Source organism: Arthrobacter sp. NPDC080073 (assembly GCF_040686575.1).
In the GTDB taxonomy this organism is placed as follows: domain Bacteria; phylum Actinomycetota; class Actinomycetes; order Actinomycetales; family Micrococcaceae; genus Arthrobacter.
Map to the genome: position 1 here is coordinate 54,611 of NZ_JBFBKR010000006.1, position 112,819 is coordinate 167,429.

Sequence of the window (112,819 nt, forward strand, 5' to 3'; positions counted from 1 at the left end):
GTTCGAAAGCGCGGACCAGCTCGCGGGGCGGCCGGGTCCATGATGCGGTGCGGACGGTCAGTTCGAGTGTTGTTGCCATTTTCTTCGCCTTTGGTTTCTTCCCAGGAGCCGGCGCTTTTGGGCGTCGATCGTCTTGAGACGTCAATCACATATGAGAAGAGTTTCGCGTTTTAAATTCATGCCGTCAAGGGTTTCCCGTTACGGGCATGTAAATGATTCGCAACCATGGCTCGCTGGCGATGTGGTTCCACTGATGGGCCGCTCGGCAGGGATTGTGCGGGAGAATGGGTTCGGTTGGACATTCTGACCAGTCGAACCCTAAACGACCAGGCAGAAAGCAGAAGCGATGCAGGAATTGGATTCAACGGACAAGCGGATCCTTGCCGCGCTCGACGACGACCCCCGGGTGCCGATCATGGTCCTCGCCCAGCGCTTGGGCTTGGCGCGCGGGACCGTCCAGTCGCGCCTTGAGCGCATGTCGGCGTCGGGCGCTTTGCGTCCGAACAGCAGCCGGGTGCTGCCCTCGGCGCTGGGCCGCGGCGTCGCGGCGGCAGTGAGTGCGGAGTTGGATCAAAGCCGGTTGAACGAGGCGATCGCTGCCCTCCGCGACATCCCCGAGGTGCTTGAATGCCATGCGCCGGCCGGAGACACGGACCTCATCATCCGCGTGGTCGCCACAAGCCCCGATGACCTATACCGGGTGTCCGAAGAGATCAGGCTGTGCCCCGGAATCGTGCGCACCTCCACCAGCATGTTCCTGCGCGAGGTGATTCCGTACCGCACAACAGGACTGCTGGGGGCGTGAGCTCATATTTGGAAGTAGTGGTTTCTTCGGGGTTTCCGGTGCGGGTCGGTGTGGGGTGGCGGGATGAACCAGGGGATGCCGTTGCGGACCTGGATGTGCCAGTCTTCCTTGTGGATCAGGTGGTGGTGATGGCTGCAGAGCAAGGTCCCGTTCGCGGTGCTGGTGGGTCCGCCCCGGGACCAGTACTCGATGTGGTGCGCCTCGCACCACGGGGCCGGCATGGTGCATCCGGGGAAAGCGCAGCCTTTGTCCCGGGCTGTGATGGCCTTGCGGATATGCGGCGGGAAGACCCGTGAGGCCCGTCCGATGTCCAGGACCTGGCCCTCGCCGCCCAGGACCACGGGGATGATGTCCGCGTCGCAGGCGATCTTCCGCAACGTCGCCGCCGGGACGGGGCCGGTGAACGTGAAGGACCCGGTGCCGCTGAAGGACCCGGGCCGCGAGACTTTGCTGGACTTCGAGGCTTGCCCGGACTGTGGATCCGGGCTGTCTTGGGGGAAGAGGTCTCGGTGGTCGATGGTGGCCAGGATCTGCGGGCGGTGGCCGCCGGTGGCGGGCAGGGACCCCGTGGCCAGGGCGAGCCGGCAGGCGCCGATCAAGCCGTCCAGGAGCTTCTGCGCCCTCGAACGCCGGTCCGGCGGCCCGGCATTCTCCGCCGCCTCGCCGGAGGGATCGGCGGAGGAATCGCCGGACGGACCGGCGGAGGAATCGGCGAAGGAATCTGTGAAGGAACCGCCGGATGGTTCCGCGCAGGCGGGAACCGCACCCAGGGGTGCTGTGTCGCGGGGTGTTGTGTCTTGGGGTGTGCGGGTGCGGGGGTTGGCGGCGGTGTTCATGACGGTGAGCAGGTGTTCGTATTGTTCGGCGGTGGCGAAGATCTCCACGTGCGCGAGCCCGTGCTTGGGACGGCGCAGGAACGCCCCTTGATGGTGGCGCAGGGATTCTTCGGACGGTTCCGGGCCGTCCTGGTCGATCGCCTCGACCCAGCGCCGGGCAACCCGGGCCAGGAAGTCCTGGTCGTTTTCCGCCGCGGTCCGGGCCAGGGCGTGTTCCATTTCCGCGGCCTTCTCCGGGGCGCACAGCGGACGCACCTTCGCCACGGCCATCGTGATGATCCCGGCCGCGCCGGTGCCGATCGTCCCGGACGCCAGCGCCGCGGCGGTTTCCCCGTGCCGGGCAGGGACCGTGTGCCCGGTGAGGCCCCGGCCCGGCAGCAGCTCCCGCGCCAGCGCGAGCCGGCGCCTGGCCTCGGCGGCACTGATCCGCAGCAAGGACCGCAGATGCTCGGCCGTGGACCGGAACTCCCCGCCCCGGGCGCTCCCCGTTCCCATGGAAGAAGCCGTGCCGGAGTCACTCCCCGCGTCGGCGGCCCAGCCTGTGGTCCAGCCCGGCCCGCTGGCGGGTTCATCGTTCCGGGCCGTGTCCAGCCCGGCTGCGGCGAGCAGCTGGAGATAGTCCAGGGCCCGGGAGAGTTCCTCCACCCCGGACGCGAACGCGACAGCCTCTTCGAGACCCAGGACTCCGACGTCGTCGGCCGCCTTGTCCGTCAGCGACCTCAGCGCCACCACGGCGTCGTCCAACACGGCCTGCCGCCCGCCGCGGTCGCCAAGGCCGCCAAGGCCGCCAAGGCCGGGCGGATCCACCAACGCCAGCCCGCCCGGGATCCCGCCCGGAACCCCGGCAAGATGCGGAACACGGGCATGACGGGACACTCCGGAAAGCCCGCGGACCGCAAGGCCCTGCCGCTTGTCGAAGTATCCGATCGCTTCCATGGAAACACTCTGCCAGGAGGCTCTGACATTTAACCGAACTCAGACCGGCGGTCCCGTGTTCGACTTCAGGTTCTTCATCACCAACGTCGAATTGAGGCGCTCGACGGCGGGAAGTGCCGAGAGTTGGTCGTCGTAGAAGCGTTGGTAGGCCGGGAGATCGGCGGCGATCACGCGGAGGAGGTAATCCGGCGAGCCGAAGAGCCGCTGGGCCTCGACGATGTTCGGAATGGCCGCTACCCGGTCTTCGAACTCCGACATCGTGGCGCGGTCAGCCTGCCGCAGGGTCACAAAGACTATCGCCTCGAATCCCAAGCCAATCGCTCCCGGATCGATGTCCGCCCTGTACCCCCGAATGACACCGGAAGCCTCAAGGTCCCGCAACCTGCGATGGCAAGGAGCCACCGTCAATCCCACCTTGGCTGCGAGAGCGGTGGCAGTCATTCGGCCATCCACCTTGAGGTGGCGCAAAATAGTTCTATCTATTCCATCGATCACGCAAATATCTTACCCAAAGCGCGGCAAGCCTGGCTAAAAATGCGAACACTTATGGGGCGATTTTCCATAAAGTTCATAGTGCAACCACCAGCCAGGAGCCACCATGAATCCCCAACTTTTCATCGCGTTCGTCATTGTCGCCGTCACCTTGGCGTGCACACCGGGCGTCGATTGGGCGTATTCGATTGCCGCTGGCTTGCGGCAGCGCAGCTTCCTCCCCGCCGTGGCCGGGTTGTGCAGCGGCTATGTGCTGCACACGGCCCTCCTGGTGGCCGGACTCGCGGCCCTCTTGACGGGAGTTCCAGGGCTTCTTGGCTGGCTGACGATCGCGGGCGCAGCCTATTTGCTGTGGCTCGGACTGAGCACCATACGCTCGTGGCGAGGCGCAAGCTTCAGTGCGGATGACGCCGTCGGGCAGTCCCGAAACCAGTTGCGCACCTTCCTGCAAGGCCTGGGCACAAGCGGCATCAACCCCAAGGGCCTGCTGTTCTTCCTGGCGCTTGTGCCGCAATTCGTGAGCCCCGAGGCGTCTTTGCCGGTGCCCGTGCAAACAGGCGTGCTGGGTCTTACGTTCGTCTTGTTCGCGGGCATCATTTACACGGCGGTGGCCCTGACCTCGCGAAAGCTGCTGCAGTCCCGACCTTCCGCCGCACGCGTAGTGACCCTGGCGAGCGGCATCATCATGGTGGGGCTAGGGGCTGTTTTGTTGGGCGAACAGTTGCTTCCGCTGCTGCGGTGACGCGGCCCTAGTCGCCCGGCTCGCCGAAGTCCTTGTTCCACATTCGGCGCACCTCGACGTCCCTACGGATCCCATCGACGGCCTCAAGCTCGGCCTCTTCCGGTTTGCGGCGCGGAACCCGCTTAGCGACAAGAGGCAGCGGGTTGGGCCGCCGCCTTGCCTCAAGCATCGACAGCGCCCGGTCCGTGAGCGCGTCGTTGCGCAAGGCAAGGCTGGTCTTCTTCCTCCGGAGTACTTCCATGAGAGCGGCCTGTGCCGCCTCCCGCTCCCCCAGCACCCTGAGCGACTGGGCTCGTATCAGCAGCAGCGCCGCCGAGAGGTCATCGGTGTTGCGCAGCCCCTCAGTCCAGGCGACGACGTCGGCGTGCCGCTCTAGCGCCGCCGCCGCGGTGCAGCGGGCCAAGGCGGAGGGCAACGACGGCGGCAAGCTAGCCAGGATGTCCAGGGCTTCCGGCATCTGGCCCGTCTCCCGGAAGCAATGCGAAAGGGCAAGGTACACGGCTTCCTCGCTGAAGAGGACGGAAACGTCAATCCGCTCCGCGACCTCGACCCGTGTGACCACCCTGCGGAGGTAGCTTGAGGAGAACTGGCTGGCGGCGTCGTCGATCCGTATGGACAGGCCCCGTTGCAACAGTTCCGATGCCCGGAGATATCCGCCGTGTTTGTACACAAGCAGCCCGGCGATCACGTAGCACAGGCCCGCCCAGCCGGGGTAGGTGCGTGCCAAGCTGATGAGGCGGTCCGGTTCCGTGCTGGTGAAGACGGCGTCGTACACCGATTTGGCGGTCTTGCCTGCCAGCCGTTTGAGTCTGGGAGCATCCCCGGCGACGTCGATCCGGCCAGCCGTTTTTCCTTTCAAGACACCCCAAATCGCACCGCTCAAGCCCTCAGCCAGTCCACCCACCGAGGTGCGGACATGTCCATTCCGGAACGGCGTGATGTCCCTGGTGTCCGCGAAAATCGCTCCGCGGACGCCGGGAGCCGATGGCTCACTCATGGTTGCCCTGCCATCGCAGGATAAAGCGTCGCAGAATTGGGCATCACAGAACCATGCTAGCTGCGCTTGTCCCGACCGTTCCCCTCTATTTCCGGGGTTTTCGGGAGTAAGATATCCACGTCGGCAGGGTTCCGACTCCTTGCCGCGATGCGGCCCCCCATTTGGAGGGCCGGATTAATATCGTGATCGGGAGGAGCTATGACTACTGCTTCACACCCCGCGCAGCACCACGCAATGGGGCTGACGCTCCACAACACAGCACTCGGTTTGGGCTGGGTTTTCCTGGCTGTTGGCGTCCTGGGATTTATCCCGGGCATCACCAGCAATTATGGCGCCATGACCTTCGCTGGACATGACTCGGGCGCCATGCTTCTTGGAGTTTTCCAAGTATCCATCCTGCATAACATTGTCCACCTGCTATTCGGCGCGGCGGGCCTGTACTTCGCGAGGACTGGAAGGATGGCGCGAGGCTACCTCATCGGTGGCGGCGCAATCTACCTCGTCCTGTGGATCTACGGTCTCATCACTATGTCGAACATGAGCGCTGACTTCGTGCCCATGAACGCCGCGGACGACTGGCTGCACCTGGTTCTCGGTGTTGTGATGGTTGCCCTTGGCCTGTGGCTCGGACGCGACGTAAGGGAGGAGTCGAAGGGCCGCGCCATGTAGCGCACCCTGACTCTGCAGCACTCTGCAGTTGCACGACGGCGACCGTCCTTTTACGGGCGGCCGCCGCCTTTGCGTCCTGGGGCCTGGCCGTTCCGGGTTGCCTACCCGAGGAGCCTGCGTTCGTAGGCGAACGCCACCAGCTGAAGCCTTGTGCGCAGCCCGAGTTTGCCGAGCACACTGCGCAAGTGGGATTTCACTGTGGCTTCGGAGACAAAAAGGCTTTGCGCCATCTCGGCGTTCCCCAAGCCTTTGGCAGCCAGGAGGAACACATCCCGCTCGCGTGGAGACAGCTCGTCCATCACGGCGAGGTCCGGCCCGGCGACCGGCACCGTCCTCGCCGCGTGCTGGAAGAGTTCGTGAACCGAACCGGGCGCGATCACCGAGTACCCCGAATACACGGTCCGGATGGCAGCCAACAGGAATTCCGGCTCGGCGCTCTTGAGGAGGTAGCCGCTGGCGCCCGCCTGCACGGCTTCAACCACGGCTTGGTCCCTGTTGAAGGTGGTCAACGCGATGATCTTTGGCCTCTCCACTCCCGCCGCATCGGCTTCCTCCGTGATGCGACGTGTGGCCTCGACTCCGTCCAACACGGGCATTCGAAGATCCATCAGCATGACGTCCGGCCGGTGCTTGGCCGCGAGCGCCAAGGCTTGTTCGCCGTCGTCGGCCTCCCAGGCCATGTCCATGTCGGCTTGGCTCTGCACCAGCATGCGTATGCCGGAGCGGAACAGGGGTTGGTCGTCCACCAAGGCAACCGTGATGGGTGTTTCAGCCACGTGCGACGCTTTGTGAGGGACTCCTGCACAATCCGGAATACTGCGCAAGATGTGAGCGAGCGTTTGTCAAAAGGGGGCTAAAGGTGAGCGAGCGTTTGTCAATAGGGCGTTAAAGGTGAGCGAGCGTCGGCCAGAACGCGGCCAGACGTGAGCGAGCGTTTGTCAAAAGGGGGTCAGACGTGAGCGAGCGTTTGTCGACTCAAACGCCGGCTCACATATCCGGCCCAAAACCCAAACCCTCGCTCACATATCCGGTCCAAATCCCCAACCCTCGCTCACCAACGCTGACATGGGTCCCTGAGAACGACGGCGGAACAAAGAACGACGGCGACGCTCCCCAGCACGGGAGCGTCGCCGTCGTCGGCTATTCGGGTTGAACGCGCGCGGGCTTATTCAGCGGCCGCGGCAACCGCCGCAGTGACCGCAGGCGCAACACGGGGATCCAACGGGCTTGGCACGATGTAGTCCGCAGAGAGTTCTTCCTCGGCCAGCGCTGCGATGGCGCGGGCCGCGGCGATCTTCATGGCCGGGGTGATGCGGCGTGCGCCGGCGTCCAAGGCTCCGCGGAAGATCCCGGGGAAGGCCAGCACGTTGTTGATCTGGTTCGGGAAGTCGCTGCGGCCCGTGGCCACGACGGCGGCGTACTTGACGGCGACCTCGGGCAGAACTTCCGGGTCCGGGTTGGACAGGGCGAATACGATCGAGTCCGGGTTCATGAGCTTCAAGTGCTCCTCGGCCAGCTTGGACGAGGAAACGCCGATGAACACGTCGGCGCCCTGCAGCGCTTCTGCGGGTCCGCCGGAAAGGGCACGGGGGTTGGTGCGCTGGGCGAAGCGCGCCTTGACGCTTCCTGAATCAGCCACCAGGTCGGCGCGCTCGGCGTTGATAATGCCCTTGGAATCCAGAAGGACGACGTCCTTGACGCCCGCAGTCAGCAGGATCTCGGAGACGGCGATGCCTGCGGCACCAGCACCGGAGACCACAACTTTCAGTCCCTCGAGTTCACGGCCGGTCACCTTGGCGGCGTTCGTCAACGCCGCGAGAACCACGACGGCGGTGCCGTGCTGGTCATCGTGCATGACGGGGCAGTCGAGGGCTTCGATGAGACGCTCTTCGAGTTCGAAGCAACGTGGCGCGGAGATGTCTTCGAGGTTGACGGCACCGAAGCTCGGACGCAGGCGGACCAGGGTCTCGATGATTTCGTCCACGTTGGTGGTATTCAGGACCAAGGGGATGGAGTCGAGATCGCCGAAGGCCTTGAACAGCGCGGATTTCCCTTCCATGACGGGGAGGGAGGCGCTGGGTCCGATGTTGCCAAGGCCCAGGACCGCAGTCCCATCGCTGACAACCACCACGAGCCGCTCGGCCCACGTATGCGTACGTGCAAGCTCAGGGTTGGCATGGATGGCGCGGCTCACTTCGGCGACGCCGGGGGTGTAGGCAATGGAAAGGTCCCGCTTGTTCAAAAGCGGCACAGTGCTGGAAACGGAGAGCTTGCCGCCTTCGTGGGCGGTGAAGATTTCCTCTTCGCTCAGCGCCAGGGCAGTCAGATTCTGTTCAGGGGTGATGGTCTCGACGGACACGTCTTTGTCTCCTCAGGCTAGCCGTGAACCCACGGCACAATTCGGGCAGGTGTAGAGGCTTCGGTGCCGGACCATGGGTGGCTGGTCCGCGCTGTGAAACTCCTGCGGATATGGGCTGCTAGCCGCTTGGCTCATGTCTTCGTAGACAAGAGCTTGATAGGAAGACTAGAGACATCGAGCCATAAACTCATACTTTTGGTCGTAGTGGTCTAGACCAATTACGTTGATTCCCGGAAAAACTACGCGTCTGCCATTAGCTTGCATGCGTTCTTGAGGTCCTTCTCGGCGTCGAAAAGTGAGATCCGGCGGCAGTTGACGGACTGGACCAGACCACTGACGACGTGGAGCAGAATCCGGGCCCTCCCGGCGTCACCGATCGCAGCCGCGACCATCTGGGCGGAGAGCGCTTCGATATCCCGCAAGAGCACGGGGATATCACCATCGCGGGTGTCCCACGTGCGGGAAAGACAGTGTTCGACGGCGGGTTGCATGACCCGCATGTGGAAAATCTCCATCCCGAGTCCGGCGAGTTCCTGCTGGCTGCACCTCGACGATGCCGGCCTGGAGTCGTTGAGTTCCCGGAGTTGCTGCCGGTAGACGGCGAGCATCAGATGGACCGTTGAGGGAAAGTAGCGGTAGAGGGTCCCGAGCGGAACATGGGCCCTGGTGGATACGTCCGAAAGACTCACGGTATCGAACTGCCGCTGGGCGAATCCCGCGGCAGTCTTCAATATCCGGGCGTAGCGCAATAGCTGTCTCGGCGTGGTGGGAGCTGCTGCCATTTGGGGCAGCCCCGCTGCCAAATCCAGCGAATACGGTTCCAAGGAGTTCGGTTCGGACATTTCCGGCGTTCTGTTGGTGTGGGCTTCGTTCTGGGAGATTGCGCGGCCCCGCAAAGGCCGGGCGCGTCCTGACAATGATACGGCAGCAAGTTGTCAGTTCCCTGAGAACGGATTCGCTGGGCTACGCGACGCCCTTGATCTTCACCACGAACAACGCCCCGAGCAGACCAATGACAGCCGCGGCCACATACAGCGAGACGTAGCCACCCCAGAACGCCACAAATGGGTAAGCAATAAGCGGTGCGATCACTTGCGGCAAAGAGTTGGCAACGTTGATAACCCCAAGGTCCCTGCCCCGGTCCAGCGCAGTGGGCAGCACCTGGGTAATGAGGGCGAAGTCGACCGCCAGGTACGCACCAAAGCCGATACCGAGCACCGCCGCCCCGGCAATGGCGCCCGTCCACGTGGGTTCGAACCCGAGGATCAAGGCAGCTATCGAAATGACCACGGACGAGACAATGACCAGCGGCTTGCGTTTGCCCATGCGGTCGCTGATGGCCCCGCCCACCACGCTGGTGATGATCACCATGACGGCATAGAGGCCTGTGAGGACGAGGACGCCGAACTCCGGCTTGAGGCCTTGGGTCTCCTCGAGGTGCACGGCATCCTTGAGGAAGAACAGCAAGTACAACGTGACCATGTGGTTGCCGACGTTGACCAGGAACCTCGTCAGCCAGGCCCACGCGAAGTCCGGGTACCTGACCGGCGAGATCCAAAAGCCCTTGACAAATGTCCAGAGTTTGAACGGTGGCCTCGCCTCGGGAACGAGGGGCACGTCGTCGTTCTTGAAAAGATAGAGCACGACGCCGGCCAGCAGCCCGGCAGCGCACACGACGTAGCCGAGGGCAAAGTTCCCCGAAACGGCCGACGCGATCACCGCACCTGCAAGGATCCCCGCGGTCTGGCCCATCGCCGCAAGGCCGCCGACCGCGCCGCGCTGCGGCACTGGTACCCGATCCGGAATAGCCGCTGTGATGGCGGCATAGGCTCCGTTGCAACCGGCCTGGACCAGGCACCACAGAATCGTCATGACGGCGACATTGGGAGCACCTGCGAGGGCCACCAACGCTACGGCGCCCAGGATGGCACCGAGGAGCACCCACGGGACCCGCCGTCCGAATCGGGACGTGGTGCGGTCACTGAACGCACCGAAAAGGGGGTTCGCCACAAGGGACACCGCGGCGCCGCATCCCGTGACCAGGGCAAGAATGGCTTCCTTCTGGCCTTCGTCGAAGTGGATGGCCTGCTGCCCGAGCAAAACCTGGATCGGGCCGAAGAAGGCGGCGTTGATGCCGACATTGACGAGCACCACTCCGGTGACCCACAGCGGGCGGACGCGTTCCACGGGCTCGGCGAGCGCCGTCGTCGGGCCTGCCTGCATCCCCACAGGATCCGTCACCGGTCTTTCAGGCAGTGAACCAGGCAGATCGGACAGGCTCATGATGGTGCTCCCCTGCGTCTGGACGTGTGAATTCAGCCTAGCGCCCGCGCGCGTTAGGGTAACTCCAACGGACCGAGGAGGATCAACGATGAACAGCCCAGCGAACCCCATCAACACCGCCGATCTCTACGACGAGCGTGCCGAGGATGTTGAGTCGATATCACTGCAGTTCCAGGACCTTGGCGGCGTTTCCCACTTCAGCGGCCCCGTTCGCACCATCAAGTGCTTTGAGGACAATGCACTCGTAAAAACCGTCCTGGCAACCCCCGGCGATGGCGCCGTGCTGGTGGTGGACGGCTACGGCTCCCTCCGCACAGCCCTCATGGGCGACATGATCGCCGAAAGCGCCGTCGCAAACGGCTGGGCCGGCGTCGTGATCAATGGGGCCATCCGCGATCGCGTGGCGATCGCGAAGCTGCCGTTGGGCGTCAAGGCCTTGGGAAGCAACCCCAAGAAGAGCTCCAAAGTGGGCCGCGGCGAAGTGGACATCCCCTTGGTGATTGACGGAGTGCACATCGAACCTGGCAGCCTCATCTACTGCGATCCTGACGGGATTCTCGTGGAGCGGTGACTTTTTCTCCGATTCGGTAAGACAGGGAATACGGGAGCGATTAGGATAGTTACTGAAAGCAACTATCCTGCTTAGTCCCCTTTTCTTCCACCCTTGGAGAAGCAATGTCCAAAGCCACGCCCGCGCGGGCCGCCGGAGAGGTCCTGACACACCGCCAGACGCTCACCGTCATGGTGGGCCTCATGCTCGGCATGTTCCTGTCCTCCCTGGACCAGACCATCGTGTCCACGTCCATTTACACCATCGCCAACGACCTGGACGGCTTGTCCCTGCAGGCATGGGCCACTACGGCCTACCTCATCACGTCCACGGTGACCACCCCGCTGTACGGCAAGCTCAGCGACATCTTCGGCCGCCGCCCGCTGTACCTGGCTGCGATCCTGATCTTCCTCGCCGGCTCCCTGTACGCCGGTTCGGTGCACTCCATGACCGAACTCGCCATCGCCCGAGGCATCCAGGGCATGGGCGCCGGCGGTCTGCTGGCCCTCGCGCTGACCATCATCGGCGACATCGTTGCCCTGAAGGATCGCGCCAAGTACCAGGGCTACTTCATGTCCGTCTTTGGCGTTTCCTCGGTCCTCGGCCCGGTGGTCGGCGGCGCGTTCGCCGGCTCGGCAAACATCCTCGGATTCGACGGCTGGCGCTGGGTCTTCTTCATCAACCTGCCCATAGGCCTGGCCGCACTCGCCGTAGTGTTCTTCTTCCTGCACCTGCCCGCGAAGCACGTCAAGCAGAAGATCGACTACTGGGGCGCAGGAGCCATTACGCTGGCAATCGTTCCGCTGCTGCTCGTGGCCGAACAAGGCCGCAGCTGGGGCTGGACCTCCGGCAACTCGTGGATCTGCTACGGACTTGGCGTCATCGGCATCATCACGTTCCTGCTGGTTGAGCGGCGTGCCGGCGACTACGCGCTGATCCCGCTGCGCCTCTTCGGGAACATCACCTTCGGTTTGTCTTCCCTGCTGAACTTCATCATCGGTATCGGCATGTTCGGTGCCATCGCGATGCTCCCGATGTACCTGCAGCTGGTCAAGGGCCTCACCCCTACTGAGGCGGGCCTCATGATGATCACCTTCACGGTGGGCATCCTCTTCGGTTCCATTACAGCGGGCCGGACCATCTCGGCGTCGGGCGTCTTCCGGATCTTCCCGATCCTCGGTACGGGCATCCTGACCGCCGCGGCCATCGTCATGGGCCTGTCCCTCGGCGTCGACACCGGCCTCTGGGTTCCCGGCCTGATCGCCGTATTCTTCGGCATGGGCCTGGGCTTCTGCATGCAGCCGCTCACCCTCGCCATGCAGGTCTCCGTGCCGCCGAAGGACATGGGCGTAGGCACGTCCACCGCGGCGTTCTTCCGTTCCATGGGCGGCGCCGTGGGAACCGCAGTGTTCATCTCGATGCTCTTCAGCCTGGCCGCCGACAAGATCGCCTCGGGCATGAAGGACGCCATGGGCAGCGCGGACTACCTCAAGGTGCTCAAGGATCCTGCGGTTGCCGCGGATCCCGCCAACGCCAAGCTTTACGACTTCTTCAAGAACGGCGCCACGAACGATTCGCTCAACGACACCAGCTGGCTGCACCACGCCAACCCGGTGCTCACCCGGCCCATCGTTGAAGGCTTCGCGCAGTCGATCGACACCGTGATGCTGACCGCCGCGGCGTTGACCGGCCTTGCGTTCCTCATCAGCTTCGCCTTGCCGAACAAGAAACTGACGGATCCGAAGGCGGCAGCGAAGGAATCGGTTTCCGCGCACTAAGTTCCGTCTCTTCGACCGCGTCACGGCAGGCAGTCTTTTGGACTGCCTGCCGTTGTGGTTTCCAGTGTTCGCGCTGGGGAGTGCCCGACGGCGGCGCAAAAGTTTGCGTGGCGTGACACCGCCGCTGGACCGCGGCTTGGGAGGTTTTGCTGGCTTACACGAGGTGCGGTTCGTGCGACTTCAGGTAGCTGCGGCCGCCGACGGCCACGAGGATTGCGACCGCGAGCGCAAGGGCCGCGGCGAAGAACGGGACCTGCGGGCCGAAGTGCTCACCCAACTGTGCCGCGACAAACGGAGCCAGCGCACCGCCCATCCACCGCACGAAGTTGTAACCGGCCGAAGCCACGGGACGCGGCGAATCGGAAACCTCCATGGCCAGTTCGGTGTAGAGCGTGTTGTTGATGCCCAGCAGGGCGCCCGCCACAATGACAAGCACGACGACGGCAGTCACGGAGTGCCCCGCGGCCAGTCCCAGCCCGACGAGGTCCAACAAAAGGGCCCCGAGGGTGCCGACCAGGACGTTGGTGGTACCGAAGCGACGCTGCAGCACGGGTGCCACGAAGACCGAGAACACGGCCACGGCAACGCCCCAACCAAAGAACACGGAGCCGATACCGTAGGCGTCCATCCCGAGAATGAAGGGCGTGAAGGCCAGGATCGTGAAGAAGCCGTAGTTGTAGAACAGGGCGCTGGCCGCGGTAGTGCGAAGGCCTTTGTGGCCCAGGGCAAGAAGCGGGTCACGCAAACGGGCCTTCGTGGCCGGCGTGGGGGTCTTGGGCAGCAGGGCCAGCAAGGCGATGAAGGAAATGGCCATGAGGACCGCGGTGCCGAAGAACGGTGCGCGCCATTGCCAGCCGCCGAGAAGCGCGCCGAGCAACGGACCGAGGGAGATGCCCAGGCCTAGGGCGGCTTCATACAGGATGATCGCAGTTCCGGTTCCGCCGCTCGCGACGCCGACAATCACGGCAAGCGCGGTGGCCACGAAGAGGGCGTTGCCAAGTCCCCAACCAGCGCGGAATCCGACCAGCTCACCCACGCTTCCGGACAGGCCCGACAGCGATGCGAACACGACAATCAGGGCCAGGCCGATCATCAGCGTCTTTTTGCCACCGATCCGCGACGAAACGAACCCGGTCACGAGCATCGCGACGGCGGTCACCAGGAAGTAGCTCGTGAACAGCAACGACACTTGGCTGGGGCTGGCCTGGAGATTCTTGGCGATGGCCGGCAGGATCGGGTCCACCAGGCCGATGCCCATGAAGGCGAAAACGGCGGCAATTGCCGTGGCCCACACGGCTTTGGGCTGCTTGAGGAACGAGGCCTTTTCGGCCTCGAGTGTTTCTTCCGCTGGCTGCAGTTGCTCTGCGAGCTGGCCTATCATGGACTGCTCTCCTAGTTTTTGGGTCGTTCAGTTGTTGGTTTTGTTCAGTTCTGGACTGAATGGTTGATCTTGTCGAATACCGGAAGCGCAGCTCGGACGGCGTCACGTTCCACCTGGCTCAGCGTTCCGAGGATCCCGGCGATGAATTCGTTGCGGCGCCGGTCTGCATTCTCGACGGCGGCACGTCCCGCCGCGGTTGCGGCGACACGGACGGCGCGGGAGTCGTCCGGGTCTGCTTCGCGCTTGACCAGGCCTGCGCGCTCAAGCTTGATGATCTGCTCCGTGGCGCTGGGGACCTTGACCCCAAGGTTCCGGGCGATCCCCCCGACGCGGGCACCGCCGTCGAGCGCCATCTTGAGGACGCCAAGCTGGGCCGAGCTGAGTTGCTCCTCGGAATCGAGGCGGCGCATCACGTAGACGCTCTGCCGCAAGGCTTCCCGGAATGATTGGGCGAGGGCGAGAAGCGCGTCGTCAGCTTGATCGGTGTTCATATTTAGGTATCCTAACAGTTAGGCTACCTAAATATCAAGCGGTGCATGGCCTTACCCCCTCGAAGCTAGGGGCGCTACAGCGCCAGCTTCATCCCCTCGTGACTGGCGACGAAACCGAGCCGCTCATAGAAGCGATGGGCGTCCTTGCGGGACTTGTCGCTGGTGAGCTGGACCAGGGTACAGCCCCGGTTCCGCGCCTCTTCGATCGCCCATTGCATCATGGCCGCGCCGACGCCATGATCCCGCAATTCCGCGGCGACGCGCACGGCCTCGATCTGGCAACGCAGCGAACCCTTCCGGGCCAAGCCCGGAATGAAACTCAGCTGGAAAGTTGCCACGCAAGCGCCGTTCAAATGGCCTACAACCAACAGTTGGGCCGGATCCTCGTTGATCTGCTGAAACGCCTGCAGATACGGGCCGACGTCCTCGGCGTTTTCACGGGAACTGCCCAACTGATCCGCGGCGAGCAATCTCAGGATGGCGGGCAAGTCCTCCCAGTGGGCCCGGCGGAGCGTGAAGACTCCTTCGTCCAGAACCATGCTCAACAGCGGCTTCACGCCTGGATTTGTGTGACTCATAGCACCAGCCTGACACAGTCGGGTGCTTTCGTTTTACGAGCGTTCATGAATTCTGAGTGAAACGTTCAATCACAATCTTTTGGGTGGTTGGAGTTACTTTGGACTAGCAGATTTGTAAGCCACGTCACCATTGCGGCGAATCACCCGAAGGATGCAGATATGTCTCACCAGACAACAACGGGGCAACGCACTGCCTCCAGCAAAGACAGCGAGCCGCACCTGGCGCGCTCACTGAGCAACCGCCACATCCAGTTGCTTGCCATCGGCGGCGCCATCGGCACAGGCCTGTTCATGGGCTCCGGAAAGACCATCTCCGTCGCCGGTCCGTCCGTGATCTTCGTGTACATGATCATCGGCTTCATGCTGTTCTTCGTCATGCGCGCCATGGGCCAGCTGCTGCTCTCCAACCTGAACTACAAGTCCTTCAGCGACTTTGCCGGCGACCTCCTTGGTCCATGGGCAGGCTTCTTCACCGGCTGGACCTACTGGTTCTGCTGGGTAGTAACAGGGGTGGCCGATGTCATCGCCATCGCGGGCTACGCCAACGAGCTCTGGCCGGGCGTGCCGCTCTGGATTCCGGGCCTCGCGACCATCGCCATCCTGCTCCTCCTGAACCTCCCCACGGTGAAGGCCTTCGGCGAAACCGAGTTCTGGTTCGCCCTCATCAAGATCGTCGCCATCGCCGCTTTGATCATTGTGGGCATCGTGATGATCTCCACCGGCTTCAAGTCAGATGCCGGAGCCGCGAGCTTCACCAACCTCTGGAGCCACGGCGGCTTCTTCCCCAAGGAATTCATGGGCTTCGTTGCCGGCTTCCAGATCGCGGTTTTCGCTTTCGTGGGGATCGAACTGGTGGGCACCGCCGCGGCCGAGACCAAGAACCCGGAGCACAACCTGCCCCGCGCCATCAATGCCATTCCGGTCCGCGTGATGCTGTTCTACGTCGGCGCACTCATCATCCTGATGTCTGTCATTCCCTGGACCGAGTTCAAGGCCGGCCATAGCCCGTTCATCGCCATGTTCTCCCTGGCCGGACTGGGCATCGCGGCAACCGTGGTGAACCTCGTTGTCCTGACCTCCGCCATGTCCTCGGCCAACTCCGGCATCTACTCGACGTCGCGCATGGTGTTTGGCCTGGCGAACGACGGCGATGCCCCCAAGGTGTTCGGCCGCTTGTCCAGCCGCAAGGTTCCGCAGAATGCCTTGTTCCTCTCCTGCGTGCTGCTCCTCGCCGGTGTCGCCCTTCTCTACGCGGGCAAGGACATCGGAGCCGCCTTCGACATGGTCACCACTGTGTCCGCCGTCTGCTTCATGTTCGTCTGGTCCATCATCCTGGCCAGCTACCTTGTCTTCCGGAAGCGCCGGCCCCACTTGCACGAAGCGTCGACCTTCAAGATGCCCGGCGGCATCGTGATGGTGTGGGTGGTCTTCGCGTTCTTCGGCTTCCTCGTCTGGGCCCTGACAACCCAGCCGGACACCCTTACGGCCCTGCTCGTAACCCCCATCTGGTTCGCCGTCCTCGCCGTGGCCTACGCCTTGGTCCGGAAGTCGCCGCTGCACCAGGCCCGCGTGGCCGAGTGGAAAGCCATGGCCGAAACCGAGACGACCGTCGTCGAAACCGCCGCCCGCTAGGACGCCCGCTCACATTGAGCGGGCGTTCCGGGGCCAGGGGCTAGGCTTCGGCCTTCCGTTCTTCGATCAGCTTCCGCACCTGCGGGAACAACGGATGCGACGGCGGCAGGTCCGTGATGCGCTCGACCGCCTCGGCGGCGTCCATCTCGGCGAGCATCCGGGCGAGTTCCACTGCTTCGTCGTCGGCCCCGTCGTCGAATCGCAGGGCAGCGGATATCGCGTCGAGCAAGGCAACGGGAGTGACCCCGCGCTCGGCGAGCTCGGCGGCCGGGCCAATGAACCGTTCGTGCCGGCCCAGTTTGCGGAGCGGCGCACGGCCCACCCGGGTCACGGTGTCCGGCAAGTACGGGTTGGTGAAGCGGGACAGGATCTTCTGCACGTACGCTTCCTGCTCTGCTTCGACGAAACCGTGTTTGGCCACGAGAAGCGACTTGGTCTCCTCCAACACTGCCCGCACCCGGGCGGCCACGGACTCGTCGGCCATCGCGTCGGAAATCTTTTCCAAGCCGGCTCCGTAGCCGAAGTACGCTGCCGAGGCGTGTCCCGTATTGACGGTGAAAAGCTTCCGTTCGATATACGGACCGAGCTCGTCCACGAAGGTCGCGCCGGGGATCACCGGCGCCTCCCCCGCGAACGGCGTGCGGTCGATGACCCACTCGTAAAAGGTCTCCACCGTGACGTCAAGGCCTTGGCCCGGCGCCTGGTTGGGGACAATCCTGTCCACCGCGGTATTCGCAAACACCGCCGCGGAGGAAAGGTCACCCGCGGCGCCGTCCCAAGCGGCTTCCACTTCGGAGTGCAGGAGGTCCGTGGCGTTGATCGCGTTCTCGCAGGCCATGACCTGCAGCGGAGCCAACGACGGCGAGCGGCCGGCAATGCCCCGAGCGATCACCGGTGCCACGAACTTGAGGATGTGCGGCCCCACCGCAGTGGTGACGAGGTCCGCCGTCGCGATTTCCGCGACGACGGCAGCCTCTTCAGTGCCCGAATTCAGGGCCCGGAAACCGGACACGGTCTTGACCGCGGCATTTTCGCCGACCTCGTGGACCTCGTAGGAGGACGCGGAGGCGAGCTGGCTGATCAAGGCATCCGCGACATCGGCGAAGACCACCTCATATCCGGCCTCGTGCAGCAGCAAGCCTACGAATCCCCGTCCGATGTTCCCTGCCCCGAAATGGACTGCCTTCACTATGCGTTGACCTTTCCGAACATATCCAACACTTCCTCCACCGACGTGGCCTGCTCAAGCTTGGCCACTTGCGCCTTGTCCGTGAAGATCTTGGCGATGGAGGACAGGATGTGGAGGTGCTCGTTGTTGATGCCGGCGACGCCGACGACGAACTTGACCTGCTTGCCGCCCCAGTCGATGCCCTCGGGGTAGCGGACGATCGATACACCGGAGTGCAGGATGTGGTCCTTGGCAGCGTTCGTGCCGTGCGGGATGGCCAGGAAGCTGCCCATGTAGGTGGACACGGACTCCTCGCGCTCATGCATTGCGTGAATGTAGCCCATGTCCACGGCGCCGCGATCCAGCAGGAGCTTTCCTGCCTCGTCGATGGCCGAGTCACGGTCCGTGGCGGTGCCGTTGAGGATCACGCTTTCGGGGAGCAGGACTTCCTTGCCCCCGACGTCGGCAGGCTGGGCGGCGTGGGCACCGGCGGCCGGTTCGGCGACCGCCGCCGAGCCCTCAGCGCCGGGACCGGCGTTGCTGCTCTTGACCAGTTCCACGATCTCTTCGTACCGGGGACTGTTCATGAAGTTGTCCACGGAGACGTGCACGGCGCTGGCGGTGGCCGGCCGGGCGCGTTCTGTCAGGTCCTGGTGCGTGACCACAACATCGTAAGTGTCGCTCAGGTTGGCGATGGACGCATTGGTCACATTCACCTCGGGGAAGCCCGCCGCCTTGATCTTGTTGCGCAAGACCGTGGCGCCCATGGCACTGGAACCCATCCCGGCGTCGCATGCGAACACGATGTTCTGGATGGGCTTGGTCAGGACGGCAGTGCCGCCTGAGCCCACGAGGGCCGAAGCTACGGAGCTCTTCTTGCCCTTCATTTCCTCCATCTTGGAGGTTGCTTCGCCGAGGTCGACCTCATCGCTGTGGTGCGTGGTCCGGAGAATCAACGAGGAGACGAGGAACGAAACCGTTGCTGCCAGGACGACCGACAGGATGACGCCCACATAGCTGTCGCGGGATGTCTGCGCAATGACGGCGAAGATGGATCCCGGGGCTGCGGGAGCCACGAGGCCGGAGTTGGTGATTGCAAGAGTCGCAATGCCTGTCATGCCACCAGCGATGGTTCCAAGGATCAGCAGCGGACGCATGAGGACGTATGGGAAGTAGATCTCGTGGATCCCGCCGAGGAACTGGATGATGAGGGCGCCGGGTGCCGAGGCCTTGGCCACGCCGCGCCCAAAGAAAATGTAGGCGAGGAGAAGTCCGGCACCCGGACCGGGGTTGGCTTCAAGCAGGAACAGGATGGACTTGCCTTGCTCGAGCGACTGCTGGATCCCCAGGGGCGTCAGCACCCCATGGTTGATTGCGTTGTTCAGGAACAGGACCTTCGCCGGTTCGATGAAGATGCTGGTGAGCGGAAGGAGTCCGTTGTGCACCAGGAACTGGACGAAGTTGCCCGCAGCCGTGCTGAAGGACTGCACCACGGGCGAAATGCCGAAGAATCCGAACAGGGCCAAAATAGCGCCCCAAATACCGGCGGAGAAGTTGTTCACGAGCATTTCAAAGCCCGCGCGGATCTTTCCGTGCCAGATCGCGTCGATCTTCTTCATGGTCCAGCCACCCAGCGGGCCCATGATCATTGCGCCAATGAACATCGGAATGCCGGCGCCGACAATCACGCCCATGGTACCGATGGCACCGACGACGCCACCGCGGACGTCGTAGACCTTCTTTCCGCCGGTGTAGGCAATCAGAAGCGGAAGCAGGTAGGTGATCATGGGGCCGACAAGGCCCACATTCGGTGTCCCAGCTGCACTATTGCCGAAGCCACCGAGTTCAGGGACGGGCAACCATCCAGTCTTGATGAACAAGGCGGTGATGATGCCCCATGCAATGAAGGCCCCGATGTTGGGCATGATCATGCCGGACAGGAACGTTCCGAACTTTTGGACACCAACGCGCACGCTGGTGCGCTGTTTCGCAACTGACGCTGTTGCCATTATGTGAATTCCTAACGTGAGCCCCGCATCAATGCGGGATCAGTCGATAACTATCGAAGGAGGACAGCTTTAGGAGCTGGAGGAGATTCGGTGAAGCCACTCAAGGAAAAGCTTCAGCTCCGAACTGGATAGCTGGTCTGAATGCGAAGCTTGGAGTGCCGCATTCAGCGCGATTGCCGCAACAACAACCGACGACTTGCCGGAGTCGTCTGCTGCGGCGCCACGGGCTGTTTCCGTGGACACAGCGAAAATCATGGAATCCCGGGTCATGGTGGAGAGCTCGAGGTTCCGGTCTTCCAAAGGCTCGGCAATGAGCATGAGCGTAACGCCAACGTTGGCCGCCAGGATGCTTCTGGCCGCCTCCCGCGGAGGTACGTTGATCTGCCCGGCCATGGCTGCCTTGCTCAGCATTTCCTCCAGGAGCGACTCGGCATCAGCCACGATGGCCGGCCTGCTTTCCGGACGGATGTTGCCGAACATCACCAGGTAAAGGTGCGGTTGGGTAAGTCCGAACTTGACGTGGTTATCCCACATCCGCCGGACGTCCTCCAGGGGTTCCCCAGAGGGTGCGAAGTCCCGCTCTCCCGCCACATACTCCTCGAAGCCAGCTGAAACGACCGCGTCGAATAGCCCCTCCTTGTCGCCGAAGTGATGGTAAAGCGTGGGCGCCGTGACGCCTGCGAGTTTGGTGATTTGGCGCGTAGAGACCGGTGACCCGTCCGAATTCGCCAGCAACTCGGCAGCTGCACGGAGCAGCCGAGTTTTGGGCGGAAGCTGGTCATCGAAACTCATAGCCGCTACCCTAGCACCTATAGCAACGCTATATGAAGTGAGTCACAGGAGATTTTTTCGGACCCCGAGGCGCCGCAGCCGGTGGGTCCGATCCGACAGCAGGAACAGAGGATTTCAGTGCAGAATTTCCAAGGAGTAGGCGTTAGCCCGGGCCGCGTCATTGGCACTATCCGTCAGATGCCCAAACCGGTCAGCGAACCGCCGTCGGGCGAGCAGCTAGCCGCATCCACCACTGCGGAAGAGGCCGTCGCGGGCCTCAAAGCGGCGGCCCAGTCGGTCCACGACGAACTCAAAGCACGCGCGGACAAGGCCAGCGGAGACGGTAAAGCGGTGCTGGAAGCCACCGCGCTCATGGCCAAGGACACCATGCTCCTGAAGTCGGCCACCAAGCTCATCAACAACAACGGCACCTCCGCCGAGCGCGCCATCTGGGAAGCCGGCGCATCCGTATCTGAAATGCTCCACAACCTGGGCGGATACATGGCCGAACGCGCCACAGACGTCCTGGACGTCCGCGCCCGGATCGTCGCCGAACTTCGCGGGGTCCCCGCCCCCGGGATCCCGGCGTCGGACACTCCGTTCATCCTGGTGGCCGAAGACCTCGCTCCCGCCGACACCGCAACGCTGGACCCCGCCGTCGTGAGAGCACTGGTCACCTCGGGCGGCGGACCGCAATCCCATACGGCGATCATCGCGCGCTCGCTCGGCCTGCCCGCCGTCGTCGCGGCCCGCGGAGTGGACGAAATTCCTGACGGCGCCGAAGTCTTTGTAGACGGCGCTGCCGGCTCACTCTCCCTCGAACCCACCGAAGAGCAGCGCGCAGCCGCCCTCGCATGGCTCGAAAATGCCGCCACCCTGGCGGTTTTTGACGGAAACGGCACGACGGCGGACGGCCACTTGGTGCCCCTCCTCGCCAACGTCGGCGGTGCCAAGGACGCTGCCGCGGCCGCCGCATTGGGCGCCCAGGGCGTGGGCCTCTTCCGCACCGAATTCTGCTTCCTGGAACGCGACACCGAACCGACCGTCCTGGAACAGGCCGCCGCGTACAGGGGCGTGTTCGACGCCTTCCCGGGCAAGAAAGTGGTGCTCCGGACCCTCGACGCCGGCGCTGACAAGCCCCTTCCCTTCCTCACCGACGCCACCGAACCCAACCCGGCCCTCGGTGTGCGCGGCTACCGCACCGACTTCACCACGCCCGGAGTTTTGGAACGCCAGCTGGAGGCCATTGCCATCGCAGCCGGCGAATCAGAAGCTGACGTGTGGGTCATGGCCCCCATGATCTCGACCGCGGCCGAGGCCGCCCGCTTCGCTTCGCTGTGTAGCGCCGCGGGAATCAAGACCCCCGGGGTGATGGTGGAAGTTCCCTCGGCGGCATTGACCGCGGCCTCGGTCCTGCGCCACGTGGGCTTCGCTTCGCTCGGCACCAACGACCTCACGCAGTACGCCATGGCGGCCGACCGGCAACTCGGCCCCCTCGCCGAACTCAACACCCCCTGGCAGCCCGCCGTTCTGCGGCTCGTGCAGCTGACTGTCGCGGGCTCGGCCGAAGAGGGCAACGGCAAACCCGTTGGCGTCTGCGGTGAGGCAGCCGCGGACCCCGCCCTCGCCGTCGTGCTCGTTGGCCTGGGCGTGTCCACACTGTCCATGACCGCCCGCTCGCTGGCCGCCGTCGGAACCGTGCTCAAAACGGTGACGTTGGAACAGGCGCAAGAGTTGGCCCGGCTCGCGCTCAGTGCACCCGACGCGCTTGACGCAAAGGCCTGGGTCCGCGCCAAACTGCCGATCCTCGAGGAACTCGGGCTCTGAGCCCGGCTGCACTGTCCTACCTGAACACAAGGAGAAACCATGCCCGAACGCACCGCAACCATCGCCAGCCGCTCCGGATTGCACGCCCGCCCCGCGGCGATTTTTGCCGAAGCCGCGGGAGAATCCCCGGTTGAAGTGACCATCGCGATGGCCGGATCGGCACCCGATGACGCGCTCGACGCCGCCAGCATCCTCTCGCTCATGACGCTCGGTGCGGCAAAGGGCGACGTCGTGGTGCTCCGCGCAGAAGGCGACGGCGCCGACGCGGCCCTGGATTCCCTCGTGACGTTGCTGGAAACGGACCTCGACGCGGAGTAGCCGCCTCCCGGGCAACGCCCGCTCACATATAGCCACGTTTCGGGCAACGCCGCTCACATATAGACGCGTTCCGGGGGTGCCGCTTAGGCGAAGGCGGAGATTCCCGTAATCGAGCGTCCGATAATCAACGCCTGGACAGTCTCCGTACCTTCATATGTGTGGATGCCTTCGATATCGGCGAAGTGCCGGGCCACGCGGTTTGCCAACAAGATGCCGTTGCCTCCGAGCAGGTCGCGCGCGTTCGAGGCGATGCTGCGGGCAGTTCGCGTACACGTGAACTTCGCGAGCGCCGCCTGCGCGGGCGTCAGCGCACCCTTTTCGTCCAGCCTGGTCATCTGCATGACCATGAGCTGCATGGTGGCGAGCTCGGAATGCATGCGCGCAAGACGCTCCTGCACAATCTGCGAAGCGGCCAGCGGGCGGCCGAACTGCCGGCGTTGGGCAGCGTACTGCACAGCGGTTTCGTAGCAGGCAGTGGCATGCCCGACGGCGGACCAGGCCACTCCCAGCCTGGTCGCCAAGAGCACCCGGGCCGTGTCCTTGAAAGTCCGGGCACCCTGGAGCACGTTTTCCGCCGGGACGAAGACATTCTCGAGGCGGATGTGGGCCTGCCAGATGGCCCGGAGTGACAGCTTGCCCTCGATGGTCGTGGCGGAGTATCCGGGGGAATCCTGCGGGACAAGGTATCCGTGGACCTGCCCGTCGTCGCCACGAGCCCAGACCACTGTTAGGCCGCCGATCGAGCCGTTGCCGATCCATTTCTTTTCACCGTTGAGCACATAACCGCCCTCGACGGGCGTCGCTGTCGTCTCGAGTCCCACCGAATCGGAGCCGTGCGCGGGCTCGGTCAAGGCGAAGGCACCGTATTCCTCGGCTCGGGAAAGCGCGGGAAGCCAGCGGGCTTGCTGCTCCGGGGAACCGCATTCGGCCACGGACCGCAAAGCCAATCCACCCTGGACCGCGACAACCGTGCCGATGGAGCCGTCCCCGCGGCTCAGTTCCATCGTGACCAGCCCGGCGGCGGTCTTACTCATGGCCGGGAACCCGTCGACGTTGATCCCGTCGCGAAGCAGATCAAGTTCACCCAGACGCTTCACCAGGTGCAACGGATACTCCGCGCGCTCCCAGTACCCCGCGATGACCGGGAGCACCTCGTCCTGGACAAACGTCCGGGCGCGGTCCCAGTAAGCGCGGTCGTCGCGGCTGATGTCCTTGAAGACGGAAGCCGGGTCCGGGTCCAGGGATTCGTTCAGGACATACTCGGGCTCCATGGTTCCGACCGGGAAAACAGCCCCGGCCGGAAAAACAGCATCCAGTTCTTCGGAAGTGCTATCGGACGTCGTCGTCATGGGGAATCCTCGCTCTGGGTTTGCACTCTGCGACTCCCAGCATGACCTGACACTCAGTTTCATGTCAAGGAACTCAATGCCAACGAGGTTCTGTTGGATCAAACGCTAAGCCAGTGCGTCCCGGACTGCTTGGAGGATCTGGTCTGTGCTCGCTGCTGGATCCAGGACAGCAACCACGACGGCGGGACGGCCGCTTTCCGGAGTAGGCGCACCGGCCGCCTGGCTGCCGGCCTCCCCGGCTGAAACCTTGGCGAAAGTGTCGGCCAGAGTACCCAACTCACGCCCGAGCCGAACGGCCAACCCCACGGCTTCCGCTTCCCGCCCCTCGCGTTCGTCGCGCTCGACGTCTTCGCCAGCAGAAAGAGCCCGCAGCCATTCGCGCAGGACGCTGTTGTGCACCGCGACTACCGATGCAGCAAAGGCCACGGCAGTGAGCTCCCGGTTTTCGCCCTCGGGAAGAGCGGAAGAGAGATGGTTCCGGAAGGCCCGCTGATAACGATGTGTCATGACCAGTTCACGATCACGAAGGGCAGGCACCTGATGCAGAAGTTCGTAGCGGGCGAGGGAGGTTTTCCGGTTGCCCACGTGGTGGCCGAAGACCAGGAGCGCCGCCTCCACAACGGCCCGCAACGGATCCGCCGTCGTTCCCGCAAGGAACTCCTCAACCTGTGCCAGGATACGGTCGTGATCGGCGAAAACGATGTCCTCTTTGGATCCGAACTTGCGGAAAAACGTGCTTCGACTGATCCCGGCAGCGCCGGCGAGGTCGTCCACGGAGGTCGTGTCGTAGCCGTGCCGGACCAAGAGCTCGATTGCCGCGGCCACGGCAGGGCCTGGATCCGGATTTGCGGGGTAGTTGACCATAGGCGTGAATCTAACACGGCGGCGTAACCGCACAGCCTCGAGCGCGGCTAGGCTTCTGCCATGGCATTGATAGCTCCCCGCGTGACGCCTGGCTTGCCCGCGGACGACGCCCGGAACCTGGCTCGCTCACTCCAGGACAGCAACGACATCACCGTCTTCGTGGACGGCACGGTCCACCGGCTGCCCGATGAGGCGAGGGACGCCGTCGTCGACCTCCTTGGCAGGCTGGGCCGAGGCGAAGCGGTGACCGTGAGCATCGTCGAGGAAATGCTCACGACGTCGAGGGCGGCCGAGCTCGCGGGAATCTCGCACACCTACCTGCGGAACATGACCGACCGTGGCGAAATCCCGGTGGAATACCGCGGCACACACCGCCGCATCAGGCTCGCCGACATCATGGCATGGCTGGAAACGCAGAAGCGAGAGCAAGCCGAAGCCACCACCGGGGACGACGCCACCACGGACTAAACGCCCGGCACCCGGGAACCTCACTGCGGCAGCGACAGGATTTCGCCGAGATCGAAGTCCACCGGTTCTTCCAGCTGTGCGTAGGTGCAACTCTGCGGGTCGCGGTCCGGACGCCAGCGACGGAATTGTGTGGTGTGCCGGAACCGATCGCCCTCCATGTAGTCGTAGGCAACCTCGATAACGAGTTCGGGGCGCAGCGGTACGAAAGATAAGTCCTTGCCCGCGCTCCAACGGCTAACGGCTCCCGGCATCCGTGAACCCGCTCCGGCTTCCTGGCCGTCCCCTTTGCCCCAAGGGTGTTCACTGAGATCGGCTTGGTATGGTTCGAGTTCGGCCACAAGGCTTTCCCGGCGAGCCATCGGAAACGATGCCACGACCCCCACATGTTGCAGGCGTCCTGCCCCGTCGTAGAGCCCGAGCAACAACGATCCAACCACCTTGGCGGTCTTGTGCCAGCGGAATCCCGCCACAACGCAGTCCGCGGTCCGCTCATGTTTGGTCTTGAACATGACGCGTTTGTTCGGCTGGTAGACGCCATCGAGGGGCTTGGAAACCACCCCGTCGAGTCCCGCGCCTTCAAGAAGGGTGAACCATTCGTGCGCCCGGGCAAGGTCATGAACGGCCGGAGTGACAAAGACAGGGGCCTTCGCCGCGGCGAGAGCCTCCACGAGTGCGGCGCGCCGCTCGCTGAACGGACGATCCATGAGATTGTCCTCGCCCAGTCCAAGGAGATCGAAGGCGATCAACGACGCCGGTGTCTCTTCAGCAAGCATTCGCACACGGCTGTCAGCAGGATGGATACGCTGCTGGAGGCGTTCGAAGTCCAGCCGGTTGTCCGCGATGAGGACAACCTCACCGTCGATCACGCACTTCGGCGGGAGGTTCTTCCGGAGCGCCTCCACGAGTTCAGGAAAATAGCGCGTCATGGGCCGTTCGTTGCGGCTGCCAAGGATGATCTCGTCCCCGTCTTTGAAGACGATCGTTCGGAAGCCATCCCATTTGGGCTCAAAGTGCCCAACATCGGGGATGGATGGAACAGACTTGGCGAGCATGGGCGAGATGGGTGGCATCACTGGCAGGTCCATGCGACCATTCTGCACCTGCACCACCCAAGGATCACGCGGCCCGCCCAAAAGCTGCCCTCACGCAAATAGCATCTTGACCGTACTTTCGCCCGGATCCCACCCACGCGACACCGCCCCCGTTACCCAAATGTGACTTCGGGCCGCGGCTGTTGTAACGTCAAGGGGCGACCCATCCCCAACTGGGCCGCTTCCGGGTTGACGCCGAGCTCTGCCGCAATCCGGAATCCGCCAGACCCGCGGCAGAGACGGGGGACCCAGAGTCTCCGGGCCTAATTCTCCACAGGCCCTTGGGGTGAAGCCGCCATGTGCGGCCGGACGGCCTCGTCCGAACCCGACAGCTAACCTCGAAGGCGTTGAGAGGCAATCACCATGTCCCCAACCATGGATCAGCCTCGCCGTGCCCAAGTGGCGGGCGAGCGCATCAAACCAACCGGACGTCGTCGGGCCAAAGACAGCGAACCGTTCATTGCTGCACCGGCTTCTGAACCTTTGATTTCGACGCCGGACCCCGCCACCAGGGCAACCCCGACGACGGCGGTTCCCACCACGCGCGCGGCCGCCCGCGCAGCCGAACGGAGGAGAGCTTCCCAAGCCAGCGAAACCGCGGCCATTCCGACGGTGGCTACTCCTACGGTGGCTGCCGAGACCGCAGAGCCGGCAACCGCGGCCATTCCGACGGTGGCTGCCGAGACGGCAGAGCCGGCGACCGCCGCCATTCCGACGGTGACTGCTCCCACGGTCGCTACGGAGCCTGCAGAGCCGGCGAGAACTGAGAAGGCGGCCACAACGCCACTCCAGCCAGCGCCCCGTGCCGCCGTTGGGCTGGCGTCGTTCACCGGTTCGTCCTTTAGCCGCGAACCGCACGCCGTCCTTAAGAAGGCTGCCACCATTCGGACGATGAGCAATCGAATGGCCGTGGTGACGGGTGCCTTAGGTATCTTGTTGGCGGCGGCTTCGGTCAGCCAGGCCCTTGAGTTGCCCTTCTTTGGCCAGCAGACGCAGACCCAGGGCGCGACCAGCCCGGAGAGCCAAGACTCCACGCAATTCAGCGTTCCTTCGACGACGGCAAGCACTCCACTCAGCCCAGCAGCATCACCCTCGGCCGCTACCCCGAGCGCCAAGTCCGGCCAGACCGCCGCGGACCCGGCGCAGCATTCTCCGCAGGGACCCGCCGCCGTCCAACCGTCGAGTGTTTCTGCGCCGTCGAACTCCGTCCAGGTTCCTACCTCCCCGTCAGCACTGCCCCCAAGCCTCACCCCGGTGCCTGTTCCGTCCACTCCGGTTCCGGCCCAGCCGGCGCCGGCCCCCAGCCCCGGTCCGCCGGGGCCAACGAGCCCCACCCCGACGCCGGATCCGACGGACCCAGCGTCTCCCACGCCCGCGCCCACTGGTTCTTGGAAGCCGCGGAACCCGCCCAGCCCTACTCCCACGCCGAAACCCACGCAGTCCGGCGTTGACCTTGGGTCGATTTTGGACGCAGCAACCAAGGCCCTGCAGTGAGGATGGGAGGGCATCGAACACTTGCCGTTGAGTGGCACGGGCGGTGCTGCCGGCGCACCCGGACGCAAATGATTCAGCACCGTCCGGACCGCTGGCGCTGCAGCTTGCAGCTAAGGCAGCTCAACAAGTAGGCCAGCGCGGCGTCCGGCTCCAGCGGCTTCCCGGTACCAGCGGCGTCCGGCTCCAGCGGCTTCAAATCCGCGGGCGGCCCGCCCAGCGGCGCGCTTTGAGCGTTGCATGGAGTTCGAGCCGCGTCGCGCCATTCAGCGGATCTGCACCGATGAGCTGGCGGACCCTGGCGAGCCGGTTGTAGATGCTGCTGCGGTGCAGGTGGAGCTTCGCGGCCACGTCCTGCACGGAGCCGTCGCTGTCGTAAAGCAGTTCGAGCACGGGCAGCAGCTCGCCGTTGCGGTCCGCATCCTCGATCACTTGGAAATGTGCCGAGCCCGAATCGTCCCACCCACCGGGCGCCTGGAGCCTATCGAACAATTGGTAGATCCCGGCCGAGCGGCTGTCCACGAGCTCGCCGAGGGGAGGATCGACGGCGGCAGCCTGGGCGGCGAGCTTCGACTGCCGGTAGGCCAGGCCCAGCTGGCGGATGACTGAAAACGGCTCACTGATGCCGAGAATGACCCTGTCCACCTTCCGGCCGGCGCGCTTGGCGAGTTCCAGCTGATAATGAACCAGGACCTGGGCGTGCTCCGCCCGTCCGCCCGTTTCACGGAACAACAGGACCGAATGCGTCTCGGTGCCGGCGCTGAAAAGCACGGAATCGACTCCGATAGTTGCTTGCAGCGCGGCGGAACGGTGCGTCAGGGTCGCCGCGATCGGATCCGAGACGCCGCCACTGTCTTCCGCGTCGAGCACGGTAACCAGCTGCCACGGCCCCCGGCCTTGGATTTCCTTCCACCCCGCTACGGCCGCCACCGCATTGGACTCGCCCTGGCATGCAGCCAGGAATTCCTGCTCACGCCTGCGCCGGAACTCCGATTCGGCAGTATTGGAATCGAGTAGCAACCCCGCGAGGAGGTCCAACTCGTCCCGGACGCCGGGCAACTCGGCGAGTATCGCCGTCGCGGTCTGCTCGTCAAGGTCCTGCTGGACCCAGAGGTACCCCACGCGGAATCCGCGCACCAACAGCGGGACGCAGACGCGTCCCACCATCCCGAGTTCTTCATTGGCGGGCACGACGACGGGACGCACCGCGGTGGCGATGCCGTGCGAGAGCTGCCACGCACTGACGTCCACCGGGACCCGCTTGCTTAGGAGGAAATTCACTCGCACACGGTCGGCGTGGGACTGGTTGGAACTGTAGGCGAGCAGCACGCCGTCGAGGTCTTCCAGGGAGAGTCCGCGGCCCAATTTGAGTGCGACGTCCTCGACGATTTTCTCCACGTCTTGCTGCATGGAGCAAGACTACTTTGCTTGCCGCACACGAGTGGCGGATTTGTTGATCCAGCGTGGTCCATCTATCAGGCGTGGGCCGGTATGGGAGCCTCGCTGGCTTTTTCGGGCAGGGCGGCGTCCCCCCGGAAGGCACGAAGCATGGCGTCCCGATCGAACTCACCTTCCCACTTCGCGACGACAAAGGTGGCCACGCAGTTGCCGAGCAGGTTCACTACAACCCGCATGGAATCCATCAGCCGGTCCGCGCCCAGGAGAAGCGCGACGCCCGCAACAGGAAATATCCCCAAGGCACCAGCCGTGGCCGACAAAGCGAGGAAGGCTGAACCGGGAACGCCCGCCATGCCCTTGGAGGTGAGCATGAGGATCCCCAGCGCCACGAGCTGCTGGCCGAGATCGAGATGGTGCCCGAAAGCCTGGGCGAGGAAAAGCAGGGAGATCGACAGATAGATTGCGGCACCGTCGAGGTTGAAGGAGTAGCCGGTCGGAATAACCAGGCCGGTGGTGCTTCGCGAGCAACCTGCGTTGGAGAGCTTGGCCATGATGCGCGGCATGACGGATTCCGTGGACGCCGTACCAAGGGCCAGCAGGAACTCTTCACGGGTGTACTTCAAAAACTGCCAGAGCGGCACCCGGGCGATGCCCCACGCCACGAGGAAGAGCAAAGCGATGAACACGACGGCGGCGCCGTAACACGCCGCGATGAGTACTGCGTATGTGCCCAATGAATCCAGTCCGTACTGGCCAATGATGAACGCCATGGCCCCGAACGCGCCGATGGGTGCCACCCGCATGACCCAGGCCATGATCTTGAAGAACACGTCCAGGACGGTCTCCATGAACGTGAGCACAGGCTCGCACCGTTCCTTGCCGATGACAACAACGGCCGAACCGAAGAAGACGGAGAAGCACAAGACCTGCAGCAGGTTGTTGTTCGCGAAGGCGCCCACGACGCTGGTGGGGATGACACCGAGCAGGAACTGGCCCACGTCCTTGGGCGGGGCGGTGTTGGTCTTGGCGTTCAAGGCGTCCTGGCTCAGCGAATTCGGATCGATGTTGAGCCCTGCCCCTGGCTGGACGAGGTTGCCCACCACCAGGCCGAATGCCAGGGCGAACAGTGTGGCCCCGGTGAAGTAGATGAGTGCCTTGGCTCCGACACGGCCTACGGCCTTGACATCCCCCACCGCCGCGATTCCGGTGACGATGACCAGGAAGATCAGTGGCGCGATGATCATCTTGATGAGCTGAATGAAGCCGTCGCCAAGAGGACGCAGTCCGGAACCGACACTGGGCCAGAAGTGGCCGATCAGCACACCTGCAACCACGGCGGCGAGTATCTGGACGAACAAGGACTTGTACAGGGGCTTCCTGGCTGCAGGAACAACAGTCGAAGAGGTGTGTGTCTTCATGGTGCTGGCCAATCGTTGGACGGAGGTGCGCTGTTGCTCATCCACGATAGGAAAGCCACGTTTCAACGAAATGACACAAATGTCACAAGAAGAATCATTCATGAAACATGCGTTTCAACTGGCGGGCGAGAATTCATGTCGGATCCCGAATCGCCCGACGAACATCAGGCGACACCTGACGTTCTCAGCTTCGACAACTGTCGAGTTGCAGGAGGCAAAAACCCCGGAAATACAAGAAAGTTCACGACGACGGCCATCGCCTTTCGTGTCGCCTGGCTCACAGCGGATTTATTCTGGAATCACAGTCCGCCGCAGAGAAAAGGCCGTTGAAGCCTTTCGAACATGGAGCCCAAAATGATCATCGGTGTCCCCAAAGAGATCAAGAACAACGAATTCCGCGTTGCTATCACAGCCGCAGGCGTTCACGAGTTCCGCACCCACGGCCACACTGTGTTGGTGGAGCGGGGCGCAGGCCTGGGCTCCGGTATCACGGACGAGGAATACGCGGTTGCCGGCGCGGAGATCGTGGCCGAGGCCGACGACGTTTGGGCACGCGCTGACATGGTCATGAAGGTCAAGGAACCCATCAAGGCCGAGTACCACCGCTTCCGCAAGGGCCTGATCCTCTTCACCTACCTGCACTTGGCCGCTGAGCCTGAACTGACCCAGGAGCTCATCAACTCGGGCGTCACCGCCATCGCCTACGAAACCGTCCAGGAAGGCCGCACGCTGCCCCTGCTCGCACCCATGTCCGAGGTCGCTGGCCGCCTGTCGGTCGTCGTCGGCGCTTCCTCCCTCATGGCTCCTGCCGGCGGCAAGGGCGTGCTGCTGGGCGGCGTTCCGGGTGTACGCCCGGCCAAGGTCGTTGTCCTCGGCGCCGGTGTCGCTGGAACCAACGCCGCCGCCATGGCCCTGGGCCTGGGTGCCGATGTCACCATTATGGACATCAACATCAACCGCCTCCGCGAACTGGATGCCCTCTACCAAGGCCGCCTGAAGACTGTCGCCTCCAACGCCTACGAGATCGAGAAGTCCGTGGTCGACGCCGACCTCGTCATCGGTTCCGTGCTGATCCCGGGCGCCAAGGCTCCCAAGCTCGTCACCAACGAGCTCGTCTCCCGGATGAAGCCCGGCTCCGTGCTGGTGGACATCGCCGTGGACCAGGGCGGCTGCTTCGAGGACACCCACCCCACCACGCACCAGGAACCCACGTACAAGGTCCACAACACGATCTTCTACTGCGTCGCCAACATGCCGGGCGCCGTTCCGAACACCTCCACCTACGCTCTGACCAACGTCACCCTGCGCTACGCGGTGTCGCTGGCCAACCTGGGCGTCAAGGCCGCGTTCGACCGCGACCCCGCCCTGGCAGCCGGCCTGAACATCGCCGCAGGCAAGGTCACGCACCGCTCGGTCTCGGAGGCGCACAACCTGCCCCTCGTCGCCGACTGGCACAACCTCGTTTCGGCGTAGTTTCCCTTCGCCGCTGACGGGCGCGGCTTAGCGATCCCGACGGCGGGGTGCGGCTTCCATGGGAAGCGGCACCCCGCCGTCGTAGCTCTCCGCTTCCGGAAGCCCGAAGATGGAGTGATGGGATTTAGTCGGTCTGCCCTTGATTCGTTCCGAGGCCGGAGCCTGCCGGACCTGCTCGGGGACCAAACACGGCTCTTGTTCGTCGGCATAAATCCCGGCCTGCGTGCCGTCGCGGTGCAGGCGCATTTTGGCGGCGGGAGCAACCGTTTCTATCCTGCTCTCTACCGGGCGGGAATCATCGATCGGCGGATAGATGCTTCCGCGGGCTTCCGTCCCGAAGACCTCGAGCATCTGCGTGAACGTGGCGTCGGCATCACGTCCCTCGTCGCGGGAGCGTCGGCGCGCGCGGACGAACTCACCGCAGAGCAGCTCGTCGCTGGAGCCGAAGCGCTCTCAGACCGCATCGAAGGCATCGCTCCGCCAGTGGTGGCGGTATTGGGAATCACCGCCTACAGGACTGCCTTCGGGCGGCCCCGGGCAACGATTGGACGCCAGCCGGACCCTCTCGGCGGCGCCCTCGTCTGGGTGGTCCCGAACCCGAGCGGCTTGAACAGACACGCGAGCCTCGCTGACCTGGCACACGCCTATGGAGAAGCCGCGACCGCGGCCGGGATCGAACTCTTTACAGGATCGGCATAAGACAGGATCGGCATAAGCGGCACGCGCCTGCCGTGTCCCGTCGATTCCCTCCGCGTCATAATCCGTCGACGATGTCGTCGACAACGGCGCCGAACTTCCCTGCCTGCCCACCTGCCTTGACGAGCACACTGAGCCCGATCACGGAGGCGAGCAATTGACTGGCGGCAGCGCCGGCATCCCGATCCGCACCTAATTGCCGAAAAACGGCTTCGATCTGGCCTTCTCGTTGATGAACGCAGCCGGGTGGCGGTCACGGAAAGCGGCCCATCAACAACATGAGGAGTCCTTTCGATCTTCCGGGTTTTCGGCTGGACTGGTTGTCCCGCCTAAAAAGTCGGACCCCTCTGCGATGCTTTTCTTATGGCAGGGAACCGGGGAGCACAGCTGATCGGATCGGGCGCGCCGTCGGGCGGCGCGGGTCCGGATGTTGCTGTCCCGGGCGTCCAGGTGCGGGACCTGATCGATGCCGTGCACTCGCTTCGGCCGGGCCCCGCGAACGCCGCGGCACCGGACGGGGGCACCGAACTTACCGGCCGCACCGAACCGGCCGACTGTGCCGAGTTGATCAACCTCTTGCGTGGGCTTGAGGACCTGAAGTCCGCCGCCTCGGCCGCGCAGGCGAGGATCGCGGTCGCGTTCGATGCCGCCCGGCGCAGCGCCGACGCGGCCGCGGGTGTCCCGGCCGAGGAACGCGGACGCGGAGTCGCGGCCCAGGTGGCCCTGGCCCGGCGGGAATCCCCCGCGCGCGCCTCCCGGCTCCACGGACTCGCCACAGCCCTCGTGGGCGAAATGCCGCACACCCTCGCCGCCCTCGAGACCGGACGGCTCAACGAATGGCGCGCCACGTTGGTGGTGAAGGAAACGGCCTGCCTGTCCGCCGAGGACCGCTGCGCCGTGGATGAGGAACTGGCCGCCGACACCGGAGTCTTCGACGGCGCCGGAGACAAGGCCATCATCGCCGCGGCCCGGGCCGCGGCCTACCGCCGCGACCCGCGCTCGGTCACCCGGCGGGCGGCACGTGCCGCCGAGGAACGGCACGTGAGCCTGCGCCCGGCCCCGGACACCATGACGTATTTGACCGCGCTGCTCCCCGTCGCCCAGGGCGTGGCCGTGCACGCGGCCCTGTCCCGGCACGCCGACACCCTCCGCTCCGGCGGGGAGACCCGGTCCCGGGGGCAGATCATGGCCGATGCCCTGGTCGAACGCACCACCGGCACCCCCGGCGGGATCACCGGGGTCGAAGTCCAGCTCGTCATGACCGACCGCACCCTGTTCCAGGGCGACGCCGAACCGGCACGCCTGCCCGGCTACGGCATCGTCCCCGCCGCCTGGGCCCGGACACTCCTCACGGCGAGCGAGCCGGAGAGCGGTCAGGAACTCAAGCTCTGGCTCCGGCGGCTCTACACCGCCCCCGGAACCGGGGAGCTCGTCGCCGCGGATTCGCGGGCGCGGCTCTTCCCGGCAGGCATGCGCCGCTTCATCCAGGCCCGGGACAACACCTGCCGGACCCCCTACTGCGACGCACCCATCCGGCACTTCGACCACGTCGTTCCCTGGCACAACGGCGGCACCACCAGCCTGGCCAACGGCGCAGGCCTGTGCGAAGCCTGCAACCACACCAAAGAACTCCCCGGCTGGATGGCAGAAACAAGCCCCGGGACACGGCACGTCCTGGACATCCGCACCCCCACCGGCCATACCTACCAATCAACAGCCCCACCCCTGCCCGGAACCGGGATACAAGGCACAGACCCTCCGCATTCCAAACGCCACCGACGCCGGCTCCGAGCACAAGCCAAGGCCCTCAAATACGCCCACGTCACCGAGCTACACGCCGCCGCCTGAGCGGCTCCGGCGCCCGGCGCGAACGCCGCCGGCTACGGCTTAACCGGGTTGCCCGGGAGGATCTCGGAGGGAACGGGCTGGGGCAACGGGAGCGTTGGGACCGCCGGCGTCGGGATCGTGACACCTCCCGGGCGGCCCTTGGTGATGTCATGCAATCCATTACGCGGATCCGGCTCGGACCCGGGCGCCGTAGTGCCGGGAGTGGCATGCGGCGATGGATGCTTGTTGTTGTTCTGGGCGTCGGGGCTGGAGGACTCCGGAGAAGGCGACGCCGGAATGCTTGTCCCCCTAGTAAGCATGGGACCAGGCTCCGGACGTGTTCCCTGTTGTTGCGGAGCCTTGCCGCCCGATCCAGGGCTGAGCTGCGAGACGACCGAACCCACCACGGCGCCCAAGTGTTCAATCGTTCCGGGAATGCCGCCGTCGGACGCGGCCGCTGCGGTAGCTCCGGCGGCAAGGGAAGCCGCAACGGCAACAGCGGCGAAGGTCAAACGGCCCTTTTTGCGGCGACGGGCGGCCAGTTCGTCAATAGGTGTAGCCGCGGCGCCGGAAGCCGCCACAGCATTCTCCACAGCGGTAACAGCCTCAACCGGCGCAACGGCTTCAACCGGCGCGGCCGCGACGCGGGCAGGTGCCATCAAGGCTTGCACAGCCGCCGATGGCTGCGGCCGGCTGCTCGCGAGGGCGCGCAGTTCCAGCAACTCGGTCCGGATCTCGTACGCTTCGTCGAGCCCGGCTTCAGCAAGCAGGCGGTCAATGCCTTGCTCACCGAAAGATGCGGATTTTTCGCTCATGATGTGCCATTCCTTAGTAGTGCACGTTCTCTCAGTGCACTCAATGCCCTGCGCTGCAACTGCTTCACGGCTCCTTGGGACTTGCCCATGATGGCCGCTGTTTCTTCCAACGACAGGTCCGCCACAACCCGTAGTGCCAGGACCTCCCGGTAATCGGGGTTGAGGCCGGCCAGTAGCTCGGTTACGCCCAGTCCTTGCCCATGCCCGAATGCCTGGTCCTCGGCCGAAGGCGTTCGCCGCGAATCCAGATCGGATTCGTAGGGCGCGGAGTCAGGGGTGCGTTCCCGCTTGCGATAGTGATCCACCATTCGCGCGTGCGCTATGGAAAAGAGCAGGGTCTTAGCCCCCTGAAGACCTCCTCGGAGGGTATCCAGTTTGGGATAGAGAGCCAGGAACACGTCCTGGGTAACTGCTTCCGGATCGTCTACGCCGCGGGCGCGAAGGTATCCAAACACCGGTCCGGAAAACTCGTTGTAGGCAGCAGTGAAGAGCAGAGCGGGATCGTCCTCGTCCGCCTGCAAATATTCATCAGCCAAAGGGTCCAGCACCCGCGACCCCTCCATCCCACGCAGCGCGGTCATCGTCCCTGGCCTGGGAATGACCACTGCTGCAGTCTGTTGCGTCGCGGGGCTCCTTGTCATTTAGCCAAGGAGCCCCGCCGTTCAAGCGTAGCCGCAGTGTTACGGGCTGACTGAATCGGACGGCACCTGCACAGGCGCGGTCGGCACGTGGGACGGGACAGCCGGCACGGCAGGCACAGCGGGGACGGCCGGTGCGGACGGCACTGCGGGAACAGCCGGTACGGCAGGCACTGCGGCGTTTCCGTCGGCGTCTGCCTTGGCGGAAGCGGATCCGTCAGCCTTCAAGCCGGCAGCCTTGCCTTCAGTCACAACAGTTGCGCAGTGTGCGTTGACGTTGGCCTCGCCGCCAGCGGCAACAACCAGTGAGGAGTAGCCGGGCACCTTGGCATCGCCCTTCAGGCCGCCGTTGAGGAGAGCGGTGCAGAGGCCGAACGCCTCAGGCGAGGTGGCCTTGGCGGAAGCGGCTGCTGCGGCGGCCTTGGACTTTGCGTCGGCCACGGCATCCGAGGCCTTGGACTTTGCGTCGGCCACGGCGTCGGTGGCCTTGGACGTTGCCATCTGGGACGCGCCAGCCGTCTTGGACAGTGCGGACTCGGCCGCTTTGGTCGCGACCGGAGCCGGGGCACCGACCAGTTCGTGGGCGCTCTGCTGCAGGCCGCTCGGAAGTGCTCCGTTGAAGGCTGCTACGCCGGTTCCGCCAACCGCGACAGCTCCGGCGGCGAGGACGCCTGCGGCGATTTTGCTGGTGGCAAGGACAGTGAACAAGGACATGAAACCCTCCGACAAACGTTTTGGGACTGCTCCGGCAGCGGCTTTGTCGCTACCGGATGATCAGTGCGGACGTTGTCCACACTCCCCTTACATCGTTGGGGGTCCCGGGGAGGTTACGCCCGATCCAAAAAACTTTCAGGCGAACTGGCAGTAGATGACCTTTCCCAAGCGTTTTGGGGTCATTTGATGCCAGTTCGCGCCGGTCAGGCCAGCGCCCTGGCCTGCTCAATCAGCTTGAGTACCTCCACCGGCCCGGCCGGATCCACGGGGAGCGGCAAGGCGGAGGCGGCACCGCCGTCGGCGATCTTCTCCCCAAGGATCCGATAGAACTCCTGGTAGGCGCCGCGCTCAGTGGGTACCGCGGACCGAATGCCATCGATTTCCAGGGTGCCGTAGTGCTGCGGATCATCGACGCCGTATCCGGCATCTGTGGGTAGCCCGCCTGCCAGGATGAACGGCTCCTGGGGATCGATTCCGTACTTCACGAAGCCCCCTTCGCTGCCGAGGATGCGGAATCGTGGTGCGTGAAGCTGGCTGTTGACGTTCATGGCGACGTGGCTGATCACACCGGAAGCGTGCTTCAGGACCAGGAAGACGTCGTCATCGGCTTTTTCCTGCGGCCGTCGCGCGAGGATTTCAGCATGGGTGACCTCTGCGGGACCGAACATCTGGAGAGCCAGGTCCAGCAGGTGGGTTCCCAGGTCGAAGAGCAGCCCACCGCCGTCGTCGGCCGTAGCGCTTGCCTTCCACGCTTTGCTGATTTCCGGCGCCCAACGCTCCATCGACGCCTCGCAGCGCATGACCTCGCTCAGCGTCCCGGCGTCGAGCAGCTTCTTCACCGTGAGGGCGTCGCCGTCCCAGCGGCGGTTTTGGTAGACGGTGAGCACTCGGCCCAGCCTCGCCGCCAGCTCGATCAGCTCCTGCCCCTGCGCGCTGCTCACGGCGAAGGGCTTGTCCACGACGACGTCGAGCCCGGCTTCGAGCGCGGCCTTCGCGAGTGGGTGATGGGTCGCGGGAGGCGTGCCGAGCACCACGAGGTCCAGCTCACCGGCCAGGGCCAAAACGTCTTCCGGACTGTCCACGATCCTCGTGCCGGGATACCGTTCCTGCGCTTTGGCCTTACGGCCGGCGTCCGAAGTAGCGATGACGTCGAGGGAATACGCGGGATCGGCTGCGATGAACGGCGCGTGAAAGACGCTGCCGGAGAGGCCAAAGCCGACGACGGCGGTACGGATCGGTGAGAGGGTCATGCCGCTACGCTACCGGGCCAAGGCAGCCCGGCGAAGGTTTTGTCAGCAGTCCCGCAACAGCCGCGTAACGAGTTCGCGCCACGACGCCGCGAGGCGCTCCGACGGGACTCCGTGGGCGCGAAGGGAATGGAGCATGCGCTCGGGATCCAGGGTGGCGCCAAGGGAAAGAGCCAAAAGCCAAGGATCGCGGTCCAGGCCCGCTTCCCGCAGCAGCATCTCGATGTGCCGGTGCCACAACACGACGGGCGGGGCGTCGTGCCGGTTCTGGGGGGAATGCTCCGCCGCGGCACGGGCCAGCTCGCCGTATTCTTCGACATATTTGATGCGCGCTTCGCCGAACGCAATGAGGCGTTCACAGGGGGGCGCCCCGGGGCCCAGCGGCGGCGGACCGAAGATGAACTCGCGCTGGAACTCGGCTTCGGCGTCGCTCAGGAGGGTCATCATGAGTCCTGCCCTGCTGCCGAAACGGCGGAAAACAGTTCCTTTCCCGACGTCGGCCCTGCACGCGAGCATGTCCATGGTGACGGCGTCCACGCCATGTTCGGCAACGAGATCCCGCGCAGCTTGAAGGAGCCGTTCGCGGTTGCGCGCGGCGTCGCTGCGCTCCGGCTGCGTCCCGAAAGGCGATCCGGGCCGGATGGGGATGAGGCTCACAAAAACATTCTAGCCTCGGGAATATTAAGCGGACCGCAGTCCGTTTAGAATCTACGAAGGCAGCAAAAGCCTCCAAAACCGAGCGCCTGCGGCACCGTCCGCGGCCAGACCCAAGGAGTTCCCATGTCCAAGAACACCGTTCTCGCCCTTGTTGGCAGCCTCCGCGCCGATTCCCACAACCGCAAGCTCGCCGAAGCCATCCAGCTGAACGCCCCGGAAAACGTCGAGGTACAGATCCACGGCTCCCTCGGCAACATCCCGTTCTACAACGAAGACATCGACGTCGAAGGCAAGGTTCCGGCCGAAGCCGCGGCTTTGCGTGCCGCAGCAGCCAAAGCTGACACGCTCCTGTTTGTCACGCCCGAACACAACGGCACCCTGACCGCTTCCCTCAAGAACGCCATCGACTGGCTGTCCCGCCCCTACGGCGCCGGCGCCCTCGCGGGCAAGCCGACCGCCGTCGTCGGGACCGCTTTTGGCCAGTTCGGTGGCGTGTGGGCACAGGACGAGGCCCGCAAGGCCGCCGGCATCGCCGGCGCCAAGGTCCTCGACAACGTCAAGCTCGCCGTTCCGGGCTCCATGGTCCGCTTTGCCGAACTGCACCCCAAGGACGACACCGAAGTTGTTGAGCAGATCAAGGCCATCTTTGAGCCCCTGACCGCTGTCCAGGAAGAAGAAGCAGCAGCCTAGTTCCGCGGTTCGCTCGGCGTGCCGCGAGAATGCCCCTGTCCCGCCGTTGAGGCGTGGGCGGGGGCATTCCGGCGCTACGATGGCGGCATGGCCGACTACAACCGCCACCCTGAAGTCGATGCCTACCTCGGGGCCCTCCCGGACTGGCAACGCACCATCGCAGGGCAACTACGCGACCTCATCCACGAAGCCGAGCCCGAAATCGTCGAAACCATCAAGCGCCGCACTCGGCCTTACTTCGTCCTCGACGGTAACGTCTGCGCGCTGCTCGCAGCTAAGGACCACATCAACCTGTTCCTATACGACGGCGCAATCGTCCCCGACCCTGACAACATCATCACATCGGGGCACGATAACAAGACCGCCCGAATGATCGCCTTCCACCAAAACGACGAGATTCCGCGTGCACCGCTCGTCACCATGCTGCGGCGGATCGTGGCGAACAACCGCGCCGGCGGCTGGCGGAAGATCAAAGAGACCGACTAGCCGGAACGCCCTGCGAAACGGAAGCAAGAGGCACCTCACCGCTACCATTCCGTGACTGAGCTGAGGCCGAACCGTCATGGACGGAACGGCCCACACCCGTGCGGCCAGCCGTAACGTTGAGATACAGGCACCGAGGGTGGTCAGGGCAGGAGCGGGGGCTGTCATGCGGATCGGACGCGGCGTGGAATGCACGACGGCGGCGATCGCCGCGCTATGTCTATCCCTCGCGCTCTGCGTGGCTGGCTGCGCCTCACCCGGCGGCGGCGATCCGGGCGGGTCACGCTCAGCACCACCAGCTTCACCCGACTCCGTGCAGCCGACGCAGGAGCCGGTAGCCGGGCCGATTCCCATGCCCCTCCCGGCACCTCCCCCGTACATCAACCCCCCGCCCGCGGCATCGCTCCCAAGCTCGGCGAGCCCGAAGGCACCCGTAGCCGCCCCGGCTCCCTTGCCTCTCCCAACCGCCGGCGAATCGACCGGAACCACCGTGTATTTCGTGGCAATCGGCGACGGCGGCAGCCGCGGTGTGCGGTTCGGCTGTGACGACAGCCTCGTGGCTGTCCACATCACCACCCCTTCGGGCAGCGACCCGCTGGCCGCGGCAATGGCGCAGCTGCTGGCGCCCGATGGAACCGCGTCCCGGGAAGGTTTGTACAACGCGCTCTCTGGTTCCGCGCTGCGGTACGTTTCGGGCTACCTGGACGGCACCACCGCCGTCGTGAACCTGAGCGGGTCCCGTCGCCCTGGAGGCGTGTGCGACCACCCGCGGATCGAAACCCAGCTGGCGCAGACCGCCGTGGCGGCTACGGGAGCATCCCAGGCCGCGATCTACATCGACGGGAACATCCTGGCGGACGTCTTGAGCTTGCGCTGAGGCGGCCCGCTACTCGAATAGCGCGTCCATATCTGCGTAGCTCCGGGTTCCGGCGAGGCCCGACCAGTTTCCATCGCCAAGAACTTCCATTGCCAGCCTGGAGACCTTCGCGTAGGCCGCCCGGGCAGTGCTGCCGCCAATGCTGATTCGCCGCACGCCGACGTCGTGCAATTCGCCGGGCGACGGCGAACCCAAGCCGGCCAGGGCATTGAGCGGTGCGCTGATCCGCCGGGAAAGTTCGTGCAGAATATGGAGATCCGTCACCCCCGGCACGAATATTCCGTCGGCCCCTGCCCGCTGATAGGCATCCGCACGGCGCAGCGTTTCCTCATATGCTGTGTCCGGAAACTTTCCAGACCAATAGGTGTCCGTACGCGCATTGATGAACAGTCCGACGCCCGCGTCCTCGGCCGTCTGCCTGATCAGGGCGATTCGCCTGGACTGTTCGGCGATCTCGCTCAGCGGCTGGTCCGCTGAGTCCTCGATATTTATCCCGACGGCGCCCGCGTCCAGCACTGCTCGAACCGTAGCCTGGAGTTCTTCGTCCGTACGCCCGTACCCGGTCTCGATATCCGCAGTCACCGGCAAGCGGGTGGCCTTCGCAATCCGCGACAGTGCTTCCATCGCGAGTTGCCGCGGAAGGTGGTCCCCATCCCGGTACCCCAGGCTCCAGGAGACTGCCGAGCTGGAGGTCGCCACCGCCGTCGCTCCCGCTTCCTCGACCATCCGGGCAGATGCCGCATCCCACGCATTCACCAGCACCAACGGTGCATGCGGCGCGGCATGGAGCTCGCGGAAACGGAGGGCCTTGGATTCGAGTTCGGGATGCATCGTCATGGCTCTATTCCAGCCTCCCCGCGTCAGCACGTAAAGCGCTTCGCACCGCGAATCCCTAAATTGGGATGAAACATCCGTTGCTCAGTTGGCAACTCCGGGGAGTATCCTTTCAATGTGACCCACGAAACATTGGACGCCGGGCCCGAGTTGCCCGCCGAAGCAATCGACGCAATAGAGCGAGCAGCAACTGCCGCCCACCGCCACGAGGAACTTTTCTCGGAGCGCGCCGCCAACATCAAGCAATCCGCCGTGCGTGACGTCTTCGACATTTCAATGCGGCCCGGACTCGTCTCCCTCGCCGGCGGAAATCCCTATCTGCAGTCCCTGCCCCTCGAGAAGCTCGGCCAAACCGCGGCCCGGATCATCGCGGAAGAAGGCATGACGGCCCTGCAGTATGGCGGCGGCCAAGGCACCGAGGAACTGCGGACCCAAATTTGCGAGATCATGGCCGCGGAGGGCATCCTGGACGCCCGGCCGGAGAACGTGGTGATCACCGCGGGTTCCCAGTCGGCCCAGGACGTGGCCACGAAGGTCTTCTGCAACCCCGGTGACGTCGTCCTCGTGGAGAACCCCACCTATGTGGGTGCACTGAACACTTTCGAGGCGTACCAAGTCCAGGTTGAGACAGTGGACATGGACGACGACGGCTTGGTCCCGGAACTCCTCGAAGCCAAGATCGCGGCGCTTCAGGCCGAGGGCAAGACCATCAAGTTCCTCTACACGATCCCCAATTTCAACAACCCCTCCGGCATCACACTTGCTCCGAGGCGGCGTCAGCGGATCGTCGATATATGCCGCAATGCGAATATCCTGGTTCTCGAGGACAACCCCTACGGCCTTTTGCGCTTCGACGGCCACCCGTTGGAACCAATGCGGGCTGCGAACGAACACGATGTCATCTACATGGGCTCGTTCTCCAAGATCTTCGCCCCAGGACTGCGGATCGGATGGGCCCTGGTACCCGAGCACTTGCAGCGGCGCTTCTACCTGGCCTCTGAAGCCGTGACGCTGTGCCCTCCCACCCTGAACCAGATGATCATCTCGGCATATCTTCGGGACTACGACTGGCGCGGGCAGATTGACACTTACCGGGCCCTGTACGAGGAACGCTGCAACGCCCTGCTGGTGGCGCTGGAGGAGCACATGCCTTCCGGCCTCAGCTGGACCAGGCCCGAAGGAGGTTTCTTCGTCTGGGTCACACTGCCCGACGGCATCGACACCTATCCGCTGCTCAAGAAGGCGATCGATGCTGGGGTCGTGTTCATCCCCGGCGCGGCGTTCACGCACTCTGACGAACCATCCAACAAACTGAGGTTGGCTTTCAGCGCAGTGCCACCGGAGTCCATCGCCGAAGGCGTCCGCCGATTGGCGCCGGTTTTGCAGGAAGCCATTGATGTCATCAGCAAAGGAGCAGGGATATGAGCGGAATAGTCCTCGTCGGAGTCGACGGCAGCGCAACAGCAAGGCGGGCCGCCGATTCGGCAAAGAATTTGGCGACGGCACTGGGCGCGGAATTGCGCGTCATCACCGCTTTTGAAGGCGCCCACGTGGAGGTCGTCGAAAGCGGAGGCGACAAGTGGATTCTCTCCGACGCCGACGCCGCGGAGAAGGTTGCCGGCAAGGTGGCCGCGGAACTCGCCTCCGATCAGTTGACCACAAGCTATGGAGCTGTCTTCGGCAAAGCCGGCGAGGCCTTGGTCAAGGAAGCCGAGCGTGTGGGTGCCCAAGTGATCGTAGTCGGCAACCGCCGTATGCAGGGACTGGCCAGGGTTCTCGGCAGCGTTGCCAACACGGTGGCACACAATGCGCCGTGCGACGTCTACATCGCCAAGACTGACGAACCTTAAACGACTCCCCGGCCCCGGGGGCTTTGACGGGGATCACGCGTTGTGGTGGGCGGTCTCACCCCGATTTTGGCCGTGCGGCTAGGACGCCGCCGGTAAAATTGAGGTGGCCCCCAAGGGCGCGAGCCGCCCATCACAACAACCCGTAGGGGATCCCTTTTGCTTACTCTGCAGCCGCGCCAACGCGTCGGACACGATATCCTGCTTGCCCGCCACGGCAACCACATCAGCTCCATGCGCTTCGACCGGGCAAATGACCGCATCGTGGCGCTACTTGACGACGGCTCGGTCGACAGCGCTCCGAACATGATCTCTCCGTTTCTCCAGATGCCGGAGACGTTCCGCAGCATCCTTCGTTCCGACTGGAAGTTGTTGCTCGTGGTTGCTTCCGCGATGCTCGCCGTCGGAGCCCTGGCCATGGTCCTGTCATTTGGCATGATCGGCAGCATGAGCGACCAGCAACTGCGCGACCTTGCGCTCAGTTACACGTCCTACTAGTTCAGCCAACCGTGCAGGACCCCCCAAAGTCCTGCAACCCCGCCCTGCTTAGTCAAGCAGCAGAGCGGGCTCTTCGAGGATGGACGCGACGTCGGCCATGAAGCGGGCAGAGAGGTCACCGTCCACCACCCGGTGATCGAACGAACCGCCGAGCGTGGTAATCCAGCGGGGGATGACCTCGCCGTCGAGCACCCAGGGCTTTTGCTTGATAGTGCCGAACGCGACGATCGCCACCTCGCCCGGGTTGATGATGGGCGTTCCGGTATCGATACCGAGGGCGCCAATGTTCGTGATGGTCAGCGAGCCGCCCTGCATCTGCGCGGGCTGGGTCTTGCCCGCGCGTGCCGTACTGGCCAGCTCGTTGAGCGCGAGGGCCAGTTCCTTGAGGGAAAGGTCCTGGGCATCCTTGATATTCGGCACCATGAGCCCGCGCGGGGTTGCTGCGGCAATACCGAGGTTCATGTAGTGCTTGACGTGGATCTCCGCGTTGCCGTTGCCGTCTGCGTTCTCCACCCAGGTCGCGTTAACGCTCGGATTGCGGGCGGCGGCCCAAATAACGGCCTTCGAGAGGATCAGCAGCGGCGATACCTTGATGCCCTCAAAGTCCCTGGAGGCCTTGAGCCGCTTGACGAACTCCATCGTGCGGCTGGCGTCGACATCCACGAAAATGCTCACATGCGGGGCCGTGAATGCTGATTCCACCATGGCCTTCGCGGTGGCCTTGCGGACGCCCTTGACGGGGATCCGTTCCACTCGCTGATCCTGCGGTTTCTTGGTCGCACCCCAGAACTTGTCCGCTTGGTCCACCTCGGCATCGCGCTGGGACTGGTAGCTGACCAAGTCCTCGCGGGTCACTTCGCCGCGGGCTCCCGTGGGAACGACGTCGGCCAGGTCAATCCCGAGTTCGCGGGCGATCTTGCGCACCGGAGGCTTGGCCAACACCCGGTTGACGAGGCCGCTGACCGTTGCGCCGAGGCCAGTGAGACCCGGCGCCTGGCCTGCAGGTCCTTGGTTTGCGGCTCCCTGGCTTATGGGCGCGGGCTGCTGTTCGGCGACGGGGGGCAGGGCCGGAGCAGCCGGCTCAACGACGGGCTCGACGACGGCGGGTGCCGTGCGCGGCGCGGCCACGGATGCAGCGGCGGTGCCTTCCGTGCGCTTGCGCGGGCGGCGCTTGACGGCGTCGGCCTTTGGACCTGAGCCAACCAGCGGACCGCCGGCCGGACCGCCGTCGGACGTTCCGGCGTCGTCGGGCAACTTGCCGTACATCAGGGTCTCTTCGAGCTGTTCAGCGGCAGGCTCAGCGGCGGGTGCCGGCACGGCCGTGGCCGTGGGCGAAGCCGGGGCGGGGTCGGGTTCTCCCGGCGCGTTGTCCGAAATGCCGATAATCGCCGTTCCGACTTCAACCGTGATGCCTTCGGCGACAAGCAATTCCGCCACGGTACCGGCATACGGAGACGGTAATTCCACGAGGGACTTCGCGGTCTCGATCTCGCAGATGACGTCGTTGATGGCCACGGTATCGCCGGGCTTGACCTTCCAGGAGACGATTTCCGCCTCGGTCAGGCCTTCGCCGACATCCGGCAGGTTGAATTTCTTAACAGTCACTTAGGTCCTCGATCTCGGCTGGCCCGTCCGCTGGGCGGCGGGTGCAATCAGGGGTGGCTAGTAGGCCAGGGAACGGTCCAGGGCTTCGAGGAGCTTGTCGATGTCCGGCAAGTAGTCCTCTTCCACCTTCGCCACGGGATACGGCATGTGGAAACCGCCCACGCGGATCACCGGAGCCTCAAGGTGCAGGAAGGCGCGCTCACTGATCCGCGCAGCGATCTCGCCGCCTATCCCCCCGAATGTCGGGGCCTCGTGCGCCACAATCAAGCGGCCGGTCTTCTTGACGGAGGCGGTGACGGTGTCGAAATCGATGGGGGAAATCGAGCGAAGGTCGATCACCTCGATGCTGCGCCCGTCCTCTTCCGCCGCCGCTGCGGCGGCCAGGGCGACCGGTACCAGCGGCCCGTAGGCCACGATGGTGGCGTCGGAGCCTTCGCGCACGACGTGCGCCTGGAACGGGTCCGACGCCGGTCCTGGGTTTTCGGTGTCCACCTCGCCCTTGAGCCAATAGCGGCGCTTGGGCTCGAAGAAGATGACCGGGTCCGTGCAGTCAACAGCCTGCTGGATCATCCAGTAGGCATCGTGGGCATTGGACGGGGTGATGATGCGCAGGCCGGCCGTGTGGGCGAACAGCGCTTCCGGCGATTCGGAGTGATGTTCGATCGAGCCGATTCCGCCGCCATAGGGTATGCGGATGACCACGGGAACCGTCAGCTTGCCGCCGCTGCGCGAATGCATCTTGGCCAGCTGCGTGGTGATCTGGTTGAAGCCGGGGAACACAAAACCATCGAACTGGATTTCGCAGATCGGACGGTAGCCGCGCAAGGCCAGGCCTATGGCGGTGCCGACGATGCCGGACTCCGCCAGCGGGGTATCGACTACCCGGTCTGCACCGAACTCCCTGATCAGTCCATCGGTCACGCGATAGACGCCGCCCAGCGGCCCGATGTCTTCTCCCATGAGCAAGGACTTCGGACTGTTGGTGAGCGAGGCACGCAGGCCTTCGTTGATGGCCTTGGCAATGGTCATGGTGGTCATCAGTTGCCTGTCCCCTCTTCCTCGTCGCCTTCGAATCCGGCGGAGTATTCCTCGAACCAAGCAAGTTCCTCAGCCACCAGCGGGTGCGGTTCGGCATAGACCCCCGCGAATGACTCGCGGAAGTCCGGGCCCTGCAGGCTTTGCGTGGTGCTGCGGACATGGGCAGCGAGTTTGTCGCCTTCAACCTTGACTTGCTCAAAGAAAGCTTCATCGGCCAGGCCTTCGCTACGAAGGTACTTCTCGAGGCGATCCAAGGGATCCTTGCCGCGCCATGCCTTTTCTTCGGCGGACTCGCGGTACTTGGTGGGATCGTCCGCCGTGGTGTGGGCACCGACGCGATACGTATATGCCTCAATGAGCACCGGGCCGCGGCCTTCGCGTGCGTGTTCAAGCGCCCACTCGGTGACCGCATGGACTGCGATGACGTCGTTGCCGTCCACCCGGATGCCCGGGAAGCCGTATCCCTTGGCCCGGTTGAACAGGGGAACCTTGGTTTGGACCTCGGTGGGGACCGAGATGGCCCAGTGGTTGTTCTGGCAGAAGAACACCACTGGAGCGTTGTAGGACGCCGCGAAGACCATGGATTCGTGGACGTCGCCTTCGGAGCTGGCACCGTCGCCGAAATAGGCCACAACAGCAGCCTTCGGGTCATTGGAACCGTTGGCATCCGCAAGTTTCTGGTCCCGCTGGATTCCCATGGCGTAACCGACTGAATGCAGCGTCTGGGCCGCAAGCACGAGGGTATAGAGATGGAAGTTGTTCTCGGTGGGATCCCAGCCACCGTTGGAAATTCCGCGGAAGAGCTTCAGGAGTTCCGCCAGATCCACATCACGGGTCAAGGCAACGCCGTGCTCCCGGTATGTGGGGAAGATGTAATCCTGCCGCTGAGTGGCGCGTCCGGAACCGATCTGGGCGGCCTCCTGGCCGGTGAGGGGAACCCAAAGAGCCAGCTCGCCTTGGCGCTGAAGGGCGGTGGCCTCCTGGTCGAAGCGGCGGACCTTGGCCATGTCGGCGTAAAAGCCCCGAAGCTGCTCAGGATCAAGGCGCTTGGCGTAGTCCGAGAAGACGGGATCCGTCCCTAGCTTGCCGTCCGGCCCCAGCAGCTGGATCATCTCGGCAGCGGGATCGCTCGAAGCGCCTCCCGCCGGAGACTGCTGACCCAGTCCTGTTCCGTTGATCCCGGGGGTGGGCAGTTGAGTTGCGCCCATTCCGTCTCCTTGCCTGCCGCAGCCCGATGCTGAGCAATATTCGCTGATATATGCCGATTCCGGAATGCATTCCGGAATCGGCATATCTTGGCTTTCGTCCCTTACTTTATCCGCAGTAGGGGACGCAGGGGCATTTGTTAACCGCTAGGAAGGTTGCGGCGCTTTTGTATAGGACGCACAGAGTTCCAGGAATCGGGTATTGGCCTCGACCTCTCCGATGCTGACCCGGACGCCTTCGTTGCCGAAGGCCCGCACGGACAACGCCCGCTCGCCTGCCAATCCGGCAAATTCGGCGCTATTCTCCCCAAGATTCAGCCACACGAAGTTGCCTTGAGCCTCGGGCACGAACCATCCCAGTTCCCGGAGCCCTGCGGTAACCCGATCCCGCTCGTCAACCAGGCTTTGTACCCTTTCCACAACTTGGTCGAAATTCTCCAACGAAGTAATGGCGGCGCGTTCGGCAATCTGCGAAACGGCAAACGGCGTGGCAGCGACCCGCAAGTGCTGGGTGAGGTCCGGACCGGAAACGCTGTATCCGACGCGCAGTCCCGCAAGGCCGTGAGCTTTGGAAAAGGTGCGGAGGACCACCACATTCGGGTACTTGCGGTACAACTTGATACCGTCAACGGCGTTCTCGTTCCTGACGAACTCCTGGTAGGCCTCATCGATAACAACGACGACGCCCGCGGGCACTGACTGGATGAACCGTTCGGTTTCCTCGGCGGTGAGGATGGGACCCGTGGGGTTGTTCGGCGTGCAAAGCAGAATCACCTTGGTGCGGACGGTCACGGCAGCCGCCATGGCTTCGAGATCGTGGCGCCCGTCCGAAAGCAACGGGATCTGGACGCTGTCAGCTCCGACCAACCCTACGCAGATCGGGTAGGCCTCGAAGGAGCGCCAGGCATAGATAACCTCATCAGCCTTCCCGTCGTGGTTCTGTCCGGCGAAGGTGGCAAGGATCTGGTTCAGGGCCCCAAGGCTTCCGGCTCCGGTGACGACGTCGTCAGCGGGGATTCCCAGGAAGTCAGCGAGCGCCGTGCGCAGCTTGGTGGACAAAGGGTCCGGGTACCGGTTGATGTCCGACTGATCAGCGATTGCCTGGAGCACAGCGGGAATCGGGGGTAGCGGGTTTTCATTGGACGACAGTTTGTAACTGGTCAGGCCCTCTATCGCTGCGGGAGGCTTGCCCGCAGCATATTTGGGGAGCCTGTCCACAACCGGGCGGGGACGCACGCCCTCCGGTGTGTTGTCAGAAGAATTCATGGCACCAGCCTACTTGCAGGGCTTCGGGCCATGCTGGCAAGGCTTCTGGTCAGTGCGTGGAAAATTGGCGCATGTGGAACCGGCGCATACGGAACCGGCGCATGTGCGGCCAGCGCATGTGGAACCGGCGCATGTGAAAGCATGGGCGTATGGGTTCATTCATCGTGCGTGTCCTGATCAACGGGCTGGCCCTCTGGGTTGCCAGCTGGATTCTGCCGGGGATGGATATCTCCACTTCAGCGACGACCAACGCAGTGAGCAATGCGGGGGTCACCCAAGGCAGCGACACTTTGGGCGTGGTTCTTGCCTATCTCTTCATAGGACTCATTTTCGGCATCGTCAATGCCTTCGTGCGGCCTCTGGTCAAGCTGCTCTCCCTTCCGATCACGATCCTCACCCTCGGCCTGTTCACCATCGTCATCAACGCGGCCATGTTGTCCTTGACAGCGTGGCTCAGTAGCTACACGCCGGTACACCTCACCATCGACCGTTTCTTCTGGACCGCTGTTCTTGCGGCGATCATCATCAGCCTGATCTCCATGGTCGCCAGCTGGATTCCAGGCGGCAGGCGGTAAGTAGCCTTGGCCCAGCATGTTGCCCGGCTTTCCTCATCGTCCTCCCCGCGGCGCCGGCGGTGTTTCCCGGGTGAGCTTGAACCGGGTCGCTTTGACCACTCCACCAACGCCCAGTATTCCGCCCAGAGTTGCCGTGGAAGCGGCCAGTGACGGATCCGAGCTGAGCTGCACCAGCCTTGCCCCTTCCTCGTAGCGTGAGAGCTTGTGAGCCGGCCCAATGCCTTGGTCTTCGCCGGGTTCCAGGATCACCGGATTGGTCATGGTTACCGTAACTCTGTCCTTGGTGTCCGGATTCGCTTTGCCTTCCGCGCCGGGAACCCAATCCTGTTCGTGCTCCAAGTGCAGGCTCCCGATGCCGGCTTCCGGGGTGATCCCGCCGACGGGCGATCCAGCTGTCACTACAAACTTGAGGTCATACTCGGCGAGGAACGCTTTGTCCTTGCTCAAGTTCATGGCATGGATTCCCCCTTGGCTGTGGCCGACTGCCACCACCGTTTCGCCGGCCGCGGCGCCTGCCTCGAGCAACGCCTGACGGATGGCCTTGCTGGTTTCCGTCGAGTTGTATCCCAGCGCTTCGGCAATCCCGGCTTCGTCCAGTGGATTGCTGCCTCCGGGCGGATTGCCCGGCTGCGTGCCCGGGATCAAGACCACCCACGCCCCCGCTCCGTCCTTATCTACCTGCAGCACTTCTATTTCGCCATTTGAAGTAGTGCCGACGTGATCCAGTTCCCGGAGCATTCCGGCTGCCGACAGGTCCACGCTCTTGGTGGCGGTCTCTCCCGTGCTGACCGAAATAGGACGCGGCCTGAGGAAGGCGAATGCGGGGACCGCCACGATCGCTCTCAGGACGGCGCCCACATCAGTAGGTCCGACGATCGCCCCGGAAAGGTTCGCGGCTGCCGGGGGCAGGCCCATCATCAGTGTCAATATCCGGGTCAGATCCCGGACGGCTCCTTCTGTGGCGCCACTCGGGCCAAGGTCCAAGGGATTCGGACCAGTCATGAGGACTGGCATTCCCATGCCCATCCGCAGCCTGATCGCCGCATGTGATTCGGCAAACTCATATTCACGGTGGCTTGCCCTGACATCGTTGCCAATCCGCTGAAGCTGATCGCGGACGCGCCCAATGTCCCTGCCGCTCTCGCCGACGGCAATGATGGCGTTGCTTCCACTCGTGTAGGCCGAGGCCTGGTGCGGGAAGAGAGCCACCCTCACCGCTTCAGCTTCGACTTCGATGGCCTGCAGTTGGAGCACGAGTCCGTCAAGCGCGGCAGCGCCAGCAAGCAACTCTTCGAATTGGAAGCGGATTCCACCCACTCCGCCGCGTATCCGCAAAGTGCCATCCGTCCCGGGTATTCGAGGGTGGGGAGTTCCGCCCGCACCGATGGGAGCGACCTCGGCCATCAGAAGCCGGACTGTGGCTTCGATCCCACATTCCGGGCATGGCGGAGCGTCGCCGCAGCGGCCTCCCGCAAGCCATCACGTCCTCTTCGAAGGGAGGCGGCCTGCAAAGCCAGCGTTGTCCGGTACGCACGGCCGGCCGGCGACTCCCATTGCTCGAGTTGCAACTGCGCCAGCTTGGCAAGAACGGCGTCTGCTTGGTCCGCGCAGACGCTCATCCGCCATCCGAGCTTCTGGATCTCCCCGTCTCGCGAAATACATTGCTGCGAATCCAGATCCGTTCCTCCGGCCGCCATAAGAATGCCGCTCAAGACGTTGTCCTCCTCCATGTCCTTTGATGTTGTGGCAGTGACGCTACGTTGTGGTCCGGTGGCGCGGAACCGCCGCGACCGGCTATGTGGATAACCTGCCGGAAACACGCTGAGGAAGAGGAGGCCGCGATGTTATGCACATAGTGAGGTCCGGCTTGATGGCGCGAGCCGAGTTCATGAAAGAATTGCCCCATGCCTGAAACCGTCGCCGCCGCTGTTACCCGTACGCCCTCTGGACGCCTGGCTCTCGCCGCGTCGCCTGAGCCGATCGCTCTGGGCCCGCTGGACGGCCGGTACCAGTCCGCCGTCGCTCCCTTGGTCGATTATTTGTCCGAGGCCGCTCTCAACCGCGACCGCGTGGCCGTCGAGGTCGAGTGGCTCATCCACCTGACCAGCAACAACGTACTTCCCGGCGCCGGGCCCCTGAGCACCGAACAGCAGGAGAAGCTGCGGGCCATCGTCACCGAGTTCGACTCCGCTTCGATCGCGGAACTCGCTGAAATCGAAGCCGTCACGGTCCACGACGTCAAGGCCGTTGAGTACTATATCGGCCGCCGCCTCCCCGCTATCGGTATCGAGAACCTGACCGCGATGGTGCACTTCGGCTGCACATCGGAAGACATCAATAACCTTTCCTACGCCCTGGGCGTCAAGGGTGCCGTGGAAAATGTCTGGCTCCCTGCTGCCAGCGCCTTGGTAAAGCAGATCGAAGCGATGGCCGAGGAGAACCGCGCCGTCCCGATGCTTTCCCGCACACACGGCCAACCGGCCACTCCCACCACTCTTGGCAAGGAACTGGCAGTCATCGCGCACCGCCTGAGCCGCCAGCTGGACCGCGTTTCCAAGACCCAGTACCTGGGCAAGATCAATGGCGCTACCGGCACTTATGCCGCACATGTCGCTTCCGTTCCCGGCGCCGATTGGGAGGCCGTGGCCCAGTCCTTTGTTGAAGGCCTGGAACTGACGTGGAACCCGTTGACCACGCAGATCGAGAGCCACGACTGGCAGGCCGAGCTCTATGCCGACGTCGCACGCTTCAACCGCATTCTGCACAACGTCTGCACGGACATCTGGAGCTACATCTCGATTGGCTACTTCCGGCAGATCCCGGTTGCCGGCGCCACCGGCTCCTCCACCATGCCGCACAAGGTCAACCCGATCCGCTTCGAAAACGCCGAAGCCAACCTGGAGATATCCAACGGATTGCTGGACACTCTGGGCGCGACGCTGGTTACCTCCCGTTGGCAGCGAGACCTCACTGATTCTTCCTCGCAGCGCAACATCGGCGTCGCATTCGGGCACTCGCTCCTTGCAATCTCGAATGTTGCCAAGGGACTGAAGGCCCTTGACGTTGCCGAGGAAGTGCTGGCAGCCGACCTCGATACCAACTGGGAAGTCCTGGGCGAGGCGATTCAGATGGTCATGCGCGCCGAGGCCATCGCCGGCGTCGAGGGAATGGAAAACCCGTACGAGCGACTCAAGGATCTCACCCGCGGTCAGCGTGTGGATGCCGTCCGCATGCAGGAGTTCGTCTCGAGCCTGGGGTTGTCTTCCGAAGCCGAAGCACGCCTCCTTGCACTTACTCCGGGCAAGTACACCGGTATCGCGGACCAGTTGGTGGACCACCTGAAGTAGAGCGAGCGCTGCGGACCCGGCGTTTCCGAATCGATGTAAGGAACTGTGCCAGCATGAGGCTCTTGCTTATCCGCCACGGGCAGACCCCCGGAAACGTCTTGGGGCAATTGGACACGGCGTTTCCCGGTCCGGGACTGACTGAACTCGGCGAACGTCAGGCCGCTGCGCTCCCGGAGTCCCTTGCCAACGAGGACATCACGGCCATCTACGCGTCCACGCTGGTTCGCACCCAGCTGACGGCCGCCCCCCTTGCAAAAGCCCTGGAGCTCGAGGCCACCGTGTTGCACGGCCTGCAGGAGATTGAAGCCGGAGCCCTGGAGAAGCTCACCGACCACGAATCGCACCACCGGTACATGAGCACCGTTTTCGCGTGGACGGACGGTGAACTCGACCTGCGCATGCCGGGCGCGGGTGATGGCCACGAGTTCTTCGCCCGCTACGACGCTGCCATTGCCAAGGTGGTAGCGGCAGGCGACCAGACCGCCGTCGTGGTCAGCCACGGTGCCGCGATCCGCTGCTGGGCAGGTCGCCGTGCCAGGGACGTCGGCCGCGAGTTCGCCGCCACCCACCAGCTGCAGAACACCGGAATCGTGGTGCTCGACGGCGACCCGGAGAGCGGCTGGCACCTGCTGCACTGGGACCAAAGCCCGGTAGGCGGACTCGCCTTGGCCGACCGGACGGCCGAAGATCCCACCGGCGACGCCATCGAATGACGGCTGCTTGGGCCCAACCCCAACGCACCCGTATTTCTCCGGACGCTTACGCGCAGGAAACACCGCGGTAACCCCCGCTTCCTAGGCTTGATAGGCATAACCCCCTCCGGCGAAAGAGGTTCCGATGCAGACCAATCCGCGGCTCAACATCAGACAGGTCACCTGGGCTAACCCGGTGGGTGCAGACCTCCGCGCGGCGCAGCAAGCGGAACTGGACGCACGTTTCGGCAACTCAGACCACGAGCCCGGACCCGCGCCGTCGGAAGCGGACACAGCCGTTTTTGTCGTTGCCTACGAAAAGTGCTCCGGCCAGCCCCTGGGTTGCGGAGGCCTACGGATTCTGGATGCCGAAACCGCCGAAATCAAGCGTCTATACGTCGTCCCGTACGCGAGGGGCTCAGGAGTGGCCAGCTCCATCCTTGCCGCGTTGGAAGCGCAGGCGCATGCCCACGGTTTCAGCATGATCACAGCGGAAGCGGGTTCGGCCCAATCGGACGGCCGCAGCTTCTACGAAAGCGCCGGTTTCGCCGCAGTGCCCAACTTCGGCCCTTACATTGGTGTCAGCCACTCGCAGTGTTACGCCAAACCGATCGATTCGCACAGCGCCTCGCACACTGCGATGGCCTAAGGACAGGTCGGCCTCCGCTCCAGCCCTGCTCTGCCGGGCCGCCGATCAGTCCAGGCTGCGTCCGCCCTGCCCCAGATGGGCCCGGTTCAGCGCCTCGATTTCTTCATCGCTCAGGTCGTCGAAGCTCCTGGCCTCGTGCTTGTCGCTCCGGGAGAACCGGACGAACATCAGGATGATGAGCGGGAGATCCACGATCTCCGCGAGGAACCACATCAGGTCTCCCGCGAGTTGCTGGTCCCGTAGCGGCGAGGGGAACCAGGCCGGCTGATTGCCCAAGACTGAGCTGGCGCCGTCGAGAATTCCCGGACTGAGCCGCATCAGGACTCCGGGCACCGCATCGGCGAGCAGCTCAATGAATACAAAAATGAACTCGACGACGATGAGCGATGAGGTGCGTCCCGCGCCGTCTTCCATGATCGGTACGCTCATGAGGAGTCCCATGGCGGGCACCAGCAGCGTCAGGATGACGTCGGCGGCGGGGTTGGTCCGGAGCACGTAGAAAAACGGAGTCAGGAACACTGTGAACATGGCGAGTCCCAGAAGCGCCGCCACGAGCGTGTTGCTGAGCATGCGGACGAGCCCGTGCCCGAGTACCGCTTCCAGCCTGGCAGCGCCCACGGGGCCAAGGGTCTGCCTTGCAAGGGTTAACGGCTTGCCCAGGCCAATCAACAGCGGCACCACAAACAGATAGGACGTCACTTTGAGGGTGAAAGCCCACCGCAGGTCGTGGCTGTACGTTCCCGGGAATCCAAAGCTGAGGACCGCGAAGCTGCCCAGGCCCAGGACGAAGAAGGCAAACGAGTTCCACAGAGGCCAGCGCGCATCCCGACGCTTGGCAGCAATCAGGCCCTTTGAATACAGGACGATTGCGGCAATAAGAATGGCCAGGGCAGGCCAGTTCATTGACCAGGTGCCCAACACGGCGTTCAACGGTGGCATGGTCAGTGGTCCACGTCGGAAGGCCGGGTGTTCAGCCCGGCACGGCGATGGGTTTTGTCGATCTTCATGGTGTTCCTCCAGCGCTTCCCGGTGTGCCGCATGGTGCGCGAATCGGCGTGTCGTGTTGTGCCCTGAACCGGGTGCACCCTATCCATGTTACGGAGTCGCGCCGAGCATGGCACACCGCAGGAGACGCGGGCGGCCGGCCTCGGCTAATCTCGCATTATGGAAAAGGCTGACATCACGTTCCGGACCCGCAAGTGGATACGTCCGGAGGACCTCAACGCCAACGGCACACTGTTCGGTGGAAGCCTGCTGAAATGGATCGACGAGGAAGCGGCAATCTACGCAATCCTCCAACTTGGAAACGGCCGCGCCGTCACCAAGTACATCTCCGAAATCAACTTTGTCAGCTCGGCCGTTCAGGGCGATCTAGTGGAGATGGGCCTGACCGCAGTCCGCTTCGGCCGGACGTCACTGACTATGCGCGCGGAAGTGCGCAACATGATCACCCGCGACAGCATCCTGACCATCGAGGAAATCGTGTTCGTCAACCTCGGGCACGACGGCCGGCCGGAACCGCACGGCTACACGGAAATCACCTATGACCGTGACCGCATCCCCACGCACCACCTGACGCAAGCGCTCCACGAGGACTGATCTGGCGGCCGCGAAATTCGCGGCCGCCAGCTTGCGGTCAGCGCCTGTCGAAGGTCAGACCGCCGGGGACCTGGAACGTCGGCATAAGTTCCAGCATGCCCACATTGACGTGGCGCGGGGTTTCGATGGCGTAGTCGAGGGCGTTGACGATGTCGTCAGTGGTCAGCGACTCGTAGCCTTCGTAGTAGGTCTTCCACGCTTCTTCCATGGCTTCAGGCGTACCGCCCATGTTCCGGCCGAAGATCTCGGTCTCCACCCTGCCGGGGCAGATCTCGGTCACGCGGATGCGCTTGCCGACCGTGTCATTCCTGAGCTGGCGGGAGATCTGGTGCACGGCTGCCTTCGTGGCGTGGTACACCGTGTGGCCGTAGAAGTTGTAGACGCCGGCGATCGAGCTGATGTTGATGATGTGGCCAAGGTCGCGCTCCACCATGCCCGGCAGGACCAGGCGCGTGAGCTGAAGCAGGCCGCGAAGGTTCACGTCGATGAGCTCGTCGATGTCCTGCTCGGACGAGTCCAGGAGGTTGCCGGGCCGGGAAACTCCCGCGCAGTTGACCAGCACGTCGACCTTCAGTTCGCTCACGACGGCGGTCAGCGCCGCTGTGTCGGTCAGGTCGACTACGTGCGGGATAGCACCCGTACGATCGGCCAGTTCGCTGAGGCGTTCCTCGTTGCGGGCCACGGCGTGAACGGTCAGGCCCCTCTTGGCCAGGCGCTCCGTGATCGCGGCACCCATACCGGTTGACGCTCCGGTGACGAGGGCGGTGTTGTAGTCGGAAAAAGACATCGGTTCTCCAAAGGGTGGAAATGGGAAGGCACGAACTGTGCCGGAGGTCAGCGGCGCCTAAGCGTCGCGCAGGGGTTCGTGGGCCCGGTCCTTGACCGTGCTCACGGCTGCAAGCGTGCCGAGGGCCGTGACGACTGCGTAGAAGGCCGGCATGTAGATGTTGCCCGTGCTGCTGATAAGCCAGGTCATCAGCAAAGGAGCCGTTCCGCCGAAGAGCGCGGAGGAGATGTTGTAGCCAAGTCCGTAAGCGGAGTACCGAACCCGGGTGGGGAACAGCTCAACGATCAGGATGTGGATGACGGCCGTGTGGCCGGCGAAGACGATGGCCATGATCGAGGCGCCGAGGAAGCCAGGCCCATGTTTCCGGTTGCGATGAGGGCGTAGGACGGGATGCCCAGGATGGTCATGGCGATGGCGGAGCCGGCGATGACCTTCTTGCGGCCGATACGGTCGGACAGGGCACCCATGAAGGGAATGGCGATGCAGATGACAACCAGGCTGCAGGCGGTGATGAACAGCGCCTCGCCGATGGTGAAGTTGAGCTGCTTGCCCTTGAGGAACGTAGGCATGTAGGAGAACAGGACGTAGTAGCCGGAGCCGTTCATGAGCGGGATGAAGAGGGCCAGAACCATGGCACGGCGGTGCTCAGCGGACTGGAAGGCTTCCTTGAGCGGGTTCCTGGAAAGGCCGCCCTCTTCCTTGAGCTTGGTGAAGTTGGGGGTGTCCGCGATGGCCTTTCGGATGTACCAACCGATGACGCCCATGGGAATGGCGACCAGGAAAGGAATGCGCCACGCGAAGGAGCCGAAGCCACCGCCGTCGATCGCGGCCTGGGTGAGCCAAGGAGACATGGAGAACGCCACGAGGGTACCGGTGAGCAGTGCTGCGAACGAAGCGATCTGTGCGTAGGAGGTGATGATGCCGCGCTTGCCTTCGGGGGCGTGTTCAGCGAGGAAGGTCATAGCGCCGGCGGCCTCGCCGCCAACCGAGAAGCCCTGCAGGAGCCGCAGGAGGACGAGCAGTATGGGCGCCGCTATGCCGATGGCCGCGTACGTCGGCAGGATCCCGATACCCGCGGTGGCGACGCTGATCAGCAGAATGACGAAGACCAGTAGCTTTTGCCTGCCGATCCGGTCACCCAAGTAGCCGCAAACAACTGCGCCAAGGGGCCGGACGAAGAACGAGACTGCGTAGCCGGCGAATACGAACAACAGGGCGTTGTCCGGGTTTCCCGGGGCAAGGAACACCAGGGCAAGCGTCCCGGCCATAAACGCGAAGATGCCGTTGTCATAAAGTTCCACGAAGATGCCAACGCAGCCTGCGGTGACAACCTTGCGCGTTTGACGGCCTGTGAGCCGTTCATGCTGCACTTGTGCAGCGTTGGTGTTAGCGGTCATGACGCTTCCTTCTTGATGTTGAGCGTAGCAACGCCTATTGGTTTTGACGACAGGTTTTTAGCTGCATGCCGCAACCGGGAGGTCCTGCCACTGGGGTCGGCATCCAATGCCAAGTAGTCCGAAGACTGTGTTGACGGATTCGCGGAGGGTATCAAGCTGTGCCCGCGAGCGCCGGTGGGCGGAAGTTGCCTCGGCCACCGTTGTTTTCCTGAAGTGGACCTTGTCGCCCGGGCGGGCTTGGGCAAGGACGTCCAGGCCATTACTGGTGACCACAGCGAGGACTGGATATCCGGCAGTGACGCCGCGTCCCCGATGCAGTACCAGCAGTTCTTCCCGGGAAGGAACCTCGACGGCGCCCACCGACACCCCGCGTGAAAGCACTTCACCGCTTGAGGTTCTTTCCGGAAGTTCACCGCCAAGCCTCAAGCCGATGTGGTTGCTCCGGCCGCTCACGGCGTATTCCGACGTGAAGAGCAACTCGGCGGAATCGCCAAACTCGGCGACATCCGGACCGTCGGTGACATCGACCATCAGTTCCTGCCCCATGTCCGGCCGTTCAAGACCAAGCCGGAAAAGCGGAAGGTCGAAGTACGGTTGGCGAACAGGACCCACGCTGCGGCGGGTCACGAGCGTGGTTCCTTCCTTGAGCTGGAGGCCAAAGCCCACAACGGTGTCCGGAGCACAACTGCCCAGCAGCGTAGGGGCCTCTACCGAACCATGGATGGCCAGGTAGGCGCGGAGGCCCCGGTTGATTCCCCGGATGGCCACCGTCTCGCCTGCACGGGCCGAAACCGGTTCCCACTGGCTGCACGGACGCCCACCAACGGTGAGTGTCAGGGGAGCCCCTGTGACCGCAATCAGGATGTCGGACTGCGCTTTCATCCTGAAGTCGAGGGCCGTGATCTCCACGAGCGGATCGTTGTCCGGGTTGCCGGCCAGGATGTTGGCGGCCCGGGCTGAGTACTGGTCCAAGGCGCCGTTGACCGGAAGTCCAAAGCGCGGTCCGCGGAAACGGCCAAGGTCTGTGACCACGGAGTTACCCGGTTGCTGGATGAGGATGTGCCCGCTCATGGCCTTGCTTCCAGTTCCTTGCCGAGGTATGAGTCGAAATCTCCGGCCTCGATGCGCCGGAACCGAAGAATGTCTCCGGGCTTGTAGGGGACCAGCGGTTCGCGACGAATGTTCAGGACGGTCAAAGGGGTCTGGCCGATGACGCACCAGCCACCGGGAGCCACTGCGGGTGCGATGACGGCCTGGCGTCCTGCCACTGCCACTGCCCCTGCCGGGACGCTGAGCCGGGGATCCTTGAGGCGCGGCACGGGCTTGGGGAACGCGGGGCCGTCCATCATGGGCGAGCCGGCCGGTGCACCGAGGCAGCGAACGGTGTAGGTCTTTTCGGTATGAAGGCGGATGACTTCCTCGGTGGAGATGTTCTGGTATTCGGCTACTTTCTCCAGGTCGGGACCATATTCGCCGCCGTAGACCACAGGAACGTCAAATTCACGGGCTGCTGCTGCATTGCCGGCGGACCGGCCCATTTCGAGAAGTCCCAGCTTCACGAACGCGCGCACCTGGCGGGCCGACACCAGGACGGGGTCGAATTCCACCAGCACGGAATCATAGGTAGGTACCGCGCCATGAAGGCCTTCGGCGCCACAGCTCTCCAGCCAGTCAGCGAGACGGTGGACTGTGAGCCAGTTGTCCTCGCTTGCTTCAGCAAGGGCGACGACGCGCAGTGCGGAGTCTCCGGATTCGTAGATCTCGGTGGGAGCCGTTGTGAGAACGGACATGTCAGGCCGCCTTCCTCTTGGCATCCATGACCTCGGTCAGGGGGGCGATACGGACGCCGGCCGAAATGAGCTCCGAGCGGATGAACCGGGCGAGCTCGACGGCTCCTGGATTGTCCCCATGAAGCAGGACAGTGTCAGTGGCGATGTCGATGTCAGTGCCGTTGGCGCACCGGATCTTGCCCTCGCACACCATGCGGACGGTTCGCTCGACGATGGCCGAGGGATCGTGGAGTACGGCACCGGGCTGGCTGCGCGGGACCAGTGTCCCGTCTTCCTGGTAGGCACGATCGACGATGCCGACGATGGCCACGTCCAGGCCGGCGGAACGTGCCGCCTTGGCCAACTCGCCCTCCTGCGCGACCACGATGAGTTCGTTGTCCACGCGGGCGGCGGCCTCGGCTACGGCCTCAGCGTAGTCCGCTCGGACAGCGACGAGATTTCCCAGCCGGCCGTGCGGCGCGATGTGGGTCACCTTGGTTCCGTGGAAGGCTGCGAAGCCGTTCAGGGCCCCCAGCTGGTACAGCACATCCGCGCGCACCTCGTTGGCAGACAGACCCATGTCCCGGCGGCCGAATCCACGCAGGTCCGGGAAGCTCGGGTGGGCTCCAATACCTACCCCGCGGCGAACGCATTCAGCAACGGTAGCGTCCATGATGTCGGGATCGCCGGCGTGGAACCCGCAAGCGATATTGGCGCTTGAAACGATCTCCAGAAGATCGGTGTCGCTGCCTATCGTGTAGGCACCGAATCCCTCTCCAAGATCCGCTACAAGATCAATTATCGGGTTCACGTGGTTCTCTTTCCGTGGTTCTGCATAGGGTGTTTGGATATTCCATACAAACGCCGAAATATCGGAAGAATTCAGTTGCCCGTTCGATTGAAAGTGTTTGGCTAAAATCTTCAATCAGAGGAACTGTCGATAATTCTTTGGTGATAGAAGTCTCGCATCGACGAACTTCGGGCACAAAGACCTATTCGCTATCACGGGATAGCTCCCGGTTATGACCTACGGCACACATGCTGCTGGCATTGACCGGGTGCCGCCGCGGCCGGAGGGTGATGCGCCCGGAAGTCTCATAGGGTGCTCTTTACGTGAGGAACGATTTGTGGGGCAGCGCGCCAAGTGCGTCTATATTTGGGTATCGGGACAATTGGTTGATGGGGAGTCAACGAACTTCCGGTAAGGATTGGGAAACGCCACCACGGGGATGTGGATCTCAAATTAGCCGCTGAGAGACAGGTCACACAAAGACGGATTGTGTGTGCCTACATAGAATTTCCTTATGGCATCCAGGCTCCGATTGAGGGCCCAGAGGAAGGCAAACCCATGGACACGCGGAAGCTCTCATATTTTGTAAAGATCGTCGATTCGGGGAGCATCACCAAGGCTGCCGCCGCGCTCCACGTCGCCCAGCCTGCCCTCAGCCAGCAGGTTTCGGCGCTGGAAAGCGACTTGAAGCAACGCCTGCTGATCCGCAGCAAGCAAGGAGTCGAGCCGACCGCCGCGGGACACACCCTCTATCGCCACGCCCAGACCATCCTGCGGCTCGTCGAACAAGCGCGGCAGGATGTAGCGACGTCCGGGGCCGCGCCGTCCGGCAGGGTGTCCATCGCGATCGCACCGTACAGCATGGCCTCCAGCCTGACGCCGCAGATTATCCGCGAGGTCGGCCGGCGTTACCCGGACATTGTGGTGCACCTGACGGAGATCTTCGGCGGCGTATTGAGCGAGGCGATCAAGAACGGCCGCCTCGACATGGCGCTGATCTATGAACCAGGGAAGATCCGCGGAGTGCAGTTCACCACGATGATTGTGGAAGACCTGCACTTGGTGACCAATGAAGACGTCGACGTGGCCAATGGGCGAACAACGGTCACGCTTGAAGAGGCCAGCACCCTCGGACTATTCCTCCCCGAAAAGAACCACACCCTGCGCCAGATCATCGAGAAGGGACTGGCCGACCAAGGACTGCCCCTGCGGCTCGTAGGCGAAGTGGAATCGGTTCCGTCGCTTGTTCGGCTCATCCGCGCAAACCTCGGGGCCACCGTCCTTCCAAAGTCCGCCGCTGATGCGCTTTTCCCCGATGAGAACTTCAAGGTGTTGCGGATTGTCGAACCGGCCCTGCAGAGCAAGATTGCCCTGTGCACCCCGGACCATGAGCCGCTGTCCGAGGCCGCCTCTGCCGTGCTCATCCTGGTCAAGGAGATGCTCCAGCAACAGTTGATCAGCAAATACGCGGCCGATCCATCCGAGGCTTGATCCATAACGTTGCCTTATCCGGACAGACGTCTTTGGTCTTATTCACCGTCGCTTTTATTTCCTATTATCGAATTAGCAAGTAATTCGAAGCGGCTCACGGATTCCGTGAACCCAATCAAAGGAACAGCGGTGAAAAAGATCAGCCAGACCCGGCGGGTTTCGAATCCAACCCTCGGAGCGATCAGTGCACGGACGGGATTCCACTGCCCAAGGAACGGTTTCTGGCGTCCCGTGGGTGGGGTGGGCGAACCCCTCTTTGTCTTCGAAGGAAGCCTCATGCCGGCCCACGCCGGACACAGCATCGAATGGTATCTGGTCGATGCCCGGCCAGGATACTCCGGGCTGGACTGACTCGGCAGCCCGCCGTCGTCGGCTTCCCTCTCCACTGCACGATTCAAGGCGCCTTGCCCCCGGCAAGGCGCCTTCTTCGTGCCCGGAAAGACGCGCAAAAGGCCGGCCACCGTATTCGGTGACCGGCCCAAGCTGGAAAATCAGTCTTCTACCAGAAGGCCCTTGGCCTTCAGCTTCTCCGTCAGTCCGCACAACTCGATGGTGGTGCCTCCGGCGTGGTAGGCCTTAATAAGCTCGCGTTCGGCATCGTCGCGGGCCTGCGAGAGCGCAATGACTTCTTCTGCTTCCTCACGGCGCACTACCACGACGCCGTCAGCGTCACCGCGGAGGATATCGCCGGGGTAGACGATCTCATCGCCGAAGACGAGCGGGTGGTTGATCGGCCCGAGGGTTTCCTTTACCGTTCCCTTGATGCACACGCTGCCCGAGAACACCGGGAGGCCGAGTTCGATGAGGTCCTGGGTGTCCCGCACGCCGGAATCCGTCACCATCGCCGCAATGCCCTTGGCTTTCATGGCATTGCCCAAGACGTCGCCGAAGGTTCCGGCGTCGGAAAATTCCTGCGCGCCGACCAGGACCACGTCACCTGCCTGGGCGTAGTGGATGGCGACCTGCAGCATGAGGTTGTCCTGCGGGGCACAGGCCACTGTCACGGCCGGGCCGCAGAACGACATGGAGCGGTCGATGGGCTTGATCTTGGAACTCAGGGCGCCCCTGCGGCCCTGGGCTTCGTGGATGGTCGCGGAGGAGAACGCCGCAAGGCGGCTGACGACGTCGGCGTCCGGCCTCTGGAATTTGGTCTTTACGTGGATCATTTCCTGAATCTTTCTCTTGGCTGGCTTCCGGGGTGCCCGGAGGGTCTAATTGAGGGCGCTGACTGCCTTGCGGATCGAGTGCACGCCGGCGTTGATGGTCTCCAGCGATGTGGCGAAGGAGATACGGAAGTACGGGCCAAGGCCATACGCGGAGCCCTGGATGACGGCAACCGAGGCCGCGTTGAGGAGGTACAGCGTGAAGTCCTGGTCGTTTTCGATGACGGTGCCGTCCGGAGCGGTTTTGCCGATGACGCCGCTGCAGTTCACGTACGCATAGAAGGCACCGTCGGCCGGCGCGACAGACAGTCCGTCAATGGCGTTGAGGCCTTCGACCGCGACGTCCCGGCGCTTGCGATACACCTCCACGCTGTCCCGGACGAACGACTGGTCACCGTTCAGCGCGGCTGCCGCGGCTGCCTGGCTGACCGACGAAGGGCAGGAGGACGTCTGCGACTGCAGCTTGTTCATGGCGGCGATCAAAGGCACCGGCCCCACGCCGTAGCCAAGGCGCCAACCGGTCATGGCGTACGCCTTGGAGACACCGTTGACCAGCAGGATGCGGTCACGCAGGGAAGGAACCGCCGTAACGAGGCTCGTTACCCGGCCGTCGCCGAAGTGGATTTCGTCGTAGATTTCGTCGGTGAGGATGTAGACGTGAGGGAATTCCTCAAGCACGGCGCCGAGCGCCCGCAGTTCTTCGCGTGAGTAGACGGCTCCCGTCGGGTTGGACGGAGCGTTGAGGATGAGCCACTTGGTCTTGGGCGTGATGGCTTCCTTCAGGGCGGCCGGCGTGAGCTTGAAGCCCGTCTCTTCTCCGCAGGCGACGATCACGGGCGTGCCGTCGTTGGCGAGGACCATGTCCGGGTAGGACACCCAGTACGGTGCCGGGACGATGACCTCGTCGCCCTCGTTGAGCGATGCCATGAGGGCAACGTAGAGGACCTGCTTGGCACCGCCGCCGATGGTCAGCTGGTTCGCTGCGTAGTGCACGCCGGTGTGGTTTTCAATCCGGCGGAGGATGGCGGTCTGCAGCTCGGGCGTTCCGGTCACCGAGGTGTATTTGGTCTCGCCGGCGTTGATCGCTTCGATAGCGGCCGCCTTGATGTGGTCGGGGGTGTCGAAGTCCGGCTCGCCGACGGTCAGGTCGATGATCGGGATGCCTTCGGCTCGTAGTTCACGGACGCGGGCGGCGGCCGCAACGCTTGCTGAGGACTTGATGCGTGTGACCCTCGACGCCGGCAGGTACTCGGACATTGTCTTCTCCAGAATCGTGAAACTCAGGATTCGGGTGTCGAATCCCCAATTTCGAGACTAGGCACTGCCGGGCGCCATGGATAAGACCTAATGTGCGTGGACCAATAAGAGACCCTTATGACCGCGGCTCTTTCGGGGCCCGTCAGCCACCGGCAGGTACACCTACCGGGCCAAGGCGCCAGTGGCGCGTGAGGACCGTGCACCGGCCACTGGTGAACACGACAAGCTCATCCAGTCGCTCACAGCCCATAAGCAACTCTTATCCCAAGCAACAAGCACCATCAGGGCCCTGACCGCTACCCGCAACGAGATGATCGCCCAGGCCCTTGAAGATGGGCTCAGCGTGGCGACCATCTCCGCCGTGACCCGGGAGAACATGCGTGCCGTCCGGACAATCGGACTAGCGTATGGTGACCTTCATCCGAGCGGCCTTTCGCGCGGCTCCCATCTCGACGCTTTGAAGGCCAAGAGTGCTGATCTCCACACGGCCGAAGAACACAGGGGACGGATCGAGAAGCGCAGGGAGGCCCTGATCGTCATGGCCCTCCGCAGCCGGGCCTGCGATGACATCGAACTTGCATCGCTGACCGGTCTCACGCCGGACCACATCCGCAAGGCCACCCGCCGGATCCGACGGCCCGCCTAGGCCTCGCCTCCTCATTCTTTCTTTGCCGGAGGCGTCCTGCAGCTGAACAGTTCCTGTGTTCCTGTTTTCCTGGCGATGAGCACTGTCAACGCGCGGGCCGACGTTGAAATCGGTTCAAAATGTTGGATCGATCGCGCACCGACGTTCCAGATGCGTTTCACGCCAAGCACCCGGTCGTTCTCATCCGTGGCAACCAAGGGCGGACTTCCCTGCCCTGCCACGGGCCTGCGTTTCCAGCACAGACTGACCACCGTCGCGTGCTCCCAGAATTCCACCGCCGTGACGAAGAATTCGCGCCCCTCATCATCCAGGAACAGCCCGGACTGCGGGACGTAAACCGCCCGAAGATCGTACTCCACGGGGGCTGAACGCCTCGCTACCGGCGGGTGGGCAACGGCTGCGGTTTGTTGAGGATTGAGATCTGGTTGCGGGACCACGGCATGCTCCATTGAAGTTGCGGACGACCCCCTCCTCGTCCGCCCCCAAGCGGCCTCGGGATATCCAATGTAGCTCCGTCCAAGCACCTCCGGAAGAGTACCGACTACCTACCTAGTTCAGTAGCTCGACGGGGTGTCACGTGTCCCGCCAAAGGGCGCTCCGCCGTCGGGGGCTGTCGGGACGAACTTGTCCGCGAGGGCTTCCGTGCCGCGCGCCAGCAGCGCGACATCCGCGCCGACCAGCACGAACGACGCCCCGGCGTCCATATACGCACGCGCCGTGGCTTCGTTGAAGGCGTTGACGCCGGCGGGCTTGCCTGCGGTCTTTGCCGCCATAAGGCAGTGCTCGACGGCGGCGCGCACCTTCGGGTGTTCTTGCTCGCCGAGCAGGCCCATGGACGCGGCGAGGTCGGAGGGCCCGAGGAAGATGGCGTCGACGCCGTCGACCGCCAGGATCTCTTCCACGTCGGCGACGGCGGCCTCGGTTTCGATCTGGACCGTGACGCTGATGGTCTCGGCGGCGCGGGCGAGGTAGCCCGGGATGCGGTTCCAGCGCGAGGCCCGCGCCAGGGCCGAGCCCACGCCGCGGACTCCGTGCGGCGGGTAGCGGACAGCGGCGACTGCGGCCTTCGCCTCCGCGGCGGAGTTGACCATGGGGATGAGCAGGTCCTGCACGCCCAGGTCCAGGTATTGCTTGAGTAGCACGGTGTCGTTGACCGGAGGACGGACCACGGCCTGGACGGGGTAGCCGCGGACGGCCTGGAGCTGGGCCAGGATGGATTCCAAGCCGTTGGGGCTGTGCTCGGCGTCGATCAGGAGCCAGTCCAGACCGGCCCCGGCGCACAGTTCGGCGATGAGCGGGCTGCCCGAACACACCCACATCCCGGCGAGGGGCCGGTTCGCGGCGGCCAGGGCTTCGCGGAACGTGCGGTCTGGTTCTACTTGAACCGGCATGTGACAACTCCCAGGGGTCCGTAGTCGGCGTGGACGGTATCGCCTTTGTACACCCAGAGCGGGCGGGTGAAGGAGCCGGCGAGGATGATTTCCCCGGCTTTCAGCCCGTCCCCGTGCGGAGCGATCTTGTTAACGAGCCAGTGCACGCCGTTGGCCGGATGGTCCAGGACGCCCGCGGCGACGCCGGTCTCCTCCACGGTCTGGTTCTTGTACAGGATCGCCGAGACCCAGCGGAGGTCGACGGCGTCCGGGCGGACCGGGCGCCCGCCCACCACCATGGCACCCATGGCCGCGTTGTCCGAGATGGTGTCCACGATGGTCCGGCCCTCCATCTCGATCCGCGAATCCAGGATCTCCAGGGCCGGAACCACATAGTCCGTGGCGTTCAGGACGTCGAAGATGGTGCAGCCCGGCCCGCAGAGGTCCTTCTTGAGCACGAACGCCAGCTCGACCTCCACCCGCGGGTGGGTGAACTGGTCCCACGCCACGGAGCACCCGGTCTCCAGGACCATGTCGTCGAAGATCGCGCCGTAGTCCGGTTCCGTGATGCCCGTGGCGGCCTGCATGGCCTTGGACGTCAGCCCGATCTTGCGGCCCACCAGCGTGCGCCCGGCGTCCTCGTTCCGGCGACGCCACAACTGCTGCACGGCGTAGGAATCCTCCACCGTCATCTCCGGGTAGCGGGCAGTCAGGCGCGGAACCGGGGTCCGGGACCGGCCTGCCTCCAGCAGTTCGTCCGCAATGGTTTCTATCGTCTTCGGGTCAAGCATCTCCACACTCCGTTCGGCCATCCTGCGGTCAGCATACGTTGAGGGCTGTGGGCCTAGAGCTGCGAGCCGACCTTGAAGCCCTTCTTTTCACCGGCGGGTCCGTCCTCGGGCTGGCGGGTGTAGGAGAAGCCGTCGGCACCGACGGTGACCGCCATTTCGCTCTTTTCCTCGCGGATGATGACCGGCTGCGGGTTGCCGTCCAGGTCCAGGACGAGGGAAGCCTCGGTGTACCAGGACGGGACCACGGGGTTGCCCCACCAGTCGCGGCGCTGGTTGTCGTGCACGTCCCAGGTGACCGTGGGGTTGTCCGGGTCCCCGGTGTAGTAGTCCTGGGTATAGATCTCGATGCGGTGCCCGTCCGGGTCCAGGATGTACAGGTAGAAGGCGTTGGAGACGCCATGCCGGCCGGGGCCGCGTTCGATCCGGTCGCTGATGCGCAGGGCGCCCATCTTGTCGCAGATCTGGATGATGTTGTGCTTCTCGTGCGTCGAGAACGCGATGTGGTGCAGGCGGGGGCCGTTGCCGCCGGTGAGGGCGGTGTCGTGCACGGTCTGCTTGCGGTGCATCCACGCGGCGTACGTGACGCCGTCGGAATCCTTGATGTCTTCGGAGACGCGGAAGCCGAGGTCCTCAAGGTACTTCCGGCCCCGCGGGACATCGGGGGTGACCTGGTTGAAGTGGTCCAGGCGCACCAGTTCCCCGGCGGAGTAGAGGTCGTAGCGCTGGGTGAGCCGTTCGACGTGCTCCACGTCGTAGAAGAACTCGTACGGGAAACCCAGCGGATCCTCGACGCGGACGGAGTCGCCGACGCCCTTGGTGAAGCCATCCTTCCGGCGCTCCACCCGGCAGCCGAGCTCGCGGTAGTAGGCCTCGGCGGCGTCCACCTCTGCCGGGGACTTCACCCGGTACGCGAATGCGGCTGCTGCGGCCACCGGTCCCTTGCGCAGGACAAGGTTGTGGTGGATGAACTCCTCGAAGGAGCGCAGGTAAATGGTGTCTTCGTCTTCCTCGGTGACGTGCAGGCCCAGGAGGTCAACGTAGAACTCACGGGACTTGGCAAGGTCCGTGACCACGAGTTCGAGGTAGGCGCAGCGGACGATGTCCGGCGCCGGGACGGTGGGAGTGGGAATCGGGGGGGTGGGGACGAAATCGGTCATGGGGTTCTCTCTTCTTTGAAAGGGGTCTTTGGTGTTCGGTACCCAACTGACTCGCAGTAGGTGTCGTTTTGGAGCCTCATAACGACAACAAGTGCGAGTTAGTTGGGTTAGGCGCCGAATTTGGGGGTGTGGACAGCGCCAAGGGTGATGTGCACGGCCTGCTGGTCGGTGTAGAAATCGATGGAGCGGTAGCCGCCCTCGTGGCCCAGGCCGGAAGCCTTGACGCCGCCGAACGGGGTGCGGAGATCGCGGACGTTGTGGCTGTTGAGCCACACCATGCCGGCCTCGACGTTCTGCGCGAAGTTATGGGCGCGGGTCAGGTTCTGGGTCCAGATGTAGGCCGCCAGGCCGTATTTGGTGTTGTTCGCGAGGGCGAGGGCTTCGTCGTCGTTCTCGAACGGCGTGATCGCGACGACGGGGCCGAAGATCTCCTCCTGGAAGATCCGCGCGTCGGGCGCGACGTCGGCGAACACGGTCGGCGCAATGTAGTTGCCTTCCGGGAGGTGTGCCGGGCGGCCGCCGCCGGCGAGCAGCCGGCCTTCGGACTTGCCGATCTCCACATACGAGGCGACCTTTTCGTAGTGCTCCGGGTGGACGAGGGCGCCGACCTGGGTCTTGGGGTCGTGCGGGTCCCCGACGACGATGTTCTTCGCGCGGGCCGCGTACTTTTCGCAGAACTCGTCGTAGATGGCGCGTTCGACGAGGATGCGCGAGCCGGCGGTGCAGCGTTCCCCGTTGAGGGAGAAGACCCCGAACAAGGCCGAGTCGATCGCGGCGTCCAGGTCGGCGTCGGCGAATACGACGCACGGTGACTTGCCGCCCAGCTCCATGGACAGGCCCTTGAGGTTGGCAGCGGCGTTGCGGAAGATCGTCTGACCCGTGGTGGTCTCCCCGGTGAAGGAGATCAGCGGCACGTCCGGGTGCTTCACGAGGGCGTCGCCGGCTTCCTCGCCGAGGCCGTTGACCAGGTTGAAAACGCCGTCGGGCAGTCCAGCGTCCTTGAAGATCTGGGCCCAGAGCGAGGCCGAGAGCGGCGTGAACTCGGCCGGCTTGAGGACCACGGTATTGCCGGTGGCCAGGGCCGGGGCGAGCTTCCAGGACTCGAGCATGAACGGGGTGTTCCACGGCGTGATGAGGCCCGCGACGCCGATCGGCTTGCGGTTCACGTAGTTGATCTGCGAACCCGGTACCTTCATGGCGTCGTCGAACTGGGCCACGATCAGGTCCGCGAAGAAGCGGAAGTTCTCTGCCGCACGCAGGGCCTGGCCCTTGGCCTGGGTGATCGGCAGGCCGGTGTCGAAGGTTTCGAGCTCGGCGAGGCGCTCTTCCTGGGCTTCGACGGCGTCGGCGATCCTGTTCAGGACGCGGGCGCGTTCGCGCGGCTTCATCTTCGGCCACGGACCGTTGACGAACGCTTCGCGGGCTGCGGCGACGGCGAGGTCGATGTCTTCCTTTTGCCCGGCCGCTGCGGTGGCGTAGTTGGTGTTGGAGACCGGGTCCAGGACGTCGAAGGTCTTCCCGGACACCGAGTCAACGAACTTGCCGTTGATGAAGTGCTGGATGTGGGTGGGAAGGTCCTTCGGGACGTAATGGGTGGTGGTTTCTGGTGCAGTGAACGTCATTGTCTTTTCCTTTGCTATTGCAACGCGGGGTCACTTACGGCCCATGTTGAGCCGTTTAATGGGCGCTAAGTGACCCCGCGTTGCTTTGTGCGAGGTACGCGTCCAGGGTGGCGGAGCGGTGGCGGCGGGCGGCTTGTTCGATGGTGTCGGGGTCGGCGTTGCCTTCAATGAGCTGAAGCAGCGCCTCGTGCTCCTTGACGGATTCCTGCGCACGGCCGGGGACGAAGCGGAACGTCGAGGCCCTGATCGATGCGAGCCGGTTCCAGCCCCGGTGCACGAGGTCCAGGATGTGCGGATTGGGACAGTGTTCAAAGAGCACGCTATGGAAATCCTGGTTCAGCGCAGTGAAGCGGACGGGATCAAAATGCTCCAGGCAATCGCGCATCTCCGCGTTCACCGCACGGGCCCGGGCAATGTCCGCTGCGCCGATCAGCGGTGCGGACAACGCCGTCGCGGCCCCCTCGATGATGCTCAGGGTCTGCATCGTGTACAAGTACTCGGTGGGGTCGATTCCGGAGACCGTGGCGCCGACGTTGCGCTCGAACTTCACGAGCCCCTCGGCCTCCAGGCGCCGGATCGCCTCCCGGACCGGGACCACGCTCACGCCCAGGTCCTCGGCGATCTTCGCCAGCACCAGCCGGTAACCCGGAGTGTAGGTGCCCTCCACGATGCGGGCCTTCACGGCCGCATACGCCTGCTCGGACTTGCTCCCGACGGCGGTTTCAGTCACCTTGGGCTCCTTCCCACTGCTCGTAGCGGGCGCGCCACTGAGCGTTCATCGGATAGAGGCCGTCCACGCTGTTGCCCTGCTTGACCATTTCGAAGATGAAGGATTCTTCCTTCTCCTGCTCGATGCACTCATCCACGAGTTCCCCGGCGATGGCCGGCGGGATCACCAGGATGCCGTCCGAGTCGGCCACGATGATGTCCCCGGGCTGGACCGTGGCCCCGCCGCAGGCGATGGTGATGTCCGTGTCCCACGGGATGTGGCGCCGGCCCAGCACGGCGGGGTGCGGGTTGGCGAAGTAGGTGGGCATGTCCAGTCCTGCCACAGCGGAATAGTCGCGCACTCCACCGTCGGTGATGATGGCCGCGGCACCGCGCATTTGGGCACGCAGCGCCAGGATGTCGCCCACGGTCCCGGTGCCCTTTTCGCCCCGGGCCTCCATGACCAGGATTTCGCCTTCGTTGACGGAATCAATGGCCCGTTTCTGCGCGTTGAAACCGCCGCCATGGGTTGCGAACAGGTCCTCGCGGTTGGGCACGTAACGCAGGGTCCGCGCGAGCCCGACGACGCGGCGGTCCGGACGGGTGGTCTGCAGCCCGTCGATGCTCACGTTGTTCAGCCCTCGCTTGCGCAACTGGCTGGACAAGGTGGCAGTCGCGACGCTTTCGAGCTTCTTCTTCAGCTCCGGGCTCAGTGCCGGCGCCGGTTTTTCCAGCGGCGCTAAACCCGCCGCTTCCCGCGAACCGTAGGCCTCTTCCCGCTGGGTGTCATCGGCCTTGGGCCGGGCGCCGAAGTCCGCGAACGGCGTCGTACCCTCCGTGACTGTGGTGGTGAGGCGGCCGCTACTGAAATCACCGGCGGTCACTTCAACCTCGACGACGTCGCCGGGCTGGGCGACCGAGGCGCCGGCCGGGGTACCGGTCAGGATGATGTCGCCGGTTTCGAGAGTGAGCAGCTGGGAGAGATCGGCCACGAGGCACGCGAAGGGGAACAGGAGCTCTTCGGTGGTGTCGTCCTGGACGAGTTCGCCGTTGTGCCAGGCGCGGACGCGCAATTGGGAGGGGTCGACGTCGGCGGCCGGGATGAGCGCGGGACCTACCGGGGTGAAACCATCGCCGCCCTTGGACCGGAGGTTGGAACCCTTGTCGGCGTAGCGCAGGTCATAGACGCCGAGGTCGTTGCTGGCAGTCACCCACTCGACGTGGCTCCAGGCCTCCTCCATGCTTACGCGGCGGGCAGGCTTGCCGATGACCAGCGCGATCTCGCCCTCGTAGCCGAGGAGTTCGCAGCCAGCGGGGCGCTCCACCGCTGAGCCGCTGAGAGCAAGGGACGAGGACGGTTTCAAAAAGTATGACGGCTGCTCCGGCGTACGGCCGCGCTGGGCCGCCCGGCTGGGGTAGTTGATATGCACCGCGATGACCTTTCGGGCCGCGGCCAGGATGTGGTCGGTGACCTGTTCCAAGTTTTACTCCTCATCGAGTACGAAATCGTATACGATAACTATGACTCGGGAGTTTCGGGACGTCAACCCCAGGCAGAGCCCGTGACTTGGGCCTTGTAGCCCACATCACCCCTGCCGTACAGTTGGAATCCAATTCAGGGTTCAAATGGAGAATTTACAGTTCTATAGTTGAACAACCGCACAATGAAGTGAGGAAAGCCCATGCAGTTCCACCACCACGGATATGTCTCCGGCGACCCGCGAGTTCAGCCGGCGGCCGGCGTCGGCATCGATAGACCGGACGAACTTCCCGACGAAGTCGACGTGCTCATCGTGGGCAGCGGGCCAGCCGGCATGCTCGCCGCCGCGCAGTTGTCCCAGTTCCCCGGAGTCACAACCCGCATCGTGGAGCGCCGCCCCGGGAGGCTCGCGATCGGCCAGGCCGACGGCATCCAGGCCCGAAGCGTGGAGACCTTCCAGGCCTTCGGATTCGCCGAACGGATCATCGCCGAGGCGTACCGGATCACCGAGATGGCGTTCTGGAAGCCGGACCCCGTGGATCCCTCGCGCATCATCCGGACCGCCCGCGCCCTCGACGATCCGACCGGTGACATCAGCGAATTCCCGCACCTCATCGTCAACCAGGCGCGCGTGCTGGACTACTTCGCCGAGTTCATGGCGAACTCCCCCAGCCGCATGTCTCCCGATTACGGATACGAATTCCGCGGCCTCAAGGTCAGGGGTGAGGGGGACTACCCCGTCACGGTTACCCTTCTCCACACCGCCGGACCCAACGAAGGCCAGGAGCGCATTGTCCGGGCCAAGTACGTCGTGGGCGCGGATGGCGCGCGGAGCAAGGTGCGGGAGTCGATCGGCTGCACCCTCGCCGGCGACCAGGCGAACCACGCCTGGGGCGTCATGGACGTCCTTGCCGTCACGGACTTCCCGGATATCCGGACGAAGTGCGCCATCCAGTCCGGCACGGGCGGCAGCATCCTGCTGATCCCGCGCGAAGGCGGCCACCTCTTCCGGATGTACGTCGACCTGGGTGAAGTGGACCCCAACACCAAGGGCGCAGTGCGCAGCACCACGATCGAGCAGATCATCGCCAAAGCCAACGACATCCTCCACCCCTACACGCTCGATGTGCGCAACGTCGCCTGGCACAGCGTCTACGAAGTGGGCCACCGCCTCACCGACCGGTTCGACGACGTCCTGCCGGACGAGCGCGGCACTCGCACGCCACGCGTGTTCATCACCGGCGATGCCTGCCACACCCACAGCGCCAAAGCCGGGCAGGGCATGAACGTCTCCATGCAGGACGGCTTCAACCTGGCCTGGAAGCTCGGACACGTGCTCGAAGGCCGCAGCCCGGAAAGCCTCCTGTCCACATACTCGGCCGAGCGGCAAGTCGTTGCCAAGAACCTCATCGACTTCGACAAAGAGTGGTCCACGCTCATGGCGAAGAAGCCCGAGGAATTTGAGGACCCCACCGAGTTGGAGAACTTCTACGTCAGCACGGCAGAGTTCCCTGCCGGCTTCATGACCCATTACGCCCCCTCGCCGCTCGTCGCCGAGCCAACACACCAAGACCTGGCCACGGGATTCACCATCGGCAAGCGTTTCAAGTCCGCGCCGGTGGTTCGCGTCTGCGACACCAACCCGCTGCAACTCGGCCACCAGGCCACCGCGGACGGACGGTGGCGCATCTATGTCTTCGCGGACAGCGCACCGGCCGGTTCCTCCGGAGCAGTGGCGGACTTTGCCGAGTGGATCGCGAACTCGACGGACTCGCCGCTGGCCGCAACGCCGTCGGGCGCCGACCGTGACGCATGGTTCGACGTGAAGGTGATCTATCAGCAGGAGCACACGGGCGTCGACATCGGGGCCGTGCCGGAGGCATTCAAGCCTCAGGTCGGGCCGTTCAAGCTCACGTACCTCGAGAACGTCTACGGCACCGACCCTTCGGCTGACATCTTCGAACTGCGTGGCCTGGACCGGAACGGCGTCGTGGTTGCGGTGCGGCCGGACCAGTATGTGGCGAACGTCTTGCCCTTGACCGCGACGGCGGAACTCGCCGCGTTCTTCGCTCCCCTCCTTCGATCGGGACGGACTGCGGCAGTGTGAGCTGTGTGAGCTGTTGGGGACGCGGGCGCACCGGCTGCGGAAGGGTTCATTCTGTCGGTGGCCCGTCGTAGGGTACCGGCATGGACATCATCTTGGTTCCGGGATTCTGGTTGGACGCTTCTTCGTGGTCGGAGGTCACGCCGCCGCTCGTTGCTGCTGGGCACACGGTCCACCCGCTCACACTGCCTGGGCTGGAGGCGGTTGACGCCCCGAGGTCCGGCATCGGCCTCAGGGATCACATCGACGCCGTGGTGGCGGCTGTCGACGCTGTTGGCAATCCCGTTGTACTGGTCGGCCACTCCGGCGGCGGGGCCATCATCCACGGCGCTGTCGACGCCCGCCCGGATCGCGTGGTCCGGGCGGTGTATGTGGACAGCGGCCCCCTTGGCGAGGGCGGAGTCATCAACGACGAATTGCCGGTTGAGGGAGATTCCGTGCCCTTGCCCCAATGGGAGCTTTTCGAAAGTGAGGACCTCGTGGACCTCACTGACGAACTGCGGGCCGCCTTCCGCGCACGTGCCATCCCGGAACCAAAGAACGTGGCCACCGATAAACAACGCTTGCACGATGTGCGCCGATACGATGTTCCGGCCACCATCATCGCGTGCGAGTTCCCCTCCAGCCTGCTGGGCGAATGGATCGAGTCCGGCCACCCCTTCGTGGCCGAGCTCGCACGCATCAACGATGTCGAATTCATGGATCTGCCCACCGGGCACTGGCCGCAGTTGACCAAGCCGATTGAGCTCGGGGAAGCCATTCTTGCGGCGGTTGAGCGGAGGGGCTAGTCGCGGAAGCCATCACCCTTGACAAGATCCGAGGATGGAATGAATGATACGAGCCTCACCTGCTTCGTCCTTTCCGGTGGACGATAGCTGAAGTTGTGTCCGACATTGTCGAAAGAGTCTGTTGACAGTATTCGTGTGGGCGTGTTTTTCAGTCGGGTTGGTTGGGTTGCTCCTGAACTGGATGAGTGTGATCGGAACGCTGATAGTTCCCCGGCCGCTGCACAGCAACCTTTCACGGCTGACCCACAGGGTCACTGCGAAAATCTTCATTGCCATCACAAAACCCGTCACCTCTTACGAAGCACGCGATCGGATCCTTGCCTGGCAGTCTCCGATGTCGCTGTTCGTCCGCCTGCTTTTTTGGGTGATCCTGTTCGATCTGTCATTCAGCCTCCTGCTCCTTCCATTCGTCGATGGTGACTATTGGCAAGCTGCAAGCGAGGCCGGCTCCGCAATGTTCACGCTTGGCTACGCTGCCCCAACGAATGTCGGCAACACGGTGCTGGTTTACGTCGCCGCTTATACCGGGTTGATTGTCATCGCTTTGCAGATCGGTTACTTGCCAACGCTCTATGCAGCCTTCAATAGACGTGAAGCGGAGGTAACGCTCCTGGTATCGAGGGCAGGCTCACCCTCGTGGGGGCCGGAGCTTCTGGTGCGCACGCGGTTTGGCATGGCCGCTCAAACCAGCACCAGCGAACTCAGCGAGCTTTACCAAAGGTGGGAGCGATGGGCTGCAGACGTAGCCGAATCACACAGCACCTACCTCACGTTGGTATGGTTCCGTTCACCTTCACCGCAATCGAACTGGCTCAACTCCCTCCTCAGCGTCATGGACGCGGCCGCGTTGCAGCTTTCCTTGAGTCCGGGGTCTGCCCCGAGCACCCGGGCGCGGCTGGTCCTTCGGATGGGGTTCACCTGCCTGAACCAAGTGGCGCGGGCCATTCGTATCCCCGTCGAGGAAGACCCGGACCCCGATTCCGAACTCGATGTGACTTTCGAGGACTTTCAAGCGGCCGTGGAGCTCATGCGGACCGTCGACTATCCGGTTGAGGTGACGGCGGAACAAGCGTGGCCCCACTTCAGGGGCTGGCGCGTCAACTACGAAAAGGTCGCATACGCACTCGCCTACGCGATCGACGCCCCGCCATCGATGTGGAGCGGCCCGCGACGCTTCGCGTCCGAGCCGATCATGCCGCACCGGCCCAAGAACCGCACGTCAAAGGACGTCAAGCCAGACGACCCGCAAATGATTGCCCCGAGGAAGACAGGGTGACCGCGAGGTGCGCTAGCGGCGAAGCACGCGCTGGTGGTAAAGCATCAGAGCGAGGTACACCGTTTAAGGCCCACCACTCCACCCGCGGCAATCAGGCTTCCGCCGAAGGCCACCAGGATTCCAGCCACTGGGACGGTTGGATCGAGGGGACGGTCGCCCCGGGCGGGCGAGCCGGGGTCGATCCGGGCTGCGGCGGCCGCCGAGGCTGAATTTTGCGCCGAGGGGCTCGGGCTGGAAACGATCGGCGAAGGCACTGCTGCGGCGGTTGAAGCGGGTGGCGCCACCTGAGTGCGTGCCGGTTCGGCAGTCAGCGCCGGTGCCGTCGTTGAAGCGCCAGCGGGAGGAACCGCGACGCCGGGATCCGGCTGGGGTTGCGGTTGTACCGGTGGGATGGCCGTGGCGGACGGAGTGGGTTTGCCCGACGGCCGGGGAGATGGGGCGCCGCCGGGAGAGCACATGCCAACCACCCCCAAAAGGCCTTGCGAATCGCAGGATGCGGCCCCTGCAGTCTGCGCTGGCGCAAGTGCGATCAGGCACAACGCGAAAGGGAGCGCGACGAGGGCAACTGGAACCTTCCGGCGAGTCATGGCTTCGACTCTACCTACTCCACGGCAACTTAGGAGAGAGGCGGCGTTGGCTTCAATCCCTGAGCTGACCCAGAATCCGGGCCAGCTCAGCGCGATCCTCTGCACTGAGCCGGGCAAAATACTCGGAGGACTTGCCGCGCCGTTCGGCGCCGACCTTCGCGTAGAGCTGCTGTCCGGCCGGGGTGGCGGCGACAAGCGTGGCCCGCCGGTCCGTGGGGTCCGGATCGCGACGGACGAGGCCCTTGACTTCAAGCTGGTCCACTACTTCCGTGGCCGAACGCGGCGCAATGCGCAGCCGCTCCGCCAGGTCTTTCAGCCGCATCGGCTCCCCCGGCGCCGGGCGCATCAGCGTCATGAGCGCCCGCCATTGGTGCGGCGTCAACTCCCAGGGCGACAGCTGCTCGGCCCAGGTCCGCCGCAGCCCTCGGAAAGCGGCATGGAACAGATCTCCAAGGTCGGAAGAATCAGAGGGCTGTGAGTGCATGCTGCCAGTCTAGCAATTTGACCTGCAACCACATAGTGAGGTAGCCTCTGTATTAGTGGGCGCGATTCCCGCGCCCCGCTCGCCACTGGAGGTGGTGCTTATGACGGAGAACATCCTCACCCAAAATCCCCATCGACCGGGCGCTGGAGCCCGAAATCCCGGCCGCGGCCCCGCCCGCCTCAATCCCGCCGACCGCACGCAGTTGAAGCAGCATCCCGTGCGCCTCAAACGGATCGCCCGGCTGTTCACACCGCACAAGATGACCATTGCCGCCGTCGTGCTTCTCATCAGCGCGTCGAGCATCATCGGCCTGGCCCAGCCGTTCCTGGTCCGCCACATCATCGACGTCGCGCTGCCCGGCAAGGATCTTCCGCTTCTCGCGTGGCTGGCCGCCGGGTTGATCGCCGTTGCAGCCGCAACCGCACTCATCGGCGTGCTGCAGACCTGGATGACCACGGGCATGGGCCAGAAGATCATGCACACGTTGCGCACGCGCTTGTTCACCCACCTGCAGCGGCAATCACTGGGATTCTTTACCCGGACCCGAAGCGGCGAGGTGCAGTCTCGGTTGAACAACGACATCTCCGGCCTGCAGCAGGTCATCACCTCCACCGCGACCGGTGTTGCATCCAACCTGACCACGGCCATTGCCACCGCCATCGCCATGGTGGCCATTTCACCCGGGCTCTCGCTCCTGTCCCTGATAGTGATCCCGCCGGCTGTCTGGTTCACCCGCCGGGTGGCCCTGCTCCGGCGCAACATCACGTCCACGCTCCAGAGTGAACTGGCCACCATGAACACGCAGGTCGAGGAAGGGCTGTCGGTCTCCGGCGTCCGGCTCTCCAAAACCCTCGGAACCACCAAGCGCGACGCCCACCGCTACACGGAAAGCTCCAGGCGGCTGATCGGCCTGGAGATGCGTTCCCAATTGGCCGGCCGCTGGCGGATGTCCACGATGGGCATCATCTTCTCGGCCATTCCGGCGCTCATCTACCTCGCAGCTGGACTGCCAGTCACGAGCGGAGGCATGACCATCGGCACGCTCGTGGCGTTTACCGCGCTGCAGTCCGCCATCTTCCGTCCCGTCATGAGCCTGCTGGACCTCGGCGTCCAGTGGGTCACCGCGATGGCCCTGTTCAGCCGCATCTTTGAGTACCTGGACCTGACCCCCGAGATCACGGCCCCGGAGCGGCCCGTCGCCCTGGACCCGGCCGCAGTGCGCGGCGAGGTCCGCTTCGAGGGCGTCCGTTTCGCGTACGACGGCGGCACTGATGTCCTGCTCGGCATCGACCTCACACTTCCGGCCGGCACCAGCACCGCAATCGTGGGCCCCACGGGCTCAGGGAAATCGACGCTGGGCTCGCTGCTCCCCCGCTTACATGACGCCACAGCGGGACGGATCACCATTGATGGGGTTGACGTCCGCGACATCGCCCCTGAGGACCTGACGAAAATCGTGGGTGTCGTGTCCCAGGAGACGTACTTGATTCACGACACCATCCGGGAAAACCTGTTGCTGGCCGCGCCCGGCGCGGACGACGCAGTCCTGTGGAGCGCGCTGGCCTCCGCGCAGATCGCGGACCTGATCGCGGGCCTGCCCGACGGCTTGGACACTATGGTCGGCGCCCGTGGCCACCGGTTCTCCGGAGGAGAACAGCAGCGCCTGGCCATTGCGCGGACCATCCTGCGCAACCCCAAAGTTCTGGTCCTCGACGAGGCCACCTCCGCCCTGGACAACGCTACCGAGGCCCAGGTCCAGGCGGCGCTCGACCGGCTATCCGTTGGCCGGACTACGCTCACCATCGCCCACCGGCTTTCCACAGTGGAGAAAGCTGACCAGCTTGCAGTGCTGGCCCGGGGTGCCCTCGTTGAGTTCGGAACGCCCGGCGAACTCCGTGATGCCGGCGGCGCGTATGCGCGGCTCGTCGGGGCCGGAGAGGCCATGGAGCTTGAAGATCAAGGCGTTCCAGCCCTGGCAGCCAGGCTCACGGCATGAACCGGTACCCGATCCCGACCTCGGTGATCAGGTGGCGCGGGTTCCCGGGCTCCGGTTCGAGTTTCCGCCGGAGCTGCGCCATGTACACGCGCAAATAGTTGGCTTCCTTGGCGTAGGCCGGGCCCCAGACTTCGCTGAGGAGCTGCTGCTGGGTGATCAGCTTCTCGGGATTGCGCACGAAGAGATCCAGGATCCTCCACTCCGTAGGCGTCAGCCGGACGTCTTCGCCGTCGCGCGTCACCCGCCTCATGGCAAGGTCCGCAGTGAATGATTCAGTTACCAGCACGGGTGCTTCTTCGCCCGGATCTGCGGTGCGCCGCAGGATCGCCCGGAGGCGCGCCAGCAGCTCGTCGAGCCCGAAGGGCTTGGTGATGTAGTCGTCCGCGCCCGCGTCCAGGGCTTCAACCTTGTCGTCGGAGCCGTGCCGCGCGGAAAGGACCAGGATGGGCACGCTGCTCCACTCGCGCAAGCGGGTGATGACCGTGGTTCCGTCGATGTCCGGCAAGCCCAGATCGAGAATCAAGACCCCCACCGGGTGCTGGGCTGCGGAGCGCAAGGCTGATTCGCCGTCGGCCGCGGTGGCTACGGTGTAACCGTGGGCCTGGAGCGTGATCCGCAGCGCCTTGACGATATGGGGATCGTCGTCCACCACCAGGACGTTGCTCATCTTGCCTCCCCGGAGACGCTATCTGAGCTGCCCGACGGCGGCACGTGGCGACGCTCTAAAAGAACCGATTGCGCTTCCATGGGCGCCTGGGCTTCCTCGTTCGGAAACGCGACCCCTGTGGACAGCGGAAGCCGGATGACCATGGTCAGGCCGCCGCCCGGAGTCTCCTCCGCAGTGAGGGTGCCTCCCATCGCTTCCGTGAATCCCTTGGCGACGGCGAGCCCCAGGCCAACCCCGGTGGTGGAAGGGACGTCGTTGAGCCGCTGGAATGGCTGGAACATCCTGACCACGCTTTCGGCGGGGACTCCTTGGCCGTGGTCGATGATGCGCAGCTCTCCGGACGGCCGCCCGTCCAGGGTCGAAGAACTGAAGCCGCCCGCGGCTCCCACCAGCACAACGTCGGAATCCGGCGCGTATTTAATGGCGTTCTCCACGATGTTTGCAATGACGCGTTCCAGCATCACGGCGTCGGCGTCTATCTCCGGCATGTTTCCGGGCAGGTCGACGCGCACCCGTCCCGGCGGTACGCCATGAAGGGCGGCCGGGATCACTTCGTACCAGCGCACCGGGCGAATGAGGGCGTTCACCGAGTCGGAGGTAATGCGGGACATGTCCAGGAGGTTCCCCACGAGGACGTCTAGCCTGTCCGAGCATTCTTCGATGGTCGCCAGCAGTTCCTGCTCTTCCTCGGGCGTGTAATGGACGTTGCTTTGCCGCAGGCCGCCCACGGCCAGTTTGATGCCGGCCAGCGGAGTCCGCAAGTCATGGGAGACGGCGCGCAGGATGGAGGTGCGCATGGAGTTGCTCTCCGCCAAACGCCTGACCTCACGTCGGCTCGCGGCCAGTTGTCGTCGCTCAAGCTGGGCGGAAAGGTGCGCGCCGAAGGCGCTGAGCAAGCGGCGGTCGCTGGCTGGCAGAACCCGGCCGGACAGGACCAACCGGGTTCCGGCGTCGATCTGTTCGGTGTTTTCGCCGCCGTCGGGAGGGAGGGGTGCGGCCTCACCGGCCTTCGCGACGAGCCGCCAGCCGGTGGCCGACGAGCCGGTGGCCGACGCGCCGGTGGCCGAGGCACCGGTGGAACCCGCGGCTCTGTACAGTGCCGCACCGCGCATCTGGAACACGTCGAGGGCCTGGTTCAAGAGTCCTTCCACGGTGTCGTCGGCGCTCGATGCCCCCCGCGTGAGATCGCCCAGGGTGGTGGCCTCGGCCCGGGCACGAGCTGCTTCTTTGGAGCGCCTGGCCGATACGTCCACCACGGCCGCCACAGCGGCTGAAACGCCCACGAAGACCAGCAAGGCAAGGATGTTGTCGGGGTCGCTGATGGTCAGGGTTCCCACGGGCGGTATGGAGAAGAAGTTCACCAACAGGCTGCTCCACAGTGCACCGAGCAGGGCGGGCCACAACCCGCCGACCAATGCCACGGCAACTGAGCCCGTGAGCTGGAGGAGCACCGCCGTCGCAATGCTGTGAGAAGGGCTCGCGGCCAACAGGAGCTGTAAAAGAACCGGAAGGACCACCGCCATTGCAAATCCAACGATCACCCTGGTGCGGCCAAGGTCCCGCTGCCGCCGACGGTCGACGCCCCGGCCACCCAAGGGATGCGAAACCATGTGCACGTCAATATCGCCGGAGTCACGCACCACCCGGTTGCCGACCCCCCGCCCGGTCAGCCTGGCGACGAGGCTCCGGCGTCGGGAAATCCCGACGACGATCTGCGTCGCGTTCACGCTGCGGGCGAAGTCAAGCAAGGCCTTCGCCGGGTCCTCCCCTGCCACGGTGTGGTAGCTGCCGCCCAAATCCCGGACCAACAGGCGCTGGGCTTCCAGCGCCTGCGGAGATTCCGAGGCCACACCGTCGGCGGCGCGGACGTGCACCGCGAGCAAGTCGCCGCCGTTGACGCGCTTGAGGATCCGGGCGGCCCGGCGGACGAGGACTTCGCCTTCGGGGCCTCCGGTGAGGCCAACGACTATGCGTTCGCGGGCGGGCCAGCTCGCCTCGATCCCCTGTTCCGAACGGTATTTCGCGAGCCCTTCGTCCACCCGGTCAGCCAGCCACAGCAGTGCCAGTTCCCGCAGTGCCGTCAGGTTGCCCATCCGGAAATAGTTGGACAGCGCGGCGTCGATCTTGTCGGCCGAATAGATCTTGCCGTCGCCCAGCCGTTGCCGCAACAGCTCCGGCGAGATGTCCACGAGGTGGATTTGATCGGCCCGCCGCACCACGTCGTCGGGCACTGTCTCCGCCTGCCGGACATCCGTGATGGCGCTGACGACGTCGCCAAGGGAAGCCAGGTGCTGCACGTTGACGGTGGAGAGGACGTTGATGCCGGCGTCGAGTAGTTCCTCAACGTCTTGCCAGCGCTTGGGATTACGGCTTCCGGGGACATTCGAGTGGGCGTATTCATCGACGACGGCGGTGCGCGGCTTGCGTGCCAGGACCGCGTCGAGGTCCATCTCCTCGAACGCGGTGTCCCGGTACGCGATGCTGCGCGGTGGGATGACTTCCAAGCCGTCCATCAAGGCACGGGTGTCGCTGCGCCCGTGATCCATGGCGAAAGCCACCACCACGTCTTCGCCACGCCCGCGCAGCCGGTGGGCTTCTTCGAGCATGGCGTAGGTCTTCCCTACCCCCGGGGCTGCCCCGAGGAAAATGCGCAGCGTTGCCCGTGCCATGTGGTCATTCTTTCACTTGTTGAACGCGGCGGTTGCTCCCGCGGATCCTGGCCCGGGCTTCCCTCACTTGGCCGGCGCCGCTGAGGCCGGCGCCGCTGCGGCTACGTCCAGGTTCAGCTCCGTGACGTTGACGGACGGCTGCCCCAGGAAGGCTTCAAGTCCGGTGACGGTGCGCCGGTCCACCATGGCCTGCACCGTCTCAGGACTCAGCCCGTGTGCCTTGGCCACCCTGGGCACCTGGAGGCGGGCATACGCTACCGAGATCTGCGGGTCCAGCCCGGAACCGCTCGCCGTCACGGCGTCGGCCGGTACGTCCGATTCCTTGACTCCCTCTTCGGCGGCGATGGCAGCACGGTTGGCTTTGACGGCGTCGAGCAGCTTCGGATCGTTGGGGCCCAGGTTGCTGGCGGTGGACGCGCCCGGGTCCCACTTGGCTGCCGAGGGGCGGGCGTGGAACCACTGCGGATTCTGGGTGCCGGCGTTGTCGGCAGAGACTTGGGCAATCAGGGCGGAAGCGACGGGCTTGCCCGCCGCGTCTTTCACGATGGAGCCATTGGCTTGGAAGGGCGCAACGGCCTGGCCGATACCGAAAACCACCAGCGGGTAGATCAATCCAAGGACCACGGTGGCCAGGAGCAGGAACCGCAGGGCGGTTCCTGCTTGCCGAAGATATCCGGGAAGGGTATTCATGATGGACTCCTAGCTGATGCCGGGGATGAGGGAAATGAGCAGGTCGATGAGCTTGATCCCGATGAAAGGCGCTATGAGACCGCCCAGGCCGTAGATCGCCAGGTTCCGGGCCAGGGCTTGGTTCGCCGAGACGGCACGGTATTTGACGCCGCGCAGGGCGAGCGGAACCAAGGCGATGATGATCAAGGCGTTGAAGATCACCGCGGACAGGATGGCCGAGGAAGGCGAGGCCAGGCCCATGATGTTCAAGAGCCCGAGCCCCGGAAACACCGAGGTGAACAGGGCCGGGACGATCGCGAAGTACTTTGCGACGTCGTTCGCCACCGAGAACGTGGTCAGGGCGCCGCGGGTGATGAGCAGCTGTTTGCCGATGCCCACGATGTTGATGAGCTTGGTGGGATCCGAGTCCAGGTCCACCATATTGGCAGCTTCCTTGGCGGCCGGCGTGCCCGAGTTCATGGCGACGCCGACATCCGCCGCTGCCAGCGCGGGGGCATCGTTGGTGCCGTCGCCGGTCATGGCCACCAGCCGCCCTTCGGCCTGCTCTTCCTTAATGACGGCCATCTTGTCTTCCGGGGTGGCCTCGGCAACGAAGTGATCCACCCCGGCTTCGGCGGCGATCGCCTTGGCCGTGATGGGATTGTCCCCCGTGATCATCACCGTCCGGATGCCCATCTTCCGCAGTTCGGCGAATCGGGCGTGCATGCCCGGCTTGACCACATCGGCGAGGTGGATAGTCCCCAGGACGCGGGCTCCGCCGTCGTTCCCGACGCCGGCCACCAACAGCGGGGTGCCGCCCTGGGCCGAGATCTCCTGCACCTTGCGGTCGACCTCGGTGGGCGTCTGGCCGCCGGCGTCGGCGACGAACTTCGCGACGGCGGCTGCGGCGCCTTTGCGGATCTGCCGCCCATCGAGATCCAGTCCGCTCATGCGGGTGCTGGCGCTGAACTCCACAACGGCAAAGTCCTCCGAGCCCTTCAGGAGGGCAGCCAGGTCCGGGCCGCTGACGCCTTTTTCCGCCGCGAGTTCCACGATCGAGCGTCCCTCGGGCGTTTCGTCGGCCAGGCTGGAAAGCCGGGCTGCTTCGATGAGTTCGGTCCGGTCGACGTCGTGGGCGGGGAAGAAGTTGACCGCACGGCGGTTGCCGTAGGTGATGGTGCCGGTCTTGTCGAGCAGGAGCGTCGTGATGTCTCCCGCGGTTTCCACGGCGCGGCCGGACGTAGCCAGGACATTGTGCTGCACCAAGCGGTCCATGCCTGCGATGCCGATGGCCGGCACGAGCGCCCCGATGGTCGTGGGGATGAGGCAGACCAGCAGCGCCACCAGCACGATCGGCGAAGGCGTTGCACCCGGCAGGGAAGCGAACGGCGCCAAACTCATGGTGACCGCCAGGAACACGATGGTGAGCGAGACAAGGAGGACGTGGAGGGCGATTTCGTTGGGGGTCTTTTGCCGAACGGCGCCTTCCACGAGCTTGATCATCCTGTCGATGAACGTTTCGCCCGCCTCAGCCGTGATGCGAACGGCGATGCGGTCCGAAAGGACCTTGGTGCCGCCGGTCACCGAGGAGCGGTCGCCGCCGGATTCACGGATGACAGGCGCCGATTCACCGGTGATGGTGGATTCGTCCACGCTTGCCAGGCCTTCGATGATCTCTCCATCGGAGGGGATGACGTCCCCGGCTTCGCAAATGACGACGTCGTTCTTCCGGAGTTCCGTTCCCGGTACTTCCTTCAGGGTGCCATCGGCGAGCCGAAGCCGGGCTACGACACCTTTCCTGCTGGCCCGGAGGCTGTCTGCCTGGGCCTTGCCCCGGCCCTCTGCGATGGCTTCGGACAAGGTACCGAAGAGCACCGTCAGCCAAAGCCAGATTGTCACCGAGATGCCGAACACGGCTGGTTTGAGGATGCAGATGGCTGTGCAGAGAGCCGCCCCCACCAGCACGGTGAACATCACCGGCGAGTGGATCATCTGGCGCGGCCCCAGCTTCCGTACTGCGACTGGCAGGGCAGAGCGGATGCTGGCAAGGTCCAGTTTGGCCGGTGCCTTGGTGTGGTGTTTGTGCTCCCCTGGAGTGCCCAGAGGATTGCCGTCCGCGTAGGTCTGGGCGGCGGTGTCCGAGGCTAATGCCGTGTTGGGCTTGGTAGTTGCCGTGCCGGACTTTGTCATTTGAGGAGTCCTTCTGCGAGGGGGCCCAAGGAGAGGGCAGGGAAGTAGCTCAAGGCGGTCATGATCACGGTGACGCCGAGCAAGAGGGAACCGAAGAGCCAGCCGTGGGTCGGGACGGTGCCGGACGACGCCGGGATCTTGGGTTGTTTCGCCAGGGAACCCGCCAAGGCGAGCACCAGCACGATAGGCAGATAGCGGCCCAGCAGCATGGCGAGGCTCATCATCACCGACAGATATGGTCCGGAGGTGGTGATCCCGCCGAAGGCCGAGCCGTTGTTGTTGGCTCCGGAGGTGAAGGCGTAGAGCACTTCGCTGAATTGGTGCGGTCCGGAGGCCGGCGCGTTGGCCACGGCGTCCGGAAGCAGGACGGTGATGCCGGCCAGGGCAAGCACCAAGGTGGGCGTCACGAGGATGTACATGGCCGCGAGCTTCATTTCCCGCGGTCCGATCTTCTTGCCCAGGAATTCGGGAGTGCGGCCCACCATGAGCCCGGCGATGAACACGGAGACGATCGCGAGGATGAGCAGGCCATAAAGGCCCGACCCCGTGCCGCCGGGGGCCACTTCGCCGAGCATCATGTTCACCATGGCGACACCGCCGGCCAGGGGCGGGAGGGAATCGTGCGCGACGTTGACCGCACCGGTGGATGTCAGGGTGGTGGCCGTGGCAAAGATGGAACTCGTGGCCGGTCCCAGCCGCTGTTCAAATCCTTCCCCCAGACCTCCTGCCACAGCGGTTGCCGTTCCCTGCGCAGAGGCAACGGCCCAACCCATCAGTGCCGTGGATGTCAGCCAGAGCGTGCCCATGACCCCGGCCACCGTGTACCCCTGCCGCTGGTCTCCCACCATGCGGCCGTATGCATATGGCAGAGCAAAGGGGATGAGCAGGAGCAGGAAGACTTCGAACATGCTGATGAAGACGTTCGGATTCTCGAACGGGTGGGCAGAGTTGGCGTTGAAAAAGCCACCGCCGTTGGTTCCCAGTTCCTTGATGGCTTCCTGGGAAGCGACCGGACCTCCGGGGATCGTCTGGGTGACACCCGTTGCCTGGTTCACGACGTCGGTGGACCAGAAGTTCTGGACCACGCCGCCGATCACCATCACAACGGCCACAAGGGTCGCCATCGGGAGCAGCACCCGGAACGAGGTGCGGGCCAGATCCACCCAGAAGTTTCCCAACCTGTCCGTCCGGGTCCGCGCGATGCCGCGGATCAGGGCGACCACCACTACGATTCCGACGGCGGCGGAGAGGAAGTTCTGCACGGCCAGCAGACACATCTGCACGAAGATACCCATGGTGGCTTCGGGGACGTACGTCTGCCAGTTGGTGTTCGTGGCAAAGGAGATGGCCGTGTTCATGGCCGTCCAAGGATCTACGCCGGGCAGGGAATTGCTCCCGGGCAGCACGCCTTGGAGCCGCTGGAGCAGGAACACCACCAGGATGGACACGGCGGAGAAGACCAGCACGCTGCGCAGGTAGATGGACCAGCTCTGTTCGGTATTTCGGTCCACCCCGGACAACCGGTAGAACAGCCGTTCCACCCGGGTTGACTTCTTGCCCTCGAATACCCTGGCGAGGTAAACGCCCAGCGGCTTGTGCGACAAAACCAACAGCAGTAGCAAGATAGCGACTTGGGTGACGAAAGAGGCAATGCTGAAAGCCATCCGGAATCACCACCTTTCCGGGTGGATCAAGACGGCCAGCAAGTAGCCGAACAAACTCAGGCCTGCAACGAACAGGACCAACCACATCACGGCGTCCGCGCTCACTGCCCGTTCACCGGTCCATCGCCGTCGACGATTTTGCCCAGAAGGTGGGCAATCCACATTACGATCCCCATGGACACCACGAAGATCCCCACAACAGCCACGTCGGCCACTGGAACGTCCTTTCATCCGCGCCCCGTTTGCGGGGCTGATGTCAGTCAACTCCTTGGCAGGCCGCGAAAATCGGTTCCTGATGGTTCCTTAACACGGCAAGGCCGAATCTTGACGGCTTCTTAACAGGTGCGACGCGGCTCCCGGGACATCGACGTTAAGGATTCATCAAGATCGCCCTCAACCAGCGAAAACACCTGTAGTCGGTGCTATCTTCAGCAATGATCGCGGTGCCTGCGCGTCGCGCGGAAAGGACACCATGACTACCTTGAGCAGGCCCCCGGCTGATCCTTCAGCCCCACGGCCCAGTGGTATGTCTTCCTTGCGGACATGGTTGCTGTTCGGACTGCAGGACTCCAAAGGATCGCACCAAGGCCCAGGTGCGGTGGGCGATTCCCATCTGAAGAAGCATTCGTGGTGGCAGGTCATGTGCCTCACCGGCGTCGACTATTTCTCCACGCTCGGCTACCAGCCGGCCATCGCCGCCTTGGCCGCGGGGGTGATCTCCCCCTTGGCCACCATCGTGCTGGTGGCCGTGACCCTGTTGGGCGCCCTGCCTGTGTACCACCGCGTCGCGGGAGAAAGCCACCGCGGCGAGGGATCCATCGCCATGCTGGAGCGCCTCTTGCCACGCTGGGGAGGGAAGCTCCTCGTCCTCGTCCTCCTCGGGTTCGCAGCAACGGACTTCATGATCACCATGACCCTCTCTGCTGCCGATGCCACGGCCCACGCGATCCAGAATCCGCTCGCCCCGGGCTGGCTGCAAGGGCAGAACATCCTGGTGACGTTGTTCCTCCTGGCCCTGCTGGCAGCAGTATTCCTGCGCGGATTCAAGGAAGCCATCGGCGTGGCGGTCGTCCTCGTCTTCGTCTATCTGGGCCTCAACGTCGTCGTCGTGTTCTCAACGTTTGTGGAAGTGTTCGCCCATCCGGTCGCAGTGGGCGACTGGTGGCATGCGCTGTCGACTTCGCACGGAAACCCGTTCATGGTGATCGGCATTGCGTTACTCGTTTTTCCCAAACTCGCCCTGGGCCTGTCCGGTTTTGAGACCGGAGTCGCCGTGATGCCCCAGATCCGTGGACGTGCCTCGGACACCGAGGAAAACCCTGCCGGACGGATCAAGGGAACCCGCCGCCTCCTGACCACGGCAGCAGTCATCATGAGCTCATTCCTGATCGCTACCAGCTTCACCACCGTTGTGCTGATTCCGGATCAGGAATTCCAGCCCGGCGGCCAAGCCAATGGACGCGCCCTGGCGTTTTTGGCGCACCAATATCTCGGCGTGGGGTTCGGCACGGTCTACGACCTAAGTACCATCGCCATCCTGTGGTTCGCAGGCGCCTCCGCCATGGCCGGGCTCCTGAACCTGGTCCCGCGGTACCTGCCGCGATACGGAATGGCACCGGGGTGGGCCCGGGCAGTGCGCCCGCTGGTGTTGGTGTTCACCCTCATCGGGTTCCTGATCACCTTCCTTTTCAACGCCGACGTCGATGCCCAGGGCGGCGCGTATGCCACCGGCGTGTTGGTGCTGATGACATCGGCAGCCGTGGCGGTGACCCTCTCCGCGCGCCGCTTGAGGCAGCGCAAGCGCACTGCCGGATTCGGCATCATCGCCCTCGTCTTCATCTACACAACAATTGCCAACATCTTCGAACGTCCCGAAGGCATCCGGATCGCCGCGATCTTTATCGTGGGAATCATCGTGATCTCCCTGCTTTCCAGGATCCGGCGCTCCTTTGAACTCCACGCCACCCACGTCCATCTGGACCGCCAAGCGCTCGAGTTCATGTCCACCAACCTGAGCGGCCCGATTGCGCTCATCGCCCACGAACCCCTCCGCCTCACCGCGGAGGCCTACCGGGACAAACTCACCTCGGCCATCGAAGTCAGCCACATTCCCGTGGATTACCAGGCGCTCTTCCTGGAAGTGATTGTGGATGATTCCTCGGATTTCGAGACCGCACTCGAAGTCCACGGCGTGGTCCGGCACGGACACCAGATCCTCGAAGTCCACGGACCCGTGGTCCCGAACACCATTGCCTCGGTGCTGCTGCACATCCGCGACGTGACCGGCCTCATGCCCCACATCTACTTCCGCTGGACCGAAGGCAACCCGGTCATCAATCTCCTTCGCTTCCTGTTCCTCGGCGAAGGAGAGATCGCCCCGGTCACCCGGGAAGTCCTGCGTGAAGCCGAACCCGATGTCAGCCGACGCCCGTGGGTCCACGTCGGCTGAGGGCGGCTTGACCTGAAGGGCAAGGTGCCCTGGCAGCGTTGCTGTCAGGGCCTGAGACCTGCCCGGTAACTTACGCCTGCTGTTAAGAGAGCGCTAAATCTACGCCTGCCGGCATATGGATCCCATTAAGATCCGGGAGAGCGCTGTGTTCGGTGATCTGATCAAAGGGAGGAATCCACAGCCATCCGGGCTATGAACGGTCCTCCACAGGAGATGAATTCACGATGAAGCGCATTGCCCTGACCAAGGGAACGGTGCCCGATGCCAAGGTCCCGGGCACGCGCCCGAAAGATTACGTCGTGGTCGATGACGTCGGCGAGTTCACGTATTACCCGTCCGAGGGCGCGATGCTGGAAGACCTCGAGTACGTGGACGAAGCAGCTTGCATCCTTGACCGGGAAGGCAACAACTGCCGCCTCACCCTGGATAAAAACAGGAACCTGTGCCTTGGCCCATCGTTCGGGCCTGTGGAATTCAACTGGCTCCGCCAGGCATGGAAGAACAACCGGCACCGGAACCTGCAGGCACATCGACTGCAGCGTTTCTTCCCGGCAACCCGCGAGGCCCTCGTGGCCGAATTGTTTGAAACCCTTACCCTCGAATGCGCCAGCAGTTCCAATGGGACGCGGTGGGTGCTGGAGGTCGTCGGGGAAGAAACACACCCGGCGACGCTGAGGGACGTCGATGGGCTGCTCGCGGGGCTGGAGCACCTTGAACAGGCCACGGTGCGGGACCCTTTCGGCCATGAATACCGGCCAGTCCGTCACCGGACACACCGGCGCCTCGCCCCGGCCGCGGGCTCGATCTACTACGTCGAGATCCACCCCCGCAGACGCGACCTCCTGCGCTGAGGCACCATTCGCGACTCCGCAAGAGCTGACGTAAGCATGAAGCGCATAGGCTTTACCAACGGAACGGCACGGACGACGGTTCCAGGCGCGTCCGAACGACTATGCGGGGATCGATGTGGTCGGTGATTTCTCGTCCTCAATGCCCGCGGCCACAGCGCGTCGTGCACGCCCCCTTGGGAGAGGACCGCCATGGGTAAGCACGGCACGCCACACCCGTACAGCCTCGAAGTGCAGCTGCCCCAGCACGTTTAGTCCTCTGATGACTGATCAACGGCACTCTGATTCACATCATCTCCGCCACGATCATCGCGCGAATGATGATGCCCGCGGCCAGACTCAGCCGACTCCTGCGATGAGGTCCTCGACGGCGATGGTTTCGGGTTCAGCCCCGACTCCCTTCACAAGAATGGTGCCAGCATCCAGGTCGGTAATTGTTGTGCACAGGGTCGCCAGCGGGTCCTCATTTCGGGCCGTCCGTAGGACTCCCTCGGGCAGTTCTTTGCCAGTAAGGAGTTTAAGGAACCAGTCGGTTCCGGGTTCATCAACGGGGAGCCGGACGGAGGCCAGGAAATCACCTCGGGCCAGGCTCTCGCTGATGTGCCCGAGTTGGGCGGTGGCGCCGTGGGGTTCCTCGTTTTTGGTACCTGCTGAGAGGCGTTGAGGGAGGCTGCGTAGATGGTTCGTGTGCCAAGCGAAAGGCTGTTCAGCGTCGAGCCGGTGGACAGCGATCTGCCCTGCCGCGCTTTCAATGACGGCGACGTTTCCCGTTTTGAGCTCTCCGATGTTGAAGCTAAACCCCCCTGCGATGGGATGTGTCCGCAGGAGATCGATGGCTTCTTCGAGTGATTGGGCTTGTTGAAGCTGGCGGGCAGCAAAGTGGCGGCCTGCGCCGGGGCCTGGTGCCGAGATGGGTAGGTGGTTTATTCCCCACACGAGGTTTCCGGCGGTGGCCGCGAAAGCGTTGGAGGGGATGAAGCCGGGGTACCATTGCACGGCCACTGGCTGCTCGCCCTCAATATGCAGGCTCAAGAACATGAGGTCTGCCCCGACGGCCGGAGCGGCGTCTTCGTTGTGGGCTACGAAGGATCTCTCGCGGCTCCAGACCAAGTCGGTGCAGCCGGTTCCGTCGTAGGATCCAATATCCCCACGGATGTTCGCCAGGAACAGGTAGTCCGGATCAAGGCCGGCGCCCTGCGCCATCGATTCAAGTTCGGCAAGCACGTCCGGGTAGGTCTGTTCTGCGACTGACAGCAGATGTTTGTACCGGCGGATCCCATTTCTGGATTCCCTCCACTTGAGGAGCCCTAGTCGTTCCGGCATTGCGTCTTGCACGGAGCGTATCTCTACCGCGAACAAGCGTCCCAGATCGTTGAAAACGGCTCGCCGTTCCCCCCGAAACGTTAACCAGCGGAGCCCCGACAACTTGGCGTCCTTGATGAGAGTTTGCATAACACGCCACTTCCCTACGGCACTTCCGAGACAAAATTTACATTGACGAAACGCAACTGAAATTGCATGCTTTCGTATGTAGGCAATTGTAGTTGTATCAGCCATCGGATGTCTCGCATCCGGGAAAACCCACGCTGTCCTGGAGGACACTATGCGATCTACAAAGCGCACCAAGAAACTGCTGGCCGCGATCAGCATCCTGGCCTCGGCTGCCCTGGCCCTGACTGGATGCGGAGGTAACTCGGAGGCCTCCAAAGCCGCTCCACCGCTTACGGTCGCGACGGACACGGCCTTTGTTCCGTTCGAGTTCAAAGAAGGCGACAACTACGTCGGTTTCGACATAGACCTTTGGACTGAAGTTGCAAAAGACATGGGGCGCGAGTTCAAGCTCCAACCCATGGACTTCAACGGCATTCTGCCCGCGCTCCAGACGCGTCAGGTAGATGTGGCTCTGGCAGGAATCACCATCACGGAAGAACGCAAGCAAGCTATCGCTTTCTCAAATGGTTACTACGACAGCGGCTTCACGCTCATGGTGCCCAACGACAGCAATATCACCGGAGTCGAGGATCTGAAGGGCAAAACCGTTGCCATGAAGACCGGCACGTCCGCTTACGAGTGGGCCAAGAAGAACCTCCCTGACACGCAACTGCGATTGTTCCCAAACATCGACAACGCTTACCTGGAACTTCAGGCGGGGCGCGTGGATGCCGCCATGCACGATACGCCTAATGTCCTCTACTACATAAAGCAGAACGGCGGAGGAAAAGTTAAGGCTGTCGGCGAGCAGCAGATGGCACAGGAGTATGGAATCGCCTTTCCCAAAGGAAGCGAACTCGTCACGCCCGTGAACGAGGCACTGGCCAAGATCAAGGCCGACGGTCGGTACAACAAGATCTACGAAAAGTGGTTTGGCACAAACCCGCCCACCAAGTAAGGCGCCGTTCGTACATCAACCGGTGGGTGGCCTAGCAATGGCACCCACGCAGATCGGAGTTTCATTGCAATTCGACTGGACAGTGATCATCGGGGTGATGCCCGAGCTGCTTCGGGGAGCAGGGGTCACACTGTACATAACCGCCGGTGGTTTGTTGGGCGGTTTAACGCTCGGCCTCTTCATCGGTCTGTTGCGCGCCTATGCGCCTAAATTTGTGAACGCACTTGCATTTGCCTACGTGGAAGCCATCCGCGGCACGCCCATCGTGGTACAGGTGATGTTCATCTACTTCGCACTGCCGCTGCTCATCGGACTGCGCGTTGATCCGATGACAGCAGCATTCACTGCCATCATCATCAACGCGAGTGCCTACATCGCAGAGATCGTTCGGGGCGCTTTCCTCTCGGTCCCCAATGGGTTGAAGGAGGCCGGTCTGGCCATGGGGCTACCAATGTGGAAGGTTCTCGTCTTCGTGCTGGGCCCTGTCGCCTTCAGAAGACTGATTCCGCCCCTTGGCAATCAATGCATCGTTAGCCTCAAGGACACCTCTCTGTTCATCGTTATCGGCGTCGGAGAACTCACCCGCACCGGTCAGGAAATTATGGCAACCAATTTTAAAGCCGTGGAGGTCTGGGCGGCCGTGGCCGTGCTCTATCTGATCATGACTGGGTTTCTTAGCGCGGCACTGCGCTTCACCGAGCGGAGGGCGAAAATCCTGTGAGTATCGTCGAATTCAACAAAGTCACGAAGACCTTCGGTGCCCTGACCGTCCTGGACAATGTGGATTTGTCTATAGAGGCCGGTGAAGTCGTGGTGGTTATAGGCCCCTCCGGCTCAGGAAAATCCACCCTGTTGCGCTGCATCAACGCCCTGGAAGGCATCGATTCGGGTGACCTGGTGGTCGACGGAATCAGTGTGAAATCCTCGCCGGCACAGATGCGATTGATCCGCCAGGAAGCCGGAATGGTTTTCCAACAGTTCAACCTCTTCCCGCAGCTGACGGCCCTGGAAAACGTAGCCTTCGGCCCCCGCAAGGTTCGCGGCGCTTCCCGCGCCGCAGCCCAAGGACAGGCCGAGCAGCTTCTACGGAAGGTGGGGCTGGCTGATCGAGCCGACCATTTGCCAAGCCAACTCTCGGGTGGCCAGCAACAGCGCGTCGCGATCGCCAGGTCATTGGCAGTGAAACCAAAAGTCATGCTTTTTGATGAACCAACATCAGCATTGGACCCCGAACTCCGCCAGGAAGTTCTCAAGGTCATGCAAGACCTGGCACTCGAGGGCATGACGATGGTTGTTGTCACTCACGAAATGTCCTTCGCCCGCGAAGTCGGAACACGCCTGATCTTCATGGAAGGCGGACACATAGTAGTCGACGATGATCCGCGAAAGGTCCTCGCCAATCCGGAAAACCCGCGTCTACGTGAATTCCTCAGGCACGTTTCCTAGATCAATACTCCAACAGTAGAGAGCACCCAATGACGATGCATTCGGCCACGTTGGCCATCAATGAAACCATTCGCTCCAAGACGGCAACAGGTGAAAAAGTCCTGCATCTGGGATTCGGCGAGGCGGGTCTGCCCGTTCCCACTTTCGTCCTGGACGTACTTCGCGAAGCAGCACCACTCAATGGCTATGGGCCGGTTGTTGGCTCCCAGAACGCCCGCGATGCCGCTGCCAGCTGGTTCTCCCGGCGGGAAGCGGAAACTCAAGCTCATCAGATCATTTTCGCACCAGGGTCTAAGCCGTTGCTCTTTGCACTGATTGCAGCTCTGGAGGGAGACCTGGTAATTCCTCAGCCAGCCTGGGTGAGCTACGCCGCACAGGCTGACCTCCTGGGTAAGGGCCTTATCCGGGTTCCCGTGGGTGAAAACGCCGGCGGCGTCCCGTCACCGGGCTTGTTGCGGGACGCGCTGAACACCGCCATAGCGAATGGTCAAAACCCCGGGATCTTGCTGCTGACCGTTCCTGACAACCCCACCGGCACGGTTGCGACCGAGCAAGATGTCAAAGCGGTAGCCGAGATCGCTCGGGAATACGGGCTAGCTGTCATTTCGGACGAGATCTATGCCGAAGTCGTACACGAAGGCGCAGCTCCCAGTGCGCTGACCTATTATCCCGAACAAACCGTGATTACTTCCGGGCTCAGCAAATCCATGGCACTCGGTGGCTGGCGCATCGGGTTCGCGCGGGTGCCTGATAACGAATGGGGACGGGACCTGATGGACAGGTTAGTCGGCGTGGCCAGCGAGATCTGGTCGGCCTTGGCAGCGCCAATGCAGGCTGTCGCCGCGTACGTGCTATCGGATCCCAAAGAAGTCCTCGAGCACATTTCCCTGACAAAACAGCTACACGCCCGCGTGGCCAAGGCAGTTCACGACGAATTTGTGGCGGTCGGCGCGATCTGCCGGCCGCCCACAGCTGGCTTCTACCTCTACCCCGACTTCGAATCCCTTCGCGACCATCTGTCGGCTCAAGAAATCCATACCAGCGGCGACCTTGCATCAGTCCTTCTTGAGCGCTTCGGAATCGGTGTCCTGCCCGGTTCGGCCTTCGGGGAACCTGAACAGGCACTCCGGCTCCGTGTCGCCACCAGTCTTCTTTACGGCACAACAGAGGAACAACGCTGGCAGAGCCTGAAGAGCGACGATCCAACCTCACTTCCTTGGATAGCCGAGTCCCTCGTCTTCCTGCGCGACGGGCTTAACGGCCTCATCCGGAACAGAGGTCTGAACAGATAGGTTGAACACATGAATGATGCCCCCTGGCCCAAAACCTATTCTGGACTGCGCGATCGCCTTCAGGAAGGACTCGCCGGTTTCGCCCCCGGTCAGGGGCGCATCGCGCGCATGGTGCTTACCGACCCCGAAGGCACTGCCATGCGCACCCTTGCCGAAAACGCGCGTGCGGCAGACGTCCACGAATCCTCACTCGTGCGCTTTGCCAAAGGGCTGGGCTTGGAGGGCTACCCAGCGCTGATCAGGCTATGCAGGGAATATGTCTCAGGGCAAGCCCATCTGGTCCAGCGCTTCGACGCAGCTCTGAAGGATGCAGGCGCGAAGTCTGATACCCCCGACGTAAACGTCCTGGCAAAAGCCACCCAACTCGAGCAGCGTAATATCGCCGAAACCTTTGGACGAATTGACCCTGCCGATTGGGAACTCGCTGTAACGCTCTTGGCCGAGGCGCCATCCGTTTATGTCATGGGTCTGCGCAAGTGCAGGGCTGTAGCCGAATTGCTGTCCTATCTGCTCCATATGGTCCGAAACCGAGTCCAACACGTCGATCCCCCCGCAGCTGGTTTAGTTGATTACCTGCGTGAATTTAATGCTGGCGACGTTTTTGTGGCTATCTCCATAAGGCGGTACACCCGTGCCACCGTCAACGCAGCTCACGAGGCCCACCGGCGGGGACTCAAGATCATAGCGCTAACCGATAACCCTGCCTCGCCTCTGGCTAAAAACGCCGACGTTGTCTTCTACGTCGACAGTGACAGCCCCTACGTTCTGCGTTCACTAACCGCGTTCATCTCCCTGGCCCAATCCCTTGCTGGTGCAACCTCTCTCAAACTCGGGGCACAGAGCAGATCCCAGCTGCTTGTTGACGAAGAGCTGCTCGAGTCTTTTGCCGTGTACACCGAAGCTTGGCCCGAAGAGGTTTAGAACGACAAGACACTAAAGCGCCCACTGTCGCTCAGCCCGAAGCCCGTACGGAGGTGGCTCAACGGACGGTTTATGTGTCCGCAAGAGGATCCGCTTCCGGGCGCCCCCGCCTCTCCTCAGAGTTGACTCGCTAGCCAACCATTGGACTTCCCGCATGCTAGGCCTGTGGTCATTGTTAAAAGCGGTAGCTGGATTTACGCAGGGAAAGTTGAAAAGCCTGTCGATATCGTGGGGCTGCGGCGTCGACAATCTCAATGTCCAGCTCGGTGTGGTCGCATTGCCACTGCTCGTTAGCGCGGCTGGCGGTGCGCCGTTAGACCAGCTCGAACCGGTCGCGGTATGCGGTGTGGCCTTCGAGCGCGATGGCGCGTAGTCCGGGATCGATGGCGGCAACGACCGCACGGACCGTCGAGTAGCCGGGGGCGGTAATGCCGCGGTCGAGCGCGACGGCGCCGATCCGTCGGTGGTAAACGCGTTGGTCGGCGCCGGCCGGCGGAGCGCGAGGCCTTCGATCGCGCCCATGATGTCTGACGGGAGCGAATGGCTCCCGCGGTCCGAGCGTGGCTGGCGGCCCAGTGCCTCGACCGATCCGCCGGCACGGAATCCCGCCGGCCACCGTTGCAGCGTGCGGAGGGGAATGCCGGCCTGACCGGAGATCCTGGCGAGGGGAACACCGTCATTGAGGTGCTGCCGGAGCAGTGCCGCACGGTCTTCGGCCGACAGCCGATGCTTCATGACCGGCGGTCTTCGGCCGCCTGCCGGTGGCGGTAGGGCGTCGCACGGCTCCAGCCGACGAGCCGGGCCGCCTTGTCTCGCCGCGGCGATGCCCGCGTTGACCCGTTCGACGATCAACCCCCGCTCATACTCAGCCAAAGTCCCGAGCATGTTCAGCATCAGGCGGCCCGACGTTGTTGTGGGGTCAATCCCGTCCGAAATGGACCTCAAATTCACGCCGCGCTCCCGCAGAAGGTTCACCGTGTTCAACACATCGATCAAGGATCGGCCGAGCCGGCCCACGCGCCACACGACGACGGTGTCACCCGGCTCCACATACGCGAGGAGCTTCTTCATCCCGGGCCGCTCAATAGCGGCCTTGCTCCCGGAAGTGACGTCCGCGAACAGGTCGCGTTTCTGAACCCCGGGCATCGACAAGTGCATCGAGCTGCAACAGGAGGTACACGCAAGCCCAGAGGATGGGCTGGACTAGCAGAGTAGCGGGCATGCCGATGTCGCCCCACAATGGATCGTCATAGCCGATGATGCGGACCGCACTCGGGTCCCAGTGGTCCGTGCTGACCGTGACAGTTGCCCCGAGAGATGGGAGTTGGCTGCAGGGTGCGTAACCGGAGAACATGACGGTGCGCGGCTCGGGCGCCGAGCCGACACTCAGGTAGACCTCGCAGTGCTTCCCCTTTGCGTTGAACTCATGGGTGCGGACCACAGTTGCCCCGGTCCGCGGCCAGTCCTCATGAAACGGCCTTGTCATGACCCAGAAACCCGCTCCCCAAAGCAAGACCGCGGCAGCCACCAGCGCGCCGGCCACCCAAAGGCGTCTTAAGAACCGACGACGCAGCCCCGATTCAACCCAGGCTGTCCCGTTCCCGGACGGACGGCCATCGGAAAGAAGGCACAGGTCCTTCGTCAGCGGCAAAATCTCAGGATCGCCGGCCATGCCCGCATCCACGCCGCCCACGGTTTCAGTCCCCATGGGTAGAAGCGTAAAGGATCAAAGCAGGGCCCGATGCAGCCCGCAGCATTAACCCCGCCGGCCACAGTGCCCGGTGAAGGATCGGCTTGCGGGCGCCGATATGCATGCGAATCTCGGTCTCGAGGTTTCGGTAGTGCCGCCCATTCCAGTAGGGAGCGGGCTGTGCAAGACTTCCGGCATGAACGACCCACGAAGCCGCCTCCTTCCCCTCCTCCGCCAAGGTGAGCAGTTGTTGTGGGTGGGACAACCCGATCCGCGGGTTCGCTTCACTCCGGCTGACGCCTTCCTTGTGCCGTTCAGTGTCCTCTGGGGAGGGTTTGCGGTCTTTTGGGAGGCTGCGGCTATTACGACAGTCAGGCAGCCCCTGTTTGTCATCTGGGGCATTCCCTTTGTTCTGGTGGGCCTCTACTTCATTTTCGGTCGTTTCATCTTCAAAAAGCGGCGGAAGAGAGCAACGATCTACGGCCTGACCAATTCGCGAGCCATCGTCTGCACGGGGGACAGGTCAGTATCCGATTCCCCAGTCATCGGGATGCCCACAAAGGTGGACCGGGCCAGGGATGGGCGGCATGTAAGCGTGACGTTCGGATATCAAGGCCTTATGGGCCTTTTGGGCATGTACCAGAATACGGGGCTCGATTTTTTCAGCCTCGGCATGGGACAGGCGGTCGCCTTCTACGACGTAGGCGACATAGACGGGCTAAAAAGGGCCTTGGACCAGGCTCAGGTCGGATGAGTGCCAGTCGCCTCCGCTTGGGAAGGTCGTCATGAAGAAGTGGGTCCGGGGGCACCCGTATCTGACCTTCGCGTTCGGTTACGTTCTGGTCTTCGTCTTGGCAGCCTCTGTTTGGCTGGCCTTTGATGCAAGCGACCCTGCAACCGTCATGTTCAGAACTTTTACGAACACCTTGGTCTACTGGCTTTTCGCATTGTTCCACGTAAGAAAGGTACGTAAGACCAAGAAGCGCCTCGACGCACACGGCCAGTTCAGGGCTTTTGTCCGCTACCCGGACTCCCGTCCAGGTTCGCTCAGCGGCATCTGGAACCAAGGCATTGCAACGCCCGGCGCGGGATCCATCCGGTTCCAGCCTGCGGTCTACGACAATCTCGAGACCCATAATCCAGCGGCGGGACACCCTCGGGGGCGAACTCTCTCCAGCGTCGGGCGGGAGCTCCCTACGCCGGTGGCGCCGTAGATTCGCGGACCACAAGGTGCGTGGCAAGCTCCACCCGTCGAGAGTCCACTGCGTCACCGCGCATTTGGCGGAGCACGAATCGCAGGGCGGCGCGGCCCATTTCCTGCAGCGGCTGGGACACGGAGGTCAGCGGAGGGACCGATTCCTCCGCTTGGTAGGTTCCGTCGAATCCCACCACGCTGATGTCCTCGGGGATGCGGATCTTTTGACGGCGCGCCTCGGCGAGCACGCCCAAGGCAATACTGTCGCTTGCGGCAAAGATGGCCGTTGGACGCTCTTCGAGTTGAAGCAGGGTTTTCATTCCCGCCACACCGTTCTCGGAGCGGAAGGGTCCCGACAGGATGTAACGCTCCTCGACAGCCACCCCTTTCGCCATCAATGCGGCCATGTAACCGTGCAGCCGGGCCTGGTTGCACTCGGCGGCTTCCGGCCCACCCAGGTAGGCGATCCTGCGGTGTCCTAGATCCAGCAAGTGGGCCGTGGCAGCCTTGCCGCCGGCCCAGTTGCTGGCGCCGACGCTGACCACGTCACCCGGTGGCGGGTTCAGCGGGTCGATGACAACGATAGGTATCTGCCGCCGTCGAAATGGATCCAGCTGGGCCGAACTGAACGCCGAGGTCACCACGATCATGCCGCTCCGGCCTTCGTCGACAATCCGCTGCGCCCTCTGCTCGGGGCTTAGCGTCGACGCCGATTGCTGGCTGGTGATGTTGAGCAGGACTTCGACGTCGGACGCGGCCGCGTGTTCCAGTACGCCATTGAGCACTTCCACTCCATACGCCGAGTTCAAGGTGTCGAGCACGACCTCCACCACGGGCCGGCGGGCGGCGACGTTTTTTCGCTGAAGCGGTGACTTATATCCCGTCCGCTCGAGCGCGGTCAGAACCTTGGCACGCGTGCCGGCGGCAACGTCCTCGCGCCCATTGACGACCTTCGATACCGTCGGCATCGAGACGCCCGCCTCCCGGGCGATGGCAGCCAATGTCACCTTGGCGGTACCTTCATTGCTGGCCATGCAACCTCAACTCTTTCGAAATATTTCGTCGAGACAAGTTTGACCGGCACGGCGAGCAGAGTCAATCTCTATTTCATAAGAGTGTTGAACTTTCTTATAAGAATTGCCTTGACGGTGACCAACGCCACAGCTAAATTTGCCTAACGGACCGAAAATGTTCTCGAAATATTTCGATGATTCGGATCAAGCATATTCAGCGGCAGTGCAGCCTCGCTCCCCGAAGGCCGGACTCCCGAAACCAATAGCCGGGCAATCAGCGTCGAGCCCGGAGGACGAATGGAATTGCAAATGGTAAAACTCACGTTGCGTTCAGCGACGATAGCCGTCACTGCTGCGGCCGTATCGATCTCCCTCGCAGCTTGCGGATCAAGCGGACCGGCAAGTTCGGCAGGAAACGCGGATTCGGCCACCATGTGGGGCCTTACGGGCGGTAACCAGCCCGTACTCCAGAAGTCCATCGATGCATGGAACAAGGCTCACCCGGACGAGGCCGTCAAGCTCGACTTCTTCGCGAACGACGCGTACAAGACCAAGGTGCGCACCGCCGTCGGCGCCGGCCAGGGGCCCACCTTCATTTACGGTTGGGGCGGCGGCGTCCTGAAGTCCTATGTCGACGCCGGCCAAGTGGCCGATCTGTCGGACTTCGTAGCGTCAAACCCCGATGTCAAGAACCGCTACCTGCCGTCCGTGCTCAAGAACGGCGTGATCGACGGCAAGACGTATGCCCTGCCCAACAACAACGTGCAGCCCGTCGTTCTGTACTACAACAAGGAAGTCTTCGATAAGATCGGCGCGCAGGCACCCAAGACCTGGGATGAACTGATGGCCCTGGTGCCGAAGTTCAAGGCAGCAGGCATCGCTCCCTTTTCCCTGGGCGGCCAGTCCAAATGGCCTGACTTGATGTGGCTCGAGTACTTGGTGGAGCGCATCGGCGGACCCGACGTCTTCGCGAACATCGCCGCCAACAAGCCCGGCGCCTGGTCCGATCCCGCCGTCAAGGAAGCCCTGAGCAAAATCCAGGAACTGGTGGACGCCGGCGGATTCGTCAACGGCTTCTCCTCCATCGCCGCCGACAGCAACGCGGACCAGGCCCTCCTCTACACCGGCAAGGCCGCCATGATCCTGCAGGGCGGCTGGATCTACCAGAGCATGAAGAAGGACGCCGCGGACTTCGTCAAGAACGGCAAGCTGGGCTACGTCACCTTCCCCGCTGTTTCCGGCGGCAAGGGCGATCCGGCCAACGTCGTGGGCAACCCTTCCAACTTCTGGTCGATCTCTTCCAAGGCCACTGACAGCCAGAAGAAGGCAGCACTCGACTACGTCAAGAGCGGGATGTTCACCGACGCTGACACCCAAGCCCTCATCGACTCCGGCGCTGTTCCCGTGACCACGGGCATCGAAAGCAAGCTGGCCGCATCGCCGGACAAGGACTTTCTGAGCTATGTGTATGGAATGGCCAAGAACGCCCCCAGCTTCACTCTCTCTTGGGACCAGGCCCTCAGCCCCGCCCAGGGGGACGCCATGTTGGCGAACCTGGACCAGATCTTCCTGAAGAAGATCAGCCCCGATCAGTTCGTCTCAACCATGAACGCAACGATCGGAAAGTAACCAGTGTCTACCTCAACCGGTTCTTCCCGGCGGGTCCTTGAAAAGGGCCCGTCGGGGTGGCTGGCCGCACCAGCCCTCGTCTTCTTCCTCATTTTCGCCATCATCCCGCTCTTCGGCGTGCTCTTCCTCAGCTTCACCAAATGGGACGGGCTGGGCGAAATCAAGCTGGACGGCTTGTCGAGCTGGACCACGGTCCTGACTGATCCCGTCGCCGGCAATGCGCTGTGGGTCACCGCCAAGATCATGTTCTTCTCGTTCATCGTCCAGGCTCCCATCAGCTTGCTCCTCGGGGTCTTCACGTCCGCATCGCAGAAATACCGCGCTGCCCTCGCCGTCCTCTACTTCGTGCCGCTGCTGCTGTCCTCCGCGGCCGTCGCCATCGCCTACAAGGCCCTCTTGGACCCGAACTTCGGCCTTGGCCCAGGCCTGGGCCTTCCGTTCCTGGCCCAGGACTGGCTCGGCAACTCGGATCTCGTGCTGTTCGTCGTCGTCTTCGTCATCGCCTGGCAGTTTGTCCCGTTCCACACGCTCATCTACCAAGGCGGCGTACGCCAGATCCCGGCGTCACTGTACGAAGCGGCCCAAATCGACGGCGCCGGGCGCGTCCAGCAGTTCTTCGCCATCACCTTGCCCCAGTTGAAGTACACCATCATCACCTCTTCCACCCTCATGGTGGTGGGCTCACTGGCTTACTTCGACCTCGTCTTCGTCCTCACCGGTGGTGGCCCCGGTTACTCCACGAGGCTGCTGCCCCTGCACATGTACCTGACCGGCTTCAAGGCCAACGACATGGGAGCGGCGAGCGCCCTGGGCGTCATCCTCGTGGTGATCGGCCTTGCCTTGGCCCTCCTCCTGCAAAGACTCGGTGGCAAGAACCGCAACGCAAGCCAATTGGAAGGTGCCTGATGGCTTCCACAACCCAGATCCCCGCACCGCCGGCAAGACACACCGCGCCAAGCAACAAGGAAGGCCACAAGCAGGGCCCCCGAGTAAAACGGGGCAAGGGCCCCGGCCGGCTCCGTCCCAACTACCTGGGTGGCCTGGGCGGCTGGCTTTGGCTGGCGATCATCATCGTTCCCATTTACTACGTAGTGGTGACCAGCTTGAAGAACCAAGCCGGGTTCTTCACCTCGAACCCGATGATGCCGCCCACCGAACCGACGTTGGACAACTACAAGCTGGTCCTGGACAACGACTTCGCGATGTACTTCGCCAACAGCCTGATCGTCACTGTGGGCAGCGTCGTGCCGGCACTCTTGGTCTCGTTCATGGCCGCCTACGCCATCGTCCGGGGCAAGGGCCGCTTCCTGACGTGGACGAACAACACGTTCCTCCTTGGCCTGGCGATTCCCTTGCACGCCACGATCATCCCGATCTATTGGATGATCACCAAGGCCCATCTCTATGACACTTTGTTGGCGTTGATCCTCCCCTCCATCGCGTTCGCCATTCCCATTTCCGTCCTCATCCTGAGCAACTTCATGCGGGATGTTCCCAACGAGTTGTTCGAGTCCATGCGGCTCGACGGCTGCTCGGACTGGGCCATGATGTGGCGCCTCGCGCTGCCCATGACGCGTCCCGCCGTCGTGACCGTAGGCATCTACAACGCGCTGGGCGTCTGGAACGGCTTCCTCTTCCCGCTGATCCTGACCCAGAGCCCGTCAACCCGCGTGCTTCCGCTGTCCTTGTGGACCTTCCAGGGCGAATTCAGCGTCAACATCCCCGCCGTGCTCGCTTCCGTGGTGCTCGCCACCTTGCCGCTGCTGGTCATCTATGTGGTGGCCCGCCGCCAGCTGCTCAGCGGACTGACCGCCGGATTCAGCAAATAGCCAACGCCCGATTGAAATACGCGAAAGGAACACAATGACCACCGCAAAGCCCTTGCGCGTCGGCATGGTCGGCTACGCCTTCATGGGTGCCGCCCACTCCCACGCCTGGCGGACAGCGCCGCGGTTCTTCGATCTCCCGCTGGACCCCCAGCTCACCGCGCTGTGCGGCCGGAACGACGACGGCGTCCGGGCCGCCGCGGGCAAGCTCGGCTGGGGATCGGTGGAGACCGATTGGCGCCGGCTGCTCGAACGGGACGACATCGACCTCATCGACATCTGCACCCCGGGCAACACGCACGCCGAGATCGCGATAGCGGCCCTCGACGCCGGAAAGCACGTGCTGTGCGAGAAGCCCTTGGCCAATTCGGTGGCGGAGGCAGAGCGCATGACCGAAGCCGCCCAGGCCGCAGCTCTTCGTGGCGTGTTGTCCATGTGCGGGTTCAGCTACCGCCGCACTCCCGCGTTGGCCCTCGCCAAGCGGATGGTCGAAGAGGGCCGCCTGGGAAACATCCGGCACGTGCGGGCGCAGTACCTACAGGATTGGCTCAGCGACGAAAACGCCCCCATGACGTGGCGACTGGACAAGTCCAAGTCCGGGTCCGGCTCCTTGGGCGACATCGGGGCACACAGCATCGACGCAGCGCAGTGGGTCACCGGGCAAAAGATCACAGGCGTTTCCGCGCTCCTGGAAACTTTCGTCCACGAGCGGCCGTTGGCCGGTGACCTCGTGGGCCTCGGCGGACACGGCGACGTCCGCGCGGATGCGCCGCGTGGCACCGTCACTGTCGATGACGCCGCCATTTTCACAGCAAGGTTCGACGGCGGCGCTACTTCAGCGGGCGCCGTCGGGGTCTTCGAGGCCACGCGTTTCGCGCTGGGACGGAAGAATGCCATGCGACTGGAAGTCAACGGGACGAAGGCATCCCTCGCGTTCGACTTCGAAGAAATGAACGTCCTGTCCTTCTACGACGCCGCCGAATCGCCCGACGCCGGGTTCCGCCGGATCTTTGTCACCGAACCCGAGCACCCCTACGTCGGCCATTGGTGGCCCACCGGGCATGGCCTCGGATACGAACACGGCTTCACGCACCAAGTGGTGGACCTCGTGACCGCGATCGGCGCAGGCGAGCAGCCCTCGCCGTCGTTCGCTGACGCCTTGCAAGTGCAAAAGGTGCTGGCCGCCGTGGAAGCCAGCGCCGCAGAGTCCAGCCGCTGGCAGAAAGTCTAGGAGGGACCCCGATGAAAAGACCCATCACACTGTTCACCGGCCAATGGGCCGATCTTCCCTTCGAAGAGGTCGCCCGGCTCGCGGGCGAGTGGGGCTTCGACGGGCTGGAAATCGCCTGCTGGGGCGACCACCTGGACCCCTACCGTGCTTCCGTCGACGACGGCTACGTCCAGGAACGCCTCGACATCCTCGAAAAGAACGGCCTTAAGGTCTTCGCGATCGCCAACCACCTTACTGGGCAAGCGGTTTGCGACGACCCCATCGATGAGCGCCACCGCGACATCCTGTCCGATGAAGTCTGGGGCAACGGCGATCCCGAAGGGGTGCGTCACCGCGCGGCGGAGGCCATGAAGGTGACGGCACGGGCCGCGGCACGCCTTGGCGTCACGACCGTCACGGGATTCACGGGCTCCTCCATCTGGAAGGCCGTGGCCATGTTCCCGCCCGCCTCGGAATCGATGATCGAGCGTGGCTACCAGGATTTCGCGGACCGCTGGAACCCGATCCTCGACGTGTTCGACGAGGTGGGAGTCCGCTTCGCCTTGGAAGTCCACCCCTCCGAGATCGCCTACGACTACTGGACCGCGAAACGTGCCCTGGAAGCAGTGGGCCACAGGGAGAGCTTCGGGCTGAACTTCGATCCGTCCCACTTCATCTGGCAGGACCTGGATCCGGTGATGTTCCTGCAGGATTTCGCGTCGAAGATCTTCCATATGCACGTCAAGGAATCCATCCGCCAGCTCAATGGCCGCAATGGCCGGCTCGGATCGCACTTGCCATGGGCGGATCCGCGCCGGGGCTGGGACTTCGTCACCGCAGGCCATGGGGACGTGAAGTGGGAGCCGATCTTCCGGACCCTCAACGCCATCGGTTACGACGGGCCAACCAGCGTCGAGTGGGAAGACGCGGGCATGGACCGACTCGTGGGAGCACCGCAATCCTTGGCCATGGTCCGGGAACTCGCCGCCATCGCCCCGCCGGTCGCCGCTTTCGACGCGGCCTTCTCAAGCCGCTGACTACCTCCGATTTTCGGCTGTCCGGCCGTATTTCTATGCAAAGGAAACCATGACTGACAAGAAGACCGCCCTGGTGGTCCGTGGCGGCTGGGATGGCCATCAGCCATTCGAGGCCACAGAACTCTTTATCCCGTTCCTCAAGGACAACGGCTTTGACGTCCAGGTAGAGGAATCGCCCAAGATATATGCCGATTCGGCATATATCTCCGGGGTGGACTTGATCGTGCAATGCGTGACGATGTCCACCATTGAGAAGGACGAATTCGAGGGGCTCCGCACCGCCGTCGAAAACGGCACCGGGCTTGCCGGATGGCACGGCGGCATCGCTGATTCCTACCGGAACAACTCGGACTACCTGCATATGATCGGCGGCCAGTTCGCCTGCCATCCCGGCAAGCACCCGGACGAATGCATCGGCGAGCAGTCGGACAATTATGTGCCGTACACGGTGAACATGCTCCCGGCTGCCGCGAGCCATCCCATCACGCAAGGGCTAAGCGACTTCGAACTGGTCACCGAGCAGTACTGGGTGCTTTCGGACGACTACATCGACGTTCTCGCCACCACAACCCAGAAGGTCAGGGACTGGGACCAGTGGAACCGGGAGGTCACGTCCCCCGCCATCTGGACAAGACAGTGGGGGAAGGGGCGGATCTTCGTGTGCACCCCCGGACACCGAGTGGAAATCCTCCAGGACAGCAACGTCCGCACGATCATCGAAAGGGGCATGCTGTGGGCAACCCGCTAGACGCAGGAAAGCAAATAAGGGTAGGAATCATCGGCTGCGGCGCCATCATCGCCCAGTACCTTGCAAACTTCCGGAGGCTGGACGCTATTGACTTGGTAGCCGTCGCCGACCTCGACCCCGCACGCGCGCAAGCAGTCGCGGATTCTTACGAGGGCGTCCGCGCGGTTACCGTCGACGAGCTCCTGGCGGCGGACGATGTCGAGCTCGTCCTGAACCTCACCATCCCGGCCGCGCATGCGCCGATCGCGTTGAAGGCGATCGCCGCCGGCAAGGGCGTGTATGGGGAAAAGCCGCTCGCTGCGACCACCGCGGAGGCACGGCAAGTGCTCGACGCGGCGCGGGAGGCCGGCGTCGTGGTCGGCTGCGCGCCGGATACGGTGCTCGGCACCGGGATCCAGACCGCCCGCAAAGCGATCGACGACGGCCTGATCGGCTCGCCGATCTCGGCCACGGCAACCATGGTGACGCCCGGACACGAGCGCTGGCATCCCAATCCTGATTTCTACTACCAACCGGGCGGCGGACCCCTGTTGGACATGGGTCCCTATTACGTCAGCGCCCTGGTCACGCTGCTGGGTCCGGTGGTCTCGGTCATCGGAGCCGCAAGCCACACACGGGACTCGCGAACCATCGGTTCGGGCCCGCGCGAGGGCGAGGTGATTCCGGTGACCATCGATTCGCACGTGACGGGGGTCCTGGTCCACGCCTCCGGCGCCCTGTCCACGCTTGTGATGAGCTTTGACGCGGTGAAAACGAAGTCGTCCAACATCGAGATCCACGGTACGGCAGGGTCCCTGGTGGTTCCTGACCCGAACCACTTCGACGGCGACGTTGAGCTTTTCACGCTCGGGGGCGAATCCTGGCAGACGCTTCCGGTCTCGGCCGGCTACATCGATTCAGGCCGGGGCTTCGGCATCGCCGACCTTGCTGCCACCCCGGCCGGGGCCGAACCACGTGCTGGCGGCCAACTGGCGTTCCACGCGCTTGAGGTCATGGAATCCGTGCTGGCATCTGCCCACAGCGGCTCAGCGGTGCCGATCGAAAGCACGGTTGCACGGCCGGAACTTGTGGAGCTGACAGCCTTGGCTGCCCCGCTCGCGGAGGTTCAGGGAATCAGCTCGTAGGCCTGGCCCAATATTCTCCGGACTGAGGTTGCCCCGGCGCCCCTACGGGCCCGAATCCGCGGTTCAAGGCCATTTGGACCGTGCCGTGCGGCGACGTATGCGCCCGCCGTCGCCGCACGGGAGCCCGGGTCAGGACTCCAGAACCAATAGCTGCGCTCTGTCAGCGTCCCAACCGACGCGCACTTCCTCTTCCGGCAGGCGGCCGGCGCCATCAGAACTCAGCTCACGCAGTTGCAGGTCATGCCCGCCTGCCCGGAGGCGGTGGCGGACAGTGGCGCCCAAGTTGGTCGAGGACACAACAGTGGCAGGGTAACCGTTGCCGGCGGCAGGCTCGGTGCTGAATTTGAGGTGCTCCGGGCGGATGGACACGGCATAGCTTTCGCCGGTGGCGCCGCGATCCCGCACGCGTGCACGGCCCAGTCCTTCCATATCCACCACGGCCTGCTCGCCGTCGCGCTCGATGATGGTGCAGGGAATGAGATTGGTGTCTCCGAGGAAGCTAGCTACCCAGTCCGTAAGCGGGTGGTTATACACGTCCTCCGGTGGTCCGGACTGGACAATCTTCCCGTCCCGCATCACCACGATCCGGTCCGACATGGCCATGGCTTCATCCTGGTCGTGGGTCACGAAAAGCACGGAGATTCCCAAGCTCTTCTGCAAGGTCTTGATCTCTTCCTGCATCTGCTCACGTAGGCGCTTGTCCAAGGCCGCCATCGGCTCGTCCAGCAAGAGGGCAGCGGGGTTGAATACCAGTGCCCGGGCCAGCGCCACACGCTGCTGCTGCCCGCCGGAGAGCTGCCGGGGCTTTCGATCTCCCATTCTCCCGAGGCCTACACGCTCGAGGGCGTCCGCTGCCCGCTGGCGTCGCTCAGCCTTTGGTACCTTCCGCATGCGGAGGGCAAATTCGACGTTTTCGAGGGCGCTCATGTGAGGGAACAGCGCGTAGTTCTGGAACACAACCCCGAGATTCCGGTCGCGGGGCGGCAGGGTGTCCACCGGCTTGCCGTCAATGAGGACCGAACCGGCGGTGTGGTCCTCAAATCCTGCCACCATCATCATGGTGGTCGTCTTACCGGATCCGCTGGGGCCGAGCAGGGTTACGAACTCACCGGGCTCGACTGTCAGGTCGAGCTGGTCCACGGCAGTCACATCGCCGTAGCTTTTGCTGACCTGGCGAAGCTCGATGGCGCCTTGAGCGAGATTCCCGGACCGCGGAATCGAACCCGCGGAGATTGTTGATGTGGTCATCGGCTTCCTTACGTTTGTGCGGACACAGCTAGGGGCAGCATCCGGGCTGAGGATCGGCGCTTGAGGACAAACATGACCTGGAGCAGAAGCCCGATGGTGGCCACGCTGACCAGCAGGGCGGACGAGACAGCGATCTTCGGGGTCAGGTTGAACTGAATGTCCGTGAACATCTTGACCGGCAACGTTGTGGCTCCCGGGGACTGCAGGAACAAGGACATCACCGTTTCGTCAATGGAGACCGAGAAGGCGAAGAGTGCCCCGGAGATGAGGCCCGGCAAGATGATGGGCAGATACACGTGGCGGAAGACGGAGAGCGCTCCGGCCCCGAGACTCTCCGCTGAACGCACTAGCGCCGGATTGAGCCCGGCAAGACTTGCCTGGGTGGTCAGGTACACATAGGGAGTGGCGATCGCCGCGTGCGCCAGCCCGATAGGCACGATGCTGCCCACGATGCCTATCGAGATGAAAAACTGGTAGAACGCCAACGCCAGCACGACCGTGGGCACGATCATCGGAGCCAGGATCAGGCCCACTACGGCAGGCTTTCCCGGAAACTTTCGACCGTGCAGGCCGATCGCCGCAGTAGCGCCCAACAGAACGCTGATCACGACGGCGATCGCCGCCGCCTGGAGGCTGGCCGTCAATGCTGAGGTCCAGGCCCGGTCCGCGAAGAACCCGGCCACCGCAGCGAATGAAACCCCTTCGGGCGGAAACGTGATGTAGCGGCTGTCGTTCAGAGCCACCGGAACCACAATCGCCGTCGGGATGACGAGGAAGAGGAAGACCGGGATGGAGAGGAGCGCCAGAAGGCGGTGCTGTGGATTAGTTGGCTTCATGTTGGCCTCCAGCCTTCAGTACTCGTTGGTAAATGGCCACGAGGATGCTGACCATGACCGTGAGGATCACGGCCAAGGCGGCGGCTCCGGAAAAGTCCGTCAATTGGCGGGCGTAGTAGTCGATCTGGTTGGCGATCATCATGTCGCCGGGGCCTCCCATGACCACCGGGGTGATGAAGAATCCAGTGCTGATGATGAAGACGAGCAAACCCGCAGCGGATATGCCCGGCATGCTCAGCGGCAGCGTTATGCGTCGGAAGACAGAGCCCTCCCTTGCGCCGAGGGACCGGGCTGCCAGTCCGAGCCTGTCGTCAATGGACGTCAGTGACGAGAAGATCGGGAAGACCGCGTAGGGCAGGAGAACGTGGACCATACCCACAATGACTGCGAAGCGGTTGTGCAGCAGCTCAATCGGCGCATGTGTCAGCCCGATCCCCTGGAGGAACGCGTTCACCAGGCCGTTGTCCTGCAGCAAGACCGCCCATGCGAAGTTCTTCACCAGAATTCCGGTCCAGAATGGAAGCAGCACGACGGCGAACAGGATCACCCTGGTGACGTTCCCCGCACGCCAAAGCACGAGGGCTATGACGTAGCCCAGCACTACCGTCACGGCAGTGCTGGCCAGGCTGATGGTCATCGTGTTGACCAACGAGCGCACCACAAGGGGATCATCCAGCACACGCACGTAGGCGTTGTCGGCAAAGCTTGATTGCACCAGCTTGCCCAGTGGTGTCAGGAACAGGAGCAGGTCGAAGACAAGCACTGGTGCCAGCAGCAGCCACCAACTGCTTCTCCTCCGCTGCTGCCTCCTTGCGCCCGGCACCGGAGTGCCGCGGCGTTCCGGTCGGGCCCGTTGCAGGGTTGCAGCGCTCATGTCAGCTGGCCGTCCACAGCTTGAACTTCTGTTCGGTCGCCTTCAGGTTCTGCGACCACCATTTGTCGTCGCGGAGCAGGATCTTGTCAGCCAGTCGCGGGCTCGTGGGAAGGGTGTCCGCGACTTCCTTGGGCAGCTTGGACAAGGCCGGCGTGTTGGCTAGCGTCAGGTTGGTGACCTTGTCGAAGGCGGCGCCGGCGTCGGCGTCGTTGGACATGAAGTTCATCAGCTTGAAGGCTGCTTCCTTGTTCTTCGCGCCCTTGGGAACCACGAAGTAGTCTCCGGCGAGAACCCCGTTTTCAGCGGAGAAATTCAATTTCGCCCCGTCAGTGCGAGCTGCGTTGATTCGGTTATTGAAGCTCGTGGAGAGCGAGACCTCGCCTGAGGTGAGCTGCTGGATGGGCTCCTGGTTGGCCGAGTGGTAAAGCAAGCGGTCCTTGCCCGGATGGTGGCCCAGGACGCGGAGGGCACGGTCGACGTCAAGCGGGTAGATCTTGTCAAACGGAACCCCGTCCGCCAAGAGGGCTGCTTCGAGGACGGAGCTGTCAGAGAGCTGGTTGTAGACCGATCGTTTGGTGTTGTACTTGTCTTGATCAAAGAACTGGGCCCAGTCCTTGGGTGCCTGGGCATCGGTGATGACCTTCTGGTCCCACGCCATGACAAACAGGAAACTCAGGTATTTGATGCCATATTCAGCCTTGGCGTAGCTGGGCAGGCCCTTGTCGCTGATGATGTCGTAGTCGAACTTCTCCAGCAGCCCCTCGGCAACGGCGGTCTCGTATTCCGGCGCCGTGATTTCGACGAGGTCCCATTGCACGTCCCCGGACTGGACCTGCGCCTTAAGCGCGGCCAGGCTCGTGTTGGCCAACAGGGTGGTCTGGATTCCCGACTGTTTGGAGAACGGGTCAAGGATGGTCTGCGTCAGTTGGTCGTTGTAAGACCCGCCGTAGGACGTCACTGTCACGGTCTTATTGGCCGGTGCGTTGTCAGCCGCCTTCGTTGCACCGCAGCCGGACAGGGCAAGGCCCGCTAATGGGGTCAGCGCTGCCGCTTTGAGGATCTGCCTGCGGTCAAAGGGCGTGGAACGAAAATCGGTCAAGGAAACTGCCTCTCATGAGGACCCGCCCCACGGCACGCCGAAAAAAGGCATGCCAAGGCTTGGGGTGTGGTGAGCGTGGTGAAGGAGCTTCAAGAGAATCGGCTGCGGCGGTTCACGCCCACAGCCTGTCCACTCATCGTGTATCTCAAGTCCGCAGATCCGCGGCGCTTCGGTCCCGCAACTCTAACTGTGAAGTTGCTCACTAGTCAACGGGCGTAGCACTTTAAGAAACAAAGAGATGCTTGTTCCGCGCCCCGCTCAGTCGCCAGGCCCTACATCACCAGCCACCACTCCTCCGCCCTAGTCCGCCGGGTAGTGGATTCCCACTTGGCTGCGTGCTTCATCCAGCAGGGACATCGTGGCCAGGGTATCTGCCAATGGCATGGTGGGGCTCTCGAGAAGGCCCTGCTGCAGGCAGCGGATTACTTCGCGCAGCTGGTATGTGTAGCC

109 protein-coding genes, 1 pseudogene and 1 riboswitch (2 of these 111 cut by a window edge) are annotated in these 112,819 nt (G+C 63.6%); of the genes and pseudogenes, 46 read left to right on the top strand and 64 right to left on the bottom strand.

The features are described from left to right. A protein-coding gene (locus AB0O52_RS09245) for an RraA family protein (protein WP_364536531.1) crosses the window boundary here: on the bottom strand, positions 1-79 show its beginning. The gene continues 554 nt to the left of window position 1, outside the view; the window shows 79 of its 633 coding nt (coding positions 1-79); it begins with the start codon at positions 77-79; its stop codon lies off the left edge, out of view. 267 nt (positions 80-346) lie between these two features. Between AB0O52_RS09245 and AB0O52_RS09250 the strand changes: the two genes are divergently transcribed. Beyond that, on the top strand, positions 347-805 hold the full coding sequence (locus AB0O52_RS09250; protein WP_078107285.1) for an Lrp/AsnC family transcriptional regulator: 459 nt from the start codon (positions 347-349) through the stop codon (positions 803-805). Positions 806-807: 2 nt separating this feature from the next. Here AB0O52_RS09250 and AB0O52_RS09255 read toward each other — a convergent pair whose 3' ends face one another. Then, the gene (locus AB0O52_RS09255; protein ID WP_364536534.1) at positions 808-2,577 is read right to left on the bottom strand and encodes a DUF222 domain-containing protein; all 1,770 of its coding nucleotides are present in this window, start codon (positions 2,575-2,577) and stop codon (positions 808-810) included. A gap of 39 nt (positions 2,578-2,616) precedes the next feature. After that, positions 2,617-3,072, bottom strand: coding sequence for an Lrp/AsnC family transcriptional regulator (locus AB0O52_RS09260; RefSeq protein ID WP_364536537.1), 456 nt, complete (start codon positions 3,070-3,072; stop codon positions 2,617-2,619). A gap of 103 nt (positions 3,073-3,175) precedes the next feature. Between AB0O52_RS09260 and AB0O52_RS09265 the strand changes: the two genes are divergently transcribed. Continuing rightward, positions 3,176-3,811, top strand: coding sequence for a LysE family translocator (locus AB0O52_RS09265; protein ID WP_364536540.1), 636 nt, complete (start codon positions 3,176-3,178; stop codon positions 3,809-3,811). Between the two features lie 7 nt (positions 3,812-3,818). Here AB0O52_RS09265 and AB0O52_RS09270 read toward each other — a convergent pair whose 3' ends face one another. Next, positions 3,819-4,808 carry a hypothetical protein gene (locus AB0O52_RS09270; RefSeq protein ID WP_364536543.1) on the bottom strand — a complete coding sequence of 330 codons (990 nt, stop codon included), beginning with the start codon at positions 4,806-4,808 and terminating at the stop codon, positions 3,819-3,821. A gap of 198 nt (positions 4,809-5,006) precedes the next feature. On the opposite strand from AB0O52_RS09270, the gene AB0O52_RS09275 reads away from it, so the two are divergent. Then, positions 5,007-5,477: a DUF4383 domain-containing protein gene (locus AB0O52_RS09275; RefSeq protein ID WP_364536546.1), complete on the top strand. Its 471-nt coding sequence runs from the start codon at positions 5,007-5,009 to the stop codon at positions 5,475-5,477. Positions 5,478-5,578: 101 nt separating this feature from the next. Here the strand turns inward: AB0O52_RS09275 and AB0O52_RS09280 are convergent, their stop codons facing one another. The 4 genes from AB0O52_RS09280 to AB0O52_RS09295 form a co-directional block, all read right to left on the bottom strand. After that, positions 5,579-6,253, bottom strand: a complete 675-nt coding sequence (locus AB0O52_RS09280) for a response regulator transcription factor (protein WP_364536548.1) — start codon at positions 6,251-6,253, stop codon at positions 5,579-5,581. 389 nt (positions 6,254-6,642) lie between these two features. Then, positions 6,643-7,836 (bottom strand): NADP-dependent malic enzyme, encoded by a 1,194-nt coding sequence (locus tag AB0O52_RS09285; protein WP_364536550.1) that lies wholly within the window; start codon positions 7,834-7,836, stop codon positions 6,643-6,645. A gap of 239 nt (positions 7,837-8,075) precedes the next feature. Then, positions 8,076-8,678: a TetR/AcrR family transcriptional regulator gene (locus AB0O52_RS09290; RefSeq protein WP_364536552.1), complete on the bottom strand. Its 603-nt coding sequence runs from the start codon at positions 8,676-8,678 to the stop codon at positions 8,076-8,078. 121 nt (positions 8,679-8,799) lie between these two features. Beyond that, on the bottom strand, positions 8,800-10,119 hold the full coding sequence (locus AB0O52_RS09295; protein ID WP_364536554.1) for an MFS transporter: 1,320 nt from the start codon (positions 10,117-10,119) through the stop codon (positions 8,800-8,802). Positions 10,120-10,207: 88 nt separating this feature from the next. Between AB0O52_RS09295 and rraA the strand changes: the two genes are divergently transcribed. After that, complete coding sequence (gene rraA, locus AB0O52_RS09300; protein ID WP_364536556.1) at positions 10,208-10,690, top strand: ribonuclease E activity regulator RraA; 483 nt, start codon at positions 10,208-10,210, stop codon at positions 10,688-10,690. Positions 10,691-10,794: 104 nt separating this feature from the next. Next, entirely contained in the window at positions 10,795-12,447 is a 1,653-nt protein-coding gene (locus tag AB0O52_RS09305; RefSeq protein ID WP_364536558.1) for an MDR family MFS transporter, read from the top strand. 154 nt (positions 12,448-12,601) lie between these two features. Here AB0O52_RS09305 and AB0O52_RS09310 read toward each other — a convergent pair whose 3' ends face one another. The 3 genes from AB0O52_RS09310 to AB0O52_RS09320 form a co-directional block, all read right to left on the bottom strand. After that, positions 12,602-13,828, bottom strand: a complete 1,227-nt coding sequence (locus AB0O52_RS09310; protein WP_364536560.1) for an MFS transporter — start codon at positions 13,826-13,828, stop codon at positions 12,602-12,604. A 44-nt stretch (positions 13,829-13,872) separates the two neighbouring features. Next, on the bottom strand, positions 13,873-14,319 hold the full coding sequence (locus tag AB0O52_RS09315; RefSeq protein ID WP_364536562.1) for a MarR family transcriptional regulator: 447 nt from the start codon (positions 14,317-14,319) through the stop codon (positions 13,873-13,875). A 74-nt stretch (positions 14,320-14,393) separates the two neighbouring features. Next, positions 14,394-14,897, bottom strand: coding sequence for a GNAT family N-acetyltransferase (locus AB0O52_RS09320; RefSeq protein ID WP_284982561.1), 504 nt, complete (start codon positions 14,895-14,897; stop codon positions 14,394-14,396). Positions 14,898-15,056: 159 nt separating this feature from the next. Between AB0O52_RS09320 and AB0O52_RS09325 the strand changes: the two genes are divergently transcribed. Then, complete coding sequence (locus AB0O52_RS09325; protein ID WP_364536566.1) at positions 15,057-16,529, top strand: amino acid permease; 1,473 nt, start codon at positions 15,057-15,059, stop codon at positions 16,527-16,529. A 40-nt stretch (positions 16,530-16,569) separates the two neighbouring features. Here AB0O52_RS09325 and AB0O52_RS09330 read toward each other — a convergent pair whose 3' ends face one another. The 3 genes from AB0O52_RS09330 to AB0O52_RS09340 all read right to left on the bottom strand — a co-directional run bounded on the left by AB0O52_RS09330 (position 16,570) and on the right by AB0O52_RS09340 (position 20,498). Then, a complete protein-coding gene (locus AB0O52_RS09330; protein WP_364536569.1) occupies positions 16,570-17,718 on the bottom strand; it encodes a mannitol-1-phosphate 5-dehydrogenase in 1,149 nt (382 codons plus the stop codon). Continuing rightward, complete coding sequence (locus tag AB0O52_RS09335; RefSeq protein ID WP_364536572.1) at positions 17,718-19,706, bottom strand: PTS mannitol transporter subunit IICBA; 1,989 nt, start codon at positions 19,704-19,706, stop codon at positions 17,718-17,720. The genes AB0O52_RS09330 and AB0O52_RS09335 overlap by 1 nt, the downstream gene beginning before the upstream one ends. Before the next feature lie 69 nt (positions 19,707-19,775). Beyond that, the gene (locus AB0O52_RS09340) at positions 19,776-20,498 is read right to left on the bottom strand and encodes a TetR/AcrR family transcriptional regulator (RefSeq protein WP_364536575.1); all 723 of its coding nucleotides are present in this window, start codon (positions 20,496-20,498) and stop codon (positions 19,776-19,778) included. Positions 20,499-20,615: 117 nt separating this feature from the next. Between AB0O52_RS09340 and ptsP the strand changes: the two genes are divergently transcribed. Both ptsP and AB0O52_RS09350 read left to right on the top strand, forming a co-directional pair. Continuing rightward, a complete protein-coding gene (gene ptsP, locus AB0O52_RS09345) occupies positions 20,616-22,304 on the top strand; it encodes a phosphoenolpyruvate--protein phosphotransferase (protein WP_364536578.1) in 1,689 nt (562 codons plus the stop codon). A 39-nt stretch (positions 22,305-22,343) separates the two neighbouring features. After that, positions 22,344-22,622: an HPr family phosphocarrier protein gene (locus tag AB0O52_RS09350; RefSeq protein WP_364536581.1), complete on the top strand. Its 279-nt coding sequence runs from the start codon at positions 22,344-22,346 to the stop codon at positions 22,620-22,622. Positions 22,623-22,705: 83 nt separating this feature from the next. Here AB0O52_RS09350 and AB0O52_RS09355 read toward each other — a convergent pair whose 3' ends face one another. Together AB0O52_RS09355 and AB0O52_RS09360 are read right to left on the bottom strand one after the other, a co-directional pair. After that, on the bottom strand, positions 22,706-23,893 hold the full coding sequence (locus AB0O52_RS09355; RefSeq protein WP_364536956.1) for an acyl-CoA dehydrogenase family protein: 1,188 nt from the start codon (positions 23,891-23,893) through the stop codon (positions 22,706-22,708). A gap of 183 nt (positions 23,894-24,076) precedes the next feature. After that, entirely contained in the window at positions 24,077-24,835 is a 759-nt protein-coding gene (locus AB0O52_RS09360; protein WP_364536584.1) for a TetR/AcrR family transcriptional regulator, read from the bottom strand. Positions 24,836-24,895: 60 nt separating this feature from the next. Between AB0O52_RS09360 and AB0O52_RS09365 the strand changes: the two genes are divergently transcribed. After that, the gene (locus tag AB0O52_RS09365) at positions 24,896-25,303 is read left to right on the top strand and encodes a helix-turn-helix domain-containing protein (protein WP_364536587.1); all 408 of its coding nucleotides are present in this window, start codon (positions 24,896-24,898) and stop codon (positions 25,301-25,303) included. Positions 25,304-25,323: 20 nt separating this feature from the next. Here the strand turns inward: AB0O52_RS09365 and AB0O52_RS09370 are convergent, their stop codons facing one another. The 4 genes from AB0O52_RS09370 to dctA form a co-directional block, all read right to left on the bottom strand. Further along, positions 25,324-26,388, bottom strand: coding sequence for an ATP-dependent DNA ligase (locus tag AB0O52_RS09370; protein WP_364536590.1), 1,065 nt, complete (start codon positions 26,386-26,388; stop codon positions 25,324-25,326). A 216-nt stretch (positions 26,389-26,604) separates the two neighbouring features. Continuing rightward, a riboswitch (cyclic di-AMP (ydaO/yuaA leader) is annotated at positions 26,605-26,755 on the top strand. 19 nt (positions 26,756-26,774) lie between these two features. After that, on the bottom strand, positions 26,775-27,764 hold the full coding sequence (locus tag AB0O52_RS09375) for a hypothetical protein (protein WP_364536593.1): 990 nt from the start codon (positions 27,762-27,764) through the stop codon (positions 26,775-26,777). A gap of 316 nt (positions 27,765-28,080) precedes the next feature. Further along, a complete protein-coding gene (locus AB0O52_RS09380) occupies positions 28,081-29,295 on the bottom strand; it encodes a helix-turn-helix domain-containing protein (RefSeq protein WP_364536596.1) in 1,215 nt (404 codons plus the stop codon). A 65-nt stretch (positions 29,296-29,360) separates the two neighbouring features. After that, the gene (gene dctA / locus AB0O52_RS09385) at positions 29,361-30,701 is read right to left on the bottom strand and encodes a C4-dicarboxylate transporter DctA (RefSeq protein WP_364536959.1); all 1,341 of its coding nucleotides are present in this window, start codon (positions 30,699-30,701) and stop codon (positions 29,361-29,363) included. A 354-nt stretch (positions 30,702-31,055) separates the two neighbouring features. Here dctA and ald point away from each other — a divergent pair, with 354 nt between their 5' ends. The 3 genes from ald to AB0O52_RS09400 all read left to right on the top strand — a co-directional run bounded on the left by ald (position 31,056) and on the right by AB0O52_RS09400 (position 34,718). Next, the gene (gene ald / locus AB0O52_RS09390) at positions 31,056-32,174 is read left to right on the top strand and encodes an alanine dehydrogenase (protein ID WP_364536962.1); all 1,119 of its coding nucleotides are present in this window, start codon (positions 31,056-31,058) and stop codon (positions 32,172-32,174) included. A 117-nt stretch (positions 32,175-32,291) separates the two neighbouring features. Continuing rightward, positions 32,292-32,873, top strand: coding sequence for a mismatch-specific DNA-glycosylase (locus AB0O52_RS09395; RefSeq protein WP_364536599.1), 582 nt, complete (start codon positions 32,292-32,294; stop codon positions 32,871-32,873). A 360-nt stretch (positions 32,874-33,233) separates the two neighbouring features. Then, complete coding sequence (locus AB0O52_RS09400) at positions 33,234-34,718, top strand: DUF222 domain-containing protein (protein WP_364536602.1); 1,485 nt, start codon at positions 33,234-33,236, stop codon at positions 34,716-34,718. A 32-nt stretch (positions 34,719-34,750) separates the two neighbouring features. On the opposite strand, the gene AB0O52_RS09405 is transcribed toward AB0O52_RS09400, so the two are convergent. The 5 genes from AB0O52_RS09405 to AB0O52_RS09425 form a co-directional block, all read right to left on the bottom strand. Further along, positions 34,751-35,512, bottom strand: coding sequence for a hypothetical protein (locus AB0O52_RS09405; RefSeq protein WP_364536605.1), 762 nt, complete (start codon positions 35,510-35,512; stop codon positions 34,751-34,753). Beyond that, positions 35,509-36,060, bottom strand: a complete 552-nt coding sequence (locus AB0O52_RS09410; RefSeq protein WP_364536965.1) for a sigma-70 family RNA polymerase sigma factor — start codon at positions 36,058-36,060, stop codon at positions 35,509-35,511. Before AB0O52_RS09410 ends, AB0O52_RS09405 begins: the two co-directional genes overlap by 4 nt. A gap of 132 nt (positions 36,061-36,192) precedes the next feature. Then, complete coding sequence (locus tag AB0O52_RS09415) at positions 36,193-36,864, bottom strand: hypothetical protein (RefSeq protein WP_364536607.1); 672 nt, start codon at positions 36,862-36,864, stop codon at positions 36,193-36,195. A gap of 203 nt (positions 36,865-37,067) precedes the next feature. Continuing rightward, on the bottom strand, positions 37,068-38,114 hold the full coding sequence (locus AB0O52_RS09420; protein WP_364536610.1) for a Gfo/Idh/MocA family oxidoreductase: 1,047 nt from the start codon (positions 38,112-38,114) through the stop codon (positions 37,068-37,070). A 42-nt stretch (positions 38,115-38,156) separates the two neighbouring features. Next, entirely contained in the window at positions 38,157-38,768 is a 612-nt protein-coding gene (locus AB0O52_RS09425; protein ID WP_364536613.1) for a TetR/AcrR family transcriptional regulator, read from the bottom strand. A 123-nt stretch (positions 38,769-38,891) separates the two neighbouring features. On the opposite strand from AB0O52_RS09425, the gene AB0O52_RS09430 reads away from it, so the two are divergent. The 3 genes from AB0O52_RS09430 to AB0O52_RS09440 all read left to right on the top strand — a co-directional run bounded on the left by AB0O52_RS09430 (position 38,892) and on the right by AB0O52_RS09440 (position 40,818). Further along, a complete protein-coding gene (locus AB0O52_RS09430) occupies positions 38,892-39,458 on the top strand; it encodes an NAD(P)H-dependent oxidoreductase (RefSeq protein ID WP_364536616.1) in 567 nt (188 codons plus the stop codon). Between the two features lie 87 nt (positions 39,459-39,545). Continuing rightward, positions 39,546-39,944, top strand: coding sequence for a DUF1801 domain-containing protein (locus AB0O52_RS09435; protein WP_364536619.1), 399 nt, complete (start codon positions 39,546-39,548; stop codon positions 39,942-39,944). A gap of 163 nt (positions 39,945-40,107) precedes the next feature. Then, a complete protein-coding gene (locus tag AB0O52_RS09440) occupies positions 40,108-40,818 on the top strand; it encodes a GerMN domain-containing protein (protein ID WP_364536622.1) in 711 nt (236 codons plus the stop codon). A gap of 9 nt (positions 40,819-40,827) precedes the next feature. Here AB0O52_RS09440 and AB0O52_RS09445 read toward each other — a convergent pair whose 3' ends face one another. Continuing rightward, a complete protein-coding gene (locus AB0O52_RS09445) occupies positions 40,828-41,655 on the bottom strand; it encodes an isocitrate lyase/phosphoenolpyruvate mutase family protein (RefSeq protein ID WP_364536625.1) in 828 nt (275 codons plus the stop codon). A gap of 114 nt (positions 41,656-41,769) precedes the next feature. On the opposite strand from AB0O52_RS09445, the gene AB0O52_RS09450 reads away from it, so the two are divergent. The 3 genes from AB0O52_RS09450 to AB0O52_RS09460 all read left to right on the top strand — a co-directional run bounded on the left by AB0O52_RS09450 (position 41,770) and on the right by AB0O52_RS09460 (position 43,997). Then, positions 41,770-43,077, top strand: coding sequence for a PLP-dependent aminotransferase family protein (locus AB0O52_RS09450; RefSeq protein ID WP_364536628.1), 1,308 nt, complete (start codon positions 41,770-41,772; stop codon positions 43,075-43,077). Beyond that, a complete protein-coding gene (locus AB0O52_RS09455) occupies positions 43,074-43,502 on the top strand; it encodes a universal stress protein (RefSeq protein ID WP_364536631.1) in 429 nt (142 codons plus the stop codon). The genes AB0O52_RS09450 and AB0O52_RS09455 overlap by 4 nt, the downstream gene beginning before the upstream one ends. A 156-nt stretch (positions 43,503-43,658) precedes the next feature. Further along, entirely contained in the window at positions 43,659-43,997 is a 339-nt protein-coding gene (locus AB0O52_RS09460; protein ID WP_364536634.1) for a hypothetical protein, read from the top strand. Positions 43,998-44,045: 48 nt separating this feature from the next. Here the strand turns inward: AB0O52_RS09460 and AB0O52_RS09465 are convergent, their stop codons facing one another. The 4 genes from AB0O52_RS09465 to AB0O52_RS09480 form a co-directional block, all read right to left on the bottom strand. Further along, complete coding sequence (locus AB0O52_RS09465; protein WP_364536637.1) at positions 44,046-45,602, bottom strand: dihydrolipoamide acetyltransferase family protein; 1,557 nt, start codon at positions 45,600-45,602, stop codon at positions 44,046-44,048. A 57-nt stretch (positions 45,603-45,659) separates the two neighbouring features. Beyond that, the gene (locus tag AB0O52_RS09470) at positions 45,660-46,640 is read right to left on the bottom strand and encodes an alpha-ketoacid dehydrogenase subunit beta (RefSeq protein WP_364536640.1); all 981 of its coding nucleotides are present in this window, start codon (positions 46,638-46,640) and stop codon (positions 45,660-45,662) included. Next, positions 46,640-47,848, bottom strand: a complete 1,209-nt coding sequence (gene pdhA / locus AB0O52_RS09475) for a pyruvate dehydrogenase (acetyl-transferring) E1 component subunit alpha (protein WP_364536643.1) — start codon at positions 47,846-47,848, stop codon at positions 46,640-46,642. Before pdhA ends, AB0O52_RS09470 begins: the two co-directional genes overlap by 1 nt. Before the next feature lie 144 nt (positions 47,849-47,992). Then, entirely contained in the window at positions 47,993-49,111 is a 1,119-nt protein-coding gene (locus AB0O52_RS09480; RefSeq protein ID WP_364536646.1) for a histidinol-phosphate transaminase, read from the bottom strand. A gap of 149 nt (positions 49,112-49,260) precedes the next feature. Between AB0O52_RS09480 and AB0O52_RS09485 the strand changes: the two genes are divergently transcribed. Further along, on the top strand, positions 49,261-49,686 hold the full coding sequence (locus AB0O52_RS09485; RefSeq protein WP_364536649.1) for a phage holin family protein: 426 nt from the start codon (positions 49,261-49,263) through the stop codon (positions 49,684-49,686). Between the two features lie 33 nt (positions 49,687-49,719). On the opposite strand, the gene AB0O52_RS09490 is transcribed toward AB0O52_RS09485, so the two are convergent. Together AB0O52_RS09490 and AB0O52_RS09495 are read right to left on the bottom strand one after the other, a co-directional pair. Continuing rightward, entirely contained in the window at positions 49,720-51,090 is a 1,371-nt protein-coding gene (locus AB0O52_RS09490) for a hypothetical protein (RefSeq protein WP_364536652.1), read from the bottom strand. Continuing rightward, positions 51,090-51,398, bottom strand: coding sequence for a hypothetical protein (locus tag AB0O52_RS09495; protein ID WP_364536655.1), 309 nt, complete (start codon positions 51,396-51,398; stop codon positions 51,090-51,092). Before AB0O52_RS09495 ends, AB0O52_RS09490 begins: the two co-directional genes overlap by 1 nt. 192 nt (positions 51,399-51,590) lie before the next feature. On the opposite strand from AB0O52_RS09495, the gene purB reads away from it, so the two are divergent. The 3 genes from purB to AB0O52_RS09510 all read left to right on the top strand — a co-directional run bounded on the left by purB (position 51,591) and on the right by AB0O52_RS09510 (position 54,374). After that, the gene (purB, locus tag AB0O52_RS09500; RefSeq protein WP_364536657.1) at positions 51,591-53,033 is read left to right on the top strand and encodes an adenylosuccinate lyase; all 1,443 of its coding nucleotides are present in this window, start codon (positions 51,591-51,593) and stop codon (positions 53,031-53,033) included. 53 nt (positions 53,034-53,086) lie between these two features. After that, a complete protein-coding gene (locus tag AB0O52_RS09505; RefSeq protein ID WP_364536660.1) occupies positions 53,087-53,746 on the top strand; it encodes a histidine phosphatase family protein in 660 nt (219 codons plus the stop codon). Positions 53,747-53,870: 124 nt separating this feature from the next. Beyond that, complete coding sequence (locus AB0O52_RS09510) at positions 53,871-54,374, top strand: GNAT family N-acetyltransferase (protein WP_234751783.1); 504 nt, start codon at positions 53,871-53,873, stop codon at positions 54,372-54,374. A 45-nt stretch (positions 54,375-54,419) separates the two neighbouring features. Here the strand turns inward: AB0O52_RS09510 and AB0O52_RS09515 are convergent, their stop codons facing one another. Continuing rightward, a complete protein-coding gene (locus tag AB0O52_RS09515) occupies positions 54,420-55,313 on the bottom strand; it encodes a cytochrome c oxidase assembly protein (protein WP_364536664.1) in 894 nt (297 codons plus the stop codon). Positions 55,314-55,538: 225 nt separating this feature from the next. On the opposite strand from AB0O52_RS09515, the gene AB0O52_RS09520 reads away from it, so the two are divergent. Continuing rightward, positions 55,539-55,973 carry a hotdog domain-containing protein gene (locus tag AB0O52_RS09520; protein ID WP_084784486.1) on the top strand — a complete coding sequence of 145 codons (435 nt, stop codon included), beginning with the start codon at positions 55,539-55,541 and terminating at the stop codon, positions 55,971-55,973. Between the two features lie 37 nt (positions 55,974-56,010). Here the strand turns inward: AB0O52_RS09520 and AB0O52_RS09525 are convergent, their stop codons facing one another. From AB0O52_RS09525 to AB0O52_RS09550, 6 genes are read right to left on the bottom strand one after another with little or no spacing between them, the layout of a single operon-like run. Continuing rightward, the gene (locus AB0O52_RS09525; RefSeq protein ID WP_078107213.1) at positions 56,011-56,760 is read right to left on the bottom strand and encodes an SDR family oxidoreductase; all 750 of its coding nucleotides are present in this window, start codon (positions 56,758-56,760) and stop codon (positions 56,011-56,013) included. A 57-nt stretch (positions 56,761-56,817) separates the two neighbouring features. After that, positions 56,818-57,090, bottom strand: a complete 273-nt coding sequence (locus tag AB0O52_RS09530; RefSeq protein WP_364536669.1) for an MFS transporter — start codon at positions 57,088-57,090, stop codon at positions 56,818-56,820. Further along, positions 57,045-58,157 carry an MFS transporter gene (locus tag AB0O52_RS09535; protein ID WP_364536672.1) on the bottom strand — a complete coding sequence of 371 codons (1,113 nt, stop codon included), beginning with the start codon at positions 58,155-58,157 and terminating at the stop codon, positions 57,045-57,047. The genes AB0O52_RS09530 and AB0O52_RS09535 overlap by 46 nt, the downstream gene beginning before the upstream one ends. Before the next feature lie 57 nt (positions 58,158-58,214). Continuing rightward, complete coding sequence (locus tag AB0O52_RS09540) at positions 58,215-59,228, bottom strand: allophanate hydrolase (protein WP_364536675.1); 1,014 nt, start codon at positions 59,226-59,228, stop codon at positions 58,215-58,217. Continuing rightward, entirely contained in the window at positions 59,225-59,947 is a 723-nt protein-coding gene (locus AB0O52_RS09545) for a carboxyltransferase domain-containing protein (RefSeq protein WP_364536678.1), read from the bottom strand. Before AB0O52_RS09545 ends, AB0O52_RS09540 begins: the two co-directional genes overlap by 4 nt. A 1-nt stretch (position 59,948) precedes the next feature. Continuing rightward, positions 59,949-60,737 (bottom strand): 5-oxoprolinase subunit PxpA, encoded by a 789-nt coding sequence (locus AB0O52_RS09550; RefSeq protein WP_364536681.1) that lies wholly within the window; start codon positions 60,735-60,737, stop codon positions 59,949-59,951. 537 nt (positions 60,738-61,274) lie between these two features. On the opposite strand from AB0O52_RS09550, the gene AB0O52_RS09555 reads away from it, so the two are divergent. Together AB0O52_RS09555 and AB0O52_RS09560 are read left to right on the top strand one after the other, a co-directional pair. After that, positions 61,275-62,207, top strand: coding sequence for a LysR substrate-binding domain-containing protein (locus AB0O52_RS09555; RefSeq protein WP_364536684.1), 933 nt, complete (start codon positions 61,275-61,277; stop codon positions 62,205-62,207). Positions 62,208-62,336: 129 nt separating this feature from the next. Further along, complete coding sequence (locus AB0O52_RS09560; RefSeq protein ID WP_364536687.1) at positions 62,337-62,558, top strand: hypothetical protein; 222 nt, start codon at positions 62,337-62,339, stop codon at positions 62,556-62,558. Positions 62,559-62,698: 140 nt separating this feature from the next. On the opposite strand, the gene AB0O52_RS09565 is transcribed toward AB0O52_RS09560, so the two are convergent. Together AB0O52_RS09565 and AB0O52_RS09570 are read right to left on the bottom strand one after the other, a co-directional pair. Next, on the bottom strand, positions 62,699-63,373 hold the full coding sequence (locus AB0O52_RS09565; RefSeq protein ID WP_364536690.1) for a 4-carboxy-4-hydroxy-2-oxoadipate aldolase/oxaloacetate decarboxylase: 675 nt from the start codon (positions 63,371-63,373) through the stop codon (positions 62,699-62,701). A gap of 45 nt (positions 63,374-63,418) precedes the next feature. Then, positions 63,419-64,627 carry an aspartate transaminase gene (locus tag AB0O52_RS09570; RefSeq protein WP_364536693.1) on the bottom strand — a complete coding sequence of 403 codons (1,209 nt, stop codon included), beginning with the start codon at positions 64,625-64,627 and terminating at the stop codon, positions 63,419-63,421. A 181-nt stretch (positions 64,628-64,808) separates the two neighbouring features. Between AB0O52_RS09570 and AB0O52_RS09575 the strand changes: the two genes are divergently transcribed. Beyond that, positions 64,809-65,273 (top strand): hypothetical protein, encoded by a 465-nt coding sequence (locus tag AB0O52_RS09575; RefSeq protein WP_364536696.1) that lies wholly within the window; start codon positions 64,809-64,811, stop codon positions 65,271-65,273. 11 nt (positions 65,274-65,284) lie between these two features. Here AB0O52_RS09575 and AB0O52_RS09580 read toward each other — a convergent pair whose 3' ends face one another. The 7 genes from AB0O52_RS09580 to AB0O52_RS09610 all read right to left on the bottom strand — a co-directional run bounded on the left by AB0O52_RS09580 (position 65,285) and on the right by AB0O52_RS09610 (position 72,402). Next, a complete protein-coding gene (locus tag AB0O52_RS09580) occupies positions 65,285-65,710 on the bottom strand; it encodes a hypothetical protein (RefSeq protein WP_364536699.1) in 426 nt (141 codons plus the stop codon). A 117-nt stretch (positions 65,711-65,827) separates the two neighbouring features. Then, complete coding sequence (locus AB0O52_RS09585; protein ID WP_364536702.1) at positions 65,828-66,664, bottom strand: HpcH/HpaI aldolase/citrate lyase family protein; 837 nt, start codon at positions 66,662-66,664, stop codon at positions 65,828-65,830. Beyond that, complete coding sequence (hpaH, locus tag AB0O52_RS09590; protein WP_364536705.1) at positions 66,649-67,434, bottom strand: 2-oxo-hept-4-ene-1,7-dioate hydratase; 786 nt, start codon at positions 67,432-67,434, stop codon at positions 66,649-66,651. Before hpaH ends, AB0O52_RS09585 begins: the two co-directional genes overlap by 16 nt. A 53-nt stretch (positions 67,435-67,487) precedes the next feature. After that, complete coding sequence (hpaD, locus tag AB0O52_RS09595) at positions 67,488-68,591, bottom strand: 3,4-dihydroxyphenylacetate 2,3-dioxygenase (RefSeq protein ID WP_364536708.1); 1,104 nt, start codon at positions 68,589-68,591, stop codon at positions 67,488-67,490. 107 nt (positions 68,592-68,698) lie between these two features. Further along, on the bottom strand, positions 68,699-70,213 hold the full coding sequence (hpaE, locus tag AB0O52_RS09600; protein WP_364536711.1) for a 5-carboxymethyl-2-hydroxymuconate semialdehyde dehydrogenase: 1,515 nt from the start codon (positions 70,211-70,213) through the stop codon (positions 68,699-68,701). Between the two features lie 55 nt (positions 70,214-70,268). Then, a complete protein-coding gene (locus AB0O52_RS09605) occupies positions 70,269-70,943 on the bottom strand; it encodes a GntR family transcriptional regulator (RefSeq protein ID WP_364536714.1) in 675 nt (224 codons plus the stop codon). Next, positions 70,936-72,402: a fumarylacetoacetate hydrolase family protein gene (locus AB0O52_RS09610; RefSeq protein ID WP_364536716.1), complete on the bottom strand. Its 1,467-nt coding sequence runs from the start codon at positions 72,400-72,402 to the stop codon at positions 70,936-70,938. The genes AB0O52_RS09605 and AB0O52_RS09610 overlap by 8 nt, the downstream gene beginning before the upstream one ends. 201 nt (positions 72,403-72,603) lie before the next feature. Here AB0O52_RS09610 and AB0O52_RS09615 point away from each other — a divergent pair, with 201 nt between their 5' ends. The 3 genes from AB0O52_RS09615 to AB0O52_RS09625 all read left to right on the top strand — a co-directional run bounded on the left by AB0O52_RS09615 (position 72,604) and on the right by AB0O52_RS09625 (position 76,569). Continuing rightward, entirely contained in the window at positions 72,604-74,508 is a 1,905-nt protein-coding gene (locus AB0O52_RS09615; protein WP_364536719.1) for an FAD-binding monooxygenase, read from the top strand. Positions 74,509-74,588: 80 nt separating this feature from the next. Further along, positions 74,589-75,293: an alpha/beta hydrolase gene (locus AB0O52_RS09620; protein WP_364536722.1), complete on the top strand. Its 705-nt coding sequence runs from the start codon at positions 74,589-74,591 to the stop codon at positions 75,291-75,293. 181 nt (positions 75,294-75,474) lie between these two features. Next, complete coding sequence (locus AB0O52_RS09625) at positions 75,475-76,569, top strand: hypothetical protein (protein ID WP_364536725.1); 1,095 nt, start codon at positions 75,475-75,477, stop codon at positions 76,567-76,569. Positions 76,570-76,613: 44 nt separating this feature from the next. Here the strand turns inward: AB0O52_RS09625 and AB0O52_RS09630 are convergent, their stop codons facing one another. Continuing rightward, entirely contained in the window at positions 76,614-77,156 is a 543-nt protein-coding gene (locus tag AB0O52_RS09630; protein ID WP_364536728.1) for a hypothetical protein, read from the bottom strand. A 52-nt stretch (positions 77,157-77,208) separates the two neighbouring features. Further along, positions 77,209-77,640, bottom strand: coding sequence for a MarR family transcriptional regulator (locus AB0O52_RS09635; protein WP_364536731.1), 432 nt, complete (start codon positions 77,638-77,640; stop codon positions 77,209-77,211). Positions 77,641-77,740: 100 nt separating this feature from the next. Between AB0O52_RS09635 and AB0O52_RS09640 the strand changes: the two genes are divergently transcribed. Further along, complete coding sequence (locus tag AB0O52_RS09640; RefSeq protein WP_364536734.1) at positions 77,741-79,636, top strand: ABC transporter ATP-binding protein; 1,896 nt, start codon at positions 77,741-77,743, stop codon at positions 79,634-79,636. On the opposite strand, the gene AB0O52_RS09645 is transcribed toward AB0O52_RS09640, so the two are convergent. The 6 genes from AB0O52_RS09645 to AB0O52_RS09670 form a co-directional block, all read right to left on the bottom strand. Beyond that, a complete protein-coding gene (locus AB0O52_RS09645; RefSeq protein WP_364536737.1) occupies positions 79,626-80,303 on the bottom strand; it encodes a response regulator in 678 nt (225 codons plus the stop codon). The genes AB0O52_RS09640 and AB0O52_RS09645 overlap by 11 nt on opposite strands. Continuing rightward, the gene (locus AB0O52_RS09650; RefSeq protein ID WP_364536740.1) at positions 80,300-82,972 is read right to left on the bottom strand and encodes an ATP-binding protein; all 2,673 of its coding nucleotides are present in this window, start codon (positions 82,970-82,972) and stop codon (positions 80,300-80,302) included. Before AB0O52_RS09650 ends, AB0O52_RS09645 begins: the two co-directional genes overlap by 4 nt. A gap of 63 nt (positions 82,973-83,035) precedes the next feature. After that, positions 83,036-83,662 carry a potassium-transporting ATPase subunit KdpC gene (kdpC, locus tag AB0O52_RS09655; protein WP_364536743.1) on the bottom strand — a complete coding sequence of 209 codons (627 nt, stop codon included), beginning with the start codon at positions 83,660-83,662 and terminating at the stop codon, positions 83,036-83,038. 9 nt (positions 83,663-83,671) lie between these two features. Then, positions 83,672-85,831, bottom strand: coding sequence for a potassium-transporting ATPase subunit KdpB (kdpB, locus tag AB0O52_RS09660; protein WP_364536746.1), 2,160 nt, complete (start codon positions 85,829-85,831; stop codon positions 83,672-83,674). Further along, complete coding sequence (gene kdpA, locus AB0O52_RS09665) at positions 85,828-87,495, bottom strand: potassium-transporting ATPase subunit KdpA (protein ID WP_364536749.1); 1,668 nt, start codon at positions 87,493-87,495, stop codon at positions 85,828-85,830. Before kdpA ends, kdpB begins: the two co-directional genes overlap by 4 nt. A 6-nt stretch (positions 87,496-87,501) precedes the next feature. Then, positions 87,502-87,582: a potassium-transporting ATPase subunit F gene (locus tag AB0O52_RS09670; protein ID WP_364536968.1), complete on the bottom strand. Its 81-nt coding sequence runs from the start codon at positions 87,580-87,582 to the stop codon at positions 87,502-87,504. 385 nt (positions 87,583-87,967) lie between these two features. Between AB0O52_RS09670 and AB0O52_RS09675 the strand changes: the two genes are divergently transcribed. Continuing rightward, positions 87,968-89,944: an amino acid transporter gene (locus AB0O52_RS09675; protein WP_364536752.1), complete on the top strand. Its 1,977-nt coding sequence runs from the start codon at positions 87,968-87,970 to the stop codon at positions 89,942-89,944. Positions 89,945-90,168: 224 nt separating this feature from the next. Then, a complete protein-coding gene (locus tag AB0O52_RS09680; protein WP_364536755.1) occupies positions 90,169-90,795 on the top strand; it encodes a hypothetical protein in 627 nt (208 codons plus the stop codon). Between the two features lie 336 nt (positions 90,796-91,131). Here the strand turns inward: AB0O52_RS09680 and AB0O52_RS09685 are convergent, their stop codons facing one another. Continuing rightward, positions 91,132-92,442: a C45 family peptidase gene (locus AB0O52_RS09685; RefSeq protein ID WP_364536758.1), complete on the bottom strand. Its 1,311-nt coding sequence runs from the start codon at positions 92,440-92,442 to the stop codon at positions 91,132-91,134. On the opposite strand from AB0O52_RS09685, the gene glnH reads away from it, so the two are divergent. From glnH to AB0O52_RS09710, 5 genes are read left to right on the top strand one after another with little or no spacing between them, the layout of a single operon-like run. Continuing rightward, positions 92,396-93,181 (top strand): glutamine ABC transporter substrate-binding protein GlnH, encoded by a 786-nt coding sequence (gene glnH, locus AB0O52_RS09690; RefSeq protein ID WP_364536761.1) that lies wholly within the window; start codon positions 92,396-92,398, stop codon positions 93,179-93,181. The genes AB0O52_RS09685 and glnH overlap by 47 nt on opposite strands. Positions 93,182-93,218: 37 nt before the next feature. Then, complete coding sequence (gene glnP / locus AB0O52_RS09695) at positions 93,219-93,902, top strand: glutamine ABC transporter permease GlnP (protein ID WP_364536764.1); 684 nt, start codon at positions 93,219-93,221, stop codon at positions 93,900-93,902. Next, entirely contained in the window at positions 93,899-94,627 is a 729-nt protein-coding gene (gene glnQ / locus AB0O52_RS09700; RefSeq protein WP_364536767.1) for a glutamine ABC transporter ATP-binding protein GlnQ, read from the top strand. The genes glnP and glnQ overlap by 4 nt, the downstream gene beginning before the upstream one ends. A gap of 29 nt (positions 94,628-94,656) precedes the next feature. Continuing rightward, a complete protein-coding gene (locus AB0O52_RS09705; protein ID WP_364536770.1) occupies positions 94,657-95,919 on the top strand; it encodes a pyridoxal phosphate-dependent aminotransferase in 1,263 nt (420 codons plus the stop codon). A gap of 9 nt (positions 95,920-95,928) precedes the next feature. Then, positions 95,929-96,840, top strand: coding sequence for a MurR/RpiR family transcriptional regulator (locus AB0O52_RS09710; RefSeq protein ID WP_364536773.1), 912 nt, complete (start codon positions 95,929-95,931; stop codon positions 96,838-96,840). Positions 96,841-97,571: 731 nt separating this feature from the next. On the opposite strand, the pseudogene AB0O52_RS09715 reads toward AB0O52_RS09710, so the two are convergent. Further along, a pseudogene (locus AB0O52_RS09715) lies at positions 97,572-98,062 on the bottom strand (recombinase family protein). A 664-nt stretch (positions 98,063-98,726) separates the two neighbouring features. Here AB0O52_RS09715 and AB0O52_RS09720 point away from each other — a divergent pair. Then, positions 98,727-99,284: a hypothetical protein gene (locus AB0O52_RS09720; RefSeq protein WP_364536776.1), complete on the top strand. Its 558-nt coding sequence runs from the start codon at positions 98,727-98,729 to the stop codon at positions 99,282-99,284. 31 nt (positions 99,285-99,315) lie between these two features. Continuing rightward, positions 99,316-99,744: a hypothetical protein gene (locus tag AB0O52_RS09725; RefSeq protein WP_364536779.1), complete on the top strand. Its 429-nt coding sequence runs from the start codon at positions 99,316-99,318 to the stop codon at positions 99,742-99,744. On the opposite strand, the gene AB0O52_RS09730 is transcribed toward AB0O52_RS09725, so the two are convergent. Continuing rightward, positions 99,725-100,759: a substrate-binding domain-containing protein gene (locus tag AB0O52_RS09730; RefSeq protein WP_364536782.1), complete on the bottom strand. Its 1,035-nt coding sequence runs from the start codon at positions 100,757-100,759 to the stop codon at positions 99,725-99,727. The two genes, AB0O52_RS09725 and AB0O52_RS09730, sit on opposite strands and share 20 nt — an antisense overlap. 288 nt (positions 100,760-101,047) lie before the next feature. Here AB0O52_RS09730 and AB0O52_RS09735 point away from each other — a divergent pair, with 288 nt between their 5' ends. Genes AB0O52_RS09735 through AB0O52_RS09765 form a run of 7 tightly spaced genes read left to right on the top strand, consistent with a single transcriptional unit; the run spans position 101,048 to position 108,312 of the window. After that, entirely contained in the window at positions 101,048-102,367 is a 1,320-nt protein-coding gene (locus AB0O52_RS09735; protein WP_364536785.1) for an extracellular solute-binding protein, read from the top strand. Between the two features lie 3 nt (positions 102,368-102,370). Next, entirely contained in the window at positions 102,371-103,273 is a 903-nt protein-coding gene (locus AB0O52_RS09740; protein WP_364536788.1) for a sugar ABC transporter permease, read from the top strand. Next, a complete protein-coding gene (locus AB0O52_RS09745) occupies positions 103,273-104,196 on the top strand; it encodes a carbohydrate ABC transporter permease (RefSeq protein WP_364536791.1) in 924 nt (307 codons plus the stop codon). Before AB0O52_RS09740 ends, AB0O52_RS09745 begins: the two co-directional genes overlap by 1 nt. A gap of 34 nt (positions 104,197-104,230) precedes the next feature. Next, complete coding sequence (locus AB0O52_RS09750; RefSeq protein ID WP_364536793.1) at positions 104,231-105,424, top strand: Gfo/Idh/MocA family oxidoreductase; 1,194 nt, start codon at positions 104,231-104,233, stop codon at positions 105,422-105,424. Positions 105,425-105,435: 11 nt separating this feature from the next. Next, the gene (locus AB0O52_RS09755) at positions 105,436-106,440 is read left to right on the top strand and encodes a sugar phosphate isomerase/epimerase family protein (RefSeq protein ID WP_364536796.1); all 1,005 of its coding nucleotides are present in this window, start codon (positions 105,436-105,438) and stop codon (positions 106,438-106,440) included. A 49-nt stretch (positions 106,441-106,489) separates the two neighbouring features. After that, complete coding sequence (locus AB0O52_RS09760) at positions 106,490-107,188, top strand: ThuA domain-containing protein (protein ID WP_364536799.1); 699 nt, start codon at positions 106,490-106,492, stop codon at positions 107,186-107,188. Then, positions 107,173-108,312 carry a Gfo/Idh/MocA family oxidoreductase gene (locus tag AB0O52_RS09765; protein ID WP_364536802.1) on the top strand — a complete coding sequence of 380 codons (1,140 nt, stop codon included), beginning with the start codon at positions 107,173-107,175 and terminating at the stop codon, positions 108,310-108,312. The genes AB0O52_RS09760 and AB0O52_RS09765 overlap by 16 nt, the downstream gene beginning before the upstream one ends. Before the next feature lie 129 nt (positions 108,313-108,441). On the opposite strand, the gene AB0O52_RS09770 is transcribed toward AB0O52_RS09765, so the two are convergent. From AB0O52_RS09770 to AB0O52_RS09790, 5 genes are all read right to left on the bottom strand, one after another. Further along, positions 108,442-109,560 carry an ABC transporter ATP-binding protein gene (locus AB0O52_RS09770; protein WP_364536805.1) on the bottom strand — a complete coding sequence of 373 codons (1,119 nt, stop codon included), beginning with the start codon at positions 109,558-109,560 and terminating at the stop codon, positions 108,442-108,444. An 8-nt stretch (positions 109,561-109,568) separates the two neighbouring features. Next, positions 109,569-110,396, bottom strand: coding sequence for an ABC transporter permease (locus AB0O52_RS09775; RefSeq protein ID WP_364536808.1), 828 nt, complete (start codon positions 110,394-110,396; stop codon positions 109,569-109,571). After that, positions 110,383-111,270, bottom strand: coding sequence for an ABC transporter permease (locus AB0O52_RS09780; RefSeq protein ID WP_364536811.1), 888 nt, complete (start codon positions 111,268-111,270; stop codon positions 110,383-110,385). Before AB0O52_RS09780 ends, AB0O52_RS09775 begins: the two co-directional genes overlap by 14 nt. Before the next feature lies 1 nt (position 111,271). Next, on the bottom strand, positions 111,272-112,369 hold the full coding sequence (locus AB0O52_RS09785) for an extracellular solute-binding protein (protein WP_364536814.1): 1,098 nt from the start codon (positions 112,367-112,369) through the stop codon (positions 111,272-111,274). Positions 112,370-112,669: 300 nt separating this feature from the next. Continuing rightward, positions 112,670-112,819 carry the 3' portion of a Gfo/Idh/MocA family oxidoreductase gene (locus AB0O52_RS09790; protein ID WP_364536815.1) on the bottom strand. It continues 936 nt past the right edge of the window, so the window shows 150 of its 1,086 coding nt (coding positions 937-1,086); its start codon lies off the right edge, out of view; the stop codon is at positions 112,670-112,672.

Excerpts from the sequence above, each read along its gene's own strand:
- AB0O52_RS09295 (WP_364536554.1), bottom strand. The coding sequence starts at position 10,119 with ATGAGCCTGTCCGATCTGCCTGGTTCACTGCCTGAAAGACCGGTGACG.
- AB0O52_RS09440 (WP_364536622.1), top strand. The coding sequence starts at position 40,108 with ATGCGGATCGGACGCGGCGTGGAATGCACGACGGCGGCGATCGCCGCG.
- AB0O52_RS09305 (WP_364536558.1), top strand. The coding sequence starts at position 10,795 with ATGTCCAAAGCCACGCCCGCGCGGGCCGCCGGAGAGGTCCTGACACAC.
- dctA (WP_364536959.1), bottom strand. The coding sequence starts at position 30,701 with ATGAAGACACACACCTCTTCGACTGTTGTTCCTGCAGCCAGGAAGCCC.
- AB0O52_RS09470 (WP_364536640.1), bottom strand. The coding sequence starts at position 46,640 with ATGACCACCATGACCATTGCCAAGGCCATCAACGAAGGCCTGCGTGCC.
- AB0O52_RS09775 (WP_364536808.1), bottom strand. The coding sequence starts at position 110,396 with ATGAAGCCAACTAATCCACAGCACCGCCTTCTGGCGCTCCTCTCCATC.
- AB0O52_RS09515 (WP_364536664.1), bottom strand. The coding sequence starts at position 55,313 with ATGCCACCGTTGAACGCCGTGTTGGGCACCTGGTCAATGAACTGGCCT.
- AB0O52_RS09640 (WP_364536734.1), top strand. The coding sequence starts at position 77,741 with ATGACGGAGAACATCCTCACCCAAAATCCCCATCGACCGGGCGCTGGA.
- AB0O52_RS09315 (WP_364536562.1), bottom strand. The coding sequence starts at position 14,319 with ATGAACACCGATCAAGCTGACGACGCGCTTCTCGCCCTCGCCCAATCA.
- AB0O52_RS09680 (WP_364536755.1), top strand. The coding sequence starts at position 90,169 with ATGAAGCGCATTGCCCTGACCAAGGGAACGGTGCCCGATGCCAAGGTC.
- AB0O52_RS09340 (WP_364536575.1), bottom strand. The coding sequence starts at position 20,498 with ATGAGTTTCGATGACCAGCTTCCGCCCAAAACTCGGCTGCTCCGTGCA.
- AB0O52_RS09630 (WP_364536728.1), bottom strand. The coding sequence starts at position 77,156 with ATGACTCGCCGGAAGGTTCCAGTTGCCCTCGTCGCGCTCCCTTTCGCG.
- hpaD (WP_364536708.1), bottom strand. The coding sequence starts at position 68,591 with ATGACCGATTTCGTCCCCACCCCCCCGATTCCCACTCCCACCGTCCCG.
- glnH (WP_364536761.1), top strand. The coding sequence starts at position 92,396 with ATGCGATCTACAAAGCGCACCAAGAAACTGCTGGCCGCGATCAGCATC.
- ald (WP_364536962.1), top strand. The coding sequence starts at position 31,056 with ATGATCATCGGTGTCCCCAAAGAGATCAAGAACAACGAATTCCGCGTT.
- AB0O52_RS09650 (WP_364536740.1), bottom strand. The coding sequence starts at position 82,972 with ATGGCACGGGCAACGCTGCGCATTTTCCTCGGGGCAGCCCCGGGGGTA.
- AB0O52_RS09270 (WP_364536543.1), bottom strand. The coding sequence starts at position 4,808 with ATGAGTGAGCCATCGGCTCCCGGCGTCCGCGGAGCGATTTTCGCGGAC.
- AB0O52_RS09570 (WP_364536693.1), bottom strand. The coding sequence starts at position 64,627 with ATGTCCGAGTACCTGCCGGCGTCGAGGGTCACACGCATCAAGTCCTCA.
- AB0O52_RS09250 (WP_078107285.1), top strand. The coding sequence starts at position 347 with ATGCAGGAATTGGATTCAACGGACAAGCGGATCCTTGCCGCGCTCGAC.
- AB0O52_RS09310 (WP_364536560.1), bottom strand. The coding sequence starts at position 13,828 with ATGATAGGCCAGCTCGCAGAGCAACTGCAGCCAGCGGAAGAAACACTC.
- AB0O52_RS09625 (WP_364536725.1), top strand. The coding sequence starts at position 75,475 with ATGAGTGTGATCGGAACGCTGATAGTTCCCCGGCCGCTGCACAGCAAC.
- rraA (WP_364536556.1), top strand. The coding sequence starts at position 10,208 with ATGAACAGCCCAGCGAACCCCATCAACACCGCCGATCTCTACGACGAG.
- AB0O52_RS09685 (WP_364536758.1), bottom strand. The coding sequence starts at position 92,442 with ATGCTGATCGCGGCCAGCAGTTTCTTGGTGCGCTTTGTAGATCGCATA.
- AB0O52_RS09405 (WP_364536605.1), bottom strand. The coding sequence starts at position 35,512 with ATGAGCGAAAAATCCGCATCTTTCGGTGAGCAAGGCATTGACCGCCTG.
- AB0O52_RS09545 (WP_364536678.1), bottom strand. The coding sequence starts at position 59,947 with ATGTCCGTTCTCACAACGGCTCCCACCGAGATCTACGAATCCGGAGAC.
- AB0O52_RS09420 (WP_364536610.1), bottom strand. The coding sequence starts at position 38,114 with ATGACCCTCTCACCGATCCGTACCGCCGTCGTCGGCTTTGGCCTCTCC.
- AB0O52_RS09670 (WP_364536968.1), bottom strand. The coding sequence starts at position 87,582 with ATGTGGTTGGTCCTGTTCGTTGCAGGCCTGAGTTTGTTCGGCTACTTG.
- AB0O52_RS09780 (WP_364536811.1), bottom strand. The coding sequence starts at position 111,270 with ATGAGCGCTGCAACCCTGCAACGGGCCCGACCGGAACGCCGCGGCACT.
- AB0O52_RS09255 (WP_364536534.1), bottom strand. The coding sequence starts at position 2,577 with ATGGAAGCGATCGGATACTTCGACAAGCGGCAGGGCCTTGCGGTCCGC.
- AB0O52_RS09485 (WP_364536649.1), top strand. The coding sequence starts at position 49,261 with ATGGGTTCATTCATCGTGCGTGTCCTGATCAACGGGCTGGCCCTCTGG.
- AB0O52_RS09725 (WP_364536779.1), top strand. The coding sequence starts at position 99,316 with ATGAAGAAGTGGGTCCGGGGGCACCCGTATCTGACCTTCGCGTTCGGT.
- AB0O52_RS09320 (WP_284982561.1), bottom strand. The coding sequence starts at position 14,897 with ATGAGTCACACAAATCCAGGCGTGAAGCCGCTGTTGAGCATGGTTCTG.
- AB0O52_RS09380 (WP_364536596.1), bottom strand. The coding sequence starts at position 29,295 with ATGCAGCAAGACGTGGAGAAAATCGTCGAGGACGTCGCACTCAAATTG.
- AB0O52_RS09555 (WP_364536684.1), top strand. The coding sequence starts at position 61,275 with ATGGACACGCGGAAGCTCTCATATTTTGTAAAGATCGTCGATTCGGGG.
- AB0O52_RS09350 (WP_364536581.1), top strand. The coding sequence starts at position 22,344 with ATGCCCGAACGCACCGCAACCATCGCCAGCCGCTCCGGATTGCACGCC.
- AB0O52_RS09265 (WP_364536540.1), top strand. The coding sequence starts at position 3,176 with ATGAATCCCCAACTTTTCATCGCGTTCGTCATTGTCGCCGTCACCTTG.
- AB0O52_RS09275 (WP_364536546.1), top strand. The coding sequence starts at position 5,007 with ATGACTACTGCTTCACACCCCGCGCAGCACCACGCAATGGGGCTGACG.
- AB0O52_RS09770 (WP_364536805.1), bottom strand. The coding sequence starts at position 109,560 with ATGACCACATCAACAATCTCCGCGGGTTCGATTCCGCGGTCCGGGAAT.
- AB0O52_RS09755 (WP_364536796.1), top strand. The coding sequence starts at position 105,436 with ATGAAAAGACCCATCACACTGTTCACCGGCCAATGGGCCGATCTTCCC.
- AB0O52_RS09615 (WP_364536719.1), top strand. The coding sequence starts at position 72,604 with ATGCAGTTCCACCACCACGGATATGTCTCCGGCGACCCGCGAGTTCAG.
- AB0O52_RS09745 (WP_364536791.1), top strand. The coding sequence starts at position 103,273 with ATGGCTTCCACAACCCAGATCCCCGCACCGCCGGCAAGACACACCGCG.
- kdpB (WP_364536746.1), bottom strand. The coding sequence starts at position 85,831 with ATGACAAAGTCCGGCACGGCAACTACCAAGCCCAACACGGCATTAGCC.
- AB0O52_RS09540 (WP_364536675.1), bottom strand. The coding sequence starts at position 59,228 with ATGAGCGGGCACATCCTCATCCAGCAACCGGGTAACTCCGTGGTCACA.
- AB0O52_RS09535 (WP_364536672.1), bottom strand. The coding sequence starts at position 58,157 with ATGACCGCTAACACCAACGCTGCACAAGTGCAGCATGAACGGCTCACA.
- AB0O52_RS09445 (WP_364536625.1), bottom strand. The coding sequence starts at position 41,655 with ATGACGATGCATCCCGAACTCGAATCCAAGGCCCTCCGTTTCCGCGAG.
- AB0O52_RS09750 (WP_364536793.1), top strand. The coding sequence starts at position 104,231 with ATGACCACCGCAAAGCCCTTGCGCGTCGGCATGGTCGGCTACGCCTTC.
- AB0O52_RS09335 (WP_364536572.1), bottom strand. The coding sequence starts at position 19,706 with ATGGCAACAGCGTCAGTTGCGAAACAGCGCACCAGCGTGCGCGTTGGT.
- AB0O52_RS09360 (WP_364536584.1), bottom strand. The coding sequence starts at position 24,835 with ATGGTCAACTACCCCGCAAATCCGGATCCAGGCCCTGCCGTGGCCGCG.
- AB0O52_RS09710 (WP_364536773.1), top strand. The coding sequence starts at position 95,929 with ATGAATGATGCCCCCTGGCCCAAAACCTATTCTGGACTGCGCGATCGC.
- AB0O52_RS09290 (WP_364536552.1), bottom strand. The coding sequence starts at position 8,678 with ATGTCCGAACCGAACTCCTTGGAACCGTATTCGCTGGATTTGGCAGCG.
- AB0O52_RS09400 (WP_364536602.1), top strand. The coding sequence starts at position 33,234 with ATGGCAGGGAACCGGGGAGCACAGCTGATCGGATCGGGCGCGCCGTCG.
- AB0O52_RS09415 (WP_364536607.1), bottom strand. The coding sequence starts at position 36,864 with ATGTCCTTGTTCACTGTCCTTGCCACCAGCAAAATCGCCGCAGGCGTC.
- AB0O52_RS09635 (WP_364536731.1), bottom strand. The coding sequence starts at position 77,640 with ATGCACTCACAGCCCTCTGATTCTTCCGACCTTGGAGATCTGTTCCAT.
- AB0O52_RS09370 (WP_364536590.1), bottom strand. The coding sequence starts at position 26,388 with ATGGACCTGCCAGTGATGCCACCCATCTCGCCCATGCTCGCCAAGTCT.
- AB0O52_RS09505 (WP_364536660.1), top strand. The coding sequence starts at position 53,087 with ATGAGGCTCTTGCTTATCCGCCACGGGCAGACCCCCGGAAACGTCTTG.
- AB0O52_RS09735 (WP_364536785.1), top strand. The coding sequence starts at position 101,048 with ATGGTAAAACTCACGTTGCGTTCAGCGACGATAGCCGTCACTGCTGCG.
- AB0O52_RS09760 (WP_364536799.1), top strand. The coding sequence starts at position 106,490 with ATGACTGACAAGAAGACCGCCCTGGTGGTCCGTGGCGGCTGGGATGGC.
- AB0O52_RS09480 (WP_364536646.1), bottom strand. The coding sequence starts at position 49,111 with ATGAATTCTTCTGACAACACACCGGAGGGCGTGCGTCCCCGCCCGGTT.
- AB0O52_RS09530 (WP_364536669.1), bottom strand. The coding sequence starts at position 57,090 with ATGGCCATCGTCTTCGCCGGCCACACGGCCGTCATCCACATCCTGATC.
- AB0O52_RS09620 (WP_364536722.1), top strand. The coding sequence starts at position 74,589 with ATGGACATCATCTTGGTTCCGGGATTCTGGTTGGACGCTTCTTCGTGG.
- kdpC (WP_364536743.1), bottom strand. The coding sequence starts at position 83,662 with ATGAATACCCTTCCCGGATATCTTCGGCAAGCAGGAACCGCCCTGCGG.
- AB0O52_RS09565 (WP_364536690.1), bottom strand. The coding sequence starts at position 63,373 with ATGATCCACGTAAAGACCAAATTCCAGAGGCCGGACGCCGACGTCGTC.
- purB (WP_364536657.1), top strand. The coding sequence starts at position 51,591 with ATGCCTGAAACCGTCGCCGCCGCTGTTACCCGTACGCCCTCTGGACGC.
- AB0O52_RS09705 (WP_364536770.1), top strand. The coding sequence starts at position 94,657 with ATGACGATGCATTCGGCCACGTTGGCCATCAATGAAACCATTCGCTCC.
- kdpA (WP_364536749.1), bottom strand. The coding sequence starts at position 87,495 with ATGGCTTTCAGCATTGCCTCTTTCGTCACCCAAGTCGCTATCTTGCTA.
- AB0O52_RS09355 (WP_364536956.1), bottom strand. The coding sequence starts at position 23,893 with ATGGAGCCCGAGTATGTCCTGAACGAATCCCTGGACCCGGACCCGGCT.
- glnP (WP_364536764.1), top strand. The coding sequence starts at position 93,219 with ATGGCACCCACGCAGATCGGAGTTTCATTGCAATTCGACTGGACAGTG.
- AB0O52_RS09720 (WP_364536776.1), top strand. The coding sequence starts at position 98,727 with ATGAACGACCCACGAAGCCGCCTCCTTCCCCTCCTCCGCCAAGGTGAG.
- hpaE (WP_364536711.1), bottom strand. The coding sequence starts at position 70,213 with ATGACGTTCACTGCACCAGAAACCACCACCCATTACGTCCCGAAGGAC.
- AB0O52_RS09675 (WP_364536752.1), top strand. The coding sequence starts at position 87,968 with ATGACTACCTTGAGCAGGCCCCCGGCTGATCCTTCAGCCCCACGGCCC.
- AB0O52_RS09435 (WP_364536619.1), top strand. The coding sequence starts at position 39,546 with ATGGCCGACTACAACCGCCACCCTGAAGTCGATGCCTACCTCGGGGCC.
- AB0O52_RS09430 (WP_364536616.1), top strand. The coding sequence starts at position 38,892 with ATGTCCAAGAACACCGTTCTCGCCCTTGTTGGCAGCCTCCGCGCCGAT.
- AB0O52_RS09455 (WP_364536631.1), top strand. The coding sequence starts at position 43,074 with ATGAGCGGAATAGTCCTCGTCGGAGTCGACGGCAGCGCAACAGCAAGG.
- AB0O52_RS09510 (WP_234751783.1), top strand. The coding sequence starts at position 53,871 with ATGCAGACCAATCCGCGGCTCAACATCAGACAGGTCACCTGGGCTAAC.
- pdhA (WP_364536643.1), bottom strand. The coding sequence starts at position 47,848 with ATGGGCGCAACTCAACTGCCCACCCCCGGGATCAACGGAACAGGACTG.
- AB0O52_RS09490 (WP_364536652.1), bottom strand. The coding sequence starts at position 51,090 with ATGGCCGAGGTCGCTCCCATCGGTGCGGGCGGAACTCCCCACCCTCGA.
- AB0O52_RS09520 (WP_084784486.1), top strand. The coding sequence starts at position 55,539 with ATGGAAAAGGCTGACATCACGTTCCGGACCCGCAAGTGGATACGTCCG.
- AB0O52_RS09645 (WP_364536737.1), bottom strand. The coding sequence starts at position 80,303 with ATGAGCAACGTCCTGGTGGTGGACGACGATCCCCATATCGTCAAGGCG.
- AB0O52_RS09395 (WP_364536599.1), top strand. The coding sequence starts at position 32,292 with ATGGGATTTAGTCGGTCTGCCCTTGATTCGTTCCGAGGCCGGAGCCTG.
- hpaH (WP_364536705.1), bottom strand. The coding sequence starts at position 67,434 with ATGCTTGACCCGAAGACGATAGAAACCATTGCGGACGAACTGCTGGAG.
- AB0O52_RS09525 (WP_078107213.1), bottom strand. The coding sequence starts at position 56,760 with ATGTCTTTTTCCGACTACAACACCGCCCTCGTCACCGGAGCGTCAACC.
- AB0O52_RS09365 (WP_364536587.1), top strand. The coding sequence starts at position 24,896 with ATGGCATTGATAGCTCCCCGCGTGACGCCTGGCTTGCCCGCGGACGAC.
- AB0O52_RS09325 (WP_364536566.1), top strand. The coding sequence starts at position 15,057 with ATGTCTCACCAGACAACAACGGGGCAACGCACTGCCTCCAGCAAAGAC.
- AB0O52_RS09730 (WP_364536782.1), bottom strand. The coding sequence starts at position 100,759 with ATGGCCAGCAATGAAGGTACCGCCAAGGTGACATTGGCTGCCATCGCC.
- AB0O52_RS09585 (WP_364536702.1), bottom strand. The coding sequence starts at position 66,664 with ATGCCGGTTCAAGTAGAACCAGACCGCACGTTCCGCGAAGCCCTGGCC.